Source organism: Nonomuraea salmonea, from assembly GCF_042428605.1.
Classification (GTDB): Bacteria; Actinomycetota; Actinomycetes; order Streptosporangiales; family Streptosporangiaceae; genus Nonomuraea; species Nonomuraea salmonea.
The window spans coordinates 625423-739326 of record NZ_JBHMCF010000029.1; the positions used below are offsets into that span (position 1 = coordinate 625423).

The following is a 113904-nucleotide window of genomic DNA, read 5'->3' on the forward strand; positions in this document are numbered from 1 at the left end:
CACCGACCTCGGCATGCGCACCCAGCACGTGATCGGCCGGGAGATCCAGGTGATCCGTGCGCAGCTGGCCCGCAACCACGTGACGGTGCTCCAGGGCACCGGCCGCTTCCTCGACCCGTACACGATCGGCATCAGCGGCGAGGACCAGGACGAGAAGAAGGTCACCGCCGACAAGATCGTGATCGCGACCGGCACCTCGCCGGCCCGGCCGGCGAGCGTCGAGTTCGACGACAAGACCGTGATCGACTCCGACGCGATCCTGCGGCTCGACCGGGTGCCCGAGACGCTGGTCGTGGTGGGCGCCGGGGTGATCGGCATCGAGTACGCCTCCATGTTCGCCGCGCTCGGCACCAAGGTGACCGTGATCGAGCGGCGCGAGCGCATGCTGGAGTTCTGCGACCTGGAGATCGTCGAGGCGCTGAAGTACCACCTGCGCGACCTCGCGGTCACCTTCCGGTTCGGCGAGAACGTGGCGGCCGTCGAGCGCCGCCCGCGCGGCGCGCTGACCCTGCTGGAGAGCGGCAAGATCATTCCGGCCGACTGCGTCATGTACTCGGCCGGCCGCCAGGGCAAGACCGCCGAGCTGTGCCTGGAGGCCGCCGGGCTGTCCGCCGACGACCGCGGCCGGATCAAGGTGGACGAGAACTTCGCCACCGAGGTGCCCCACATCTACGCCGTCGGCGACGTGATCGGCTTCCCCGCGCTGGCCGCCACCTCGATGGAGCAGGGCAGGCTGGCCGCGCAGCACGCCTGCGGCGAGCCGTCGGGCGACCTGGCCGAGCTGCCGCCCATCGGCATCTACACCATCCCCGAGATCAGCTTCGTCGGCCGCTCGGAGGACGAGCTGACCCGCGACAAGGTGCCGTTCGAGGTGGGCATCTCGCGCTACCGGGAGCTGGCCAGGGGGCAGATCATCGGCGACTCGTACGGCATGCTCAAGCTGCTGGTGTCCTCCGAGGACCGGCGGCTGCTCGGCGTGCACGTGTTCGGCACGGGCGCCACCGAGCTGGTGCACATCGGGCAGACCGTCATGGGGTGCGGCGGCACGGTCGACTACCTGGTCAACGCGGTGTTCAACTATCCGACGCTGGCGGAGTCGTACAAGGTGGCGGCGCTGGACGCGATGAACAAGATGCGCACGGTCGCCCGGCTCACCGCTGACCTGTAGAGGCCCCCTCACCTGGCGAAGGCGACCTCCACCCTGCGGTTCTTGGCGCGGCCCTTGGGGTCGTCGCCGCCGTCCGGCAGGGCGTTGGGGGCCAGCGGGTCGGCCTCGCCGTACCCCTCGGCGGTGAACTCGGCTTCAGCACCTCGGCCGTCTCGGCGAGTCGGCTCTTGGCCTTGCCGGTGAGCGTGGCCTTGCCGAAGGCGAACAGCACGTCGGCGGCCACGGTGATCGTCCGGCGCGTGCCGCTGGTCTCGTTCGTCACCGACTCGTCCAGGTTGGAGACGCGCTCGGCGATGTCGATCACCTTGCCGCCGAGGTCGAGGACCGGCGCGGTGGCGGGCGCCTCCCCCGCGAGCGGCGGACGTACGGGCTCCTCCTGCTGAGCCGGTCCGCCGGGCAGCAGGATCGCCGCGGCGACGCTGAGCGATCGGTACATCGGCCAGCGCCCCCACGGTCGGAATGTGCACGTCGACGGTTGACGTCCACGAGGTGGACGCCGTCCACGGCCGGATGCGGGTTGGGCACGGCGGCGAACGCGTTGTTCACCTGCCAGCCCAGCGGGGCGCCCTCCTCCAGCACGGTGGCGGTGAAGGTGAGGTTGACGAAGCGCTCGCGGCGGTCGGCGCGGTCGAAGGTGCGGTGGTCTGATGCGTCGGGGAGTCCAACGCCGCCCGCGCGGAAACCCCAGGGGTATTCGATCAGTCCGTGGAGGGGCGGCGGTTGCGCGGCGCGGGCTTCTTGCGGCCCGCCACCAGCGTGTCTCCCGGCGCGGTCGTGACCTCCTCGCCGTTGCCCGGCTCCTTGGCCGTGGTACGCGGCTTCGGGTGGGGCGCGGTGTCCTCGGACGAGGAGGGGGCCTCCTCCGTCTTCTGAGCCGGAGCCGGAGCCGGTTCCGCGGGTTTCTCCTCGGGCTCCTTGAGCGCGGCGATCACGCGGTCGGCCTCGGTGTCGGCGGCGAACTCGTCGGCCGCCTGCGACTCCCTGCGCCTGATGACGACCATGTGATCGACCGACACGCGGCCCGCGCCGACGACGGCGAGCAGCAGGCTGGCCGCGCCGAGGAGGATGAGCTCGTTCAGGCTGATGGGGTTGAGCGGGGGCGCGACCAGGAAGACGGCCAGCGCCTCGGCGAAGAGGATCAGCCCCGTGATGGAGACCGCGAGCCCGGCGATGAGCAGCGCGCCGCCGATGAGCTCGGCGAGCATGGTGACCGTGGCCCAGGCGCCAGGGGCGGGGGCGCCCTGCTCCAGGAACTTCGCCCCGGTGATCTTCAGGCCGTCTTCGAGCTTGGCCCAGCCGTTGGCGAAGAAGATCCCGCCCACGCCTAACCGGGCGACCAGCGCGGCAAGATCACGTAGGGACTGTTTCACGGTAGTTGTCTGCCCTAATCGGGACATGGCACACCTCAATCACGGCTGAGCAGCATGGCCACCACGACGGCGGTCAGGCCGAGCAGGACGACGCTCACGACCACGGTCGTGTGCAGGGCGTTGACGAAGGCCCACCGGGCGGCGTCGAGCAGCGCGCCGCCGGTCTGGCCGCCGAGCTGGTTCGCGACGTGGGCGGCCGAGGCGAGCGACTGGCGGGCCTCGTCCATGCCGCCCGCCGGCACGCCGGGGACGGACGGGAGCCCGGGGGCGTAGACGATGGCGGTGATCGTGCCGAGCACCGCCACGCCGAGTCCGGCGCCCAGCTCGTACGCGGTCTCCTCGATCGCCGCCGCGCCACCCGCCTGCGACTCGGGGGCGGCGGCCATGATCGTGTCGGACGCGGCGAGCAGCGCCACCTGCACGCCGAAGCCGATGCCCACGAAGCAGCACGCGAGCATCACGGGATGCCCCTCGACGCCCCAGGTCAGCGTGGGGGTCAGGGAGAACGCGACGAGGCCGAGCCCGCCGCTCATCGTGGCCCGCATGCCGATCCTGGGCAGGATGTGGGCGGCGGCGAGACCGCCCGCGATGGCCGAGGCGACCAGGGGCAGCATGCGCAGCGCCGCGCGCACCGGGCTGTCGCCGAGCACGAGCTGCAGGTATTGGGCGAGCATGAGCTGCAGCCCGACCAGCGCGAACACGCCGAGCAGCACGCCGGTGACGCCGGTGGTGAACGACCGCCGCCGGAACAGGCCGACCTCCAGGAACGGCTCGCGCAGCCGCGTCTGGCGGCGGACGAACGCCACGAGCAGCCCCACCCCGGAGAAGAACACCAGCACCGAGGCCCACAGCGGCATGAGGCTGCCGGAGCCGGCCTCCTTCAGGCCGAAGGCCAGCGCCAGGATGCCGAGCACCGACAGGATCGCGCTGGCGACGTCCCATGGCCGGTCGGGGCGCTCGCGCGACTCGGGCAGCAGGCGTACGGCGGCGGGCAGCAGCACCAGCAGGATCGGCACGTTGATGAGGAAGACCGCGCCCCACCAGAGGCCGACGAGCACGCCGCCGATGAGCGGCCCGACGGCGGCGCCGGCGGCGGCGACCGCGCTCCAGACGCCGAGCGCGATGGCCCGCTCGCGCCGGTCGGTGAAGACCTGGCGGATCAGCGACAGCGTGGCCGGCATGATCATCGCGCCGCCCACGCCGAGCAGCGCCCTGGCGAGGATGAGGGTCAGCGGCGTCGGGGCGAACGCGGCCCCGGCCGAGGCCACCCCGAACAGCACGAAACCGCACAGCACCAGCCGCTTGCGGCCGTATTTGTCCCCCAGCGTGCCGAACATGATCAGCAGCGGCGCGACGACCAGCGAGTAGATGTCGATGATCCACAGGAGCTGCACCGCGGAGGGTTCGAGCGCGGCCGTGAGCGCGGGCACCGCGATGTGCAGAACGGTCGCGTCGACCGTGATGAGCAGCAGGCTCAGACAGAGCAGCACCAGGATGGACCAGCGGCGGTCACGAGGATCCCGGTCGGCGACGCGGACGAGGGGTGCGGCCTGTGTGACGGTCATGGGCCTCCTTGCAGGCCGATCCGAATCACAGGGCCCGCACGTGCTGGTAATCGACCGGGGGCGGAAGCGCGGTGGGGTGTCCTGGCTCCGGCGCTCCGGCTTGCGTGGCAGCTTAGGCCATGTCAGGCACTTGTCATAGCGGTATCGGACGATCCACGGCCGCCCCCGACCTCTCTAGAGAGATACAGCCATATGTCGGCATCTATCCATCGCTCGGATCGGAGCCGATCATGGTACGTGTGGGGACCGAAGGACGTGACACAACCACCCATCCCTCCGACCGGTCCTCCCGCGAATGGTGCGAAGAGGCCGTGACCAGGCTGAACGCCGGCCGCCCCGAGTCAGCGCTCGAAGCCGCCAAGAACGCCGCCGACCGCGAGCCGGGCGCCGAGTGGCCCTACCGGCTCATCAGCCTCGCCCACGAGCGGCTCGGCCGCGACGCCGACGCCCTGCCCGCCGCCGAGCGGGCCGTGGAACTCTCGCGCGGCTCGTGGCCCGCCCGGCTGCGCCTGGCCGCCGTGCTGCGCCGAGTTCCCGGCCGCTGGCAGGAGGCCGTGGAGCACGCGATCCTGGCCGGGAAGTTCGCGCCCGAGCAGCCGGGGCCCGCGGTCATGCTGGGCGACCTGGCGCTGCTGCGCGGCGAGCACGTACGCGCGGCGCGCTCGTACCGGGCGGCGCTCGCGCTCGACCCCGAAGACCCGCAGGCCCGCGTCAACCTGGGCCTGGCCCTGCTGCGGTGGGATCCGCCGCGCGCCCATCACGACCCGGCCTGGCCTGTCGGGCCGCGCGAGACAGGGCGGGCCAGGCGGGCGCTGGAGGTCTGGTCGCGCCAGGTCAGGCTGCTGCTCGCGGTGGCCACGCTGGCCGTCGCGGCGTGCGCGCTGCTGCTGGACTGGGGCGCGCAGGCGCGGCTCGGCGGGTTCGCGGTGCTGGTGCTGCTGGTGCCGCTCACCGTCCGGCAGGCGCGGCGGGTGGCGGTCTGGTCGTACGCGAAGGCGATGCTGCGCCGGGACCCCTGGCTCGGGGGGTCGGTGGTGTCGGCGGCCCTGGCGGTGCCGGCGTTCGCGGCCTGGCTGCTGCTGGGCGCCGTACCGGCTCTGCCGCGCGCCTTCGACCCGGTGTGGGCGGGGCTGGCCGGTTACGTGGTGCTGAGCTGGCCGGCGCTGGCGGGCGTACGAGCGCTGGCGGAGACGTGGCGGGGGCGTCCGCTGCCCGCGCTGGCCGGGACGCTGCCCGCGCGGGCGGCCGAGCGGGCGGCCAGGCGGAACACCGGCGTGCTGCTGTGGATCGTGCTCGGCAGGACGTGGTCGGTGCTGGTGACGCTGGTGGCCGGGGCGCTGGTGGTGGAGCCGCGGGCGGTGGTGGCCGCCGTCGCGGTGCCGTACCCGCTGGTGCGGGGGTATCTGCGGGCGCGAGGGCAGGGTGACAGGGCGCTGGCCGTCGCGTCGGCGCTGGTGGTGCTGGGCGCGGTGGCGTGCGCGGCGGGCGGGCTGCTGGGGCAGGCGTGGGCGTGGCGCGCCGGGCTGGGGGCGCTGCTCGCGGCGGCGGCGGTGTTCGCGGGACGCGCGCTGCTCGCCTGGTGGCGCGGCGGTCCCGGGCCGTGGCGCTCCTCGATGCTCATGTGCGATCTGCCGATGGGCGCGGAGCCTTCCGTCCCGCTCGACTCCGACGTCCGCCAGACCTTCTCCTACGCCCGCAGCATCGTCCTGTCGTACGGCGACGCGCTCGGGCCCCGCGTCGCCGGCGCGGTGGCGACCGTCACCTCGGCCGGCGAGCTGCGGCTGATCGCCGAGACCGAGGCGTGGCAGGCCATCGAGGACGACCCGCGCGTGGCGGTGTTCGCCGCGGACCCGTTGCAGCGGCGGTTCTGGGTGGAGGTGCGCGGCGTGGCGCAGGCCGACTCCGACGTGTTGTGGGTGACGCCCAAGCAGGTGCTCGTCGGCGAGTTCCCCGGGCGGCACCAGCGCCGCTGAGTAGAATGTTGTTCTATGCGGATTCTGCGCACCCCTGAAGAGCGCTTCGCCGGACTGCCCGACTTCCCCTACGAGCCGCGCTACGCCGAGGTCGGCGACGGGCTGCGGATGGCGTACGTCGAGGCGGGCCCCGCCGACGGCGAGCCCGTCGTCCTGCTGCACGGCGAGCCGAGCTGGTCCTTCCTCTACCGGCACGTCATTCCCGAGCTGACCGCGGCGGGGCTGCGCGCCATCGCGCCCGACCTGATCGGGTTCGGCCGCTCCGACAAGCCCGCCGAGCAGACCGGCCACAGCTACGCCAGGCACGTCGAGTGGACCAGGGCCCTGCTGTTCGACGCGCTCGGCCTGACCGGCGTGACGATCGCCGGCCAGGACTGGGGCGGCCTCATCGGGCTGCGCATCGCCGCCGAGCACCCCGGCCGGGTGGCGCGGATCGTCGCGGCCAACACGGGCTTGCCGACGGGTGACATTCCCATGCCCGAGGTGTGGCACCGGTTCAGGGACGCGGTCCGCAAGGCGCCGGTGCTGGACATCGCCCGGCTGATCCAGGCGGGCTGCACGACCAAGCTGGCGCCCGAGGTGCGGGCGGCCTACGACGCGCCGTTTCCCGACGAGTCCTACAAGGCGGGGCCGCGCGCCATGCCCGGTCTCGTGCCCAACACGCCCGACGACCCCGCGGCGCCCGCCAACCGCGCTGCCTGGGAGATCCTCACCACGCTCGACCGGCCGGTGCTGGTGGCCTTCTCCGACAGTGACCCGATCACCGGCGGCATGGCGCCCGTGCTCAAGAGGTCGCTGCGCGGCGCCGCGGGCCTGCGGCATCCCGAGATCAAAGACGCGGGGCACTTCCTGCAAGAGGACGCGGGCGCCGAGCTCGGCCGCCGGATAGCCCTTTTCGTGACCTCCACCTAGCGTGTCAGGACCGCCCAACTGTCGGCCTGGTGCGGTATAACCGGGGGCGGACCGGGGAGGCGTGATGCGTGAGTCCGGCAGGACCCAGACCGCGGGGAAGGCCGCGGCGCGGGATCTGTTCGAAAAGGTTCGGCTGCGTTATTTCCAGATTCCCCCGGCCGTGCGCCGGGTCCTCTACGCGGTCGTGCTCGTGGCCGCCATGGGCGTCGGCGCGGCACTTGGTTGGCAGCTTATGGATGCCTTCCCCGTGGTGGTGCTGCTGCTCGCCTTCGTGGCGCTGACCATGCGCTTCCCCAGGGCCGCCGCGACCGCACTGGTCGTCGCGGGCTGGGTCGCGCTGGCGTTGGTGGTCTTCACAACGCTGTTCCCCACCGGCGCCTTCACCGTGCACCTCATGGTCGCGCTCTCCCTGCCGGTCGCCGGGGCCGCCCACCTGATCCGCTGGGTGACGCCGTGGCTGACCACGCTGACGGCGCTCGCCCCCGCGGGGGTGCTCGCCGCCGCGATCTCACCCGTGTCCGACGGCGCCGCGGTCTGGGTCGCGTACGCCGCCGCCGCGGCCGTGCTGGTGCAGCGGTTCCTGGTGGCCCGCCGGGTCAAGGCCGAGGCCGCCGCCGCGGAGGAGCAGCAGGTCCGCGTACGGGTGCGCGAGGGCCGGCCCGAGTCGCCCCAGGACAAGCAGGGCGCGCCGCCGCAGATCTCCGTCGAGGAGGCGCTCGGCGAGCTGGAGAGCATGATCGGCCTGCAGCCGGTCAAAGAGCAGGTGCGCTCGATCGCCGCCTCCATCGAGGCCGGCCGCCTGCGCGCCGAGGCCGGCTACACCACCGGCCGCCCCACCAGGCACTTCGTCTTCGTCGGTCCGCCCGGCACCGGCAAGACCAGCGTCGCCCGCGCACTCGCCAAGATCTTCTACGCGTTCGGCCTGCTGGAGACCCCCTACGTCGTCGAGGCGCAGCGGGCCGACCTGGTGGGCGAGTTCCTTGGCGCGACCGCGATCAAGACCAACGAGCTGGTCGACCGGGCGCTCGGCGGCGTGCTGTTCATCGACGAAGCGTACGGGCTGGTCAACTCCTCCGACGGCCAGCCCGACCGGTTCGGCGCCGAGGCCGTGCAGACCCTGCTCAAGCGGGCCGAGGACGACCGCGACCGGCTGATCATCATCCTGGCCGGCTACGAGCAGGAGATGAGCGCGTTCCTGTCCAGCAACCCCGGGCTGGCCAGCAGGTTCGCCACCCGGGTGCGCTTCCCCGGCTACTCCCCCGCCGAGCTGGTCGAGGTCACCGAGCTGCTGCAGCGCCGCAGGGGCGACACGATGGCGCCCGAGACCCGGCGCGCGCTGCTCGGCCTCTACGAGGACGTCCACCGCCGCGGCCTGGTCGACGAGCTGGGCAACGCCCGCTTCGCGCGCAGCCTGGTCGAGGCCGCCGCGCAGGCCCGCGACGTGCGCGTGGTGGGCGCCGGCGGCACCCCGACCACGCAGGACCTCGTCACCACCACCACGCCCGACGTCACCAAGGCGTTCGACGAGCTGACCGCCCGCTTCCGCGGCTACGTCGCCACGCCCACGCTGGAGGAGGCGCTCGCCGACCTCGACAGGATGGCCGGGCTCGCCCCGGTCAAGCGGCAGGTGCACGCCATCGCCGCCCAGCTCCAGGTGGCCAGGATGCGCCAGGAGCGCGGCCTGCCCACGCCGCAGCAGATGCGCCACTTCGTCTTCACCGGCCCGCCCGGCACAGGCAAGACCACGGTGGCCCGCGTGCTCGGCCGCGTCTTCGCCGCGCTCGGCCTGCTGGCCAGGCCCGACGTCGTCGAGGCGCACCGCGCCGACCTGGTCGGCCAGCACCTCGGCTCGACCGCGATCAAGACCAACGAGCTGGTCGACCGGGCGCTCGGCGGCGTGCTGTTCATCGACGAGGCCTACAGCCTGGTCAACTCCGGCTACCAGGGCGGCGACGCGTTCGGCGCCGAGGCCGTTCAGGCCCTGCTCAAGCGGGCCGAGGACGACCGCGACCGGCTCGTCATCGTGCTGGCCGGCTACGAGCGCGAGATGGACGCCTTCCTCGCCACCAACCCCGGTCTGGCCAGCCGCTTCAACCAGCGCGTCGCCTTCCCCAGCTACTCACCCGCCGAGTTGTCGCAGATCGCGGTGCTGCTGGCCGAGAAATCCGGCGACACCTTCGACGACGAGGCGCTGAGCAGGCTCGACGAGGTGTTCGCCTGGGTGTGCGAGGAGCGGCTGATCGACGGGCTCGGCAACGGCCGCTTCGCGCGTTCGCTGTTCGAGCGCGCGGCCATGCGCCGCGACGTGCGGCTGGCCGCGCACGCGGCGCGCGGCGGCTCGGCCAGCGCGGCCGACCTCACCACGATCACCAGTGAGGACGTCCGCACGGCGGTGGATGAGCTGGCCGGACGCTGAGAGCCGGGCGCTGACTTTCTTTGACGCATCAGGTGCGCCGCGCCCCTCACATCGTGTAGCTATATGACTACGATGGGCCACATTCGGTGGCGTGTCGTATCTGTGGCCGCGTAGGAGGGGGAGCGATGGCGGGGTTCCTGGCCCGCAGGCTGCTCAACTACGCCGTGCTCGTCGTCGTGGCCGCCAGTCTCGCCTACCTGCTGGCGGCCATGGCGCTCGACCCGCGCTCCAACTACGCCGACCGCACGCCCAAGCCGCCGCCCGGCGTCGTGGACGCCCAGCTCACGGCGCTCAACCTCAACGACAAGACGCCGCTGCTGCAGCGCTACGCGACGTGGGCGGGCGGGGTGCTGCGCGGCGACTTCGGCAAGACGGTCGCGGGCTCGCCGGTCAACGAGGATCTCAAGCGCCGCATGGGCGTGACGTTCCGGCTGGTCATCCTGGGCCTGGTGTGCGGCAGCCTGCTCGGCGTGCTCACCGGCGCGCTGGCCGCGGTCCGCCAGTACGGCTGGTTCGACCGGCTGTCCACCGGCGTGTCGTTCCTGGTGCTGGCGATCCCCGTGGTCGTGCTGGCCAACATGCTGATCCTGGTGGCGTCGTGGGCCAACGAGGACCTGTTCGGCCGGCCGGTGCTGCTGGTCAGCGGCGAATACAGCGACGGCCTGACCACCGGCTTCTGGGGGCACGTGGTCGACCGGCTGCAACACCTGATCCTGCCGACGATCTCGCTGTCGGTCGGGCTGATCGCGGTGTTCAGCCGCTACCAGCGCAACATGATGCTCGACGTGCTCGACGCCGACTTCGTCCGCACCGCCAGGGCCAAGGGGCTGAGCAGGCGCAAGGCGCTGACCCGCCACGCGCTGCGCACGGCGATGATCCCGGTGGTGACCTATTTCGCGTTCACCTTCGGCGCGCTGCTGACCGGGGCCACGTTCACCGAGAAGATCTTCGGCTGGCACGGTCTGGGCGAGCAGCTGATCAACTCGATCTTCAACAACGACGTCAACACCGTGGCCGCCATCTCGCTGCTGGCCGCCATCGCCGTGCTGTGCGCCTCACTGGCCGCCGACCTGCTGCACGCCGCGCTCGACCCGAGGGTGCGGGCCGGATGACGCTGTCGGAGGAGGAACTGGCGGAAGAGCTGTCCGACGGCACGCTGACCAGGGCGCCGTCCAGGACGCGGGTGGTCGCCGGCCGGTTCTTCCGCTCCACGCAGGGGCGCATCGGGTTCGCGGTGCTGGCACTGATGTTCCTGCTCGCCTTCGTGGGGCCGCTGTTCAGCCCATGGACCTACACCGACAAGGACTTCACCGCGTTCCTGCAGCCGCCGTCGGCGCGTCACTGGTTCGGAACGCTCCAAACGGGCTCCGACGTCTTCGCCGTCACTCTGCGCGGCATGCAGAAGTCGCTGGTCGTGGGGCTGCTGGCGGCGCTGGTGTCCACGGCGCTGGCGGCGGTCGTGGGCGCGTTCGCCGGCTATTTCCTCGGCTGGACCGACCGGGCGCTGAGCTGGCTGACCGACCTGCTACTCGTGCTGCCGGCGTTCCTCATCCTGGCGATCCTGTCGCCGCTGTTCGGCTCCGGCCAGTGGCCGCTGTTCGTGATCATGCTGGCGCTGTTCCTGTGGATGGTGACCTCGAAGATCGTGCGCGGGATGTCGATCTCGCTCAAGGAGCGCGAGTTCGTGCAGGCCGCCCGCTACATGGGCGTGCCGCCGGTACGGATCATCTTCCGCCACATCATCCCCAACCTGTCCTCGCTGCTCATCGTGGACGCCACGCTCAACGTCAGCAGCGCCATCCTCACCGAGACCTCGCTGTCGTACTTCGGGTTCGGCATCCAGCCGCCCGACGTGTCGTTCGGCACGCTCATCGCCGACGGCTCCAAGACCGCGGTCTACGCGCCCTGGACGTTCTGGTTCGTGGCCGGGCTGCTGGTGGTCACGGTGCTGGCGGTCAACCTCGTCGGCGACGCGCTGCGCGACGCCTTCGACCCGTCCTCGTCCCGGGGGGCGCGATGAAACCGGTGCTGGAGGTCGGCGACCTCACCGTGTCGTTCGGCGGCGTACCCGCCGTCCGCGGGGTCAGCTACGCCGTACGTCCTGGCGAGGTGCTCGGCATTGTCGGCGAGTCGGGCTCCGGCAAGTCGCTGACCTGCGCCGCGGTGATGGGCCTGCTGCCACCCCGCGCCCGGGTCACCGGCTCCGTACGCCTGCACGGCCGCGAGCTGATCGGCGCCCCCGACCGCGCGCTCAACGCCTTCCGCGGCAAGACCATGTCGATGGTCTTCCAGGACCCGCTGTCCGCGCTCACCCCGGTCTACCGGGTGGGCGACCAGATCGCCGAAGCCGTCCGCGTGCACCAGCGGGTCAGCAAGGAGACCGCGCTGGTCAAGGCCGTCGAGCTGCTCGACCTCGTCGGGATCCCGCACCCGTCGGAGCGGGCGCTGGCCTTCCCGCACGAGTTCTCCGGCGGCATGCGGCAGCGCGTGGTGATCGCGATGGCCATCGCCAACGACCCCGACGTGATCATCTGCGACGAGCCGACCACGGCGCTCGACGTCACCGTGCAGGCGCAGGTGCTGGAGGTGCTCAAGCGGGCGCAGGCCAAGACCGGCGCCGCGATCATCATGATCACCCACGACCTGGGGGTGGTGGCCGGGTTCGCCGACCGGGTGCTCGTCATGTACGCCGGCCGGCCCGTCGAGGTGGGCGGCGTGGACGACGTATTCTACCGGACGCGGATGCCGTACACGGTGGGTCTGCTCGGCTCGATCCCGCGCGTCGACACCGGCGCCAGGCAGCCGCTGACGCCCATCGAGGGCAGCCCGCCCTCGCCCGCCGAGCTGCCGCCCGGCTGCCCGTTCGCGCCGCGCTGCCCGATGCGCATCGACGAGTGCGACGCCGCCGAGCCGCCGCTGTACGACGTCGGCGAGGGCCATCGGGCGGCCTGCATCCGCTGGCAGGAGGTGCATCCCAGGCCGCCCGGCAGGCACGCCGCTCCGGAGGAGGGCGTGCGGCTGCGGGCGCGCGGCGAACGGCCGGTGCTGGAGGTGCGCCACCTCGTCAAGGACTACCCGCTGCTCAAGGGCGCGGTCTTCAAGCGCCGGGTGGGCACCGTGCACGCGGTGGCCGGCGTCAGCTTCGACATCCGGCAGGGCGAGACGTTCGGCCTGGTCGGCGAGTCGGGCAGCGGCAAGACCACCACGCTGACGCAGATCCTTGAGCTGGCCGCGCCCCAGGAGGGCTCCGTCGTCGTGCTCGGCCACGACACCGCGCACCTCACCAGGGCCGAGCGCACCGAGATCCGCCGCGACATGCAGGTCGTCTTCCAGGACCCGCTGGCCTCGCTCGACCCCCGCATGACCGTGCACGACATCCTGGCCGAGCCGCTGCGCACGCACGGCAGGCCGGAGCCGGCCCGCCGGGTCGGCGAGCTCCTTACACTCGTCGGCCTCGACCCTTCCCACGCCGCCCGCTACCCGCAGGACTTCTCCGGGGGCCAGCGCCAGCGCATCGGCATCGCCAGGGCGCTCGCGCTGGAGCCCCGGCTGCTGGTGCTGGACGAGCCGGTCTCGGCGCTCGACGTGTCGATCCAGGCCGGGGTGATCAATCTGCTCGACTCGCTGCGCACCAGGCTCGGCTTGTCCTACCTGTTCGTGGCGCACGACCTCGCCGTCGTGCGGCACATCGCCGACCGGGTGGCGGTGATGTACCTCGGCAGGATCGCCGAGATCGGGCGGGTGGAGGCGGTCTACGGCACGCCGATGCATCCGTACACGCAGGCGCTGCTGTCGGCGATCCCGCTGCCCGACCCCGTACGCGAGCGCTCCCGCGAGCGCATCCTGCTCGAAGGCGACCTGCCGAGCCCCGCCCGTCCCCCCTCCGGCTGCCGCTTCCGCACCCGATGCCCCAAGTTCCGCGCCGAACTGACCGACGCGGAGCGCCGGCTCTGCGTCGACGCCGAGCCCGAGGTGCGCATGCTGGGCGGCGAGGACCAGGGGGCGGCCTGCCACTACGCAGACAGACGCGAAGTCGTCTAGACCTCGCTCGATCCGGGAGGGAATCGCCGATGAAACGATCACATCGTGTCGTGTCAGCACTGCTGGCGGGCACGCTGCTGCTGCCGGCCGGTTGCGGCAAGGAGCAGGGCAGCGGCACCGGGGCCACCGACAGCGCCGGTGACGAGCGGACGATCAAGGCGTTCGACATCAACCCGCAGCCGCGCGAGAAGGTCAAGGACGGCGGGACGCTGCGCTGGGGCATCAACGAGTTCCCGACCCAGTGGAACAGGAACCACGTCGACGGCAATCTCGCGATGGCCGCGGTGATCAGCAACGCGCTGCTGCCCTCGCCGTTCAGGTCCGACGAGAAGGCGGAGATCTCGCCAGAGACCGACTACGTGCTCGACGCGCAGGTGACGAGCACGAAGCCCAAGCAGGTGGTGACGTACCGGCTGAACCCGAAGGCGAAGTGGTCCGACGGCAAGCCGATCACGTGGGCCGACTACCGGGCGCAGTGGCAGGCGCTGAACGGCCGCGATCCCGACTACCGCATCGTCTCCTCCACCGGCTACCAGGACATCGAGAAGGTCGCGCGGGGCAAGGACGACCATGAGGTGGTGGTGACGTTCGCGCGGCCGTTCGGCGACTGGCAGGCGCTGTTCGGGCCGCTGCTGCCGGCCGCGACCAACCGCGACGCGGAGTCGTTCAACACCGCCTGGCTCAACAAGATCCCGGTGACGGCGGGGCCGTTCAAGTTCGGCGGGTTCGACCAGACGGCCAAGACGATCACCCTGGTACGCGACGACGCATGGTGGGGCGAGCGGTCCAAGCTCGACCGCATCATCTTCCGCGCCTCCGAGCAGGACTCCCTGATCAGCGCGTTCGGCAACGGTGAGCTCGACATCATCGACATCGGCCCGTCCGCGCCCGACTACGCGCGGGCCAGGTCCACCACCGGTGCCGAGGTGCGCCAGGCCGCCGGTCCCGACTTCCGGCACTTCACCTTCAACGGCTCCGGCCCGCTGCTCACCGACGTCAGGGTCCGCCAGGCCATCCAGCTCGGCATCAACAGGGAGGCCATCGCGCAGTCCGACCTGCAGGGCCTCGACTGGCCGGTCACCCCGCTGAACAACCACTTCTTCATGAACACCCAGGAGGGCTACCAGGACAACGCGAGCGCGCTCGGCGCCTACAACCCCGACAAGGCCAAGCAACTGCTCGACGCCGCCGGCTGGAAGCTCAACGGCCAGGTCAGGCAGAAGCAGGGCAGGACGCTCGACCTGCGGTTCGTGGTGCCGTCGGGGGTGCAGATCAGTAAGGCCGAGGGCGAGCTGGCGCAGAGCATGCTCGCCCAGATCGGCGTGAAGCTCTCCATCAAGGCGGTGCCGAGCGACGACTTCTTCACCAAGTACGTCATCCCCGGCAACTTCGACATCACCCCGTTCGCGTACATCGGCACGCCGTTCCCGGTCTCCAGCAGCTACGGCATCTACGCCAACGCGACGAACGGCCAGAACTGGAACGCCAACTTCGGCCGTACCGGGTCGCCCGAGATCGACCAGGCCATGAGCAGGGCCGCGCAGACGCTCGATCCGGCTCGGGCGCGGGCGGCGACGAACGAGGCCGACAAGCTGCTCTGGCCGCTGGTGAACGTGCTGCCGCTCTACCAGCGCCCGCAGCTCGTGGCCGTGCGCGCGTCGCTGGCCAACGTGGGGGCGCGCGGCTTCTTCGACCTCCAGTACGAGGACATCGGCTTCACCGGCTGAGCCCGCGAGGTCCTCGCCGCCGCGCCGCTCCTGGCGCGGCGGCTTCCTTTCGCGCGGTCAGGTGGCGCTGCCGGCCATCACCCGGTCGACGATGCCCTGGCTGCCCTCCTGGCGGGCGCAGTGCGCGCAGCAGTACCAGTGCTCGCCGGACTGCACGCCGTGCCCGATGACCTTGGTGCCGCAGTGCTCGCAGATGGGCGCCATGGCCTCGATCGCGCACTGGAAGCAGTCGAAGGTGTGCGTCGCTCCTTGCGCGCGCACCTCGAAGGCCATGTCATAGTCGTTTCCGCAGGTCTCGCAGACGGCCATGGTGATCCCCTCGTCAGTCGATCCGCTCGTGGGATACCCCGTTCCGTGGTCCCCTTTCCCCAAGAGACCGCCATATTCCGCCTTTTCGTCACGCTTCCCGACATGACGGGTTTCGCTTGATATTTCGGTCAGAGCACAGTAAAGATCATCCTTGCTCATGCACACCTCGCAGAAGGGCTCCACGTGCTCACCCGAACGATCATCGCGGCCGCGCTGGCCGCCGCAGGGCTCGCCGCCGTACCCTCCACCGCGTATGCGGCAACCGCCGCGTACACCCCCGAGCGCGTCTGCGGTAAGGGCTTCCACCGCGTCAAGGACGGCCACCGGGCGATGAAGACCAAGCGCGGCGCCGTCTTCGGCCACGTCTACCTGATGTACAGCAAGCGCAGCGGCAAGAACTGCGTGGCCGCCATCAAGACCGCCTTCACCGGCACCCGTACGACCACCGGCGCCTACCTCGAGGTGAAGGGCGGCGGCCGCAGCGAGGACGAGCAGCGCTACCGCTACTACGCCGAGACCGGCCACATCCAGGGGGCCTGGAAGTGCGTGCGGTACGCGGGCTGGACGCGCGACCCGGACAACCGCGTCACGGCGTTCGGCGGCCGCAAGTCGTGGGGCAACTGCAAGGGCTGATGAGGCGGCCGATGAGGTGACCGGTGCGGGGTAGGGTCCGAAAGAGGAGGTCAGGGCGACACATCCGGCCCCGGCCCCGAGACGAATCATCACTCGCCGAGACCATCGCCCTGCCGTCTTCGTAGAAATGCGTTGAGCGGGCGGGCGGCCCCGATTAGGTTGGCGCGCATGGCGGAGGTCAACCGGCCGTCATGACGTCGCCGGCGACACGCGGCGCAGCGTCGTGAAAGGAGAAAGACGCGCTTCCGAAGGGGGAAACACCATGAAACGCGTCAGAGTCACGAAGTCGGCCAAACGGCGCCCCCGGCCGGCGCTGGAGCTCGACCTGCGGTCACCGGCAGGTCGCCGGCTTCCCTACTGACTTGCTCCTTACACCGAACTTACGGGGGTATCTGTAGATAACATAGGTAACAGGAATATCACGGGGGGCTCACGATGAAGAGGCTTGCGGTGGTGCCGCCAGCTGTTGCCAGGCACAAGATCCGCGACATCCGGGCGGCCGACCGCCGCCGCAAGCCGCTCGCCGACGCCAAGGTCGTCGACCTGCGCGCCTACACCGGCAGAAACGTCATCCGGTTTCCCGGCGGGCCCACTCCCGCCGCCTGAACCTGCAGGTCCGGGCCGCTCCTTCAGCCCGGACCTGATCACGCTCAGCCGTACAGCCGCTGCTTGTACGACTCCCCGTAATAGCGCTCGAGCTCTTCGAGCGACTCGGTCACGGTCTGCACCTCTTTGATGATCTTCGCGTTGGACGGCAGGACGTCGGGGTTCCAGGTCTCCGGCTTCCACAGCTCCGAGCGCAGGAACGCCTTGGCGCAGTGGTGGAAGATCTGCTCGATCTCGACCACGAGCGCGAGGCGCGGGCGGTGGCCCTTGACGATCATCTCGTCGAAGAACGGGGCCTCGCGGACGAGCCGGGCGCGTCCGTTGATGCGCAGGGTCTCGTTCCGCCCGGGGATCAGAAAGATCAACCCCACATGCGGGTTTTTCAGGACATTTCGGAATCCGTCCGCTCTGCGATTGCCGGGACGCTCCGGGATCGCGATCGTCGTGTCGTCGATGACGTGCACGAACCCGGCCGGGTCGCCCTTGGGTGAGACGTCGCAGGCGCCCGTGTCGTCGGACGTCGCGATCAGGCAGAAGGGCGAGGCCGCCAGCCATTCGCGGTCGCGGGGGTGCAGGCGGGGCCGGTCCTTGGTGGCGGCCCGCGGCATGACCTCCCCCAGCAGCTCGCGCAGCTCAGCCTCCGACTCGATCTCCGTCCACGCCATGTGATCTCCCTTCGGGGGTTTCCACCATCTTGTCAGAGATGGGGGCGAGCATCCGGTGTGGTGTCCGGAGGGCGAGACTGACCGGATCATCCCGTACGACTCCGTCGCGCAGGGCGGGGCCCGGGCGGAGCTCCACCTCCTCAGGCGCGACGTTCCTGCCGCAGGACGCGCAGAAGGAGACCTGGTCGAGGCGGGTGCCGCAGGTCACGTGGTGGAACAGCCGGCGCGGGCCGCGCTCGGCCAGGTGCCGCTCGCCCCAGGCGGCCAGAGCCAGCACGGGCACCCACAGCTCGCGGCCCCTGGGGGTCAGGACGTACTCGTCGCGCGGCGGCGAGTCCTGGTAGCGGCGGCGTTCGAGGATGCCCGCGGCGACCAGCGCGGCCAGCCGCTGCGACAGCACCGCCCTGGGGATGTCGAGGTGGGCCTGGAAGTCGCCGAAGCGCCGCACGCCGTAGAGGGCGTCGCGGACGATGAGCAGCGTCCACCGCTCGCCGATCACCTCGAGGGCACTGGCCAGCGAGCAGTTCTGGCCTTCGTAGGTCTTCCCGAGCGCCATGGCCCCATGTTAGTTCATTCACCGAACCGTGCTAGCGTGCCCGACATGAGTTCAGTGACCGAACCGACGGTCCTCCTGCGGCGATGGACGCTGCCCGTGGCGTCGTCGGCGCCGTTCCTCGTCATGACGAACTTCTCGCTGCCGATGGCGACGCTGCCGCAGACCGCGCGGTCGCTGGGCGCCGGGCCGACAGGGCCGGTGTGGATCCTCGGCTCGATCGCGCTCGGGCTGTCGTCGCTGCTGCTGGTCGCGGGCGGGCTCGCCGACGACCACGGGCGCAGGCGGGTGCTCGTGACGGGCGGCTGGGTGCTCGCCGCCGCGAGCGTGCTGGCCGCCGTGAGCCCCAACGTGGCGGTGTTCGTGCTGGCCAGGCTCGTGCAGGGCGGGGCGAGCGCGGCGGTGCTGGCCGCCAGCCTGGGCATCGTGGGACACGCGTACCCGGCGGGGTCGGAGCGGGTGCGCGCGACCGGCCGCTACGGCGCCATGATCGGCCTCGGGACGACGGCCGGCCCGCTGCTGTCCGGTCTGATCGCGACGGCGACGAGCTGGCGGGCGGCCTACTGGCTGATGGCGGCCGGCGCGCTGGCCCTGACCGTGGTGTCGGCGCGGACGCTGGACGAGTCGCGGGCGGCGGCGCCACGCCGGTTCGACGTGCCCGGGGTGGTGCTGCTCACCCTCGGCGTGGCGGCGCTGGTCGCGGGCGTCATCGAGGGCCGGGCGGGCTGGTCGCGGCCGGTGGTGGAGTGGGCGTTCGCCGCGGCCGTGGTGCTGATCGCGGCCTTCGTCGCGGTCGAACGGCGCCGGCCTGAGCCACTGCTGGACCTGGAGCTGTTCAGGCGCCCGCTGTTCCTGGTCGCGACCGGCGGGGCGACCGTCGTGGGGGCGGCGGTGGTCGGGCTGCTCAGCTACCTGCCGACCGTGCTGCAGGAGGCGCACGGGCTGACCGCGCTGGACACGGCGCTGCTGTTCGCGGTCTGGTCGGGGCTGTCGTTCGTGACGTCGCTGCTGTCGCGGCACGTACGCCTGAGCGCCGCCGCCCGCCTGGCACTCGGCCTCGGGCTCAGCGCGGCCGGCTACACCGGGCTGCTGAGCCTGGCCGCCACGCTGTCGTTGCCGCTGGTCATCGCCGGACTGGCGGTGAGCGGCACCGGCTCGGGCCTGATCAACTCCTCCATCACCCACCTGGCGATCGAGAGCGTGCCCGCCCACCGCGTCAGCATGGGCTCGGGCGCCAACAACACCGCCAGGTACATCGGCTCGTCCCTGGGCGCGGCCGGGATCGCGGCCACGATCGGCGCCGCCGGCCTGTCGCAGGGGACCCTGATCTCCGTGGCCGCCGCCATCGTGCTGACCGGGCTCACCGCCGCGGCCGCGCTGCTCGTCAGGGCCTGACCCTCACCAGCGGCGCGAGCGCGCCATCGCCGCCAGGTACGCGTCACGCTCGGCCGCGAACCGCGCCGGGTCCATGGGCTTGCGCTCCGCCCGCACGTGCAGCATGGTCAGTTCGGTCGCCGCGTGCTGGTAGTCGCTCATGGCCCGGCCGAGCCCCACTCCCCTAGCCCACCTGCGGGCCGTCTTGCGCGTGGGCAGCGTGGTGAGCATGCGCAGGTCGGCGTCGCTGATCAGCCCCGTCTGCCGGTACGCGGGCAGGTAGTGGGCCATCCTGGCGATGAGGTGGCGGCGCTCGTTCACGGTCACCACGATGAGCGCGATGAGCGCCACCATGATCACCAGGTAGGCGCCGCCGAGCACGTTCAGCGAGCCCGTCGTGGCGGCGCCGTTCCACAGGCCGTGCAGGACGACCGCGCCCAGGTAGCCGAGCGGGATGGCGGCGTACCTGCCCGGAGTGCCGCGGGTGAGCGCGTACGCGATGCCGAGCCCGATCATCGAGGTGTAGATCGGGTGGCCGAGCGGGTCGATCAGGCCGCGCATCACGAAGAGCTGGACCGCGGCGCCGGGGCCGTCCTCGCCGAAGGCCAGCAGGTAGTAGCCGACGTTCTCGACGGTGGCGAAGCCGAGGCCGGTCATGGAGGCGTACACGATGCCGTCGGTCAGCCCGTCGATCTCGGCGCGCCTGCGCAGGAGCAGCAGCAGGGCCGAGCCCTTGAGCGCCTCCTCGATCACCGGCGCCAGCACGACGGAGCCGACGTCCTTGACGGTCGAGGCGGCATAGCCGGCCCTGCTGAACAGCTCCTGACCGGCGAGGGTCAGCGCGATGCCCGCCACGATCGCCACCCCCGCGCCCCAGGCGAAGGCGAAGGCGAGGTTGAGCTTCGGCTCGGGCTCGAGCCTGTCCAGCGAGAGCACGGCGGCCAGCAGCACGGGAAGGGGGGCGAGGCCCAGCAGCGCGGACAGGCCGAACCCGACGGGGCCGCCCGCGTACAGCATCAGGGCGAGGACGATCAGCGCGATAAGGCCGGAGGCGACGAGCCCGATCAGCAGGGCCTTGCTGGGCCGTTGGGCGAGCGGCGGTGCAGTCATGGTGGTGCCCTCTCTTCCCGTCTGCACGACCGGCTATGCGCCCCGGCCGTCACGCACGCTTAACGGTCGCTCGTTTCCCGGTAATAAGGATCCGCCACCACGGCCTCACCGTCTGTGTACGAATACACGTCGCGGCCCGAGATGAAAACCCTCAGCGCGCGGCTCATCACGTCGAGCGGGTCGCCGGACCAGATCACGACGTCGCCGTCGAGCCCCGGCCGCAGGGCGCCCACCCGGTCGTCGAGGCCCATGATGCGGGCCGGGTTGACGGTGATCGAGCGCAGCGCGGCGGTCCTGTCGAGGCCCTCCTTGACCGCCAGCGTGGCCTGGTGGACGAGGAAGTGGATCGGCACGACGGGGTGGTCGGTGGTGATCGCCACCTCGACGCCGGCCCGGTCGAGGATGCCGGGGTTGCGCAGCGAGCGCTCCCGCAGCTCCACCTTCGACCTGGAGGTGAACAGCGGACCGATGATGACCGGCACGTTGCGCTCGGCCAGGGTGTCGGCCAGCAGGTGGCCCTCGGTGCCGTGGTTGATCACCAGGCGGTAGCCGAACTCGTCGGCCAGCCGGAGCGCGGTGGCGATGTCGTCGGCGCGGTGGGTGTGCTGGCACCAGGGCAGCTCGCCGTCGAGCACGCGTACGAGGGTCTCCATCGTGCCGTCGCGGTCGAACGGCTTGCCCTCGTCCGCCGCCGCGGCCTTCTTCGCCTTGTAGTCCTGGGCCTTCATGAACGCGTCGCGGATCACCGCGGCCACGCCCTGGCGGGTGGAGGGCAGCTTCTTCTGGTCGCCGTAGACGCGCTTGGGGTTCTCGCCGAGCGCGCTCTTGACGCTCACCGGCTCCTTGAGCAGCATCTCGTCCACCGACCTGCCCCAGCACTTGATCGCGACCGTCTGGCCGCCGATCGGGTTGCCGGAGCCCGGCTTGATCACGGCGGTGGTCACGCCGCCGGACAGCGCGTCGCCGAAGGCCAGGTCGGCCGGGTTGATGGCGTCGAGTGCGCGCAGGCGGGCGCCGTTGGGGTCGGTCATCTCGTTGGTGTCCTGGCCGGCCCAGCCCTCGGCCTCCTCGTACACGCCGAGGTGGCCGTGGGCCTCCACGAAGCCGGGCAGCACCCAGCTACCGGCGGCGTCCACGACCTCGGTGCCTTCCGGGATGCTGACGTCGCGGCCGACCGCGGTGATCTTGCCGTCCTGGATGAGGACGGTTCCTCCGTCGATGGGGTCGCCGTCGACGGGCACAACGTATCCACTGGTGATGGCGAGATTCATGCGTTGTAACTTACAGCTCGCCGGGTAGGTGGCCTCAATGCTGGCTGACCTTTACCGACGATGGCTGCTGGAGCTGTGGAAGGGCGACTTCGGGCTGGCCGGCGAGCTGGTCACCGCCGACTTCGCCGGGCACTGGCCGGGGATGGACGTCTCGGGGCCCGCCGGTCTGACCGAGGCGCTGCGGCAGGCGCACGAGCCGTTCACGGACGTGGACGTCACCCTCGACGTGGGGCCGATCGTGGACGGTGATCTGGTGTCGGCGCGGTGGACGTTCGCCGGGACCTATCGGGGCGGGCTGCCCGGGGCGACGGCTCCTTCGGGCGCCAGGATCGCCTTCAGCGGGCACGACATTCTGCGGGCGCGTTCCGGGCGGTTCGCCGAGTACTGGGTGATCTCCGACGTCCAGACGTTCGGCCGACAGCTCGGTATAGGGTGATATTTCCCATTATCTAGCCATCAGGTTGATGCATGTCGGAAACCTACGGTCCCGGTGCCGGGCCCGCGCCTCGCTCCCTGCAGGACGAGCAGCTCTCCGGCCTGCTGGCCTCACAGCGCTTCGGCGCGCTGGCCACCACCAAGAGCAGCGGTCACCCCCACTTGTCCACCGTCCTCTACCACTGGGACCCTGAGCAGCGCGTCGCGCGCATCTCCACCGTCGCCGGCCGGCTCAAGGTGCGCCAGCTCAGCAACGACCCGCGCTGCGCCCTCTACGTCGCCAGCGACGACTTCATGGCCTTCGTGGTCGCCGAGGGGCAGGCGGAGCTGTCGCCGGTGAGCAGCGAGCCCGGCGACGAGGTGGGCAGGGAGCTGCTGGCCATGGCGCCGCAGGAGCCCGGGGACGAGGAGGCGTTCCTGAAGCAGATGGTGACCGACCAGCGCCTGGTGATCAGGCTACGGGTGAACCGCCTCTACGGAACGACGCTCCCCACCGACTGACCCGGCCTGCGGCCCTCCCGCGAGCCGGCCGCGCCTTTGCCGACATATCACCTGACGTGCGCATCTGTGGCTCGCCGATCTTCCCATGAAGTGAGCCGGTGTCGCGCGTTCTGCTCATCTGCGCGGCACCGCCGGGTTACCCTGCCCTCAACTCGCCGTCACAAGGCCTTGTCACCGTCGAGTCGTCATCTCTTCCCACCAGAGGAGACTCATGTTCCAGCGGCTCGCCGTCCTGACCATCACCTCCCTGTCCCTCACCCTCCTCGCGCCCGCCGCTCCCGCGAGCGCCGCCTTCGCCGCGACGGTCACCGCCGTCGCCCACCGGGGCGCGTCGGCGTACGCGCCGGAGAACACCGTCTCCGCCCTCCACCTCGCCGCCGACCAGGGCGCCGACATGTTCGAGGTGGACGTCCAGGAGACCAAGGACCACCACCTGGTCCTGATGCACGACACCACCCTGACCCGCACCACCGACGCAGAACGCCGCTTCCCCGGCCTGTCCCCCTGGAACGTCGGCGACCTCACCCTCGCCCAGATCCGCGAGCTCGACGCCGGCTCCTGGCTGTCCGGCGAGTACACCGGCGAGCCCGTGCCCACGCTGGCCGAGGCGCTGGAGGAGATGCGCGGCGCGGGCGTCGGGCTGCTGCTCGAGGTCAAGTCGCCGCACCTCTATCCCGGCATCGAGGCCCGCATCGCCGCCGAGCTGCGCCGCCACTCCTGGTGGCTGGCTCCCGGGCGGCTGGTCGTGCAGTCGTTCGACTGGGACTCGATGCGCCGGTTCGAGCGGCTGCTGCCGCAGGTGCCGATCGGGCTGCTGGGCACGCCTTCGACGAGTGAGCTGCGGGGGCTGGCCTCGTTCGCCGACCAGATCAACCCGCCGTACGGGGAGCTCACGGCCGCGTACGTGCGCCGCGTCCACCAGCTCGGCATGGACGTCCTCACCTGGACGGTGGACGATCCTGACACGATGCGGCGCATGCTGACCTACCAGGTGGACGGCATCATCAGCAACAAACCCGACGTCCTGCGCGACGTACTCGACTCTTGAGACAAGCCGAGAGGGGCCCGGATCGAGATCCGGGCCCCTCTCTCATTCGCTCACCACCGGCCGGTCTCTGAACCGCATCCGCCGGCCGGCGTCCTGCCGGGTCAGCTGCAGCCGCTGGTCGAGCCGCAGCCCTCGCAGACGTAGCAGCTGCCCGCGGGGCGCATCTTCGTGCCGCAGGTCATGCAGAGCGGCGCGTCGGCCGTGAAGCGCTGGTGGCTCTCCAGCGTCAGCTCCTGCTTGACGACCGGCAGCTCCTCCTCCGCCTTCGGCTGGGCGGCGGCCGACTCGATCGGGGCCGACTGGGCCAGCGCCTCGCGGTCGACCGTCTCCTGCAGCGCCGCCGGGTCCTCGCCGCGCTGCTGCGCCGCCCGCTCGGCCGCCGAGAAGATGCCGAGCGCCGCCCGCTCCTCGTAGGGCAGGTGGTCGAGGGCCAGCCGGCGGAAGATGTAGTCCATCACCGAGGTGGCCATGCGGATGTCGGGGTCGTCGGTCATCCCGGCCGGCTCGAACCGCATGTTGACGAACTTGCTCATGTACGTCTCCAGCGGCACGCCGTACTGGAGCCCGATGGAGATCGCCACCGAGAAGGCGTCCATGACGCCCGCCAGCGTCGAGCCCTGCTTGGACATCTTGAGGAAGACCTCGCCGAGCCCGTCGTCCGGGTAGGACGAGGCGGTCATGTAGCCCTTCGCGCCGCCCACCGTGAACCGGGTGGTCATGCTGGGCCGCTGGTTGGGCATGCGGCGCCGGGTCGGCCGGTTGACCTCGACGACCTTGACCTCGGGCTCCGCCGCCTGCTCGGCCTTCTGCTCCTGCTTCTTCGCTCCGTCGCCGGCCGACAGCGGCTGGCCGACCTTGCAGTTGTCGCGGTAGACGGCCAGGGCCTTGAGCCCGAGCCGCCAGCCCTCGAGGTAGACCTGCTCGATGTCGTCGATCGTGGCCGACTCGGGCAGGTTGACCGTCTTGGAGATGGCGCCGGACAGGAACGACTGCGTGGCCGCCATCATGCGGACGTGGCCCATGGGCGCGATCGCCCGCTCGCCCATCGCGCAGTCGAACACCTCGTAGTGCTCCTGGCGCAGGCCGGGGGCGTCGACGACGTGGCCGTGCTCGGCGATGTACTCGACGATGGCCTCGATCTGCTCCTGCTGGTAGCCGAGCTGCTTGAGCGCCCGCGGGATCGTCTGGTTGACGATCTGCATGGAGCCGCCGCCGACGAGCTTCTTGAACTTGACCAGCGCCAGGTCGGGCTCGATGCCGGTGGTGTCGCAGTCCATCATGAGGCCGATCGTGCCGGTGGGCGCGAGGAGGCTGGCCTGGGCGTTGCGGTAGCCGTTCCTCTCACCCAGCTTGAGGCACTCCGACCACTGGCGGGACGCCTCGGCGTGGATCTTCGCGTCCATCGTGCCGACCGTGCGCAGGTCGTCGTTGGCCGCCGCGTGCTTGCGCATGACCCGCTTGTGCGGCTCCGCGTTACGGGCATATCCGTCGTACGGGCCCACGACGCCCGCCAGCTCCGCGCTGCGCCGGTAGGACACACCGGTCATCAGAGACGTGATCGCCCCCGCCACGGCCCGGCCGCCGTCGGAGTCGTACGCGTGGCCGGTCGCCATCAGCAGCGCGCCGAGGTTGGCGTAGCCGATGCCGAGCTGCCGGTAGGCCCGCGTCGTCTCGCCGATCTTCTCCGTCGGGAAGTCGGCGAAGACGATCGAGATGTCCATCGCGGTGATGATCAGCTCGGTCAGCTTGACGAAGTCGGCGACGTTGAAGGAGTTGTCGTCCTTCAGGAACTTCAGCAGGTTGATGCTGGCCAGGTTGCAGGAGGAGTTGTCGAGGTGGACGTACTCGCTGCAGGGGTTGCTGGCGGTGATGCGGCCCGTCTCGGGGGTGGTGTGCCAGTCGTTGATCGTGTCGTCGTACTGCAGGCCGGGGTCGGCGCACTCCCAGGCGGCCTTGGCCATCTTGCGGAAGAGGTTCTTGGCGTCGACCTTCTCGATGACCTCGCCGGTCAGGCGGGCCCGCAGCCCGAAGTCGCCGCCCTTCTCCACCGCGCGCATGAACTCGTCGGAGACGCGGACGGAGTTGTTGGCGTTCTGGTATTGGACGGAGACGATGTCCTTGCCGCCCAGGTCCATGTCGAACCCGGCGTCACGCAGCGCGCGGATCTTGTCCTCCTCGCGCGCCTTCGTCTCGATGAACTCCTCGATGTCGGGGTGGTCGACGTCGAGCACGACCATCTTGGCGGCCCGGCGGGTGGCACCGCCGGACTTGATCGTCCCCGCCGAGGCGTCGGCGCCGCGCATGAACGAGACCGGCCCGCTGGCCGTGCCGCCGCTCGACAGCAGCTCCTTGGAGGAACGGATGCGGGACAGGTTGACCCCCGACCCCGAACCGCCCTTGAAGATCACGCCCTCTTCCTTGTACCACTCCAGGATCGACTCCATCGTGTCGTCCACGGAGAGGATGAAACAGGCGCTCACCTGCTGCGGCGACTGCGTGCCCACGTTGAACCACACCGGCGAGTTGAACGCGAACACCTGGTGCGCCAGCGCGTGCTTCAACTCGTGGTCGAAGATCTCGGCGTCCTCGTCGCTGGCGAAATAGCCGTGCTCGATGCCCGTCTTCGTGTAGACGCCGACGACCCGGTCGATGAGCTGCTTCAGGCTCCACTCACGCTGCGGCGTGCCCACGGCGCCGCGGAAGTATTTGGTCGTCACGATGTTCGCCGCGTTGACCGACCAGAAGTCGGGGAACTCGACACCCCGCTGCTCAAAGTTGATCGACCCGTCGCGCCAGTTCGTCATGACGACGTCGCGGCGCTCCCACTGAATCTCGTCATACGGGTGCACACCGGGCGTGGTGAAGATCCGCTTCATCTTCAGGCCCTTACGCGGACGCTTGCCCCCGCGCGCCACTGAACCGCTGGCCGTCTCCGTCATGACTCCCCCTTCTCCGCCTTCAACTGTTTGATCTCGGCCTCGAAGTCCGCCAGGCTCTCGAAACCGCGATATACCGATGCGAACCGCAGGTACGCCACCTCGTCCAGCTCCCGCAGCGGCCCCAGGATGGCCAGGCCCACTTCGTTGGACGGGATCTCGGCCGCGCCCTTCGCCCTGATGGCCTCTTCCACCCGCTGCCCCAGCTGCGCCAGCGAATCCTCGCTGACCGGCCTGCCCTGACAGGCCCGCCGCACGCCGGCGACGACCTTGTCACGCGAGAACGGCTCGGTCACTCCGCTGCGCTTGCTCACCATGAGCAGTACGGTCTCCTGCGTGGTGAACCTGCGCCCGCACTCGGGACAGGTCCTGCGACGCCGGATGGCCGCACCGTCGTCCGTCGAGCGACTGTCGATGACCCTGGTGTCAGGGTGGCGACAGAACGGACAGTGCACGCTTTTCGCCTCCAAGACCTGCGGCCACCACACACCGCAGAAACCGCCCTGACGGGACGCTGACGCACACTCCACGGGAACCCATGGAGCGGTCACGGAAACACAAGGTGTGGTGAACTACATCGGTGTAACTACTAGATGTTGTGGTCCAACCGTAGAAGCGCGCGACCATGAACGCAAGTTGAGCCACCCCTTCCCGCCGAAGTCGCTGATCAGCCCCCTCGCCTCATCCGCCCCGGGCGTGTCGGCCCACCGGCGGTGATCTTTACGCAGGTAGAGACGTCACATCGGTTACTCAAGCGGTCGCACGTGAACAACTCTCACACCCCTACCACCGGACAAACCCAGCACTCGCGCCCACCGCCCTGACCCCCTGTAACGCCCCTCGGCGAAGGCGCCTCCCGCCACCGACCTCCAACGCGAGAACCACCCCCACATAACCGCCCACCCGGAACGGCACCTCGTACAACCCCGCCCACCTGCACTTCCATCCCTCCAGAAAGAACCCACGCACCCCATGCCCACCTGCCCGCCACCGGAGCCGCCTGGCCGCGTCACCAGGAAGCCAGGCAGCCCTACCCGCCCATCACCCAGGCAAGCCCTCTTGCCCCCGGGTCACCAGGGGGCGACGTCGCCGTGTCGGTCCAGGAACCGCGGACCGGGCGCGCCGGCCTCCGCTTCGAGAACCTTCACGACGGCCGGGACGCTCTCCTCAGGCTTGAGAGGCGCCCCGGGCCCGCCGAGCCGGGTCCGACGGTCCCCGGGGTGACAGCGGCACCATGACCGGGGGTGCCGGGTCGGTCGTCAGCGTAAGGCGGCGGTGTCACCCGGTACGTACAGGCGGCTGCCGGGCCGGATGAAGGAGTCGGGCAGGCCGTTGAGCCGCTTGATCTCCTCTACCAGGGCGGCCGGGTCCTCGCCCTCCGCAAGAGCATCAGCGATCTTCCACAAGGTGTCCCCCTGGTGCACCTCGACCCACGGCAGCCCGGCGTGACCGGCAACCACGACCCGCACCTCCGCATGACCGACCGCCCGAGTGCCGAGCCAGAAGCCGCCCAGCGACAGCAGCGCCATCGCGACGACCACCACGATCCGCCCCCGTCGCGTCAACCGCACAGGAGCAGCCTGCCGCCGCGCCCCGGCCCTCCCCAGCCCAGGCACACCGACCCGCTCCCGCCGCCCAACACTCCCCGCCGGACCGACCCTGCCCGCGCGACCCAGGGTTCCCGCCCGGCCCGCACTTCCCCCGCGACCTACACTTCCCCGCCCAACTCCGCTTCCGCGCCCGACCACACCTCGCCGCCCGCCCGGATTCGGCCGCCCCGCCAAACGTGGCCGCCCGGGCGCGCTGTCCAGTCCGGCCATGCCCGCCCGCGCTGCGGCGATCCCGCGCCCTAGCGCTTTCTTACGTTTGGCCCCCTTCTCCCGCCGGCTTCCTGTCTGCCGCCCGCTTCCTTTCTCCCGCCCGCCTCCTGTCTGCCGCCCACTTCCTTTCTCCCGCCCGCTTCCTGTCTGCCGCCCGCTTGCTATCTCCCGGCCGCTTGCTATCTCCCGGCCCGCGGTCTTCTTTCGTCCGGTGGTCTTCTCCCCCGTGGCCGCGTGCTCCCCTCGCCGTGCGGGACCTCCTGCGCGGCCCTGCGGGAACGGGCCGCCGCGTTCCGGGACGACCCCCGCAGGACGTCGCCCGCTTCCGGCGCTCCCGCCCGGCGCGGGCGCATTCGCCTCGCCCTGTATCAGCGTCAACGGGCCTCGGCTGAGCATGCCGGCGTCGCCGGTGTCGGCCTGCCTCCTCCAGAAACGCCGGAAAGGTGCGATGCCGTGGACGCCCTTCCCGCCCCGGACGCCCTTCGCACCGCCGAGGGCTTTGCCGCCGCGGGCACCCTTGTCGCCGGGGACACCCTTGTCGCCGCGGGCAGCCCTGTCACCACCGACACCCCCGTCGCCACGGACACCCATGTCGCTACGGAGACCCTGATCGCTGCGGACGCCCTTGCCGCTGCCGGTTCGGGAAGCGGCGACACGGCCGAGCGGGGTGTCGTCCCTGGCATCGCGTGAGCGTGAGGGGGCCACGTCAGGGCGTGCGGGCACCGGGCGAGGGCCCAACGGTGTCACGTCGGGGGGCGGGCCGCCGGCCTTCGTGCCACGTCGGCGTGCTTTGCGCGTAAGCGGGACATCGTCGCGCGGTGGGCCCGCGCCGCCCGGCTCCCAGCGAGCCCCGTCCCTGCCCGATGCCCCACCCCGCCCCTGTACGTCGCGTCCGCCCGACGCCGCCGCGCCTTTCCTCAGGGCCGCGTCGGGGCCCGGCGCCACGTCACCGCCCAACGCCGTGCCGTCGCCCAGCGCCACGTCACCGCCCGGCACCGTGCCGTCGCCCAGCGCCGCGCCTCTGCGACGCGCCCTGCCCCTCCCCGGCACCCCTTCACCACCCAACGCAGCACCGCCCGGCGCCCCTTCACTGCCCAGTCCCGCACCGCCCGGCGTCGCGTCACGGGCCGACGACCCGGTGGCGGCTGGGTTGCCGAGAGCGTCTGCGTCGGGTGGGTCGGCGGGGGCTGGGCGTGGGGGTGGGACGAGGTGCAAATGGGGTCTTCCGCCGTGGCGGGAGCGGGGCCCCAACCTCTTGCCGGAATTCATGCGAACGCCACCCCCCGCCCGCGTATTGTCTCCCCGTCGATCGTTACTCCGCGTGGCTTCGGCGATCAAGGTGAGCCGGTTGACGTCTTCGCTGGTCGTGTCCGTGTTTGTGGGCCTTCGCATGGATGACCTCCTGCCGCGTGGCCTGAGGAAAAGGCCAAATAAGATCAGCAAATCGAACACGGTGTCGATCGAACTCCCGTACGATGTTGTACACCACACTGGCGACAATTTCGAGGAAGACTCGAACAATTGTTTGAAGATGATCTTCAACAGCGATACGGTCGCTGTGTGCGACATCGGGACCACAGACCGGGAGGTCCGCCGGTGAGGCGGGCCGCCAGGCGAGGAGGAAGAGCATGACCGAGCGGGACGACGCGAACGGGGTCAGCGACCTCGCGGTGCGCCGACGAGACTCCCTGGGCCTGACGCCCAGGCAGCGCAAGATCCTCGAAGTGATCCGCGACTCGGTGCAGCAGCGCGGATATCCGCCCTCCATGCGTGAGATCGGCGAGGCGGTGCAGCTGACCAGCACGTCCAGCGTGTCGCACCAGCTCACCGCCCTGCAGCGGAAGGGCTACCTGCGGCGTGACCCGCATCGGCCGCGCGCGCTCGAGGTGCGCCTGCCGGGCGAGCCGGTGCTGTGGGTCGACCCCGACGCCGGCGCCGAGGAGCCCACGGTCAACCGGCCGACGGCCGCCTACGTCCCGCTCGTGGGCCGCATCGCCGCCGGTGGCCCGATCCTCGCCGAGGAGAGCGTCGAAGACGTCTTCGCGCTGCCGAAGCAGCTCGTCGGTGAGGGCACGCTGTTCCTCCTGCAGGTCACCGGTGACTCGATGATCGAGGCCGCGATCGCCGACGGCGACTGGGTGGTCGTCCGCCAGCAGCCTGTCGCCGAGAGCGGTGACATCGTGGCGGCGATGATCGACGGCGAGGCCACGGTCAAGACCTTCAAGCGCAAGGACGGCCACGTCTGGCTCGTCCCGCACAACCCCAACTACGAGCCCATCCCCGGCGATGAGGCCAGTGTGCTGGGCAAGGTCGTCGCGGTCCTGCGCCGCCTCTGACCCCTGATCTTCCTCCGACTCCTCGCGGGGTGGCGCTCGGGCACACGTCCGAGCGCCAGGCGGGGCGCACGACGCGCGCGTCCCGTCCCCGGTCCCGCGGGTTGATGTGCTCTCTGGGTTCCTGAATGTCTTGGTGAGGGTGGCGGGGCCGGCGGCTCCTCACGGTTCTCGGTGTCGCTCACGATGGGTGCTGTGGCGACGCCGGCCCCTGCCCCGGCCGGCGAATTTTTGATCACTCCAGGATGAAGCTGGCGCTGTTGCGGAACGCGGTCGTTCCGTCGTCCCGCTCCACCCACACCGTTCCCGCGCGGTGCCGCAGGTAGTAGCCGGGGAAGTTGATCGACTCGAAGGACACGGTGCCGCTGCCGGCGAGGCCGGTGCGCCGGGTGAAGGAGGCGTCGGCGTCGAAGAGGGCCGAGCCGTCCCGCTGGTGGACCCATCCCTCATGGTTGCGGTGACGCAGGTAGTAGCCAGGGAAGTTGGCTGATTCCAGGGAGACGGTGCCGGCGCCGGACAGCCCGGTCACGAGCCTGAACTGGGAGTCGGCCAGCGGGGTGACGTTGCTCTCCAGGCGGGCGCGGTAGTCCCAGTGCCGCACGGCCGAGCCGGCCACGTCGTACGACATGAGCCGCACGGGCGTGACCCCGTCGGCCACCGGGATGCCGAAGTCGGGGGTGCCGTCGGCGCGCCAGTACACCTTCTGTACGCGAGTCCGCCGGTTGGGGTCGTTCAGCGGGTCGCCGGAGATGTCCCGATAGTTGCGATCGTGGTAGACGATGAGGTCGCTCTGCCCGTCCTCGGAGACCGTGAACGAGTTGTGCCCGGGGCCGTACTGACTGGTGGCGGCGTTGCTCGCGAAGACGGGGTTCGGGCTCTTGGTCCACGAGGCGGCCTGCAGCGGGTCGGCGGAGGCCGAGGCGGTGAGCAGGCCGACGCAATAGTTGGCGTCGGTGGCACTGGCCGAGTACGTCAGGAAGAGCCGCCCATTACGCTGCAGCACGGCGGGCCCCTCGGCCACCTTGTAGCCGCGCGTCTCCCACGCCAGCGTGGGCACGGTCAGCCGGGTGACGGTCCCGGTGATCGTCCAGGGGTTGGCGCCCATCCGCGCGATGTAGAGGTTGGAGTTGGTCGCGATGCCCGGCTCCTGCTGCGCCCAGAGGAGATAACGCACGCCGCCCGCGACGAACGTGGTGGCGTCGAGCGAGAAGGTGTCCCACGGCGTGGTGATGCGGCCGCGCTCGGTCCAGGCGCCGGTCAGCGGGTTGGCGGCGGCGCTCTCCAGGACGTACATGCGGATGCGCCACACGTCGTCGGCCCGGCCGGCGGCGAAGTAGACGTACCACTTGCCGTTGATGAAGTGGATCTCGGGGGCCCAGATGTGGGCGCCCATCTCGCCGGTGGTGTGCCGGCGCCAGATGACGGTCTCGGGGGCGCCGGCGAGGCCCTGGATGGTGGTGGCGCGGCGCAGCACGATGCGGTCGTACTCGGGGACGGTGGCGGTGAGGTAGTAGTAGCCGTCGGTGTGCCGGAAGACGTGCGGGTCGGCGCGGCGGGCGGCGATCGGGTTGGTGTACTGGACGGCCGGGGAGGCATGGGCGGCGCCCGGTGGAAGGATCACGAGCAGCATTGTGGCCATGAGGACGAAGGCCACAGTCCGGCGGAGGGCAGTCATGGGCGTCCTTTCCGGAGGAGAGCCAGTGTTAGCGCTAACATCACGCCACCCGGCTCCGCGCCGACGGGATCGCATTCGTATCCCGGACCGGCCTCCCGGTCAATCCCCCCGCGCCTGAAACAGCCGGTGCCCGGCCACGATCACGTGACCGGCGAACTCCAGCACGTCCCTCCGCCGCTCGAACGGCGAGCCGTAGAGCGAGCGCCGGGGCGTGCCGAAGTGCTCGCCGAAGCACGACACCAGCCCGGCGAAGGACGGCTGCGCGGAGTCGTCCTGCCGCAGGCGCAAGGCCTCGTTCACCACCCGGTGCCAGCGCTCGGGGAACGTCTCCAGCGCGTGCAGCGCGGCGTCCGTCTTTGACGCGATCTCGCCGGTGGCCAGCGTGTAGTGCAGCCGGGAGACCCCGGTGACCACCCACACCGTGCCGTACGCGCCGAGCGAGGTCACGCCCCACGGGGACAGCAGGCGGGAGGCGCGGTGGACCAGCCGGCGCCAGTAACGGTCGAGGTTGCCGTCGGTCCACGCGGCGAGCGCGGCGGGATCGTTCCAGATCTTCAGCTCTTCGGGCTTCGGCCCCCGGCAGGTCAGGCCGTGGCGGGCGAGGGTGTGCCAGGTGACGGGATTCGGCTCGCCGCGTCGGTTGAGCCTGGCGCCCTTCGCTTGGGGGCGCTCACCCAGCTCGGCGGGGTCGTGGCCGAGGTCGTCCCAGGTGAGGTAGACGCCTTCGAAGGGGTGGGCGCCGAGCCTGGTGTGGATGCGTTCGAGCACGCCGGGCGCCGGCGGCCCGGTGGTGACGGCCACGAAGTCGATGTCGCTGGTGTCGGGCCGGTAGTCGCCGAGCGCCGCCGAGCCCTCGAGGTAGAGCCCCTCCACCAGCCCTGGGGCCTCCGCGTCCGCCACGGAGAGGTACGTCTCGACGATCGCGTCGATCTTCGGGTGGGGCGTCATGGCCGCCCAGCCTGCCATAACCCGCGCCACCGCCTCATCACATTCATAAATCCTAGAATGGCCACGTGGAGGACGCATATCCCCCAATAGACCTTAAATCAGTACACGATGGGCTCAAGTGGGCGGCGGTGGAACCAGGCGTCATCCCCGCCTGGGTCGCCGACATGGACCTGCCCACGGCCCCCGCCGTCACCGAAGCCCTGGCCAGGCGGACGGCAGGCGACCTCGGCTACCCCGCCTGGCTGCTCGACCCGAGCGCGGGCCCGCTGGCCGAGGCGTTCGCCGAGCGGATGTCGGCCCGCCACGGCTGGGACCCCGACCCCACCCACGTCCGCCCCTTCAACGACCTCAACCAGGCACTCCAGGTGCTGCTCCAGATCGGGACGCGGCCCGGCGACGGAGTGGCCCTGCACGTCCCCGCCTACCCCCCGTTCCTGACCACGCTGGAGGTCATGGACCGCCGGCTCCATCCGATCAGCCTCGAACCGGACGGCGACACCTGGCGCTTCGAGGTGCCCGACCTGTCGGGCTGCCGGGTCCTGCTGCTGGTCAACCCGCACAACCCGACCGGCCGCGTCTTCACCCGCGCCGAGCTGACCGCGCTCGCCGAGTGCGCCGAGCGCCACGACCTGCTGGTCATCGCCGACGAGATCCACGCCGACCTCGTGTACGCACCCCACCACCACATCCCCTTCGCCACGATCCTCCCGGACCGCACCGTCACCCTCACCTCGGCCACGAAGGCGTTCAACCTGGGCGGCATCCGCTGCTCGGTCGCCCACCTCGGCCACGCGGGCGTCCGCGCGGCCTTGGAGGCACAACCGCCCTTCGTGTACGGCTCCCCCAGCGTCTTCGGCGTCGAGGCCACGGTCGCGGCCTGGCGGCACGGGGACGCCTGGCTGGCCGAGACCCTGGCCCTGCTCGACCGCAACCGCCGCACGATCGCCGCCCGGCTGCCGGAGACGTTCGGCTACCGGCTGCCGGAGGCGACGTACCTGGCCTGGCTGGAGGCGGGGCGGCCGGGCATGGCGGAGGTGATCGAGCGCGAGGCCAGGGTCAGGCTGAACGACGGCGCCGGCTTCGGCCCCGGCGGCGAGCACTACGTACGGCTCAACTTCGCCACCACCGAGGCCATCCTGGCCGAGATCCTCACCCGGCTGACCGTCCTCTGAGACCGGCCGGGCCGCCACGAGCGGCCCAGCCGATCATCACCGCCGACCATCACCACCGACCACCAGGGCCGACCATCAGGGGCGACTATCAGGCGGGCAGCGGCGGCAGCTCGGGCGGCGTCGCCGGCGGGTGCTCGTCGAGCGCGGCAAGCGCCAGCTCGATCGCCTTGTCGAGCTGCGGATCCCGCCCGGCGACCCGGTCCTGCGGCGTGATCACGACCTCGACGTCGGGGTCGACGCCGTAGTTCTCGACGTCCCAGCCGGGCCCCTCCAGCCAGAACGAGTACCGCGGCTGGGTCACCACGGTGCCGTCCACGAGCGAGTACCGCTGGTCGATGCCGATGACGCCGCCCCAGGTCCGCACACCGACGAGCGGCCCGATGCCGCGGTTCTTGATGCCCTGGCTGACGATGTCGCCGTCGGACCCGGCGAACTCGTCGGCGACGGCCACGACCGGCCCGCGCGGCGAGTCGTCGGGGTAGCGCATCGGCCGGTAGCCGCGGGAGACCGACCAGCCGGTGACCCTGCGCGACAGCTTCTCCAGGACCAGCTCCGACAGGTGCCCGCCACCGTTCTCCCGCACGTCCACGATGAGCCCGTCGCAGGCGATCTCGGTGCGCAGGTCGCGGTGGAACTGCGCCCACCCGGGCGCTCCCATGTCGGGCACGTGCAGGTAGCCGAGCCGGCCGCCGGACGCCTCCTTGACGTGGGCGCGCCGGTCGGCGACCCAGTCGTGGTAGCGCAGCGCGGTCTCGTCGGCGATCGGGCTGACCACGACCCGGCGGACGTCGCCGCCCGACGCGGGCCGCACGGTGAGCTCGACGGGCTGGTTCGCGGTGCCGGCCAGCAGCGCCAGCGGGCCGCGTACCGGATCGACGGGACGGCCGCCGACGGCGAGGATCGCGTCACCCGGACGGACCGCGACGCCGGGGGCGAGCAGCGGCGAGCGGGCGGCGTGGTCGGACGACTCGCCCGGCAGGACGCGGGTGACGCGCCACACGCCGTCGTCGTCCCTGGCCAGGTCGGCGCCGAGCAGGCCCTGGCGGCGGCGCGGGTCGGCGCCGCCGCCGTTGCCGATGGCGTAGGCGTGGGAGGTGCCCAGCTCGCCCTGCGTCTCCCAGAGCAGGTCGATCAGCTCGGAGTGGCAGCCGATGCGCTCGACGAGCGGCTCGTAGCGGTCGAGCACGCCCTGCCAGTCGACGCCGTTCATGTCGGCCCGCCAGAAGTGGTCGCGCATGAGCCGGCCGGCCTCGCGGAAGCCCTGCCGCCACTCGGCGACGGGGTCGATCCGCACGCTGGTCCGGTCGAGGTCGATGGTGACGGGGTCGTCGCCCTCGGTCGCGGCGCGGGTCTGCAGGCCGTTCTTGCCGTGGGTGACGAGCCGGGAGCCGTCGCCGCTGACCTCGAACGAGCGCACCTCCCTGGTCAGCTCGGCCTTGGCGCGCTTCTTGAGGTCGTAGCGTTCGAGCACGACCTCGTGGTTCTGCTCGGAGCCGTCGCCGAGCCGGCCGGTGACCGGGTGGCGCAGCCAGAGCAGCGCGTCCTTGGCGGCGCGCAGGTTGCCGTAGCGGGCGGCCGGCACGGGCACGGGCACCGCGCGGTCGAAGAGGCCGTCGGTGTCCACCTCCGTACGCGGCGGCTCGTCGTCCTTCTTGTCGCCCTTGGCGGGCTTGTCGTCCTCGCCGTTGAAGCCGCGGCCCTGCAGGGAGGGGTCGAACGGGGAGGGCGTGGTGGCCTGGAGGGGCAGGATGTACGGCTTGCACCCGTACGGGAAGGACAGGTCGAAGACGTGCGTGTCGTAGACGGGGTCGAAGGTGCGTACGGACAGGAACGCCAGGTGCTTGCCGTCCTTGGTGAAGACGGGGTCGTAGTCGGCGAACCTGGCAGGGGTGACCTCGATGACCGAGCTGCCGTCCACGCGGCCCATCTTGATCTGCGTCAGCCGCTCGTCGTGCGGGAACTCCCAGGCCAGCCAGCCCGAGTCGGGCGAGAACGTGAGGCCGGAGACGTCGCCCTGGTCGGTGCGGTCCAGCTCCCTGACGTTCCCGCTCTCCACGTCCACGACGAGCAGCCGCCCGTCGTGGCAGGCGGCGGCCACGTGCTTGCCGTCGGGGGCGGCGGCCAGCTCCAGCACGCGGCCGAGCTGCCCGGCCGCCAGCGTGCTGATCTCACCGCCGGGGATGCCGATCTCCAGGGCGTCCTCGCCGGTGGCGTCGGAGACCCACACGGCTCTGCCGTCGGCGTCGAGCACGCGCGGCAGCCGGACGCGGACGCCGGGCTCGGCGCGCAGCACGCCCGCGGGGCCGTCGCGGTGGGTCACCCAGTGGGCGGTGCCGCGGATCTCGACGGTGCTCGCCCGTCCGGTGGCGTCCGGCGCGTACGAGCCCACCCGCAGCGGCGCCGGCCGCCTGGCCCGTCCAGGGCGCGGGCCGCCGAGGCGCACGTCCAGCCGGCGTGGCTCGGCGTCCAGGCTCTCCAGCAGCCACAGGTCACCGGCGTGGGAGTAGATCACGCGGCGGCCGTCACTGGTGGCGTGGCGGGCGTAGAACTCCTCGTGGGAGGTGTGCTTGCGCAGGTCGGAGCCGTCGGGCAGGGCGGAGTAGACGTTGCCGGTGCCGTCGGCGTCGGACAGGAAGACCAGGCGGTCCCCCACCCAGCTCACCGACCAGTACTGCGCCGTGCTGTCGGCGAACAGCCGGACGAACTCGCCGGTCCCCTCGGCGTCCACCCAGATCTTGCCGGCCGTGCCACCCCGGTAGCGCTTCCACTGCGACGGCTCACGCCAGATCGACGACACGGTGGCGACCCGCGGCCCGTCGACGGCCACCTCGCTGATCCACCCGTACGGCAACCGCGTGGCCTGCCCGCCGTCGAGCGGCACCGCGTACGCCCAGCGCCGTACGCGCGAGCTCTGCCCGGCCTCGCTCACCGCCAGCACGTCACCGCCGGCCGTCCAGCCGCGCACGGTGGTGCCGTTGCCGCCCCAGTGGGTCAGCCGCTCGCCCTCCGCCCCGTCGAGTTCGGCGGCGAACACCTCGGCGGCGCCCTCCTTGGTGCTGGTCCACGCGATGCGGCCACCGTCGGGGGAGAAACGCGGATTGCTCACCGGTACGCGGTCGGCGGTGAAGCGCCAGGCCCGCCCTCCCTCCAGCGGCGCGAGCCATACGTCGTCGTCGGCGACGAAGGTGACCAGGTCACCGTGTAGGTGCGGGTATCTCAGGTATGCGCCATTTGTCACCCCTGCACACTAATCGGCGACGTCAAGCCAAGCCCAAGAATTCTTCCACCGGCGGACGGGACCGGCCCTGGAAAACCCCAAGTCCGGGATGCCGCGGGCCCGCACGGGCAGGGGGATGGCCGCTGTCCCGACGTCTGTGAGGCCCTGATGAGGATCTTCGCCCGCGCCCACCACCTTCCCACCCGCCTGGCCGCGGCGGCCGTCATCCTGAACTCCGGCGTCGAGAAGACCGGCGCCGAGGAGCAGACCGCGGCCGGACTGCACGGCATGGCGTCGGGGACCTATCCGTTCCTGGCGAGCATGGAGCCGAAGGCGTTCGTCCGGCTGCTGTCCCGCTCGGAGATCGCGCTCGGCGCGGCGCTGCTCGCGCCGTTCGTGCCGTCGCTGCTGGCCGGGGCGGCGCTCACCGGCTTCGCGGCGGGCCTGCTCGGCCTCTATCTGCGGACGCCGGGGATGCGCAAGGAGGGCAGCCTGCGCCCGACCCAGAACGGCACCGCCGTCGTGAAGGACCTCTGGCTGCTGGGCATCGGGCTGAGTCTGGTGATCGAGGAGCTGGGCGACCGCGACCATCATTGATCTCCGTACTGCGGCCACTAAGGTGCACAAAGCGGGGTAGCCGGGACACATGGTACAGATCGGCTACACCTTGATGTCCGAGCAGACCCCGGCCCGCGAACTCGTCGACTACGCCGCCGCGGCCGAACGGACCGGCTTCGACTACGCCGTCATCTCCGACCACTATTTCCCTTGGCTGGAGGAGATGGGGCACTCGCCCTACTGCTGGTCGGTGCTCGGCGCCGCCGCCCAGGCGACCGAGCGGCTGCCGCTCATGACGTACGTCACCTGCCCCATCATGCGCTACCACCCGGCCGTGGTCGCGCAGAAGGCGGCCACGATGGGCGTGCTGAGCAAGGGCCGCTTCACCCTCGGCCTGGGCGCGGGCGAGAACCTCAACGAGCACGTCATCGGCGAGGGCTGGCCGCCTGTGGACACCCGGCACCGCATGTTCGCCGAGGCCGTGCAGATCATCAGGAAACTGTTCAGCGGCGAGTACATCACCCACCAGGGCGAGTTCTACGACGTGGACTCGGCCAAGCTGTACGACCTGCCGGAGCAACCCGTCCCCATCGGCATCGCCGCGTCCGGCGGCCAGTCCGCTGAGATCGCCGCCGAGTACGGCGACGTGCTGGTCATCAACGAGCCGATGCCCGAGGTCGTGCAGCAGTTCAACGCGGCCGGCGGGCAGGGCAAGCCGGTCTACGGCCAGCTCGCCATCTCCTACGACACCGACCGCGAGGCGGCACTCCAGCGGGCCCACGAGCTGTGGCGCTGGAGTGTCAGCGGCTGGAAGGTGATGGCCGAGCTGCCAGGGCCGGTGAACTTCGCCGCCGCCGCCGGCACCGTACGCCCCGAGGACGTGGCGAAGAGCGTGCCCTGCGGCGACGACGTGGACGCCGTGGTGGAGAGCGTCAGGAAGTTCGCCGACGCGGGGTTCACCCACGTGGCGCTCGTGCAGATCGGGCACGACCGGCAGCAGCAGTTCTTCGACTGGGCCGAGAAGGAACTGCTGCCGGCCCTGCGCGAGGTGTGAACCCCTAGGGGACGATGTTGACCAGCTTGGGCGCCCGGACGATCACCTTGCGCGGCACCCCCTGCAGGTAGGGGGTGATCTTGCCGGAGGCCAGGGCCAGCTCGCGCAGCTCGGCCTCGGTGATGTCGGGCGAGACCTCCAGCCGGTCGCGCACCTTGCCCGCCACCTGCACGACGCACGTGACCGACTCCTGCACCAGCAGCGCGGGGTCGGCCACCGGCCACCCGGCGAACGCCACCGACCCGGTGCGGCCCAGCCGCTCCCAGCCCTCTTCCGCGGTGTAGGGGGCGACCAGCGACAGCATGACCGCCAGCGCCTCGGCCGCCTCGCGCACCGCCGGGTCGGCGGCGCCGGGGCCGGAGTCGATGGCCTTGCGGGCCGCCGAGGTCAGCTCCATCATGCGCGCCACCGCGACGTTGAAGCGCTGGCCCTCGACGAGCTTGGTGACCTCGTCGATCGTGTGGTGGGTGACCTTGCGCAGCTCGGCGTCACCGCCGTCGAACGCGACGCCGGGCTCGCTGGTGACCTCGGACATCACGCGCAGCGCGCGGGCCAGGAACTTCTGGGAGGCCGCCGGGGAGACGTCGGCCCAGTCGATGTCGTCCTCCGGCGGACCGGCGAAGATCATCGTCAGGCGTACGGCGTCGACGCCGAACTCGTCGATCTGCTGGCCCAGGTCGACGCCGTTGCCCAGCGACTTCGACATGGCCTTGCCGCCGTTGATCACCTGGCCCTGGTTGAGCATGCGCAGGAACGGCTCGGTGAAGTCGACCATGCCCATGTCGTGCAGGACCTTGGTGAAGAAGCGGGAGTACAGCAGGTGCAGCACCGCGTGCTCGATGCCGCCGACGTACTGGTCGATCGGCCCCCACTTGCGCACCTGCTCGGGGTCGAACGGGCCCTCGGTGTAGCCGGGCGAGCAGTAACGCAGGAAGTACCACGACGAGTCGACGAACGTGTCCATCGTGTCGGTGTCGCGCTTGGCCGGGCCCGAGCACTTGGGGCACTCGACGTTGACCCACTCGGTGGCGCTGGCCAGCGGGGAGACGCCCTTGGGCGCCAGCGCCTCGCCGCGCATGTCGGGCAGCGTGACCGGCAGCTGCTCGTCGGGGACGGGCACCTCGCCGCAGTCGGGGCAGTGGATGATCGGGATCGGCGTGCCCCAGAAGCGCTGGCGCGACAGCAGCCAGTCGCGCAGCCGGTAGTTGACCGCGCCGGTGCCCCTGCCCTCGGACTCCAGGACCTCGATGATCTTCCTGATGCCCTCGGCCTTGGTCAGGCCGTCGAGCGGGCCGGAGTTGACCAGCGTGCCCTCGCCCGGCGTGGCCTCGCCGGTCTCGCCGGGGTCGGCCAGGCCGGTGTGCACGACGACCTTGACCGGCAGGTCGAACTTGCGGGCGAAGTCGAGGTCGCGCTGGTCGTGGGCGGGCACCGCCATGATGGCGCCGTGGCCGTAGTCGGACAGCACGTAGTCGGCCGCCCAGATCGGGATGCGCTCGCCGTTGACCGGGTTGATCGCGTGGCGGCCCAGGAAGACGCCGGTCTTCTCCTTGTCGGTGGCCAGGCGCTCGATGTCGCTCAGCCGGGCGACCTCGGCGCGGTAGGCCTCGAACGCCGGACGCTGCTCGTCGGTGACGATCTCGTCGGCCAGCGCGGCGTCGGCGGCGACCACGAAGAACGTGGCGCCGAACAGGGTGTCGGGGCGCGTGGTGTAGACCTGGACCGGCTCGTCGCGGCCCTCGATCTCGAACAGGACGTCGGCGCCCTCGGAGCGGCCGATCCAGTTGCGCTGCATGGTCAGCAGCCGCTCGGGCCAGCCGGTCAGCTGCTCCATGTCGTCCAGCAGGCGCTGGGCGTAGTCAGTGATCTTGAAGTACCACTGCGTCAGCTCGCGCCTGATGACGTCGGCGCCGCAGCGTTCGCACCTGCCGGCCACGACCTGCTCGTTGGCCAGCACGGTCTGGTCGTTGGGGCACCAGTTGACCAGGCCGCCCTTGCGGTAGGCCAGGCCGCGCTCGAAGAAGCGGATGAACAGCCACTGGTTCCAGCGGTAGTAGTCGGGATCGCTCGTGTGCAGGCGGCGCGACCAGTCGAAGGAGATGCCGTAGCGGCGGAACGAGTTGGCCTGCGTCTCGATGTTGGCGTAGGTCCACTCCGCCGGGTGGGCGTTGCGCTTGATCGCGGCGTTCTCGGCGGGCAGCCCGAAGGAGTCCCAGCCGATGGGATGCAGGACGTTGTAGCCCTTCTGCATCCAGTAGCGGGCGACGACGTCGCCGATGGCGAACACCTCACCGTGGCCCATGTGGAGGTCGCCCGACGGGTAGGGGAACATGTCGAGCATGTAGCGGCGCTCGCGGGTGTCCGCGAGGTCCTCGCTCGCCCGATAGGTGTCCTGCTCCTCCCATCGCTGCTGCCACTTGGCCTGCAGCGCCTGCGGGTCATACTCACTCACGGCTACTGTCCTTCTGGCTTGATTCGGACCCATAAGAAAACCCCCCGTGCACACAACGAGGGGTGGAGCCGCGACGGCGAGATCTTCAGGGCCGTCGCGGCCCGCTAAGAAGCAGGGTCGCGGAACGCATGTGTCAAGCCTAGCGCACCTCTTCGGATGAATGCAGGCACTCGAAGGGGGTCCGCGGGCACAATGGATCCTTCAGGTCCGGTGAGACCTGATGGTGATGTATCCGTTGTGACCTCATTCGTCCCAGAAGAATAGCCTTGACGCCGTGGTGTACCCAGCTGAGCCAGATCGACCGGAGGACGACCTGCCGCTGCAGGATCCGCCGACCGATCCGCATGGCTTCGCTCGTTTCGCTGCGGAATCACCTGGGTCTCCTGGAAAATCCCATGAGATCATGCGTGGAACGTCAAATCCGGATATAACGGGACATCCGGACACAACCTCGGGAGGACCGGCGGCAATGGCAACGGAGAACTCCGGACCTCATATGCCCTCGTCCTGGCCCGAACCGCCACGGCGCGAGACGCCACCCGCGCCCCACTCCTGGCCCGAGGCGCCCGCCGCCGACGCTCCCACATCCTGGCCAGAGCCGCCCCGTCAGGCGCCCGAGCCGTCCTGGCCCGAGCCGCCGCGCAAGGACCCCTCGTGGCCCGAGCCGCCCGGCGCCGCCCGCCAGGCCCCCGCCCGCCCCGACGCCGCCGCCTACAACAGCGGCCCGCGCGACGCGGGCTCGTACAACAGCGACCCCGGTCCCTACAACAGCGACCCGGGCGCCTATAACAGTGCCCCGCACAACGGTGGCGCTCATAACAGTGGCGCTCATAACAGCGGCCCGCACGGCGCAGAGCCGTCGTGGCCGGAGCAGTCGCGGGCCGGGCAGCCGGGCGGCGCCGGATGGCCGGAGTCGTCCCCGCAGAACGGGCCCATCTCCTCCTGGCCCGAGTCGAACTCGCAGGACGTGCCGATGTCGTGGCCCGACGCGACGCCGCCGCCGCAGAGCGCCGCGGGCCCCGGCGCCTGGCCCGAGGTCTCCTCGAAGGGCGCCCCGCCCCCTGGGCAAGCGCCCAACCAGGCGCCCAACCAGGCGCCCAACCAGGGGCCCGGCCGGCAGCACGGCCAGCAGCCCGGTCAGCCCGCCGACCCCGTGCCCGCGTGGGCGCTGCCGCCCACCCCGACGCCCGGCGCCTGGTCCAACCTGTCCAACCCCGCCCCATGGCCGCCCGCCGACCCGCAGGCGAGCACGCCGCCGGCGGAACGCACGGTCATGTACGGCAACCAGAGCACCCCCCGGCAGGACATGCCGCCGCCCCCGCAGCAGCAAAGTCCCCCTCACGACCAGCCCCCGATTCAGCCACAAAGCCAGGGTCACCCGGCCGACGAGCGTACGGTCACCTACGCCCAGCACACCGAGAACCTCCTCAACGATCGCGCGGTCCCCTCCACCTCCATGGATTCCACACACACCGGCGCACCCCCCGCCGAAGACCAGTCCAACCGCCCCGGTTCCCAGCTGAGCCGCGACCCGTCCGACCCGGAGCACCGGTTCGTCACCGCGGGCCAGATCAGCGGGTCGCGCACGCCGCCGCCCGAGCGCCAGCAGGAGCTCTGGAACACCGTCTTCGGCGACAACTACCAGGCCATGGGCGAGCAGGACGACCTAGACGAGGGCTCCGGCAAGCCGGTCTGGGTCTACGCGCTCGGCGGCTCCGTCGCGGTGGCGCTGGTCGCGGCGCTGCTGTGGGCGTTCCTGTGGGGCCCGCTGGCCCCCGACGACGCGGCGAGCGCCGGTGAGGCGGCGGCGACGGCCAGCGCGTCGGAGAAGCCGACGGCCACCAAGACCGCCACCTCGATCGGCCCGCTGCCGCGCTACCCGGGCAAGGCCTCCGCCGTCACCGGCCGGCTGCCGGTCGCCAACGCCGGCATCTCCGTGCCGCGCCTGGGCGGCGAGTGGCAGCTCGACCAGCGTCCGGCCGTCACCATCAAGGGCACGTACAACTTCATGCACCGCCAGTACGTGCAGGTCGCGCCCGAGCGGTACGCCGTGCTCATGGCGGGCCCGCTGCAGGAGAAGATGGCGTCCTACTACGAGCAGGACAACCTGGAGCCGGTGATCAAGCAGGTCGTGCTGGACGCGCGCAAGCGTTTCTTCCCCACCGGCAACAAGGTCCGCAAGGTCGCCCAGCAGGCCATCAAGGTGGGCGACCAGACCGGGCGGCTGATCGCGTACTCGCTGACCTCCGACACGGAGAAGGCGACGATCGTGACGATGGCCGTGAACACCGGCGCCGACGTGCCGGCCATCGTCTTCATGTCGATCCCGGCGGACAAGAAGCAGCTGCTGCCCGACATCCGTACGGTGATGAACCAGATCAGGCTCACCAACGCCGGTTAGCGGCGTCCGTCAGAACCGGCACTCCATGTGCTTGATGCCATTGATGAAGCTGGAGTGCAGGCGGTCGGGCTCGCCGCCCTCGATGCCGGGCACCCGGCGCAGCAGCTCGCGGAACATCACCGTGATCTCGCGCCGGGCCAGGTGAGCCCCCAGGCAGAAGTGCGGGCCGGGGCCGCCGAAGCCGACGTGCGGGTTGGGCTGGCGGGTGATGTCGAAGCGCAGCGGGTCGTCGAAGACGGACGCGTCGCGGTTGGCCGACCAGTAGAACAGCACGACCTTGCGGCCCTTCTCGTAGAGGTGGCCGTTCATCTCGAAGTCCCTGGTGAGCTTGCGGCGCATGAAGTTCACCGGGGAGGCGAGCCGGACGATCTCCTCGACCGCGCCGGGCGCGCGGCCGTCGACGTCCTGCAGCCACAGGGCGCGCTGGCCGGGGTCGGTGGTGAGCAGGTGCAGGCCGTGGGAGATGGCGTTGCGGGTGGTCTCGTTGCCCGCGACGACCAGCAGGATGAAGAACGAGCCCAGCTCCTGCATGGTGAGCCGCTCGCCGTCGATGTTGGCGTTGACCAGTGACGAGGTGAGGTCGCCGGTCGGGTGCTCGGCGCGGTGGGCGGCGAGGTCCTGGACGAGCTGCTGGAGCTCCATGCCGGCGGTGAGCAGCCGCTCGGCGATCTGGGTGAGGTCGCCGCCGGTGTATTCGGGGTCGAAGCCGCCGAGGATGACGTTGGAGCGGTCGAAGACGTACTGGTAGTCGCGCTCGGGGATGCCCATCATGTCGCAGATGATCTTCAGTGGCAGGCGGGCGGCCACCTCGGTGACGAAGTCGCAGCCGGGGCCCTTGGCCAGCAGGTCGTCCACGATGCCCGTGGCGGCGGCCTCCACGTCGGCCTCGAACTGCTTGATCATCTTGGGTGTGAAGGCGCGCGAGACGATCCTGCGCAGGCGGGCGTGACGGGGGTCGTCCATGTTGATCATCGAGCCGAAGTACTCGGCGAATTCCGCCGGCATGTCGGGGATGTTCGTCGCGCCTCCGTCGCCCGAGCAGAACACCTCGGGGTTGCGGCTGGCCTCCAGGATGTCGGCGTGCTTGACCAGGGCGTAGTAGCCGGGGCCCTTGGGGGCGTAGGAGATCTCCATCTCCTCGAAGAAGGCGGGGCTCTCCATGCGGCGCAGCCGCTCGAACGCCTCCTCACGCTCGCTCATGGGCCGGGCCCAGAAGTCGCGGTCCGACAGGTCGAAGTCCAGGACGCTCATGTGGCAATCATGGGAAAAGCGGCCACTTACGTCAATGGTTCTTACGTACGGCGTACGTACGGCGGCCCGCCCGAAGGCCGCCGCGTACGCGCCCGGGTCAGGCGGCGGGGCCGAGCCAGTCGAGGATGAGGCGGTTGACCTCGGCCGGACGTTCGAGGTGCAGGAAGTGCCCGGCGCCGGCCACCTGCTCGGCCCGCGACCCTTCGGGCAGCCGGCTGATCGCGTCCTTTGCGAGGTGGGGCGCCAGGCAGCCGTCCTGGGCGCCGTGCAGGTAGAGGACGGGGCCGGTGACCCCGTTGTCGACCTCCGGGTAGCGGCCCGACGGCGGCACGGTGCCGAGCATGGCGCGGTAGTAGCCGATGGCGGCCGACAGGTTGGCTGGCTCGCCGATGCTGCGCCGCAGGAAGGCGAGGTCCTCGCCCGCGTCGTAGCCGGGCGACCAGTCGTGCCACAGGTTCTCGAAGAAGCCGGGCGCGGCGGCGGCCGGCTCGGCCAGCGGCGTCTGGAAGAGGAAGATGTAGAACGAGCGCTTGAGCTGCTCGTACTCCAGGAAGGCGGCGCCGAGCGCGCCGGGCGGCGGCACGGCGAGCGTGACGGCGCGGCGGAAGCGGCCGGCGGTGGCGTAGGCGGGGAAGGCGCCCCAGTCGTGGCCGATGACGACGGCGTCGTCACCGCCGCCGAGCTCCTCGTGCAGCGCGCGTACGTCGGCGACCAGCGCGGCGGTCTCGTACGCGGCGTCGGCGGGGACTTCGGTGGGCGCGTAACCCCGCATGAAGGGGGCGACCGCGCGGTAGCCGCGTTCGGCCAGCGCGGGCATCAGGTGCCGCCAGGTGTGCGCGGTGTCGGGGAAGCCGTGCAGGCACAGCGCCAGCGGCCCCTCCCCCAGTGTCAGATACGCGAACTCCACACCGTTGGCGTGGATCGTCCTGATCTCCATGACTGCGAAACCTAGCACGCCGCCACTCGCCCGACCGGGGTTCCCCGTTTCGCTCAGAACGTGTAGCGCAGGTGCTTGACCCCGTTGATGAAGTTGGACAGCAGGAAGTCGGGCTCGCCCACCGCCTTGATCGCGGGCAGGCGGGTGAACAGCTCGCGGAACATCACGGTCATCTCCCTGCGCGCGAGATGCGCCCCCAGGCAGTAGTGCGGGCCTGGGCCGCCGAAGCCCACGTGGGGGTTGGGGTCACGGGTGATGTCGAAGGCGTCGGGGTCTTCGAACACGGCCTCGTCGCGGTTGGCCGAGGTGTAGAAGAGCAGCACCTTGTCGCCCTTGCGGTAGGGGGTGCCGTTCAGCTCGTGGTCGCGGGTCAGCGTGCGGCGGAACTGGATCACCGGCGTCGCGTAGCGGACGATCTCGTCGCACGCGCCCGCGATGCGGCCGTCGAAGTCGGCCAGCAGCTGCTCGCGCTGCTCCGGGTGGTCGGTGAAGAGCTTCAGCCCGTACGCGATGGCGTTGCGGGTGGTCTCGCTGCCCGCCACCACGAGCAGGATGAAGAACGAGCCCAGCTCCTGCGAGCTGAGCCGCTCGTCGCCGTTGACCAGCAGGCTGACCAGGTCGCCCGTGGGCCGCCTGCGCCGCTCGTCGCCGAGGCGGGCGGCCAGCCGGTTGAGCGCGTGGCCGGCGCGCAGCAGCTTGGCCAGGCCCCGGGCCACCTTGACGCGGCCGAAACCGGGGTCGATGCCTGAGTACTCGGGGTCGGCGTTGCCGAGGATGACGTTCGTACGCCGCAGCACCGCGTCGTGGTGGCTCGCGGGGATGCCCATCATGTCGCAGATGACGCGTACCGGGAGGCGGGCGGCCACCTGGGCGACGAAGTCGCCAGGGCCTTCCGCGACGGCCTGGTCCACGATCTCGGCGGCGGCCCGCGCGAGGTCCTCCTCCATCTTGGCCAGCACGCGCGGCGTGAACGCCCGCGAGACGATGCGGCGCAGCCTGGCGTGCCGCGGGTCGTCCATGTTGATCATGGAGCCGAAGTAGACGCTCAGCCAGCGCGGCATGTCGGGGATGCTGTTGGAGCACGGCTCGCTGCTGAAGACGGCCGCGTCGCGGCTGGCCGCGGTCACGTCGGCGTGGCGGACCAGGGCGTGGTAGCCGGGCCCGCCGCCGACGAACGGCACCGCCTGCTCGGGCACGAACACCGGGCGGTCGAGCTCGCGCAGCCGCCGGAACGCCTCCATGCGCTCGGCCTGCGGGCGGGCCCAGAACGGAATCTGTGACAGGTCGAGCTCCGCGGGCAGCGTCATACCGACGAGCCTACGCAAGTGACCACTTACGTCAAGCCTTGTGCCCCCTGATCAGGTCCGCGGCCTTCTCCCCGATCATGATCGCGGGGGCGTGGGTGTGGCCCCTGTTGAGCGTCGGCATGATCGACACGTCCGCCACCCGCAGCCCCTCCACGCCGCGCACGCGCAGCGCCGGGTCCACCACCGAGGCGTCGTCGGCGCCCATCCGGCAGGTGCCGACCGGGTGATAGAGGGTCTCGCCGCGCTCGCGTACCCACTGGGCCAGCTCCTCGTCGGTCTCCGGCCCCCAGTACGGCGCCATCGGCCCGCCCGCGTACGGCTTCATCGCCGCCGTCGCGAACACCTCCTTGGCCCGCTTCAGCCCCGCGACCAGCCGCCTGACATCGGCCTCCGCCGACAGGTAGGCCGGGTCGATGACGACGTCGCGGCCGTTCAGCCCGATCCTGCCGCGGCTCTCCGGCTGCAGCAGCACCACGCCGACGGTCAGGCCGTGCCCGGTCGGCGGGGTGAGCCCGTGGTCCTTGAACGGCACCGGCGCGAACACCAGCTCGACGTCCGGCGCCGGCTCCGCCTCCGAGGTCCTGATGAACGCGACCGCCTCGCCCACGTTCGTGGTGAGCATGCCGGAGCGCAGCACGATGTAACGCAGCAGGTTGGGGATCGACTCGGCCTTGGTCAGCGTCACCGGCTGCAGGCACTCGACGAACACACCGGTCGAGAGGTGGTCCTGGAGGTTCTTGCCGACCTCGGGCAGCTCGTGCACGACCGGCACCCCGGCGTCGCGCAGCTCGTCGGCCGCGCCGACGCCCGAGCGCATCAGCAGGTAAGGCGACCCGATGGTCCCGGCCGCCAGCACCACCTCCAGCCGCGCCTTGATGTGAGCGCCGCCGCTGTGCTCGACGCCCGTCGCCCGCCTGCCGTCGAACGTCACCCGCGTCACCGTGGCGTCGGTGACGACGTGCAGGTTGGGGCGGTTCGCGGCCGGGCGCAGGTAGGCGTCGGCCGAGCTCCACCGCCTGCCCCTGTTCTGGGTGACGGGGGTCGGGCTGTAGCCCTCGTTGGAACGGCCGTTCAGCTCGGCGAGCCGCGGCATGCCCAGCTCCTCGCAGGCCGCGAGGAACGCCGCCGTCGTCACGTTGGGGCTGCGCAGCTCGGAGATGTAGAGGGGACCCGAGGTGCCGTAGACGCCGCCGCGGTTGCTGCCGACGCGGTGCTCGGCCCGGTGGAAGTACGGCAGCACGTCGTCGTACGCCCAGCCGGGGATGCCCCATTGGTCGTAGTCCTGCTGGCAGCCGCGCACCCACATCTGCGCGTTCATCGAGGACGAGCCGCCCAGCACCCGGCCGCGCGGCCAATAGAGCTCACGGCCCGACATCTCACTCTGCTTGGCGGTGGTGAAGTTCCAGTCGTAGCCGGTCCTGAAGAGCTTGGGAAAGCCCGCCGGCATGCGGATCTCCAGCTTGTCGTCCTTGCCCCCCGCCTCGACCAGCGCCACGGACAGCCCCGGATCCTCCGAGAGCCGGTTGGCCAGCACGCACCCCGCAGAGCCGGCCCCGACGATGACATAGTCGTACTCCATTGATCTCCTCCACGGGGCTGGACAACGTGTTCCCTGCTTACTCCACGCCTCGGGAACGCGTCCATATCCACTTGTGACCTGCTCTACCTACCAGCCGGTATGGCGGCCCTGCGAAGATGACCGCGAAGCCGTTCTATAGGGAGGCGTCATGCTCAACCTGTCGATCGTCCTGGAGGACTCCGCCAGGAACACCCCCGACGGCACCGCGATCGTCTTCGGCGACATGCGGCTGCCGTACTCCATGATCGACACAGTGGCCAACCAGGTCGCGAACCTGCTGGTGGCGCGCGGTATCACCAAAGGCGACAAGGTCGCGCTGGCCTGCCCGAACCTGCCGTACTTCCCGTTCGTCTACTTCGGCATCCTGAAGGCCGGCGCGACCGTCGTGCCGCTCAACGTGCTGCTGCAGTCACGCGAGATCGCGTACCACCTCGACGACAGCGACGCCAAGGCGCTGTTCTGCTTCGAGGGCACGCCGGAACTGCCGCTCGGCGAGCGCGGCAAGGCGGGGTTCGAGGCGTCCGAGGGGTGCGAGCACTTCTTCGTGCTGCCCGCGACCCCGCTCGCCACGGAGTCCCCGTACGGCGAGTCGATCTGGGCCGCGCTCGGCGGGATGGCCTCCGAGTTCGAGACCGTGCAGACCGCCCCCGACGACACGGCGGTGATCCTCTACACCTCCGGCACCACCGGCCAGCCCAAGGGCGCCGAGCTCAGCCACCAGAACATGCTGATGAACGCCATGGTCAGCGACAAGATGTTCCCCGCGCCCGAGGAGGGCAACGACACCTACCTGGCGGTGCTGCCGCTGTTCCACTCCTTCGGCCAGACCGTGGTGATGAACACCGGCTTCCTGCGCGGCGCGACCGTCGTGCTGATGCCGCGGTTCGAGCCGGGTGAGGCGCTGGCGCTGATGGTGAAGGAGAACGTGACCTTCTTCGCCGGCGTGCCCACGATGTACTGGGGCATGCTGACGAAGGTCCACGCCGAGGGGCTGGAGGTGCCGCGCTCGCTGCGGGTCGCCGTCGCGGGCGGCGCGGCCTCGCCCGTCGAGGTGCTCAACGACTTCGAGCGCACGTTCGGCGTCGGCATCCTCGAGGGGTACGGCCTGTCCGAGACCGCCCCCGTCGCCAGCTTCAACCAGCCGGGCCGGCCCACCAAGGCCGGCACGATCGGCACCCCCATCTGGGGCGTGGAGATGAAGCTGGTCGACGGCGACTGGAAGACGGTCGAGGGCGAGGGGCCGGGCGAGATCGCCATCCGCGGCCACAACATCATGAAGGGCTACTACGGCAGGCCCGAGGCGACGGCCGAGGTGATGCGGGACGGCTGGTTCCGTACGGGCGACATCGCGACCCGCGACGCCGACGGCTACTACTCGATCATCGACCGCGCCAAGGACATGATCATCCGGGGCGGCTTCAACGTCTACCCGCGCGAGCTCGAAGAGGTGCTCGTCACGCACGAGGCCGTCTCGCTGGCCGCCGTCGTCGGCGTCCCGCACGAGTCGCACGGCGAGGAGATCAAGGCGTACGTCATCCGTACCCCGGACGCCACGATCACCGAGGACGAGCTGATCGCCTGGTGCAAGGAGAACATGGCGGCGTACAAGTACCCCCGCATCGTCGAGTTCCGCGACTCGCTGCCGATGACCGCCACCGGCAAGATCTTGAAGCGCGAACTGCGCTGACCACGCGCTGGCGCCGCCCCTGGGGGCGGCGCCCGCTCCGCGCGAGGACCGCCTCCCTGAACGCGGCCCCCACTTCATGATCGTCATTCTGTGCGTACCCCGTTATTCAGGTGAAGCCCAGGCCGTGGGGCCGGTAGCTTGCTGGGCATGCGGGAGCGGCCGGAGGACTTCGACGAGGGGCTGTTGCGCACCGCGCTCAAGGCGTGGGGGATCGACGCCCCTGCGCTGACCTACGCGCCGGTGGGGTTCGGGGACTTTCACTGGGTGGCGGGTGATCGGTTCGTGACCGTGGCCGACGTGCGGCGGCGGTCGTACGACGCCTTGCGGGCGGCGCTCGACACGGCGGCGGCGCTGCGCGGCGAGGCGGGGCTGGAGTTCGTGGTGGCGCCGCTGCGTGACGCGGAGGGTGCGACGCTGCGCCGGCTCGACCGTCGCTACGCGATGAGCGTGTTCCCGTACGAGGAGGGGCGTCCCGGCGAGTTCGGCGACGAGCAGGACGCGGACGAGCGGGCGGCCGCCATCGACGTGCTCGCCGCTCTGCACGGCACCCCTCCGCCGCTGCCCACGCCGGTCAGCCCCGTGCAGCCGGCGGGCCGTGCGCTGCTGGAGGGGCTGAGCCGGGGAGATGACGGGCTGCCGTGGCTCGGCGGGCCCTACTCCGAGCCGGCCCGGGATCTCGTCGCCGGCCACGCGCGGACGTTGCGCGGGGCGCTGGAGGAGTTCGACCGGCTGGCGGAGCGGCCGGGCGAGCCGGTGGTGACGCACGGCGAGCCGCATCCCGGCAACCTGCTGCGGGCCGGCGGGCGGCTGCTGCTCGTCGACTGGGACACCGTGGGCATGGCCGTCCCGGAGCGCGACCTGTGGCTGGTGGCCGAGACCGGCGACGACCTGGCCCGCTACGCCGACGCCACCGGCCACACTCCTGACCAGGGCCTGCTGCGGCTCCACCGGCTGCGCTGGGCGCTGGACGACGTGGCCGAGTTCGTCCAGTGGTTCCGCGCGCCGCACGCGCGCACGCCGGACGCCGAGGTGGCCTGGCGCGGGCTCCAGGGCACGCTGGAGCTGCTCGCCCACGACGGCTGAGCGCCGAAAGTTTCACACCCGGCCGCGCCCGGCCGGGCTCTCGCGGCAGCTCACGACCTCCACGCCAGGCCCGGCGGACGAGCCCCATTGCGGTGCCGAAATTTTCTGTGGACACTCGCAATATTTCGGCTGCCGATGCGAGAGGATCTCGATGAAGCTGAAAGCTCGACTGGCCGGAGCCGTGATCGCCGCTCTGGCGCTCGTGGTCGCCGGTCTCATCACCGCGCCCCCCGCTTCCTCGGCGCAACTCACCGAGGTGACCGGATTCGGGACGAACCCCACCAACCTCCGCATGCATCTGTACGTCCCCGACGGCGTCCCCGCCCGCCCCGCGCTGCTGGTGGCCGTGCACTACTGCACCGGCTCAGGCCCCGCCTTCTACTCGGGCACGGAGTTCGCCCGGCTCGCCGACCAGCACAAGTTCGTCGTCATCTACCCGTCGGCGACCAGGAGCGGCTCCTGCTTCGACGTCTCCTCGCCACAGGCGCTGCGGCACGACGGCGGCAGCGACCCGGTCGGCATCATCTCCATGGTCAGGTACGTCCAGCAGCGCTACGACACCGACCCCGACCGCACGTTCGTCACCGGCGCCTCGTCCGGCGCGATGATGACCAACGTCCTGCTCGGCGACTACCCCGACGTGTTCAAGGCCGGGGCGGCGTTCAGCGGCGTGCCGTTCGCCTGCTTCGCCACCACCGACGGGTCGAGCTGGAACAGCGCCTGCGCCAACGGCCAGATCAGCAGGACCCCGCAGCAGTGGGGCGACCTCGTACGCGCGGCCTACCCCGGCTACAGCGGCCCCCGCCCGCGCATGCAGATCTGGCACGGCACCGAGGACGGCACGCTGCGCTACCCCAACTTCCAGGAGCAGATCAAGCAGTGGACCGACGTCCACGGCCTGAGCCAGACCCCGAGCCTGACCGACCAGCCGCGCTCCGGCTGGACCAGGACCCGCTACGGCGGCACCGGCACGCAGGCCCCCGTCGAGGCGATCAGCCTGCAGGGCGTCGGTCACAGCCTGCCCCAGGGCGGGATGGCGGCCATGGTCATCGACTTCTTCGGCCTGTCGGACGACGGCCAGGACCCGGACCCGACGACCACGCCCACTCCCCCGCCCCCGGGCGCCTGCCAGGTGACGTACACGATGAACACCTGGAACACCGGCTTCACCGCCGAGGTGAAGATCGCGAACACCAGCCAGTCGCCGGTGTCGTCGTGGACGCTCGGCTTCGCGCTGCCCGCCGGCCAGACGGTCACCTCCGCGTGGAACGCCACGATCACGCCGGCCGGCGGCCAGGTGAGCGCGCGCAACGTCTCCTACAACGGGACGATCGCGCCGGGCGGCTCGGCGTCGTTCGGCTTCCAGGGCACCCACAACGGCAACACCGGCAAACCCCCCGCATTCACCCTGAACGGCGCCGCCTGCTCCTGAGCAACCGGTCGCTTGTCGGTAACGACGCCTCGTTTACCGGGTAACCGCTTGCCCCAGCGCCGAGGGTAGCCATACGGTCACTTTAAGCAGTTGGGGGACAACGAAGGAGAACGAGCACGTGGGCAGGCACGCGAAGCCCCACAATCCGAAGGAGCAGCCGCAGGAGACGCAGGAGGACGCCCAGAACGAGCATCCTCCGAGCCGGGGACGGCACGCGAAGCACACGAAGGACAGGCACCGCTGCACGGCGACGACGGGCGAGCAGGCCGCCGTCTCCTCCTGACGTCACGGGGACACGCCACGGCTCCCGGGCCTTTGAAGGCTCGGGAGCCGTGTCATGAACCGAATCAGCGCCGGCTGTCAGGGCCAGTCGCGCGACGGGCGCAGCGGCATGCCGGAGCGGCCGTTCTCGTCGAGCTTGACGCCGAGCACCTGGTGCAGCTGCACCTTGTTGCGCTCGAAGCCCACGATGCAGCCGGCCATGTAGAGGGCCCACACGCGGGCGGTGCCCATGCCGACCTCCTCGACCGCGGACTCCCAGTTGTCGTCGAGGTTGTCGCACCAGTGGCGCAGCGTCTTGGCGTAGTGCTCGCGCAGGTTCTCCTGGTGGCGGATCTCGAAGCCGAGGTCCTCCATCTGCCTGATGAGCCAGCCCACCGACTCGAGCTCACCGTCGGGGAAGACGTAGCGGTTGATGAAGCCGCCCTTGTTGAACGTCTTCTCCTTGCCGGTCGGCCGGGTGATGCAGTGGTTGAGCAGACGGCCGCCGGTCTTGAGCTTGCTGTAGAGGAACTCGAAGTAGCCGGGCACGTTGGCCTTGCCGATGTGCTCGGTCAGGCCGATCGAGCTGACCGCGTCGAAGCCCGACTCCTTGACGTCGCGGTAGTCCATGAAGCGGACCTCGGCGAGGTCCTGCAGCCCGGCGTCGGCGATGGCCTTCTGGGCCCACTCGGCCTGCTGGCGGCTCAGCGTGACGCCGAGCCCCTTGACGCCGTAGTGCTTGGCGGCGTGCATGACCATGCCGCCCCAGCCGCAGCCGACGTCGAGCAGCCGCATGCCGGGCTGGAGCCCGAGCTTGCGCGCCACCAGGTCGAACTTCGCGAACTGGGCCTCTTCGAGCGAGGAGTCCTCGCTGGGGAAGCAGGCGCAGGTGTAGGCCATCGACGGGCCCAGCACCCACTCGTAGAAGCGGTTGGAGACGTCGTAGTGGTGGTGGATGGCCTCCGCGTCACGCTGCTTGGCGTGCCGCGAGCCGAGCTTGGCCAGCGCGCTCTGGCGCATCTCCTGCGGGGGCGGCGGCACCCGCATGAGCAGCGGCTTGACGCCCAGCGACTTGACGGCGGCGATCTTCTCGGACGTCGTCAGGTCGTTGGTCGTGATGTTCCACATCCGGTCCAGCAGCGTGTACATGTCGCCGTGGACGTCGAGGTGTCCCGAGATGTACGCCCGGGCCAGGCCCAGCTCGCCCGGTGCGTGGGCCAGGTGCGCGACCGCGATCGGGGACTTGACCTCGAGGGCCAGGTCGGCGCCGTCGGGCCCCGCCTTGCTGCCGTCGTAGGCCATGAACGCGATGTTCGCATCGGAGCCGACGATCTTTTCAAAGATGGATGCCAGAGCCATCAACTCACCTTCCCCGTACACACTTTTCGTACAGGTCGAGCAGGCGTCCGTTGGGGTCGTATTCCTGCTTGACCGGCCAATAGGCATCGCCGTTGTAGAGCTGCCAGAACTGCTCACGCACGTAGAACGAGGTCGAGTAGAGCGACTTGTGGCCGTCGAGATCGTGTACGGAACGCTCGATGAGCCGGTTGTAGTAACCGTCGAACTGGCCGCGCGGCAGCGGCACCATTCCCCAGAATCCGAAGTTGACGTAGAGCTTGCCCGGCTCGAGCGGGTAGAGCGGCCACCGTGTCTCTGCGCGCAGCGGGCACATCCACACCGGAGTCATGCCCACCTTCTCGTGGAAGAACTCCAGGAATTCGGCCCCGCGCTCGACGGGCGTCTCGACATCCTGGATGACCGATTCGCTCACGGGCTGGCCGCGCCACCGGTCGACGCGGGCGGTCAGGCCGTATTTCCGGTCGAGCGCGACCAGGCGGCGGTAGACGTCGGAGCGCATCCAGCGGCGCGGCATGAGCGAGCGCACGACCGGCTGCTGCACGCCGAACGCCCGCGAGCACCAGAACCAGTCGGTGTCCCAGCGCCACAGGTAGTCGCGGATGGTCAGCCAGTCGCGGCTGCGCTGCTGGATCGACTGGTAGTAGATCCGCATGCCGGTGTAGTCGGAGACGTAGGGGGCGCGTTCGGCGAAGCGGCCGAGCGTGATGTACATCTCGCCGGGGCCGAAGAAGACGCCGTCGACGAAGTCGACGCTCTCGCCCTCGTGCACCATGGTGTCGCAGATCTCCTGCATGGCCAGCATGCACTTGCCCGCGTCGGTGAACTTGACGTGGGTCAGGTGCACGTACGGCTGGACCTTGCGCAGCTTGATGCGGATGCGCAGCGCGTAGCCCAGCGTCCCGTAGGAGTTGGGGAAGGCGCGGAACAGCTCGTGGTGCTCGTTGTCGTCGCGGGCCACGATGACGCGGCCGTCGCCGGTGAGGATCTCGAGCTCCTCGACCGACTCGTGCGGCAGGCCGTCCCTGAAGCTGGTGGACTCGATGCCGAGCCCGGTCACGGCGCCGCCCAGCGTGATGGTCTTGAGCTGCGGCACGACGTACGGCATGAGCCCGTACGGCAGCGTGGCGTCCACGAGGTGCTCGTAGGTCGTCATGCCCTGCACCTCGGCGGTCATCGTCTCGGGATCGACGCTGATGACCTCGTCGAGATCGCGGGCCGACAGCTTGGCCGTCTTGGCGCCGTCGCGGAACCTGAACAGGTTGGACGTGGCCTTGGACAGCCGGGGAGCGGCGTCACCCGGGATCTCGGCGTAGGACTGCCGGATCTGCTCTACTGCCCGTCGGTGTGTCGACATCGTCGTCGTCACGGCCCCTCCTCCGTCGGTGCCGTGACCGCCCGGTGCCCCTCGGGCACGCGTCGCTCGTTCACGTAGCACCCCCTTGAGCTGGTAGAGATCGTCCGTAGCACGTTATCTCCATGCGACCGAACGGAACAGACCGGGGTCGTTAAAGACACGAAAACTGTTCATCGTGCCAGGTCGATCGCCTATTTGGTAGGTTATTGGGCAAACTTCCGGGAGATCACCGGTTCGACACCGTTCAGCACACCGTCCACCTCGCGGCCCTCGACGGCGGCGGCGAGGTTGTCGAGGGTGACGGTGAGCAGCCGCCCGGTCGATTCGGCGGTGACGCCGGCGACGTGCGGCGAGAGCAGCACGTTCGGCAGGTCGCGCAGCGGATCGCCGGCCGGCAGCGGCTCGACGTCGAACACGTCGAGCGCGGCGCCCCCGAGCCGGCCCTCGCTCAGCGCGGCCACCAGCGCCTTCTGGTCGACCACGCCGCCCCGCGCGCCGTTGACCAGCAGCGCGCCCTGCTTCATGCGGCCGGGGTCGACGAGGCCGCGGGTCTGCGCGGACAGCGCGATGACGACGACCACGACGTCGGAGGTGGACACGAGCGTGTCGAGGTCGGTGAAGCCGGGATCGGAGCGCGGCGTGCGGGTCCAGTAGGACACCTCGCAGCCGAGCGCGCGGAACATCTCGGCGCAGCCGGCGCCGATCGGGCCGTAGCCGACCACGCCGACCCGGCGGCCGCGCAGCTCGTGGGGCTGCAGGCTCTGCTGCGGCCATTCGCCCGCGCGTACGGCCGCGTCGGCCGCGGCCAGTTTGCGCAGCAGCGCCAGCGTGGCGGCCAGGCACCACTCGGCGACCGCCACGGCGCTGACGCCCGGCGTGTTGGCCAGCGGCACCCCGGCCGCGGCCAGCGCGTCGAGGTCATGGCCGTCGACGCCGACCGACGGCTGCTGCACGAACGCCAGCCGGGGCGCGGCCCTGACCGCCTCGGCGTCCATGACGAGCGCGCCCGTCCAGTCGCCGAGCACGATCTCCGCGTCGGGCAGCGCCGCGAGCAGCCCCGCGCGGTCGCGCGAGCCGGGCACCCTGACGGTCACCCGGTCGCCGAGCGGCGCCAGCAGGCCGCGCACGAACTCTTCGGGAAGGGGCGGCAGGGCCAGCAGGTTCCAGGAGGTCATGCCCCCACAGTAAAGCTGCCGATCACCTGTCGCATCAGTGCTCTGTTACGCAGCCACTGCTCCTCGGCGACCGTCCATGACAGCACGTACGCGGCCTCGTCCGTGGCCACGGCCCGGCGGATCTCGTGGTAGCGGGCGCCCGGTCGTACCCAGGGGGCGTCGTTGTCCTGCCCCGCGATCCAGGTGAACTCCCACTCCACGGCCTTGACGCCCTTGTGGTTCACCATGCGCTGCCCCCGGTTGACCACCGTGCGGGCGTTCTGCCGGAACGTCTCCTGCGAGTCGCGCATGAGCTGGTGGGGGTCGAGCTGCCCGTAGACGGCCTCCACGCCGAGGTGGGCGTTGCGGTCGCGGCGCGTCCACTCCGTGTACGCCTCGCCGAGCGCGCCCCGCCAGCCGGTCGGCCGCAGGATCGCCCAGCCGTCACGGGACTTCCACACCCGCACCAGCGGCGCCCGCCTGGTCGCGCTGGGCGTGGGGGTCGGCGTCGCGCTCGGCGTCGCCGTGGGCGTGGCCGTCGGGGTGATGGGCTTGGTCGCGGCGGCCGGCTGCGCGGTCGCGCGGGGCGTGCCCTCGGCGGGCGAGGCCGTCCTGAAGTACGCGACCGCGCCACCCGTCAGCACCAGCACCACCGTGGCCGCGGCGGCGAGCAGGGCCCGGCCTGGACCTTGGCCCTTGCGCTCGGGCGGGTCGAGGTCCGTGGCCGCCGGCTTGGCCGCGATGATGGCGGCGAGCAGCCGGTCGGCCTCCTCGGCGTCCACCCGGTCCTGGGGCTCCTTCCGCAGCAGGCCCTTCAGGATCGGATGCATGACCGGCGGGATGCGGCGGTAGTCGGGCTCCTCGCTGAGCAGCGCGTTGAGCGTGGCCATGGGGTCGCCGCGCTCGAACGGCGAGCGGCCGACCATGCAGGCGTACAGCGTGGCGCCCAGCGACCACAAATCGGACGCGGGGCCCGCGTTCTCGGCGCGCACCCGCTCGGGGGCGAGGAAGCTCGGCGAGCCCGTCACCATGCCGGTGCTGGTCAGCGAGACGTCGCCCTCGACGGTCGCGATGCCGAAGTCCATCAGCACCGCGCGGCCGTCGTCGGCCAGCAGGATGTTGCTGGGCTTGACGTCGCGGTGCAGGATGCCGGCCTCGTGGGCGGCCCGCAGCGCCGACAGCACCTGCCGGCCGAGATCGGCCGCCTCGCGCACCGGCAGCGCGCCCGTGGTGAGCACGACCTGCTCCACCGACGGGTGACTGACCAGCTCCATCACGATCCAGGGCCGGCCGCCCTCCTCGACGACGTCGTAGATCGCGACGACGGAGGGGTGGTTGAGCCTGGCCGCCGTACGGGCCTCGCGGGCGGTCCGCAGGAGCTGGCGCTCTTTGTCGCCCGGCGACAGGTTGTCGGGCAGCAGCACTTCTTTGATGGCCACCTGCCGGTTGAGCAGTGTGTCGCGGCCTTCCCAGACCACGCCCATCCCGCCGCGGCCCAGTTCGCGCAGCAACTGGTAGCGCCCTGCGATGAGCCGGTTGCTCTCCGAAACCATGTCCTACCCCTGTAGCGGCGCGCGTGCGCCTGCTGCAGACGACCGCCGTACGGCCGCCTGTAGACCACCCGAACAGTGGGCAAGTTTCCCATACCTGCCCGGACTTCGCGGGAAGGTCGGCAAGGCCGCTTGCACGAGATCACCGAATGTTGTTCTACTTGGGCGGGATCCCTACCGAGGAGAAGCCGATGCCCGAGACTAGCCGAGGTCCGCTGTCCGGCGTGCGCGTGCTGGAGCTCGCCGGGCTCGCGCCCGGGCCGTTCGCCGGGATGATGCTCGCCGACCATGGCGCCGACGTGCTGCGCGTCGACCGGGTCGGCGCCGTGCGCGACGCTCCCCGCAGGGACGTCATGGACCGCGGCAAGCACACGATCGGGCTCGACCTCAAGTCGCCCGAGGGCGTGGCCGCGTTCAAGGAGCTGGTCGCGAACGCCGACGTGGTGATCGAGGTGTTCCGGCCCGGAGTGGCGGAACGGCTCGGCATCGGGCCCGACGACCTGCACGCCGTCAACGAGCGGCTCGTCTACGGCCGGATGACCGGCTGGGGGCAGGACGGGCCGCTCGCCCCGACCGCCGGGCACGACATCGACTACATCGCGATCTCCGGCGTGCTGTCGATGCTCGGCCGCGCCGGCGACAAGCCGACCCCGCCGATCAACATCCTCGGCGACTTCGCCGGCGGCGGCCTCATGCTGGCCTACGGCGTGCTGCTGGCCCTGTACGAGCGCGAGCGCACCGGCAGGGGCCGGGTGATCGACGCGGCCATGGTGGACGGCTCCGCCGCCCTGTTCGCGATGTTCTACCAGGCCGTCCAGAGCGGCGGCTGGGGGCCGCGCGGCACCAACCTGCTCGACACCGGAGCGCCGCAGTACGACACGTACGAGACCGCCGACGGCCGATATGTCGCCGTGGGGGCCTTGGAGCCGAAGTTCTGGGCCGAGCTGCTGCGCCTCATGGGCCTCGACGGCGACCCCGATCTCCCCGACAGGAACGACCCCGCCCAGTGGCCCGCGCTCCGGGCCCGGCTGGCCGGGGTGTTCCGCACGCGCACGCGCGCCGAGTGGGAGGAGATCTTCGACGGGTCCGACGCCTGCGTCTCGCCGGTGCTGTCCATGGGCGAGGCCGCCACGCATCCGCACAACGTGGCGCGCGGCTCGTTCGTCGAGGTCGGCGGCGTCACCCAGCCCGCGCCCGCCCCGCGCCTGCTCGGCACCCTGCCTCCCGATCTCTCCCCCGCCACCCGGCTGGAGGACCTGTCGGACTGGGGCCTGTCCGCCGAACAGGCGGCCAAGCTCCGCGATCAGGGGGTGCTCGCCTGACCTTCTGCGGGCGCGTACTCCTTGAGCGCGACCGACTCGTGCAGCCGCGCGCTCTTGCCGCCCAGCTTGGCCGCGGCCCTCGTGACGGCCGTGGGCAGCAGGTTGATGAGGTTCGCGGCGCGGGCGAGCGTCCACAGGTCGAAGCGGCCGGCCGGGACCAGCCGCTTGGCCGCGCCGACGGCGAACGTGCGGCTCTGGAGCACGTAGGGGGCGATCTCGGCCTCGTACGCGGGGTAGGCCCGCGTGTGGTCGCCGCCGTGCGCGGCCAGCTCCCCCGCCAGCACGTACGCCCCCACGACGGCCAGGCTGGTGCTGCCCCCGACGGCCGGCCCCGGGCAGTAGCCGGCGTCGCCCACGAGCGTCACCCGCCCGCGTGACCAGGTGTCGAGGCGCAGCTGGGTGATCGAGTCGAAGTAGAAGGCGGGCGCGCGCTCCGCCTCGTCCAGCAGCCGCGGCACCTCCCATCCCGCGCCGGCGAAGCGGGCTCGCAGCAGCTCCTTCTGCCGGGCGAGGTCCCGGTGGTGGTAGTCGAGCGGCTCCGGCGTCCTGAACAGGAACACCGCCCGCGCGTCCGGCATGCGCGCGGCGCCGTACACGGCGGCCATCCTGCCCACGCCCGCGAGGCCCTCCATACGCCCGTCGAGCCCCAGGTAGTTGGGGATCGAGGCGACGGCCAGGTAGGCGCCGATCCAGCTCGTGCAGCGCTCCTCGGGGCCGAAGACGAGGCGGCGCACGTTGGAGTGCAGGCCGTCGGCGCCGATCACCAGGTCGTACCTGGCCGGCCTGCCGCGCTCGAACGTCACCTCGCCGCTGTCGGAGATCGCGGTGATGGAGTCGCCGAAGACGTACTCGGTGTCGTGGCGGGTGGCGTCGTAGAAGATCTCGCCGAGGTCGTCTCGCATGATCTCGACGTGCCGGTCGGAGAAGGCGCCCATGACGCGGCCGACCTGCACGTCGACCGGGCGCCCGCCGCCCTCGACGTGCATGGTGAGCCGTTCCGTGCCGGTCTTGGCCGCGACCACCCGCTCCAGCACGCCCATCCGTTCCACGATCTCCATGGCGGGCCTGAACAGGTCGACCGCGTGACCGCCCGCCTTGCGCAGCGCGGGCGCGCGCTCGACGACCGTCACGTCGAAACCATGACGGACCAGCCAGTACGCGAGGACGGGCCCCGCAATGCCGGCCCCCGAGATGAGAACCCTCATGACGCCTCCTTACCTATCGTTAAGTAAGGAGGCTAGCATCTGACTTAACGGTAGGTAAGGGTAATCTTGGGTCATGCCCAGTGACACCAAGGCGCGCATCCAGGCGGTGGCCCGCGAACTGTTCGTCGAGCAGGGCGTCCAGAACACCAGCCTGCGCCAGATCTCCGAACGCCTGGGCATCACCAAGCCCGCGCTCTACTACCACTTCTCCTCACGCGACGACCTGGTCCGCAGCATCGTGGCGCCGATGATCGAGGACATGGAGCGGTTCGTCCGCGACCGGGCGCCTGGGCTCCAGCCGCGCGAGCTGCTCGACGCCTACTTCGCGATGGTCTGGCGGCACCGCGACGTGATCGTGATGATGGTCCGCGAACTGGCCACGCTCGGCCAGCTCGACCTGGGCACGCGCATGTTCGAATGGCGGCGCGAGCTGATCGTCATGCTCATGGGGGCGGACCTCACGCAGGCCCAGCACATCAGGGCGACGGTGGCGCTGGGCGGGCTGTCGGACTGCGCGGTCGAATACGCGCACCTGCCCCTGGAGGAGGTCAAGCCGGCGGCCGTCGAAGCGGCGGCCGCCGTGCTCGGTCTCTGATCAGGCGCTTACTGATCAAGCGTGCTCGGTTCCTGATCAGACGGTCCCTGATCAGACGTGCTCGGTCCCTGATCGGACGGTCTCTGATCGGACGGTCTCTGATAATCAGACGGCGAGGTACAGATCCACGCCGTCGGGATGATGCACCTCCAGATCCGTGGTGAAGGCGCGTGCCGGGGTGCCGCCCGACTCGGTGTGCTTCCACACCTGCTGCCAGGTGTCGATCAGCGCCTGCGGCATCTGGCCGCGTACTTCGAGCTTCATCGCCGGCCCGGCCGGCACCCGCACCGCCACCATGCCCTCCGGCACGCGCGGCACCGTGCGCACGCCCGTGCCGACGATCTGCGTGAAGGCTCCGTGGTGGTCGCTCTCGTAGTCGGTGAGCACCGCGTAGAGGTTCTCATCGACGCGGCCGGGCACGTGGGCGAAAGCGCCCGGCGCGCCCGCCCGCTGCCACAGCCCCGGTAGTTTCGCGCGAGCCGGATCCATCTCGTCGGCATTGGTCGTGCGGACGACGAAGCCGACGACGATCAGCTCGGCCCTTTCCGTGACGTTCACAGACCCTCCCTCCCCCAAAAGTGTCCGCGCCGATCATAAGGCCCCCGGAAAGGGGGAAATCCCTAGTTGACCTGTCAGCACATAAGATGGATGAACGTGAGATTTCTCAATGACCTCGAGCCCCATTACGACCTGACCTATAGCGACGTGTTCATGGTGCCGTCGCGTTCTGCGGTCGGTTCGCGGCTCGCAGTCGACCTCTCGACGAACGACGGCACGGGCACCACCATTCCTGTCGTCGTGGCCAACATGACCGCGGTCGCCGGCCGGCGCATGGCCGAGACCGTGGCACGGCGGGGCGGCATCGTCGTCATCCCGCAGGACATTCCGCTCGACGTCGTCGCCAACGTCGTCGACTGGGTCAAGAAGCGCGACCTCGTCCACGACACCCCGCTCACCCTGACCCCGCACGAGACCGTCGGCGAGGCCCTGCAACTGCTGCCCAAGCGCGCCCACAACGCGGTCATCGTGGTCGACTGGGAGAACCGTCCCGTCGGCGTCGTGACCGAGGCCGACTGCCAGGGCGTCGACATGTTCACCCAGCTGTCCCAGGTCATGTCGAGCGAGCTGCTCACGCTGCCCGCCGGGCTCGACCCGCGCACCGCCTTTGAGCGGCTGCATGAGGGCCGTCACCGCCTCGCGCCCATCGTGGACGAGGACGGGCGCCTGGTCGGCATCCTCACCCGTACGGGCGCGCTGCGCGCCACCCTCTACCAGCCGGCCGTCGACGCCCAGAACCAGCTGCGCATCGCCGCCGCCGTCGGCGTCAACGGCGACGTGGCCGCCAGGTCCAAAGAGCTCCTCGAAGCGGGCATCGACTGCCTGGTCGTCGACACCGCGCACGGCCACCAGGACAAGATGGTCGCCGCCCTGCGCGCCGTCAAAGCGCTCGACCCCGGCGTGCCGGTCGCGGCGGGCAACGTGGTCACCGCCGGCGGCGTGCGCGACCTGGTCGAGGCCGGGGCCGACATCCTCAAGGTCGGCGTCGGGCCCGGCGCCATGTGCACCACCCGGATGATGACCGGCGTCGGACGTCCCCAGTTCTCCGCCGTGCTCGAATGCTCCGCCGAGGCGCGCCGGCTCGGGCGGCACGTCTGGGCCGACGGCGGTGTCCGGCATCCCCGTGACGTGGCGCTCGCCCTGGCCGCCGGGGCCTCGAACGTGATGATCGGATCCTGGTTCGCGGGCACCTACGAGTCGCCCGGCGACACCCATACCGATGCGAACGGGCGCAAGTACAAGGAGAACTTCGGCATGGCCTCCGCCCGTGCCGTCCGGCTGCGGACCGCGGACGACTCGGCGTTCGAGCGGGCCAGGAAGGCGCTGTTCGAGGAGGGGATCTCGACGTCACGCATGTACCTCGACCCCAAGCGGCCGAGCGTCGAGGACCAGATCGACGCCATCGTGGCCGGGCTCCGGTCGGCCTGCACCTATGCGGGGGCGGCGAACCTGGAGGAGTTCCACGAGCAGGCCGTCGTGGGGATCCAGAGCACGTCGGGCTACGCGGAAGGCATGCCCCTGCACCAGAGCTGGTGACCCTTCGGGACCGCTGAGCCACCTGGCCCCCCAGCGATCGCCTCGGCCCAGCAACGCCCTGTTCTCCCTGTGGGGCGGCCACCAGCGGTGTCGTCAGGGTGTGCGACGCCAGCCGCCGGCGTTGTTGACCAGGATGTCGACGCGGCCCCAGCGTTCGCGTACGGCCTGGGTGAAGACCGCGACGGCGGACTGGTCGCGTACGTCGAGGGTCATCGACGGCGACCAGCCGTCACAGGCGGGCGGCTTGTCCCGATCGCAGACCGCCACATGAGCCCCGAAAACCGCGAACGCCTCCGCGATCGCCCGCCCGATCCCCCGCGCCGCGCCCGTGACGACGGCCACGCGGCCGGTGAGCAGGAACGCGTCGGGCGAAAGGGCGGCCATGAACGACGACGATATCCCGACGGCATAGAGTCGTCGGGTCCGTTAACAACCAAACAGGAGCTCATTCGTGGCACTCGAGAAGCCCGAGATCGACTTCCCGGGGGGCAACCCGCCCGCCGACCTCGAGATCGAGGACATCACCGTCGGCGACGGCCCGGAGGCCAAGTCCGGCCAGCAGGTACAGGTCCACTACGTGGGCGTGTCGTTCTCGTCCGGGGAGGAGTTCGACGCGTCGTGGAACCGCGGCCAGCCGTTCGAGTTCCCGCTGGGCGCCGGTCGCGTCATCGGCGGCTGGGACAAGGGCGTCGTGGGCATGAAGGTGGGCGGCCGGCGCAAGCTCGTCATCCCGCCGCACCTCGGCTATGGCACCCGCGGCGCCCCGCCCCGCATCAAGCCGAACGAAACGCTCATCTTCGTCGTCGATCTGCTGGCCGTGAACTAACGGCGGTTTGAGCCGGGGCGCCGACAAAAGGACGCCCCGGCCCCTCCCCGCCCAGGCGCCCGCCCCGCGCGGCCATCCCGCCTCCTCTGACCACCTCCCGCCCCCGAGTCGGGACGGGGAATCGCCCATCCCGCGCCGTTCGCCCGCTTTACCGACACACTCTGCAGATATGCCGATATCAGGTGGGGAAATGTCGCCCCCGTGAGGCACCATAGGCGTGTGCTTCTGATCGACGTGGTCCGGGTTTCCGAGGCGGTGACGCGCACGTCCGCCCGGCTGGGCAAGATCGGCCATCTGGCGGAGCTTCTGGGCCGGGTGGGCCCGGACGAGGCGGAGATCGCCATCTCCTACCTGTCGGGCGAGCTGCCCCAGCGCCAGGTGGGGGTGGGCTGGCGCACGCTGGAGGACGTCCCGCAGCCTAAGCTGGCCGCCACGGCCACGCTTACATCGGTCGACGAGCTGCTGAGCCGCATCAAGGCCGTCTCGGGCCAAGGCTCGCAGGCGGCACGCAAGGCGCTGGTGGCCGAGCTGTTCGCGGGCCTGACGAGTCAGGAGCAGCAGTTCATGCGCCGGCTGCTGTTCGGCGAGCTGCGCCAGGGGGCACTCGACGGCGTCATGATCGAGGCGGTGGCCAAGGCGTCGGGTGCGCCGTCGGCCGACGTACGCCGGGCGCTGACCCTGCGCGGCTCACTGCCCGCCGTCGGGGCGGCGGCGCTGACCGGCGGGGTGGACGCGCTGCGCGCGTTCCGGCTGGAGGTGGGGCGGGCGGTCGCGCCGATGCTGGCGGGCAGCGCCCAGAACGTCGCCGCCGCGCTCGACAAGGCGGGCACCCCGGCCGCGCTGGAGTGGAAGCTCGACGGCATACGCGTGCAGGCCCACCGTTCCGGCGAGGAGGTGCGGGTCTTCACCCGTACGCTCGACGACATCACACCCCAGGTGCCCGAGCTGGTCGAGGAGGTGCTGGAGATGCCGTCCGGCGACCTCGTCCTCGACGGCGAGGTCATCGCCCTGCGGCCCGACGGCCGCCCGCACCCGTTCCAGGTGACCGCCGCCCGCGTCTCCACCAAGACGAACGTCGAGCGGTTGCGCGAGCAGACGCCGCTGAGCGCGTTCTTCTTCGACGCCCTGCGCGTCGACGGCGCCGACCTGCTCGACCTGCCCTATTCGCAACGCCAGGAGGCCCTGGCCCGTACGGTTCCGCCCGCCCTGCTCACCCCGCGCCTGGTGACGGGTGACGTGGCGGAGGCGGAGAAGTTCTTCACGGACGTGGTCAAGGCGGGCCACGAGGGCCTGGTGGTCAAGTCACTCACCTCGCCCTATGCGGCCGGCCGGCGCGGGGCGGGCTGGATCAAGGTCAAGCCCCGCCACACGCTCGACCTGGTGGTCCTGGCCGCCGAGTGGGGCCACGGCCGCCGCGAGGGCAAGCTCTCCAACCTTCACCTGGGAGCCCGCGACCCGGAGGGCGGGTTCGTGATGCTCGGCAAGACGTTCAAGGGCCTCACGGACGAACTGCTGGCCTGGCAGACCGAACGCTTCCTGGAGCTCGCCGATGGCCCCACCGACACGTGGACCGTCCGCCTGCGCCCCGAACTGGTCGTGGAGATCGCCTTCGACGGCGTCCAGCGCTCACCCCGCTACCCGGGCGGCATGGCCCTCCGCTTCGCCCGCGTCCTCCGCTACCGCCCGGACAAACGAGTCGAGGACGCCGACACCGTCGACACCGTACGCTCCCTGATGCTCTAACCCGCCCACCCTCGCCGGCACCCCCACGGCCGCGTCGAGCACCCCCGAACGCGGCACACCCTTCACCCGCGCGCTTCACACACTCGCGGATACCCGGCGAGCGCAGCACAGCCGCCCCACCAGCGAATCAACCACGCCCGCCGGCCACCTGCGGGAGGGCCCGCTCGGCGAACCTGGCACCCACCGGCGTCACACGCGTCCTCATAGACCTCACCGTGATGGTGGTCCCGCCGCCTCGCGGAAGATCCCCCACCCGAGATCGCCTTTGGCACGACGCTGACCCTCGTGAGATAAGTCACGGAACGTCCCATTAGGTTGCCTTTACCTGCACTTTGTCGCATATCTTCGTCCAGTCCGCGCGGATCCCCAGCCCCGCCGACGGATCGGCCGCCGTATGCCCCCACCCCCTGCCGGCCCGGCCTTTGCCTCCCTCATCCCCTATCCAGGACCGTGGTTTACCTTGGGCCAGCATTCCCGCAAGCCGTCCCCGCAGCCTCGAAAGCCGTCCCCGCAGACCCGCAAGCTCTCCCCGAGCCGGCGCCGCTGGGCCGCCCTCGCAGCCAGCGTGGCCGTAGCGGCAGCCGCCTCGACCACCGCGTGGGCCACTAGGGGCAACGACGACTCCCCCAGGCCGGCAGCGGCCCTCACCCCGCCCTCGCCCGCCGCGAAGACCACGCGTTCACCCGAGCCCACCTCCGCGCGAACCGCTGAGAAGCCACCGGCGTCCGCCACCCAGCCGAAGCCCACCACCTCAGCCGGCAGCACCCCAACCCACCGGAACTCCCCGAACCACCCGGGGACGGCAGCCTCCGCAAAGCCCACGACCACCTCGCCGGCCCAGGCGGAGGGACCATCCTCCACGGACCGCCACTCCTCGGCCGACCAGGACAGCTCCACCGGCGACCGATCCTCTTCCGCCGAGCAGCAGTCCAAGAGCCGCACGACCAAGTCGAAGCCCGCCAAGCCGAAGCTCCGTGTCCTCTCCTCCGGCACCTGCGGCGCCTCCTACTACGGCGAACCCCAGATGACGGCCAGCGGCGAACGCTTCAACCCCAACGCGATGACCGCCGCCCACAAGACCCTCCCCCTGGGCAGCCGGGTCCGCGTCACGAACCCGAGGACCGGCGAGTCGGTGACGGTCCGCATCAACGACCGGGGCCCGTACATCGGGGGCCGCTGCCTGGACCTGTCCACAGCCGCCTTCGCCGCCATCGGCAACACCAGCGCCGGCGTCATGCGCGTCAGGTACGAGGTCCTCGTCCGCTGACCCGCGCCGCGCCGCGCCGCCACCCGACCCCCGCACACCCCCGCCGCTTGGCCTCGCAAGCGCTCGGCACAACCCACCCCCCGGGGCGATCGACGTCACCGCAGGCGCTTGAGCAGCGCATTCATCTCAATGCACCCCCGCACTCAAAATGGGGACGCAGGCCCGCCACATCTCATACCACGCAAAAGCCTCACGCCCCGCCGAGGCGCTGAACCCCGGCGGGTATAACAATTCGAAAACGACGCGCACGGCCAGTACGGCCCGATCACTTCACCAGACGAAGCGTCAGCGGATAACGGAAATCCCCCTCCGTCAGCGCCGAGATGCCACCGACCACGGAAAGCACGACTGCCGCGACCCAGATGAACGGCACGAGCACGATCCCGACGAAGGTAAGCGGCAGCAATACGGTGGTCCCGACCACGGTGATCTGGAAATTGAGCGCTTCGAGGGCGTGTTTGCGCATGTAAGGCGACGTTTTCGCGCCGGTGAGCAGCAGGAGCAGCGGACCGACGATCGGGAACCCGATGAGCGGCACCAGATGGGCGATCGCGCCGCCGAGGCGTTCGTTGCTCTCAGCCGGCGCCTCCTGGCGCACCGGTGCCGACGGCACGGAAGCGAGCTGAGGCACCGCGTTCGCACCGTAGAGCTCGTTCATGATGGGCACGAGGTCGCCGTGCGTACGCGCGGTCATCGCACGTTCCAAACGGTCGTCGAACTCGAGCTTGTCGAATCGTCCCTCCGCGTAAGCGGCTTTGACGTGCTCGACGACGTGTTCGCGGTCCTGGTTGGTGACGCGCAGATGAGCTGGCGGCACCTCGCCCGGCCCGGGGGTTTTCGGTACCCCAGCCATAATCGCCATGCCTCTCCCTCAGAGAATCGAGCTGACACCTCACATACTGCGTCGCCCCCAACCGATGGTGCCATCGGGAGAATCCCGGATACGTCCCCGAGATCTTCCCCGACGCGCGCGGGCTCGAGACGGTATAAAAAGGATTCATGAGATGGCGAGACCGCTACGGCATTCGTCGACTGCGCGGCCGCAAGATCGCGAAGTTCGACCGAGAGGCGACCGACGCCGACATCGAGGCGCTCATCGCCTTTGCCCGTTCGCGGCGAGGCGTCGAGTTCTACGTCGAACCTGAGACTTTCGCCACCGACACGACCGCCGTGGCGGTGGCCGACGACGGCGAGTGGACCAGGCGCAGGGTCGGCTCCCCCGCCGTGATCCACAAGGTCGCCCGCGATCTCGCCTTGCCGGTGTACGACGTGCAGCTGACCGGCTACCCGCCGCGCATGCGCGCCTACAACGAACGCCGCAAGCGAGAAGAAGGCTCCCTCTGACCCCTTCCCGCTCGGGCACCGCCCCTGGCCCCACCATGCCCGAACGGGAAAGACAAGACCCCAGCCGAGCACAGCGACCTCAACCGGCGGCCACGGACCCCAACCTCAGGGTTGCGAGCTCAAGGACGGTACGAACTCGACCCCGACAACACAGGCCCCACACTGAGCTGCAAAGTCCACGCTGAGGCGCGACGTCCACGTTGGGGTGTCGGACTCCACGCTGAGGCGCGACGTCCACGCTGAGGCGCGAACCCCACCTTGGAGACCCGCACTCGCATCTCGGCGACCCTAACTTCGTATTCAGGTGGGTGGCATGGGCTCCGGTTGTGTGTCGCGGGGTGGGTCTGCGTTGAGGGGTTCTTGCTGTGCCACGCGCACGCAGCCAGGCTGAGGAGGGTCCGGGGCCGGCCGGTAGTGGGCTTATTCCAGGGTGGGGTGGAGGTCTTCTTCGTCGAGGAGGTTGATCAAGGGGAGGAGCCAGGCGGGGTTGGCGCGGCCCATGGTGGCGTCCAGTTCTTCAGGGGTGGGGAGGCGGCCCCGCAGGATGGACGGGGAGAGCAGGTTTTGGAGGGCGTGCATGAGGAGGTTGGCCATCGAGTAGCCGGGGTCGGTCGTCAGGGCGCGTTCGAGGGCGACCGTGGCCTGGACGCTGTCGCCCGAGCGCCAGGCGGCCATGGCCAGCAGGGACGCGACCGGGGGCACGAAGCGCGACTCCAGGCGGCGGGTCAGGTCCTTCCAGAGCGCCGCGTGGGATTCGTGCATGAGGGTCCACGCCTCGTCGCGGACTCTCATGACCGTCAGTGCCATGCCGAGTTTCGCCGCCTCCACGTCGTCGAGGCGGCCGCCTTCGATGTGGGTCTCCAGCGCCGATCGGACTCTGGCCAGGCCGTCGGCGACGAAGTGCCGGGCGAAGGTGTCGAGGTCGGGGGCAGCCATGAGGTCCGCTCTGAAGGCGGCGATCGCCTCGGACGTGGCCCGCCGCATCGCCATCCGTACGGGACCCGTCACGGGGGCGACGGTGCGTTCGAGGGCTTCGCGGTTGGGGAGGGCCACCAGGCCGTGTACGGTCGCCTCGGCCGCTATCGGGCTTGTGGAGAGGTCGTAGGGAGTGCCTTCGGCGGGGCAGCAGGTGGCCACGTTGCAGATGTAGGACCAGTAGCGGCCCTCATGGGCTCGCAGCGCCTCCCCTACCTGGATGCCGGTCGTCAGGGCGAGCGTCCTCGCCTCATCGACCGCCGGCGTGACCAGGTCGCCGGGGCCGTAGCCGACGATCACGACGTCCGTGATGCCCTCGCGGTCGATGAGAGGGGTCATGGCGTCGAGGGTGCCGGGCGGGAAGGGCAGGCCCCACCTGGCCACCATCTTGGCTCGGCCTTCGGCCAGACCCACGACGACGAGGCTCGCGGTGGGATGAAAGCCGACCAGATAGGGGACGGCGGCCAGGACGTCGGTGGGGCTGGTGAGGGTCAGGCAGGGCTCGGACGAGAACTCGAAGGGGTCCGATACACCGGACTCCGACCTGTCGGCGTCCGACCTGTCGGCGTCCGACCTGTCGGCACTCCACGCAGCAGCGTCCGAGACATCGGCACTGCGGGCACCGACTTGTGAGCCGTCGGCATTCGAGGCGTCGCCCCAAGCAACGTCGGTACGTACGGCGGTAACCCCCGAAGCATCGGTGGGCACGGCAGAGGTCCCCGAGGTGTCGGTACGCACGGCAGAGGTGCCCGAGGCATCCGCCCTCAGGGTAGAGGTTGCTGCGGGCTCGAACCTTGAGGTCTTGGGGGTTGATGTGCCGGGGACTGAGGCGGTCGGCGCAACTGCGGGCTCGAACCTTGAGGTCTCGGGGGTAGAAGCGCTGGGGTCTGAGCTGCCAGGACCTGACGTACCCGGACGTGAGGTGCCGGGATCTGAGGCGCGGGGATTTGGCGCGGCGGATTGTGACGTGTCGGTGGGAGGAGCGTCGCTGATGGCGCTTGCACCGAACGGCGCCTGAGGTCCGATGAGCGAGTGCGCGGAGTCGGGGACGACGGGCTGGCGAGGTGCGGGGACGAACGGTGGGCCGGGGGTGAAGGGGGAACGGGAGGCGGGGCGGGGCGAGCGGTTGGTCGTCATGGGTCCATAGGGTGGCGGGCGCGGAGGGGCTCCCGGGCAGCCGAACGCGGTTCTGTGGATGACGGGCTCAACGCGGGATCGGCTGTGGACAACCCGCAGGCCAAGGCTCTCAGTATGTGAAGCGATCACAGCCACAGACCGCCACAGTCGCAAAAGCAGAAGCAGACGCAGAAGCAAATTCAAAGCCAGGCCGGCCCGCCAGAGGCGGCCCGGCCCCAAGTCGTCTGGCCCGAGGCATCGGGGGCACCGGGGGTCGTGAAGCCTCCCCCGGCCGTCGAGCCGGCGCATCCCGAAGTCGCCGAGTCGTGAGGTGATCGCAAGCGTGGCAAGGGCCAGGACGCGGGCAGGGCCGCGAGATGTGTCAGGGGGCAGGGCTGGGTGGGTTCGGGGTGGGAGTGGGCGGGGTGGGGGCCAGGCGGGTGCGTACGAGCAATGCCGCGCCCGCCACCGCTGCCGGCATCGCGACGATGGCGACGAAGGGCACCAGGAACAGCAGGAAGACCGCCACCCCGAAGCCCAGCGCGCTGGACTTGTTCGCTCGGAGCAGGGCGAAGCGGTCCTTGCGGACCATGCCGCGGCGTTCCATGGCGAGGGTGGTGAGCTCGACGGTGAGGAAGAAGCCGGACACCAGGGCGCCCACGACCGGCACCACGGTCTGTCCGATCACGGGTACGAAGCCCAGGAAGAACAGCGGGATCGTGAAGAGCAGCACGTAGAGCAGGGTCACCAGGCTGTCGCGGATGGAGCGCGGCAGCGTACGCCACCACGGCTGGTCGTCGTCCGTCTCCAGCGGGTCCACCTCGCCCGACAGCCGCTCGTAGAACGGGTCGCCGATGGCCAGTGTCAGCGCCGTGAACGTGATCACCGCCACCGCCAGCCCTCCGAGGACCAGCGCGACGGCCACCACCGTACGGAACGCCTCGCGCCAGCTCCACATGTCGGCGAAGGGGGTGAGGAACGCGGCCAGGTCGGAGGCGTTGGTCCCCAGGAAGATCAGGGCGACCACGTAGACCGCGAACGCGATCAGCGCGGGGATGAGCCCGAACAGCCACCACCGGCCGTTCCTGGCGACCCACCCGAGTCCTTGGAAGAAGAAGCCCACGCCGCCGGTGAAGTCACGCAGTGCTCGCATGTCCGGCAGGCTAGCGCCAGAACGACGTGATCGAGTAGCCGAGTTCGGCGAACAGGTCGCGCAGCAGCGGCAGGGAGACGCCGAGCACGTTGCCGTGGTCGCCCTCGATGCTCTCGACGAACCAGCCGCCGCGCCCCTCGATGCTGAACGCCCCGGCCAGGCTGAGCGGCTCGTCGGTGGCGACGTAGGCGGCGATCTCATCCTCGGACGGCTGCCCGAACCGGATCACCGTGGTGCCGGTCTCGGCGGCCTGGCGACCGGCGGCGACGTCGATGACGCAGTGACCGGTGACGAGCCGGCCGGTGCGGCCGCGCATGAGGCGCCAGCGCTCGATGGCCTCCTCGCGGCTGGCCGGCTTGCCGTAAGGGCGGCCGTCGAGCTCGAGAATCGAGTCGCAGCCGATGACCAGCCCCTCTTCGAGCCCGCTCGCCACGGCCTCCGCCTTCGCCTTGGCCAGCACCAGGCTGAGCGCGGCGGGTGAGTAGGCGGAGTAGGAGTCCTCGTCGACGCCGCTGACGATCACTTTCGGGTCGAGGCCCGCGCTGCGCAGGAGTGCCAGGCGGGTGGAGGAGGCTGAGGCGAGAACGATCACCACATCAGGGTACCGGTCACCGGGCAGCCTCCTTGACACCCCCGGCCCTCGATGTCAAGGAGGCACCACCGGGGCTACGAGGGACGGACCTCATCGACCAGGCGGGAACTCCAGGGGCACCAGAAGGCCCCGGGCAGGAAGGCGCCGCCCGCCTCGTCCAGGTGATCCTCGAGATAGGTGATGGTGGAGTCGCAGACCTCGATCGCGACTTCGAAGAAGCCGATCGTGCCTGGGTCGAGGTGGTAACTCCACGGGCGATTGTAGGAGGCGGGGTATTTGTGGATCCGGCCCAGGACGTGGACCCGCGAGGTCTCCGCGCCGCTGAGGATGCGGCGGGCGTGGGCGATCTTGTCCGCGTCGCGGAGCTGGATGGTGAAGCGGTGGTGACCGTAGCCGTCCGTGAAGCGGAAGTACGCCTCTCCTGCCGCGTGAGCGGGGGTGGCCGTGGTGAGGCCCAGCATCGTGATCGCCACCACCAGGGCGATGATCTTGTTGAGGGTACGTGGCAAGGGGAACCTCCAGTGAACAGGGTCACGCTCTGCGACCTCAATCACTGAGAGTAATTGAACGATAACATACAGTTAAGAAACAGTTACCTGGCCGCCGCGCCAGTCACCAGTCGGCGTTGGACGTGCTCCCCGGCGTCACTTCCCGTTCCGTCCGGTACGGCGAGAACGCCCCCGGCTGCCGCGGCACGTTCCCCCCGAGGATGTCCCCCAGCAGCCCGTCGACCAGGTCCCCCAGCTCGGCCGGCACGGCCGCCTGCTCCCCGTCGAGGTCGTCGGCGAGGGTGGCGGCGTCCATGCCGCGCTCGGTGGCCCGGTTCGCGAGCAGGGACATGATCATGGGGGCGATCAGGGGCATCAGCTTCATGATCGCCGAGGAGCCGACCCCGGCGAGCCTGGCGAGGGTGGTGGCGGCCTGCTCGGTGCCCTGGGCGCCGAGCACGTGCCCGAGAATGCTGTGCCCGTCGCGGGTCAGCGAGGCCACGTCGCCGTTGAAGGGGTCGGCGTCCATGTGGTCGTCGAGCGCCCCGCGCAGGGCGTCGGCGCCGTCCGGGTGGGCGGCGTTGCGGGCCAGGCCGCCCACGATCGTCGCGGACACGGCTTCGATGACGTGGCGTGCCGTGAGCTGATCGGTGCCGAGCATCCCGGCTATCTGCTCCAGCCCTGGGGCTCCGAGTCCGGCGAGAAGCTCGTCATTAAGTGTCACGACGGTCCCCCGATCCACACGTGTCTCGGGAGACGTTCCCGAGCAGGACTCGAAGCAACGTCCGGAATGTCCTAATTCTTGGGAAAGGACCCGCCCTCCACGGCTGCCGAGCGGTGCACCTCGGCCGGCGGGCGCTGCGTCACGGCGGGCGGCTGGCCCTCGGTGGACCGCGGCAGCCCGGCCGCGGCGTACGCCCCGGCCTCGTCCAGCGTCTCGTGCTCCAGCAGCGCCGCCACGATGGCGTCGAGCTTGTCGCGGTTGTCGCTGAGCACCTGGACCGCGCGCTCGTAGCATTCGTCCACGATCCGCCGCGCCTCCTCGTCCACCATGGCGAGCGTGACGGGCGAGGCCTGCGGCTGCTGGCCGTCGTTGGGCAGGATGGTCAGCGGACCGACCTTCTCCGACATGCCCCACCGGCCCACCATGCCGCGGGCGATCATGGTGACCTGCTCCAGGTCGTTCTCGGCGCCGGTGGTGATGACGCCGAACACCACCTGCTCGGCCGCCATGCCCCCGAGCGCGCCGGTGATGCGCCCGCGCAGATATTGCTCGTCGTAGGCGTAGCGGTCGGAGTCGGGGGTGGAGAGGGTGACGCCGAGCGCCCGGCCGCGCGGGATGATGGAGATCTTCCTGACCGGGTCGGCCCCGGGCTGGAGCATGCCGAGCAGCGCGTGACCGGCCTCGTGGAAGGCGGTGCGGGTGCGCTCCTCCTCCGGCATGACGATGCTGCGGGCCGCGCCGAGCTGCAGCTTCTCCAGCGCGTCGGCGAAGTCGGCCATGGTGACCTTCTCGCGCCCTCGCTTGGCCGCGAGAAGGGCGGCCTCGTTGACCAGGTTGGCGAGGTCGGCGCCGGTCATGCCGGGCGTGGTCTTGGCGATCTGGTCGAGGCTGATCTCGCCCTCGAGCGGCACGCCGCGCGTGTGGACGGCCAGGATCGCGGCGCGGCCGGCCGCGTCGGGCAGGCCCACCTGCACCGTACGGTCGAAGCGCCCTGGACGCAGCAGCGCCGGGTCGAGGATCTCGGGACGGTTGGTGGCCCCGATGACGATCACACCTTCGGCGCCGGAGAAGCCGTCCATCTCGGTGAGGATCTGGTTGAGCGTCTGCTCGCGCTCGTCGTGGCCGCCGATGCCGCCGGCGCCGCCCCTGGCGCGGCCGATGGCGTCGATCTCGTCGATGAACACGATGGACGGCGCCACCTTGCGCGCCTCCTCGAACAGGTCGCGCACCCGCGAGGCGCCCACGCCGACGATCATCTCGATGAACTCGGAGGCGCTGGCGGAGAAGTAGGGCACCTTGGCCTCACCGGCGACCGCCCTGGCCAGCAGCGTCTTGCCGGTGCCGGGAGGGCCGGCGAGCAGCACGCCCTTGGGCAGCTTGGCGCCAAGCCTGCGGTATTTGCCGGGGTCCTTGAGATAGTCGACGATCTCGACGAGCTCGTTCTCGACCTCGTCGATGCCCGCGACGTCCTCGAACGTGACCCGCACCTGCCCGGCGTCGACGGGCTTGGCCGCCTTCGACTTGCCGAGCCCGCCCAGGCCGCCGCCCATCATGCTGGCGCCGCGCCGCATGATCCAGATCCACAGACCGGCCAGCAGCAGCACGGGCAGCAGCGACAGCAGCAGGTTGGAGAAGAAGCCGCGGGTGATGGGCTTGGAGGTGATCACGACCTGGCCGGTGGCCAGCTGCTGGTCGAGCTGGTCGGTGTTGGCGAAGGCCGGGATCTCGGTGGCGAAGCGGGTGTAGGAGGAGCCGCCGTCGGGGTTCTTCGCCGGCGACCTCAGGTCGCCCTCGACCGACAGGCCCTGGGCGTAGATGTCCTTGACGTTCTTCGCGTTCACCTGGTTGGTGAACTCGGTGTAGGAGATCGTCTCGACCGAACCGCTGTCGACGAACGACGACACGACGAAGAAGCCCGCGTAGACGACGAGCAGGGTGACGATGAACCGCCACCAGTTGATCTTGGGCCGGCCTCCGGGCGTGCCTGGCAGGCCCTCCGAACGCCAGGGCGGCTTGCCCTTGCCCTTGTCCGGAGCCTGCGGCGGTCCAGAGCGTTCCACGGCGTCACTCCCCAACATCGCCGCTTTCATGATCTTTCTAGCCTAGAACACGCACCCCTGAGGCCACGCGGCCGATGTCACGCCACTGCTTGCGCTGTGAGTCCGGCACTGTGACGAACGCAAGTCCCGGCTTGCTCATTCCCCCGTCGAGCACGACGACGGCCGCGCGGGAGGTGCGCTTGCCGTACGTGACGCGGTAGACGAGCATCCAGCCGCGCTTGACCGGCTGGGAGGCCAGCCAGGTGATGCGGGAGCCCTCCGGGTGGTGGTTGAGCGTCCAGCGGGCGGCCAGCAGCGCCGTGTCGCGCGCGGACTTCTGCTCCATGATCGGCAGCGGGCAGGTGACGAAGATGCCGCGCGGCGCGGTGCCGCGCTGCCTGGGCAGCACCTGCTTGGTGGTGAACGGCGCCGCCCCGTACGCCTTCCACGGCCGCGGCAGCCGGGGCACCGCGAGCCCCGAGCGCCGGTCCTTGACGAAGCGGCGGCCCGGGGAGCGCAGGGCCATGCGCTTGACGGAGCGGGTGAGCTTGGGCACGCGCGGGTCGGCGTACAGGGCCTCCATGGCGGTGTAGCCGGGCGCGAGCGACCCGCCGGGACGGGGCGTCACCTGGTGCTGTGCCGCCACGGGGGTGGGTGCGGCAGTGGGCGGGGCGGTGGGAGCGGGCGGGGAGGAAGGTGCGGAGCCGGACGAGGACGGTGCGGCCGGCGGCGCGGTTACCGGCCCCGCCGCGACCTCGTCCGGCTCTGCCGGGAGCACCACGGCCAGCGTCGCGGCCGCGGCCACGACGGCGGCGGCCACGGCCAGCCCCCGGTACACCACCCGCATCCGAATATCACCGATGCGGGAGCGTTTGGGGGGAGATGTCGGGGTCCCGCGACGCGCGGGCGTAATCACTTGGGAACCGTTGATCTCATCTTCCCCATGGAGCACGACGGGAGCGTACGACATATCGCGGCATGGCGTCCCTGAAGCTACCGAAGTGCAATCTTGGAGCCCCCGGAACGGCGTCCCAGTCAGGGGCGGGCGACCCGCCCGGCGAGCCAGGGCGCGTCCGCCACGAACGTGCACGATCCAGGCTCGATCTCCGTGAACCCCGCGTCACGCACCACGGGCAGCCCCGCCCCGACCATCGACGAGAAGCCGGAGGAACCGTCCGCCGTGCGCACGGTCACCGCGAGCCCCCGCTCCCGCCAGGCCGCCCGCTCACCGGCGTCGCTGGCCCACCAGGCGAGCTGCGCGGCGTGCCCGGCCTGCGCCATGGCCTTGCCGGCGGACATCTCCAGCGCCGGGTTCTCCCACAGCGTCGGCGGCTCGGCGGGGCCGGGCGCGGCGGTGTCGGTCAGGTCGGTGCCGGAGACCTGGAGCCTGGCCAGGTCGCGCGGCCAGTCGTCGAGGGGCACGGGCGGGTGGACGCGCACTTCGGCGCTGCGGTGCTCGATCGTCCGGCCGGGCAGCGCGACGGCCCTGCGCCACTCGGCGCCCCTGGCCCGGCGCACCACCTTGCGGATCTTCCCGGTGGACTGCCAGGCGTGCAGCTCGGCGGCCCACTCACCGGGGTCGGCCAGCAGGCTCAGCACGGCCATGGCGGCGGCCTCCAGGGCGTCGGTGCGCTCGGGAGGCGTGGCCCGCTCGATGCGGACGACCAGCGGCAGGACGTACAGCTCGGCGTTCATCGCCCTCTAGCATGCCCGATGGCCAGGGACATGCCGGCGGCGAGGAGGCACAGGGCGCCTGCGGCGTACCAGGCGAGGTCGTAGGCGCCCAGGTGGTCGCGGGTCAGTCCGGCGCCGACGGCGGCGATGGCGGCGCCCACCTGGTGCGAGCCGAACACCCAGCCGAACACCACGGCGCCGTCCGCCCCGTAGATGCGCCGGCACAGGGCGACGGTCGGCGGCACGGTCGCCACCCAGTCCAGCCCATAGAAGACGATGAAGATGAGCATGCTGGGCTCGGTCGTGGCCGCGAACAGGCCGGGCAGCACCATCAGCGACAGGCCGCGCAGCGCGTAGTAGACGCCGAGCAGCACCTTGGGGTCGATCCTGTCGCTGAGCCAGCCGGAGGCGACGGTGCCGACGATGTCGAAGATGCCGATGACGGCGAGCAGGCCCGCGGCGACGGGCTCGGCCATGCCGTGATCGTGCGCGGCGGGGATGAAGTGGGTGCCGACCAGGCCGTTCGTACTGGCGCCGCAGATCGCGAAGCCGCCGGCGAGGAACCAGAACGGGCGCGTCCGCGCCGCGGCCGCGAGCACGGAGACGGCGCGCAGGGCCGCGTTGGCGGTGGCGGGCGGCGCGGGTCGCGGGGCGGCGGGGTCCGCGCCGAGCGCGGTGGTGCCGACGTCCTCGGGACGGTCGCGCAGCAGCCACCACACGAACGGCACCACGAGCAGGGCCGCCCCCGCCACGGTCAGCGAGGCGAAGCGCCAGCCGGGACCCTCGGCGAGCCAGGCGAGCACGGGAAGGAAGACGAGCTGCCCGGTCGCGCCCGCAGCGGTGAGTATGCCGGTGACCAGCCCGCGGTGGCGGACGAACCAGCGGTCCACGACCGTCGCGGCGAACACCAGCGCCATCGACCCCGTGCCGAGGCCGACCAGCACGCCCCAGAACAGCAGGAGCTGCCACGTCGCCGTCATGAACACGGTCAGCCCGCTGCCCGCGGCGATCAGCACCAGGGCGGCGGCGACCACGCGGCGCATGCCGAAGCGGTCCATGAGGGCGGCGGCGAACGGGGCCATCAGCCCGTAGAGCACCAGGTTGATCGAGACGGCCAGCGAGATCGTGCCCGCCGACCAGCCGAACTCCTCCTGCAGCGGTGTGATCAGCACGCCGGGCGTGGCGCGGAAGCCGGCGGCCCCGAGGATGGCCACGAACGCGACGGCCGCGACGAACCAGGCCCGGTGCAACCGCCGGCCGCTCGCGGGGGTGGTGCTCACAGTCATGCGCACATCCTGAACGATCCCGGCACATGGCCACGAGTGGCCCGAAAGCCAATATGTGCAAGAATCAGGCCATGCCCCATCGGATCGTCGTCGTCGCGCTCGACCACTTCGCCCCGCTCGACCTCGGCGTGCCCGGCCAGGTCTTCCGCGCGGCCCGCACACCGTCGGGCGAGCGCCTGTACGAGGTGGTCACCTGCTCGGAAGGGCGCAGGCCGGTACGCTGCGAGGCCGGCTACGCCGTCCTGCCCGACCACGACCTCGACGTGCTCGACACCGCCGACACCGTCGTGGTGCCGGGCATCCATGGGGGCCCGGCGCTGCTCGACGGCACGATCTCCGGCGCGCTCCACAAGGCCCTGCAGGGCCGTCCCCGGGTCATGTCGATCTGCACGGGCGCGTTCGTGATCGCGGCGGCCGGGCTGCTCGACGGCCGTCCCGCCACCACGCACTGGCGCGACGCGCCCCGCTTCGCCCGCTTCTTCCCACAGGTCAAGCTGGACCCCGACGTCTTGTTCGTGGACGACGGCGACGTGCTGACCTCGGCGGGCGTGGCGGCCGGGCTCGACCTGGCGCTGCACGTGATCAGGCGCGACCACGGCAGTGAGGTGGCCAACACCGTGGCCCGGCGCTGCGTGATGCCGCCGTGGCGGGACGGCGGCCAGGCGCAGTACATCGACCGGCCGCTCCCCGACGGTCCCGGCGGCGGCACGGCGGCCACTCGCGACTACATGCTCGCCCACCTCGACGCCCCGCTCGACCTGGCCGCGCTGGCCGGGCACGCCAGGATGAGCGTGCGCACGTTCACCAGGCGCTTCCGCGAGGAGACCGGGCAGAGCCCGGCGAAGTGGCTGACCGAGCAGCGGATCCGGCACGCCAGGCGCCTGCTGGAGACGACCGATCTCGGCGTGGAGGAGGTGGCCAGGCGGGCGGGATTCGGCACGGCGGTGTCGCTGCGCCAGCACCTGCACACGGCCGTCGGCGTCGCGCCCCTGGCCTACCGCCGCACCTTCCGCCGCACCTGATCGCCCGCTCACCGCACGGGCCCCGGAACGTCCGGCTCGTTGCGCTTAGACTCCGGCTCGAAGGACCACGGGAAGGGGCGTCACCGATGGCCGAGACGGACCGCGTACCAGCCGGCGTCGATCCCTCCGTGCCGAGCGTCGCCCGCATGTACGACTACTACCTCGGCGGCCGCGACCACTTCCCCGCCGACCGGGTGGCCGCCGAGAAGATGATCGAGCTCGGCCGCCGGATGGGCAACGACGCCCGGCAGATCGCCCGCGCCAACCGCGCCTTCCTGGGCCGCGCGGTCCGCACGATCGCCGAGTCGGGCGTGCGGCAGTTCATCGACATCGGCGCCGGGCTGCCCACCCAGGACAACGTGCACCAGGTGGCCAGGCGGCACGTCCACGGCTCCCGCGTCGTCTACGTGGACAACGACCCGGTCGTGCTCGCCCACGCCCGCGCGCTGCTGGCCAGGGAGCCCGGCGTCGTGGCGCTGGCGGGCGACCTGCGCGACCCCGACGCGATCCTGGACGACCCGCTCGTGGCGCGGCACCTCGACCTGTCAGAGCCCTACGCGGTGCTCATGGTGGCCGTGCTGCACTTCGTGCCCGACGACGCCGAGGCCGCCGCGATCACGGCCGCGATCCGGGCCAGGTTCAGGCCCGGCTGCCATCTGGTGCTCTCCCACCTGTACGCGGGCGACGCCACCGACGACGAGACCGAGGCGGGCCGGCAGGTCTACGCGAGCACCACGGCGGGCGGCCTGGCCCGGCGCGGCCTCGGCCAGATCTCCGGCTACTTCACCGATCTCGAGCTGCTCGGACCCGGCGTGGTGCCGGTCGCCGACTGGGCCGCCGACGCGCCGAAGGACGGAACGTACGACCTGGTCAGGCCCGGCATCCTCGGCGGAGTCGGGCGGGCCTGACCGGCTGCGCGCTCAGGCCGCCTCGAGCGACTCCCCGAACCAGGTCCGCAGCGCCTCGTCCAGCGTCCCGTCGGGGACGCCCGCCCACGCCACATAGCCGTCGGGCCGCACGAGCACCGAGTCGGGCCCGTCGCTCGGCCGCACGTCCACCCGGCCGTGGCGGGTGCGCGCCGTGCCCGTCGCGTCGAGCAGCACGGGCCGCGCGCGGCGGCCGGGATCGGCGGGCAGGTCGGGCAGGAACCGGCCGAGCAGCGGATGCGGGGGTGCCGGCATCGGGTAGGCCAGGTCGGACCCGGCCAGCAGGGCGGCGACGCGGCGGCGCGCGCCGGTGTCGGCCAGCAACTCGCCGACCACCTCGCGCAGCGCCGTCACCTCGGCGCCCGGCGCGGCCAGCGCGAGCTGGGCCTGGGTCTGCATGGCGACGCGGGCGGCGGCGGGCCGGCGCTCGGCCTCGTAGGTGTCGAGCAACCCGCCGGACGCCCACCCCTGGACGACGGCGGCGAGCTTCCACGCGAGGTTGGCGGCGTCCTGGAGGCCGAGGTTGAGCCCGGGAGCGCCCATGGCGGAGTGGACGTGCGCGGCGTCCCCTGCCACGAACACCCGCCCGGCCCGGTAGCGGTCGGCGACCCGGGTGTTGCGCCCGTTCAGCCGCCGCAGCACGTGCGGGCCCGGGGTGAGCGGCGCGGCCAGCGGCAGCTCGGCGCCGAGCACCCGGGCCAGCGCGGCGCGCAGCTCGGCGACGGTCATGGGCACGTCGTCGCCCGGCGCGGCGTCGTCCCACTCCATGGCGCTGACCAGCAGCGTGCCGGGCCCGGCCGGCAGCATCGCGGAGGCGCCGCGCTCGGTCCTGTGCCAGGTGTAGAGCACGTACGTGCCGAGCCCCGGCACCTCCATCTCGGCCCGCTCCGGCCGGATCTCCGCGCCGGGGACGCTGACGTGCCCCGTCCGGCTGACCACCCCGGCCGAGTGCACGCCGGGGAAGCCGATGCCGGCGAGCTTCCTGACCGTGCTGTGGGCGCCGTCGCAGCCGACGAGGTAGCGGGTGCGCAGCTCGTAGGGCCCGCCGGGGCCGGTGAGTGCCACCGTGACGGCATGGTCGTCCTGGGTGAGGCCGGTCAGCTCGTGGCCGCGCCTGATCTCCGCGCCGAGCTCGACCGCCCGCTTCTCCAGCAGTTCCTCCAGCTCGGGCTGCCTGACGCCCATGCCGTGCAGGGGGTTGTCGTCGAGCCCGGACAGGTCGAGCGGCATCGCGCCGAACACGAACGCCGGCAGCGGCGCCTCCTGCGGGGCCAGGCCGCGCAGCCGCAGCAGCCGCACGACCTGGCCGACGATGCCGTTGGCCTTGGGCTCTGGGCTGCGCTCCGGCCGGCGCTCGACGACGACCGGGCGTACCCCGGCCAGGGCGAGCTCGCAGGCCAGCATCAGCCCGTTGGGTCCCGCACCGGCGATGACGACGTCCATGGGAGCTCCTTACGCGGAGGGGCCGGGCAGTCCCGCGGCCAGCTCGCGCAGGCAGGTGCGCAGCAGCGGCACCAGCGGGACCGGTGGGTCGGCGCGCAGCCACTGCGCGACGCCGGCCTGCAGGGCGGCGGTCACGGTGGCGGCGACCAGGGAGGGGTAGAGGTCGCGGTCGGGATGGGTGCCGGTGCGCTCGGCGATCGCCGCGACCAGCTCGCCGTCGGAGGCGAACGCGGCCCGCAGCGTCTCGGCCCGCAGCGCTGGCTCGCCGCCCAGCATCCGGGTGGCGGCCAGGCGCTCGGGGGACGGCGGGCGCTCACCGCCGTCGCCGGCGTGCTGCGCCCACGGCTGGATCATGACCTCGATGAGGGCGTCCCACAGCGGCTCGCCCTCGGGGCGGGCGCGCAGCGCCTCGGCCGACGCGCGGACGCGGTCGGCGTGGCGGGCGGCGATCGCCTCGTACTTGCTGGAGAAGTAGTTGTTGTACGTCCTGGGTGAGACGCCGGCCTCGGCCGCGATGTCCTCCACCCGGACGTTGTCCAGCCCGCGTTCGAGCGCCAGGCGGAGCGCGGCCGCCATCAGCGCCTCGCGCGTGGCCTGCTTCTTGCGCTCTCTGAGTCCGCTCACAGCGCCTCAGCATAGGAAGAAGTTGCGCGACCCGCAAGATTTCGGGACACGCAACTTATTTTCGGCATGAAAGAAGGCCGCTCCCGAACCCCGGGAGCGGCCTTGTCGCGAACTGTGGAGCTATGGGGATTCGAACCCCAGACCTCCTCCATGCCATGGAGGCGCGCTACCAACTGCGCCATAGCCCCGCGTGCCTGTACGAGTGTATCCGACTTTGGGACCCCCTCTGCACGCCTTTTCCGGGGCCCGGGCCGCGAGGCGCGGGCCCCAGGAAGGGTCAGGCGACCGACCTGGCCTTCTCGATGAGCGTGGCCAGCTCGGACACCATCGGGTCCTCGGTCGCGGGCGCGAGGCGGCCCGCCTGCTCGGCGAGCTCCGGCAGGTCCATGCCGAACGCCTCCTTGTCGCGCAGGTAGACCGCGAACGCCGCCACCAGCACGTCCACCTGCAGCCGCGGCGGCGCGTCCGTCCACAGACCCTCGGCCAGGTCGCCGGAGCGCAGCGTCCCGCTCGCCTCGGACGCCTCCCTGGTGTCGGGGTCCTGCCAGCGCACGGTGGCCTGGGCGAGCTGGCCGCGGGCGCCGGGCTTGAGCTCGAGCGCGTACAGGGCGGTGACGGAGTGGCCAGGGCCGATCTCGCCGCCGTCGCGGGCGTCGTCGCGGAAGTCCTCCGCCGCCAGCTCCCGGTTCTCGTAGCCGATCAGCCGGTGCCGCTCGACCACCGACGGGTTGAAGACGACCTGGGCCTTGGCGTCGCGGGCGCGCAGCTCGATGGTGGCGGGCAGCTGCGTGGTGAACAGCTTGTCGGCCTCCTCCTGGGTGCTGACGTACACGGCCATGCCGTCGCCGTTGTCGGCGAGCTGCTCCATCAGCTCGTCGCCGTACTCGCGGCCCACGCCGACCGTGAGCAGCGTGACCTGCTTGCCCGCGTAGTCCTTGACCTGGTCGAGCAGCGACTGCCAGCGCGTGTCGCCCTGGTTGGCCAGGCCGTCGGAGAGCACGATGACGCGGTTGGTGGCGGCGGGGCGGAACGCCTTGGCCGCCTCCTGGTAGCCGGCGACCAGGCCGGCCTCCAGGTTGGTGCCGCCGCCGATCTCCAGCTCGTCCACGGCGGCGCGCAGCTCGTCCCTGGCGGTCAGCGGGGTCATCGTGGCCAGCACGTCGGCGCCGTCGCTGAAGGACACGATGGAGACCTGGTCGCCGGGGGCGAGCTGGTCGAGCAGCTTGTGCAGGGCCGCCTTCACGAGGTCGAGCCGGCCGGGCTCGGCCATCGAGCCGGACACGTCCACGACGAACGTGAGGTTCGCGGGCCGGCGCGCGGCCGCGTCGGAGGCGCGGGTCTGCAGGCCCACCCGCATCACGGCCTCGTCGCGGCCGGGCAGCCTGGCGCCGTCGACGTGCACGGTGAAGCCGTCGTCCGGCGGTTGCGCGTAGTCCTGCCGGAAGGCGTTGACCCACTCCTCCGGCCGGATCTCGCCGGGCGCCGGCCAGCGGCCCTCCTGGAGGGCGCGGCGCGCGTAGCCGTACGAGGCGGTGTCCACGTCGAGGGCGAACGTGGAGATCTGCGCTGTCGTGGTCTCCTCGTCTTCATCGCCCGCGCTGGGCGCGGGCGAGGCGGAGCGCTGCGATTCCGGTACGGCGGGCTGCCGGGCCGGGGCGGGCCTGTCCGCGCTCGTGGCGTTGCCGCCGGCACCGCCACAGGCCGCCAGACCGAGGAGCGCGATCAGGCCGATGCTCGCCGCCATAGGACGAAATTTCATCTCCAACACCTCCGAGCCGTACGACGAAATGTCGTTCGTCCCGGCCGGGTCGGTGATGCAAGCGAGCACAAACCGCGATCATCACGTGATGCGCTGTGAAGGGTGGGACCGGTGAGGCGCTCACGCCTTCCAGGCGGGGTCCCGTCCGATGAGTCCCAGGAACCGGTCGAGCGCGGGAGCGTCGCCGGGCACCGGCACCTCCGCCCCGAACACGCCACGCTCGCGCCCGATGGGCGCCTGCCGCGCGGAGAACTCCAGCAGCACCTCCACGGTCGCCTCCGGCACCTCGAAGTCGCGGCCGGCGGCCCTGGCGAGGTCCCAGCCGTGCGCCACGAGGTCGGTCAGCGCCATGTTGGCCAGCACCGGCTTGGGCAGCCCGCCCATGGCCTGGCTCACGCCCTCCCAGGTCCCGGGACGCTCCCAGACGGCCAGCATGCGCTCGGCCCGCGCGCGGAAGTCGCCGGTGTACTCCTTCTGCGGCGGGAACCCGCCGTCGGCCCCCGCCGACTCGAACAGGGCGGCGACCCACTCCAGGTGGTTGATCAGCCCCTTGACGTCGTAGTCGGAGCAGGGCGTGGGCAGCGCGAGCTCGTCGCCGGACAGGCTCTCCACGAGGTCCGCGGTACGTCCGGCGGCCTCGCGCATCATGATCAGCAGTTCGTTCATGGCGTTCAGCTTGCCAGAGCGCGGTTCTCCACGCGGACGCGCACGGCGAGCAGCAGCGCGTTCACCGCCGTGAACGCCAGGGCGGTCACCCAGGCGCTGTGCACCAGGGGCAGCGCGATGCCCTCCGCGACCACGGCCACGTAGTTGGGGTGGGGAAAGAACCGGTACGGCCCCCGGTCCACGAGCGGCAGCCCGGGCACCACGACGACGCGGGTGTTCCACTGCCGCCCGAGCGTGCGGATGCACCACCAGCGCAGCCCTTGGGCCAGGACGACGACGGCCAGCATGGGCCAGCCGAGCGCGGGCACGAAGGGCCGGTGCGCCAGCCACACCTCGGCGGGCGCGGCGGCCAGCAGCGCCACGTGGAGCAGCACGATGAACGGGTAGTGCCCTCTGCCGTACTCGACGCCGCCCTTCGCGCGGGCCCAGGCGAGGTTGCGCTTGGCCACGACCAGTTCGGCCAGCCGTTCGAGGACGACCAGCCCGATCAGCACGAGGTAGGCGATCACCAGTGCAGCAGCAGCAACTCGGCGGAGAAGCCGGGTCCGAGCGCCATCAGCACGGCGGGCGTGCCTGGACGGCCGCGGGTCTCCTGGAGGACGTGGAGCACGGAGACCGACGAGAGGTTGCCGTTCTCGCGCAGGGATCGCCAGGTGACGTCGAGCGCCTTGGGCTGCAGGCCGAGCGTCTGGACGATCTTGTCGATGACCTTCGGGCCGCCGGGGTGGCAGATCCAGGTGGCGACCTGCTCGGGGGTCAGGCCGTAGTCGGCGAGGAACGCCTTGATGTCGGCGGCGAGCACCTGCTCCACGAATTCGGTCAGGTCGGCGTCGAGGACGATGCGGAAGCCGTGGTCGCCGACGTCCCAGCCCATGAGGTGCTCGGTGTCGGGGTAGAGGCGGCTGCGGGTGGCGACCACCTCGGGCCCCGGCCCGCGCCCCGTCGCGACGACGGCGGCGGCGCCGTCGCCGAAGAGACCACTCGCGACCAGGTTCGCGATCGAGGTGTCGTCGCGCTGGATGGTCAGCGAGCACAGCTCCACGCAGACCAGCACGGCGACGTGGCCGGGCCAGCCGCGCAGATAGTCGTGCATGCGGGACAGCCCGGACGCGCCCGCCGCGCAGCCGAGCCCGAAGATAGGCACGCGTTTCACGTCGGGACGCAGTCCCATGCGCTGGGCGAGCTTGGCGTCGAGCGAGGGTGTGGACACCCCGGTGGTCGAGCAGAACAGCAGGTGATCGACCTTTTCAGGAGGGATGTCGGCCTTGCGCAGGGCGCCGGCGAGTGCCTGCTCGCCGAGGTCGAGCGCGCGCTCGACGTAGGCGTCGTTGGCGCGCGCGAAGGAGTCGAGCTTGGCGTAGTCGGCGAGGGGCAGGGCGAGGTTGCGGCCCTCGACGCCGGTGGCCGTGTGGAACCGGCGGAGCAGCTCCTCGTCGCAGTCGGTCAGCCGGGAGAACGCCTCGGTGATCTCCGCTTGCCCGTAGCGATGCTCGGGCAAAACGGTCTGTACTCCCGCAATATGCATATATCTCTCCTGCCGCGGAGAGGCCCCGCCTAACATGCCGCCACGTCCTGCCAGGTCGGCACGGCCGTCAGCGGGTGAGCCGCCAGAGCGAGGTCACCTCGGCGGCGCGGGCGGCGTGCAGCGGGTCGCCGGGGTCGCGAGAGCGGGAGTGGCGGGGCGGCACGTCGAGCCGGCCGGCCACCCGCAGCCCCGCCCGCTCGAACGCCTCCAGCAGTTCCGCCCTGCTGCGCAACCCCAGGTGCTCGGCCAGGTCCGAAAGCACGAGCCAGCCCTCCCCCTCGGGCTCCAGGTGCTCGGCCAGCCCGTCGAGGAACCCGCGCAGCATGCGCCCACCCGGGTCGTAGACGGCGTGGTCGAGCGGCGAGACCGGCTTGGCGGGCAGCCACGGCGGATTGCAGACGACCAGCGGCGCCCGCCCCGGCGGGAACAGGTCGGTCCGCACCACCTCGACCCGCTCGGCCAGCCCCAGCCTCGCGACGTTCTCAGCGGCGCAGGCGACGGCCCGCTCGTCGAGGTCGGTGGCCACCACCCGGCGGACCCCGCGCCTGGCCAGCACGGCCGCCAGCACGCCCGTGCCGGTGCCGACGTCGAAGGCCAGCCGGTCGGCGGGCAGCGGCGCCTCGGCCACCAGGTCCACGTATTCGCCCCTGATCGGGGAGAAGACGCCGTGGTGGGGGTGGATGCGGGCGTCGAGCGCGGGCACGTGCACGCCCTTGACCCGCCACTCGTGGGCGCCGATCAGGCCGAGCAGCTCGCGCAGCGGGCCCACCGCGGGCGGCGCGTGCGGGCCGTGCACCGCCGCGCACGCCTCGCGTACGTCGGGGGCGCGGCGCAGCGGCACCACGTGGTCGGCGTCGTACGGGATGAGCAGCATGCCCAGCGTGCGGGCGCGCTGCGACTGGGCCTGGCGGTGGCGGTGGAAGCCGCTGCCGGGAGCGGCGGGCCTGCACCGCCGCCCCATGGCCGTCAGCAACTGCCGCGCGTTGTGGAAGTCGCCCTGCCACAGCAGCGCGGTGCCCTCACAGGCCAGCTTGTACGCGGTGTCGGCCTTGGTACGGTCATCGGCGACCACCACCCGGGCGGGCGGCGGCGCGCCCAGCACGGATCGCCACGGCGCCGATCGTCGGAGTCCTGCCTCGGTCCACTGGATCATCAGATCTCGACCGTTTCACGGGCGGCACCCGCACGGCCACCGTTTTACCGTTCAACCCGGCAGCGCAGCGACGGGGCGCCCGCGTCGCTCACGACGTCGTGCTGCACCACGAACGAGCCGGGCCGGCCGTGCAGGGCGCCCTCGATGCGTTCCATCGCCACGTACGAGCGCGACTCCTCGACCGGCGTGCCGGTCACCGGCATGGTGACGACGCCGGCGCCGAGTGTGTCAGGTGCCGGCGAGGCGTTCCACGACCGGGGCGAAGGCGTCCGTGAACTGGGCGTTCACCGTGACGTACGAGACGCCGAGCGCGTCGCGGCGGCGCAGCAGCGTGTCGGCCATCTGCCGGGGTGTGCCGACGAGAACGCCGGTGCCGCCCGCGCCGAAGCGGCTCACGACCCAATCGGGGGGCCGCTCGCCGGCGTAGGCGAGGTTCATGGCCAGCTCCAGGTCGTGGAAGCGGTCGCCGGACAGTTCGTACAGCTCGTCCAGCTTGGCCGCCACCTGCTCCTCCGTGTGCTGCGCCGGCACGCCGAGCGCGATCGTGCCGGCCCTGCGCGCGGCCAGGCGCAGCAGCCTGGTGCCGGACGCGGCCACCAGGATCGGCACGTTCTCCGGCACGTTCTCCACGGCGTCCTCCACGGCGTCGATGGTCCGCGCGAGCCGCTCGACGCGCTCGCCCGGCGTGCCGTAGGGCAGGCCGAGCGCCGCCGCGTCCTGCTCGGCGTCCGGCCGCCCGGCGCCGAGTCCCAGCTCGAACCGGCCGCCGCTGAGCGCCTGCAGGGTCTCGCTCTCCCACGCGACCGCGCGCGGGGTGCGGTTGGCGACGCTCAGCACGTACGTGCCGACGCGCAGGGTCGTCGTGGCCGCGGCCGCCGCGGCGAGGGCGGGGAACGGCGAGAACGTCCCCAGCGTGTCGGGCGCCAGCAGGGTGGCGTAGCCCAGGCTCTCGGCCCGGCGGGCGAGGCCGGTCCACGCGCCGGCGTCGGGAGCTCGTCCGGCTACTGTGCCGAACCTGAACGGGTGATCGGTCATGCCCTCACGATCGCCCGAGCGCGGGCCCCGGCACATCCTCTCCGGGACCCGCGACCGGCTACGTCAGGGAGCGCACCTCCCGCCGCCGCGCTACTCCCCCAGCAGTACGCGGGTGAACGCGTTGCCGAACTTGCCGGCGGGGTCGAGCCGGTGCACCAGCGACCTGAACCGCTCGGGGCACTCGGGGAACCGGGTGAACAGCTTGCCCCAGTGCGGCCGCGGATCGAACGGCGCCAGCGTCTCCTCCACCAGCTCCAGCACGGGCATGACGGTGGCGACGTCCCTGACCCAGGTGAAGTGGATGCCGACGGTGTCGCGGCCGTTGAAGGGGCTCAGCCACAGGTCGTCGGCGGCGATCGTGCGGATCTCGGAGATCTGCAGGGCCGGGCGGATGCGCTCGCCGATCGCGAACAGCTCGCGCAGCGCCTTGACCGCGTGCTCCCTGGGCAGCAGCAGCTCCGACTGCAGCTCGTCGCCCGCGCCGCTGGGCGGGGAGTCGGCGCGGAAGTGCGGCAGCCGGTCGTACCAGGGGCCGGGGACGCCGAGCTGGCCGGTGCAGGTGTCGGCCGGCATCGTGGGCAGCGGGTGGCGGGGGCCGTCGGCGGGGGAGGTGCCGTACCAGTCGGGGCTGGTCAGCTCGTCCTCGCGCTTGAGCCAGACGCGGGTGTCGCGGAAGTCGGTGAACAGGCTCACGCTGTAGCCGCTCGCCATGATGGCCTCGAAGTCGGCGAGCGCGTCCTGGGTCAGGCCCTCGCGGACGTACTGGCGCAGCTCGAAGGCGGGCACCAGGTCGAGCGTGAGCGAGGTGACGACGCCGAGCGCGCCGAGCGAGACCACGGCGCCGGCGAAGTCGGCGTCGCCGCGCGAGAGCGTCAGCGCGGAGCCGTCGGCGGTGACCAGGTCGATCGAGGAGACGGCGGCGGCCAGGCCCGGCTGGGTGACGCCGGAGCCGTGAGTGCCGGTCGCGACCGAGCCCGCGACGGAGATGTGCGGCAGGGAGGCCATGTTCGCCAGCGCGAACCCGGCCTGGTGCAGCAGCGGCGCGAGCCTGGCGTAGGTGGTGCGGGCGCCGACGCGCACCTTGGCGGCGGCACTGTCGATCTCCACGAGCTCGGGCATGCGGTCCAGCACCACGAGGTCACCGGCGGTGTCGGCGACGTGGTTGAAGGAGTGGCCGCTGCCGAGCGCCCGTACGCTGCTGCTGCCCGCGACGAGCCGCCGCAGCTCGTCGAGGGACGTCGGATGATGGACTTCTTTAGCGTGGAATGTGGTGTTTCCCGCCCAATTGGTCAGCGTCACGCGCTTCACCTTCCCACAACCCTTCCCACCAGGTCACGGCGGGTGCCGCGAGTTCCCGCGCGGCCGCTCGCGGCGCGGGAACTCGCGGACGATCAGAGACCCTGAGCCAGCCGGTAGTACGCCTGGTTCCAGCGCAGCTCCTTGGCGAAGCGCTCGGTCGTGGTGCCGGCGTCGATGATCACCAGCTCCACGCCCAGCATCTCGGCCAGGTCCGTCAGCTCCTCGCGGCCCACCGCCTGCGACAGCACGGTGTGGTGCGGGGCGCCGGCGGTCAGCCACGACTCGGTGGAGGTGCGCAGGTTCGGCCGCGGGCGCCACACGGCGCGCGCCACCGGCAGCTTGGGCAGCGGCTGCGGCGGCGCCACCACGTCGATCTCGTTGGCCACCAGCCGGAACCTGTCGCCCATGTCGGCCAGGCCCACCACGACGCCGGGGCCGGGCTCGGCGTCGAACACCAGCCGCACCGGGTCCTCGCGGCCGCCGATGCCGAGCGGGTGGATCTCGCACGACGGCGTGCCGGACGCGATCGACGGGCACACCTCCAGCATGTGGGCGCCGAGGATGAGCTCCTCGCCCGGCGTCATGTCGTAGGTGTAGTCCTCCATGAAGGACGTGCCGCCCTGGCCGCCGGTCATCGCCTTCAGCGTGCGCAGCAGCACCGAGGTCTTCCAGTCGCCCTCGCCGCCGAAGCCGTAGCCGTCGGCCATCAGCCGCTGCACGGCCAGGCCGGGGAGCTGACGCAGGCCGCCGAGGTCCTCGAAGTTCGTGGTGAACGCCCGGAAGCCGCCCGCCTCCAGGAAGCCGCGCAGGCCCAGCTCGATCCTGGCCGCGTAACGCAGCGAGTCGTTGCGGTCGCCGAGCAGCTCGGGAGCGACGCGGTACTGCTCCTCGTACTCCTTGACCAGCGCCGTCACGTCCGCCTCGGAGGCGGCGTCCACGGCCTCGACCAGGTCGTTGACCCCGTAGGTGTTGACCGACACGCCGAAGCGCAGCTGCGCCTCGACCTTGTCGCCCTCGGTCACCGCCACGTCGCGCATGTTGTCGCCGAAGCGCGCCAGCCTGAGCGTGCGCAGCTCGGCCAGGCCCGTCGCCGCCCGGTGCCAGGCGAGGACGCGCTGCCCCACGGCCGGGTCGCTGACGTGCCCCGCCACGGTCTTGCGCGGCACGCCCAGCCGCGTCTGGATGAACCCGAACTCCCGGTCGCCGTGCGCGGCCTGGTTGAGGTTCATGAAGTCCATGTCGATGGTCGCCCACGGCAGCTCGACGTTGGCCTGCGTGTGCAGGTGCAGCAGCGGCTTGCGCAGCGCGTCCAGCCCGGCGATCCACATCTTGGCCGGGGAGAACGTGTGCATCCACGCGATCACGCCGGCGCACTCGTCGTCGGCGTTGGCCTCCAGCATCACGCGCCGGATGGCGGCCGCGTCGGTCAGGACGGGCTTCCACTCCACCGGCAGGGGCAGCTGCTCGGCGATGCGCCGCGACTGCTCGGCCACCTGGCGCAGCGTGTCCTCGCCGTACAGTCCCTGGCTGCCGGTCAGAAACCAGATCTTCAACGCGGGCTCCTCTGTCCGTAGACGTTCTGATAGCGGTCGTACAGGCGGTCGATGTCGTCCTGCGCGATGGGCAGCGGGTCGCCGAGCTGGCGGGCCACGTGCACCGTACGCGCCACGTCCTCGCACATCACGGCGGCCTTCACCGCGGCCTTGGCGTCCTTGCCGATGCTGAACACCCCGTGGTTCTGCATCAGCACCGCCTTGGAGCGGTGGCCCTTGAGCGTCTCGACGATGCCCTGGCCGATCGAGTCGTCGCCGATGAGCGCGAACGGCCCCACCGGGATCTCGCCGCCGAACTCGTCGGCCATCGCGGTCAGCACGCACGGGATCGCCTCGCCGCGGGCGGCCCACGCCGAGGCGTACGTGGAGTGGGTGTGCACGACGCCGCCCACGTCCGGCATGTTGCGGTAGACGTACGCGTGCGCGGCGGTGTCGCTGGACGGCGAGTGCTCGCCCTCGACCAGGTTTCCGTCGAGGTCGCAGACGACCATGTTCTCCGGCGTCAGCTCGTCGTAGGAGACCCCCGACGGCTTGATGACGAACAGGTCCTCGCCGGGGACGCGGCCCGACACGTTACCGGCCGTCCACACCACGAGGTCGTAGCGGACCAGCTCGGCGTGCAGGTCCGCGACGGTCCTGCGGAGGGTGGTCAGATCGGGGGTGGTCATGCGCTTGCCTCGTTCCTGATCGCGCGCAGCGTGTGCAGCATCCGTCCGTCGGCGAAGAAGTCGTGCAGCCTGCGGTATTCGGCGTAGAGCCGGTCGTAGGCGTCGGCGCGGGCCGGGTCGGGCTCGTACGCCCGCTCGGCGCGCTTGCCCATCGCCGCGGCGGCCTCCTCGATGGAGGGGTAGGCGCCGGCGGCGACGGCGGCGTGGATGGCCGAGCCGAGCGCGGGCCCCTGGTCGGAGCCGATGACCGACAGCGGGCGGCGCAGCACGTCGGCGTAGACCTGCATGAGGAAGGGGTTCTTGAGCAGCCCGCCGGCCACCACGAACTCCTCGACCGGCACGCCGGACCGCTCGAACGTCTCGACGATCATCCTGGCGCCGTACGCCGTGGACTCGATGAGCGCCCGGTAGACGTCCTCGGGCCGGGTGGCCAGGGTCTGGCCGACGATCACGCCGGACAGGTTGTGGTCGACCAGCACCGAGCGGTTGCCGCCGAACCAGTCGAGCGCGACCAGCCCGTGCTGGCCGACGGCCTGCTTCTCGGCGAGCGCGGTGAGCTCGTCGTGGCCCTCGGTCCCGAAGGAGTCCACGAACCAGCCGAAGATGTCGCCGACCGCGGACTGCCCGGCCTCGTAGCCCCACAGGCCCGGCACGATGCCGTCCTGGACGACGCCGCACATGCCGGGCACCTCGGCCAGCCGGTCGCTGGGCATGATGTGGCAGGTGGAGGTGCCCATGATGGCGACCATCTGGCCGGGCCGCACGGCGTCGGCGGCGGCCGCGGTGACGTGGGCGTCCACGTTGCCGACGGCCACGGCGGCGCCCTCGGGGAGGCCGGTCCACTCGGCGGCGCGCGCGGTCAGCCGGCCGGCCAGGCCGCCCAGCGGAGCCAGCGTGACGCCGCCCACGTCGTCGCCGACCTGCCCGGTGGCGAGCTTGGCGGTGAAGTCGGCGAAGCCGGGGTTCAGCTCGGCGAGGAACTCCCGTGACGGGTAGCCGCCGTCCTGGAAGACGCCCTTGTAGCCGACGGTGCAGATGTTGCGGCTCTCGACGCCGGTCAGCTGCCAGATGATCCAGTCGGCGGCCTCGATCCAGCGCTCGGTCCTGGCGTAGACCTCGGGGGCCTCCTCCAGCAGCTGCAGCGCCTTGGCGAACTCCCACTCGGAGGAGATCTTGCCGCCGTAGCGGGGCAGCCAGCTCTCGCCGCGGCGCGCGGCCAGCTCGTTGATGCGGTCGGCGTGCGGCTGGGCGGCGTGGTGCTTCCACAGCTTGGGCCAGGCGTGCGGCTCGTCCGGAGTCTCGAAGCACAGCGGCGTGCCGTCGGCCGTGGTCGGCAGGACGGTGCAGGCGGTGAAGTCGGTGCCGATGCCGATGACGTCGGCGGCCGGCACGCCCGCCGCGGCGATGGCCTGCGGGACCGCGATCTTGATGACGTCGATCCAGTCCTGCGGCGACTGCAGCGCCCAGTCGGGGCCGAGGCGCACGTCGGTGCCGGGCAGGGTCTGCTCGATGACGCGGTGGGCGTACTCGTGGACGGCGCTGCCCAGCTCGGCGCCGTCGCTCACGCGTACGACGACGGCGCGCCCTGAGAGCGTGCCGAAGTCCACTCCGACGACGTACTTGTTAGCGTTCACATTGAACTCCAGGGTTTTCCGGGGGCATGCCCCATCATCTACCGGACAGGGGCGGTGCTGGCCCGAACCACGAAGCTCGGCCGCACGACCAGGCGCTCGAACGCGGTCGGGCCCACGTCGATCTGCCGCAGCAGCACCTCGATGCAGTGCCGGCCCACCACGTCGAAGTCCTGCCTGACCGTGGTGAGCGGCGGCGAGAAGAACTCCGACTCGGGGATGTCGTCGAAGCCGACCACGCTCATCTGGTCGGGCACCCGCACTCCCTTCTCGGACAGGGCGCGCAGCACGCCGAGCGCCATCTGGTCGTTGGCCGCGAAGACGGCGGTGACGCCGTCCATCGCGGCCAGGCTCTTGCCCGCCTCGTAGCCGGCGCGCGGGCTCCAGTCGCCGGCCAGCGGCTCGGGCACCGGCCTGCCCGCCTCCTCCAGCGCCGAGCGCCAGCCCTCGAGGCGGCCCTCGGTCTCCAGCCAGTCGTGCGGGCCGCTGACGTGCCAGACCGTCTCGTGGCCCTGGTCGAGCAGGTGACGGGTGGCGAGCCTGGCCCCCTCCGCCTGGTCGATGCAGACCACCGACACGTCGGCGCTGTGAGTGCCCTCGACCGCGACGGCCGGCATGCCAGGGGGCAGGCTCTCCAGGGCGCGGCCGGCCGAGCGCTGCGGCGCCACCACCACGACGCCGTCCACGCCCTGCTCGGCCAGGTAGCCGATGGCGTCGCGGACGCTGGCGGTGTCGAGCGACTTCAGGCTGACGATGCTGACGAAGTAGCCGGCCGTCCGCGCCGCCTGCTCGATGCCGTAGATCGTGCTGGCCGGGCCGTACAGGGTGGTGTCGAAGCTGACCACGCCGAGGGTGCGCGAGCGCTTGGTGACCAGGGCGCGGGCGACGAGGTTACGGCGGTAGCCGAGCCGGCTGATCGCCTCCTCCACCCGCGCGCGGGTGTCGGGCCTGACGTTGGGGTGGTCGTTGAGCACCCGGGAGACCGTCTGATGCGACACGCCCGCCTCCTTGGCCACGTCGGCCATGACCGGCAGGCGGCGCTTCGGTGTCGTCACGGTCTCTCCTTTCGCTCTGGGGGATCTTACTCAGGGGAGCCCGGGTACCGGATCTTGGTGCCGCGGGCTCCCCCGAGCCGTAGCCGTCAGCGGCCGGCGCCCGCCCTGCGCTTGGTCCACACGTCGAACGCGACGGCGGCCAGCAGCACCGCGCCCTTGACGAGCATGACCCGCTCGCTCGGGGAGCCGATCAGCGACATGCCGTTGTTGATGACGGCCATGATCAGGCCACCGGTGATCGCGCCGACCACCTTGCCGACGCCGCCCTGCACGGCCGCGCCGCCGATGAACGCCGCGGCGATCGCGTCCAGCTCGAAGCTGTTGCCCGCGGTCGGGCCCGCCTGGTTGAGCCGGCCGGCGAAGATGATGCCGGCGATGGCCGACAGCACGCCCATGTTCACGAAGATCCAGAACACGACAGACTTGACCTTCACGCCGGACATGATCGCGGCCTGCAGGTTGCCGCCGATGGCGTAGATCTGCCGGCCGAAGACCGTGCGGTTGGCCATCAGCGAGTACGCCAGCACGAGGATCGCCAGCAGCACCAGCACCCACGGCAGGTTCTTGAACCTGGCCAGCTGCACGACCAGGAACAGGATCAGCGCGGTCCCCGCCGCCAGCTTCAGCGCGAACAGCGCCATGGGCTCGACCGACTGGCCGTACCCCTTGCGCGCGGCGCGGGCCCGCCACTGGGCGGTGAACATGCCGGCGATCGCGATGATGCCGATGAGCAGGCTGAACAGGTCGGCGCCGCCGAGCGGGCCGAGGCCGATGTTGCCGAGGTAGCCGTCGGTGAAGCCGTTGGCCAGCGTACGGACCTGGTCGGGGAACGGCCCGATGCCCTGGTTGCCGAGCACGGTCAGCGTCAGCGCGCGGAACAGCAGCATGCCGGCCAGCGTCACGATGAACGCCGGGATGCCGAAGTACGCGATCCAGTAGCCCTGCCATGCGCCGATCAGCGCGCCCGCCACCAGCGTGGCGAGCAGGGCCAGCGGCCACGGCCAGCCCATGTTGACCATCAGCACCGCGGCCAGCGCTCCCGTGACCGCCACCACCGAGCCGACCGACAGGTCGATGTGCCCGGCGATGATGACCAGGATCATCCCGATCGCGAGGATCAGGACGTAGGAGTTCTGGACGATGATGTTGGAGATGTTCTGCGGCGTGAGCAGCGCGCCGTCGGTGAGCACCGAGAACAGCACGACGATCAGTGCGAAGGCGATGTAGATGCCGCTGGAGCGCAGGTTGAGCGATATGCCGCCGAGCGACACCCGGCCCGGCTGCTTGGGCGCTCCTCCGTCGCCCGCGGCGCCGGCCTCACGCAGGCCGGTGGGCGTGATGCTGCTCATGGGAGCTACTCCTGTCCCTTGGTCATGAGATACATGAGGCTTTCCTGGGTGGCCTCCTGGCGGGGTACCTCGCCGGTGATGCGTCCTTCGGAGAGGGCGTAGATGCGGTCGCACAGGCCGAGCAGCTCGGGCAGCTCAGAGGAGATCACGAGCACGGCCTTGCCCTCGTCGGCGAGCCGGTTGATGATCGTGTAGATCTCGTACTTGGCGCCGACGTCGATGCCCCGGGTGGGCTCGTCGAGGATGAGCACGTCCGGCTCGGTCATGATCCACTTGGACAGCACGACCTTCTGCTGGTTGCCGCCGCTGAGCTGGCCCACGACGCTGCCGACGCTCGGGGCCTTGATGTTCATGCTCTTGTGGAACTTCTCGGCGACCCGGTACTCCTCGTTCTCGTTCACCCAGCCGCGCTTGGCCAGGCCCTTGAGCCCGGCGGCGCTGATATTGGTCTTGATGTCCTGGATGAGGTTGAGCCCGTAGCGCTTGCGGTCCTCGGAGGCGTACGCGATGCCGTGGTTGATCGCGTCCTGCACGTTGCGGATCTCGATCGGCTTGCCGTCCTTGAAGACCTTGCCGGAGATGTGCACCCCGTACGTGCGCCCGAACAGGCTCATCGCCAGCTCGGTGCGGCCGGCGCCCATGAGCCCGGCCAGCCCGACGATCTCGCCGCGCCGCAGCATCAGAGAGGCGCCGTCGACGACCTTGCGGTCCGGCTGGCTCGGACTGAACACCGTCCAGTCCTCGATGCGCAGCGCCTCGTCGCCGATCGTCGGCTCGTGCGGCGGGAAGCGGTTGTCCAGCGCCCGGCCGACCATGCCCGCGATGATGCGGTCCTCGGTGACGGCGTCGGTGGCCATGTCCAGCGTCTCGATCGTGCGGCCGTCGCGGATGATCGTGACGGCGTCGGCGATCGCGATCACCTCGTTGAGCTTGTGCGAGATGATCACGCAGGTGATGCCCTCGTCGCGCAGCCCGCGCAGCAGGTCGAGCAGGTGCGCGGAGTCGTCGTCGTTGAGCGCCGCGGTGGGCTCGTCGAGGATGAGCAGCTTCACCTTCTTCGACAGCGCCTTGGCGATCTCGACGAGCTGCTGCTTGCCCACGCCGATGTCGGAGATCGGCGTCGTCGGGTTCTCCCGCAGGCCGACCCGCTTCATCAGCTCGGCGGCCTCGTAGTTGGTGCGGTTCCAGTCGATGATGCCGCGGCTGGCGCGCTCGTTGCCGAGGAAGATGTTCTCGGCGATCGACAGCTGCGGGCTGAGCGCCAGCTCCTGATGGATGATGACGATGCCGGCGTGCTCGCTGTCGCGGATGCCGCCGAACTCGCAGCGCTGCCCCTCGAAGAAGATCTCGCCCTCGTAGTCCCCGTGCGGGTAGACCCCGGACAGGACCTTCATCAGCGTCGACTTCCCTGCGCCGTTCTCGCCGCAGATGGCGTGGATCTCGCCGTGCCGAACCGACAGGTTGACGTCCTGGAGCGCTTTGACGCCGGGGAACGTCTTGGTGATCCCGCTCATCCGCAAGATGTGCTCGGTCATATGCCCCTCGCGTTCAGGGAGTGCCCCTGGGAACGGTCGTCCCCAGGGGCACGCTCCCTTACTTGAGCTGGTCCTCGGTGTAGTAGTTGCCGCCGACGATGACGTCCTTGTAGTTGCTCTTGTCGACGATCACCGGGTCGAGCAGGTACGAGGGCACGACCTTGTTGCCGTTGTCGTAGTCCTTGGTGTTGTTCACCTCGGGCTGCTGGCCCTTGAGCACGGCGTCGGCCATCTTCACCGTCTGCTCGGCGAGCTTGCGGGTGTCCTTGAAGATCGTGGAGTACTGCTCGTCGGAGATGATCGACTTCACCGACTGGAGCTCGGCGTCCTGGCCGGTCACGATCGGGTACGGCTTGCCGTAGCCGGAGCTCTTCAGCGCCGACAGGATGCCGATGGACAGGCCGTCGTAGGGGGACAGCACGCCGTCGACCTTGGTGGAGCCGGTGTAGGTCTTGGTGATGATGTCCTCCATGCGCTTCTGCGCCGTGGCGGGGTCCCACCGCAGGATGGCGGCCTGCTTGAAGTCGGTCTGGCCGCTCTTGATCACCAGGGTGCCGTCGTCGATCTTCGGCTGGAGCACCGACATGGCGCCGTTCCAGAAGAACGTGGCGTTGTTGTCGTCGGGCGAGCCGCCGAACAGCTCGACGTTGAACGGGCCCTTCTTGCCGTCCTCGACGCCGAGGCCCTTGAGCAGGGACGTCGCCTGCTGCACGCCGACCTTGAAGTTGTCGAAGGTGGCGTAGTAGTCGACGTTGGGGCTGTTGCGGATCAGCCGGTCGTAGGCGATGACCGGGATCTTCGCGTCGGCGGCCTGCTGCAGCTGGGAGGTGATCGCGGTGCCGTCGATCGAGGCGATGATCAGGAGCTTGGCGCCCTTGGTGATCTGGTTCTCGATCTGGTTGGCCTGCGTCGGGATGTCGTTCTCGGCGTACTGGAGGTCGACCTTGTAGCCGAGCTGCTCGAGCTGCTTCTTGACGTTGTCGCCGTCATGGATCCAGCGCTCGGAGGACTTGGTGGGCATCGTCACGCCGATCAGGGCGCCGGCGTTGCCTGCCGCGGCCGATGCGGAGGCGTCGGCGTCGACGGTCTTCGTGCTCGATCCGCACGCCGTCATGGTCGCGGCGAGCGCGATGGCCGACACCACGCCCCCGATTCGTCCCAACCTCATGAGTGTCCCTTTCCATAGGGGTCGCGGCAGCGCTGGAACGCGGCTGCTGCCGGGTAAAGTGAGGAGATTCAGCCACCGAACGTGACGAATCAGAACAAAGTTCACACCTGCTTCGCCCGATTGTTATCGCTAACAAAGACTATGTCAACGCCGGGGCATAACCTGATGGTAACTTTCCAGTCGGATGCTCGGGCCCTCGATCTCCGGCCTGACCAGGCATGACGCCTGGCCGGCCGCCCGATTGGGCAGGTTTCTTTACGGTTACCCCCTCCTCACCTCCGTGTTCGTGCGGAGAACAGCCGCTGCAGGAGGATGAAGACGAAGAGCAACATGCCGATGACGATCTTCGTCCACCATGACGACAGCGTCCCCTCGAAGCTGAGGACGGTCTGGATCAGGCCGAGCACGAGCACGCCGAGCACGGTCCCCAGCAGGAACCCGGTGCCGCCGGTCAGCAGCGTGCCGCCGATGACCACCGCCGCGATCGCGTCCAGCTCCATGCCCACCGCGTGCAGGCCGTAACCGGAGAGCATGTAGAACGACAGCAGCACCCCGCCGAGCGCCGAGCAGAACCCGCTGATCGTGTAGACCATGATCTTCGTCCGGCCCACCGGCAGCCCCATGAGCAGCGCCGACTGCGCGTTGCCGCCCGTCGCGTAGACCGACCGGCCGAAGCGGGTGTAGTGCAGCACGTACGCCGCCACCGCGACCACCACGACCGCGATCACCACGCTCGGCGAGATCCACAGATCGGCGAACAGATCGACCCTGGTCTGCGCGAACGCCGTGAACGTGGCGTCCCTGATCGGGATCGAGTCGGTGCCGATCGTGTAGCAGAGCCCGCGCGCCAGGAACATGCCCGCCAAGGTCACGATGAACGGCTGGATGTCGAAGGCGTGCACGATGTACCCCATCACCAGCCCGAGCCCGGCCCCGATGGCCAGCACCAGCGGCACCACGAGGTACGGCGGCCATCCAGGCCCCGACATGAGGCTGGCCGCGATCATCGTCGACAGCGCCACCACCGACCCCACCGACAGGTCGATGCCCCCCGTCAGGATCACGAACGTCATCCCCACCGCCACCACCAGCAGGAACGCGTTGTCGATGAAGACGTTGAGAATGACCTGCCCGTGCGCGAACCCCTCGTAGCGGATCCCGCCCGCCACGAACATGGCCACGAACAGGCAGCCGGTCACCAGGACCGGCAGATACTTCGCCGGCACCGGCATCCGCCCGAGCGTCGCCGTCCCGCTCATCGTGGTCATCAGACACCTCCGAGGAAACCCCCGCCTTCAGGCGCGGGAGGAATCGGACCCCTGAGGAGCAGGACAGGGGCAGCCGGTTCACTGTCAGGCGAACCGGCGTCAAAACCCGGCGCGGCACCGCAGGGTTCGGTAATGTGTTCGACGGTGGTGATGACCAAGCCATCGGACGAACGATCGGAAACATCCTCGCCGCCGGGCTGGCGGAGAGGTGAAACGCCTGTGGAGCTGGTGTAAGACCTCAACGAGAGTTCCTTTCTCGGGCGGGCGACCGGCGGTGAAGCAGGAAGCCTCACGGGCGACCGTGGGAATCCCCCTCGTTACGAAGGGGAGGATGTCAAGACCTCACTCCGTCCGGCGTGCTAGCCGCCTCACTGGGTGCCGCGGCCGTGGCGGGCGGGTTCAGTGGTGACGCCCGCCCGCGCCGCCGCATCACCTTCGCGCGGAACGCCGGCGACTGGATCAGGCACACCGCGGTCACGACCAGCGCCTTGAACAGCAGCGTCGTCTCCGGCGGCACGCCGATCGAGTAGATGGTGGTGGTCAGCGTCTGGATGATGAGCGCGCCCAGCACGGTGCCGCCGAGCGAGAAGCGCCCGCCGGCCAGCGACGTGCCGCCGATCACCACCGCCAGGATCGCGTCCAGCTCGATCCACAGGCCCGCGTTGTTGCCGTCGGCGCTGGAGACGTTCGAGCTGATCATCAGGCCCGCGACGCCCGCGCACAGGGCGGCGAAGGCGTAGACCATGACGATGATCCCGCGCGACCTGATGCCCGCCAGCCTGCTCGCCTCGGCGTTGCCGCCGACCGACTCGATCAGCATGCCGAGCGCCAGCCGCCTGGTCAGGAACGCGGTGATCGCGAGCACCGCCACCACGATGAGGATGCCGAACGGCACGGTCAGGAAGTAGCCGCCGCCGATCACCTTGTACGCCGGGCTGTTGACGGTGATGATCTGCCCGTCGGTGATGAGCTGGGCCAGCCCGCGCCCGGCCACCATGAGGATCAGCGTGGCGATGATCGGCTGGATGCCGATGCCGGCGACCAGGAACCCGTTCCACACCCCGAGCGCCAGGCACAGCCCGAGGGCCACCGCCACCGCGGTGAACAGGCTCGCCTCCTCGCTGATGAGCAGGCAGGCGAGCGCGCCCGAGATGGCCACCACCGAGCCGACCGACAGGTCGATGCCGCCGGTCGCGATGACCAGCGTCATGCCGAGCGAGACCAGGATGAGCGGCGCGCCGAAGCGCAGGATGTCGATCAGGCTGCCGTAGAGGTGGCCGTCCTTGACCTCGATCGAGAAGAAGCCGGGCGTGAAGAACACGTTCAGCGCCAGCAGCAGGACCAGCACCACGACCGGCCACATCAGGCGTCTCATGAGGCCCGGCCTCCGCTCGCGATCGTCTCCATCAGCACGTCGGTGGTCAGCTCGGCGTCGTTGGGCAGCTCGGCCACCAGCCGGCGGTCACGCAGCACCTCGACCTTGTGACTGAGCCGCAGCACCTCCTCCAGCTCCGCCGAGATGAACAGCACCGCCATCCCGCCGTCCGACAGCTCCGCCACCAGGCGCTGGATCTCGGTCTTCGCGCCGACGTCGATGCCGCGGGTCGGCTCGTCGAGGATGAGCAGCCTGGGCTCCAGGATCAGCCACCTCGCCAGCACCACCTTCTGCTGGTTGCCGCCGCTGAGGTCGCGGACCAGGTGCTCGGGGTTGGGCGGGCTGATGTTGAGCGCCTTGATGTATTTGCCGACCAGCTCGTCCTGCTGGTCGCGGGGCACCGGCCTGGTCCAGCCCCTGGTGGCCTGCAGGGCCAGGATGATGTTCTCGCGGACGGTGAGGTCGGGGATCAGACCGTCGGACTTGCGGTTCTCCGAGCAGAACGCGATCTGGTGGGTCATCGCCGTGCGCGGCGTGCGTAAGGACGCCGGTGCGCCGCCGACCGCGATCTCGCCCGTGCTCGCGTGGTCGGCGCCGAACAGCAGCCGGGCGATCTCCGTACGGCCGGAGCCGAGCAGCCCGGCCAGTCCCACCACCTCGCCTTCGTGGATGGTCAGGCTGAACGGCTCGATCGCCCCGGTACGCCCCAGCTCGCGCGCCTCGACCAGCGGCGTGCCGGACACCGTGGCCGTGCCGTGCAGCCGCTCCAGCGCGGCCAGCTCCTTGCCGATCATCTTCGCGACCAGCTCGACCTGCGGCAGCTCGCGGGTGGCGTACTCGCCGACCAGCCGGCCGTTGCGCAGGATCGTCATGCGGTCGGAGATCTCGTAGATCTGGTCGAGGAAGTGCGAGACGAACAGGATCGCGATGCCCTCCTCCTTCAGCCGCCGCATCACCCTGAACAGCTGGCGCACCTCGTCGGCGTCGAGGCTGGAGGTCGGCTCGTCCAGGATCAGCACCCGCGCGTCGATGTCGATCGCCCGCGCGATCGCCACCATCTGCTGGACGGCCAGCGAGTACGACGACAGCGGCGCCGCCACGTCCAGCTCCAGCTCCAGCCGGGCCAGCAGCTCACCCGCGCGGGCCCGCATGCGCCGCCAGTCGATGCGGCCGAGGCGGCGCGGCTCCCTGCCGAGCAGGATGTTCTCGGCCACGGACAGATTCGTGCAGAGGTTGACCTCCTGGTAGACCGTGCTGATGCCGGCCTGCTGCGCCTCCAGCGGGCTGGCGAACGCCACGGGCGCGCCGCCCAGCTCGATCGTGCCGGCGTCGGCGGCGTACACGCCGGTGAGCACCTTGATCAGGGTGGACTTGCCCGCCCCGTTCTCGCCCATCAGCGCGTGCACCTCGCCGGGCAGCAGCCGCAGGTTCACGCCGTCCAGGGCCGTCACCCCCGGAAACCTCTTGCCGATCCCGCTCATCGTCAGGACCGGCGCGGGTACGGCCATGTGCCTTTCCCCTTCCGTTGGGGCGGCGGCCCGGGCGCCTGCTCCGGGCCGCCGCTCGTCGTCGTCACGCCCTGCGGGTCAGTACTGGCGGGAGGGCAGCGCCTCCTTGGCCTGCTCCTGGGTGAACGTGGTCTCCTCGGTCACCACCCGGGTCGGCACCTCCTCGCCCGCGACGACCTTCTTGGCGAGGTCCATGAGCTGCGGGCCGAGCAGCGGCGAGCACTCGACGATGTAGTTGATCTTGCCGTCGGCGAGCGCCTGCATGCCGTCCTTCACCGCGTCCACGGTGATGATCTTGATGTCCTTGCCGGGCACCTTGCCCGCGCCCTCGATCGCCTCGATGGCGCCGAGCCCCATGTCGTCGTTGTGGGCGTAGAGGACGTCGATGTCGGGGTTGGACTTCAGGAAGGCCTCCATGACCTCCTTGCCCTTGGCCCTGGTGAAGTCGCCGGTCTGCGAGGCGATGATCTTGAACTTCGCGTCGGCCTGGATGACCTCGGCGAAGCCGGCCTTGCGGTCGTTGGCCGGGGCCGAGCCGGTCGTGCCCTGCAGCTCGACGATGTTCACGGTGTCGGAGGAGTCCTTGTACTCCTCGACCAGCCACTGGCCCGCCTTCTTGCCCTCCTCGATGAAGTCGGAGCCGAGGAAGCTCTTGTAGAGGGAGGTGTCCTGGGAGTCGACCGCGCGGTCGGTCAGGATGACCGGGATCTTCGCGTTCTTGGCCTCGTTGAGCACCGGGTCCCAGCCCGACTCCACCACCGGCGAGAAGGCGATCACGTCCACCCGCTGCTGGATGAACGAGCGGATCGCCTTGATCTGGTTCTCCTGCCTCTGCTGCGCGTCGGAGAACTTGAGCTCGATGCCCGCCGCCTTCGCCGACTCCTGGACGGACTTGGTGTTGGCGGTACGCCAGCCGCTTTCCGCGCCGACCTGGGAGAAGCCCATGACGATCGTGTCGTCCGTCCCGCCACCGGCACCCGCGTCGCCACCGGTGCCGCCGCCGCTCTCGCTGCCGCACGACGCCACCGCGAACGCGGTGAGTCCGGCGAGCACCAGCGCCGAGATCCTTCTTAACACGTGGGGGGTTCCTTTCGATGTGAGCGCTAACAGGCCCGGTTGGGCGCCAGCGCGTCCTGCCTTTCCACAGCTCGCTCAGGCCGGAGGGGCCGTACTGGCCCTGGCCACGAACGAGGGCGGCACCACGAGCCGCTCCCGCTCTTCGAGGCCGCCTTTGAGCTGCCGTACCAGCACCTCGATGCTGTGCCTTCCCACCGCGCCGAAGTCCTGTCTGATGGTCGTGAGCGGCGGGGAGAAGTACGCCGACTCGGGCACGTCGTCGAAGCCGACCACGCTCACCTGCTCGGGCACTCTCACCCCCTGCTCACCGAACGCCCGCAGCACGCCGAGCGCCATCTGGTCGTTCGCGACGAAGACCGCCGTGACGTTCCTCATGCTCGCCAGGCCGCGGCCCGCCTCGTAGCCCGATCGCGGGCTCCAGTCACCGGCGAGCGGCCGCGGGATCTCGCGGCCCGCCTCCTCCAGCGCGGCCCGCCACCCGGCCACCCGCCCTTCCGCCTCCAGCCAGTCGGAGGGACCCCCGACGTGCCAGACCGTCTCGTGGCCGAGCGCGAGCAGGTGCTCGGTGGCGAGCCTGCCGCCCGCGACCTGGTCGACGCAGACCACCGACACCTCGCCGGCCTGCCCGCCCTCGACGGCGACCGTGGGGATGCCGGACGGCAGGTCGGCCAGCGCCTGGGCGGCCGAGCGCTGCGGCGCGACCACCACCGCGCCGTCCACGCCCTGGTCGGCCAGGTAGTCGAGGGCGTCGCGGACGCCGGCCCTGTCGATCGAGGTGAGGCTGACGATGCTGACGAAGTAGCCGGCCGCCCTGGCCGCCTGCTCGATGCCGTAGACGGTGCTGGCCGGGCCGTACAGGGTGGTGTCGAAGCTGACCACGCCGAGCGTCCTGGAGTGCTTGGTGACCAGGGCGCGGGCGACGAGGTTACGGCGGTAGCCGAGCTTGTCGATGGCCTGGAGCACCCGCGTACGGGTCTCGCTGCGGACGTTCGGATGGTCGTTGAGCACGCGTGAGACGGTCTGATGCGACACGCCGGCCTCTCTGGCCACGTCGGCCATGACAGGCAGGCGGCGCCCCAGGGTGGATCTCACGGCCGTGCTCCTTTCCTGGCTTGGCCCCGACTGTGAACGCTCACAATCCCTTCCGTCAAGGGCTCGCCGGATTACGGTCGGGTTACACAGCCGCCTCTTGACGCCCCTGGTCGGACGTCCCTAACGTGGCGCTGATCGCGCTTGTTAACGCTCACTTCTGTGTTAACGCTAACAACTCGTGAGGAGCCCCCCGCTCATGTCGCGCATCATCCTGTCGGCCCTGCTCGTGGCCGCTTCCCTGGTGGCGCCCGCCCGCGCGCCCACAGAACCCGCCCCCTTACCCGGCGGCGCCGTCGTGGACGAGTTCGACGGCACCACGCTCGGCCCCGACTGGAGCGTGCTGTCCCCCGACGACTCCCGCTGGAGCCTGTCCGGCGGCGCCCTGCACCTCGGCACCTCCACCGGCGACACCCACCAGGCCACCAACAACGCGCGCAACCTCTTCCTCGTGGACGTCCCCGACGGCGACTTCGAGGTGGTGACGCGGCTCAGCGCCCCCGTGGCGCTCGACTACCAGAGCGCGGGCCTGCTGGCCTGGCAGGACTGGGACAACTACGTCCGCGCCGGGCTCGCCCACGTCGGCTTCGAAGGCGGCCCGGTCATCGAGACGGCCACCGAGGCCGGCGCCGCCTTCACCTCCGCCTTCTCGGCCCGGCCCGGCTCCACCGCCGAGGTGCTCAAGCTGGCGCGCACCGGCGACGAGTTCGTCTCCTCCTACTGGGACGGCGCCGCCTGGGTGGAGGCGTCCAGGATGACCGCCAGGCTCGCGGTCGGGCAGGTCGGGCTGTTCGGGCTCTCGGCCCAGAACGGCACCTCCATGCGGGTGGACTTCGACTACTTCGCGATCAAGGCGGCCCCTGGCCGGGCGGTGGTGCCCGAGGGGACGTTCACGCTGCGGGCGGCGGAGCGGCCGTACCTGACGGCCGAGCGCTCGGGCGCGGTGCGCGCCTCGGCGTCTGCGGGCATGACGAGCCTGGCCTTCACCGCCGAGCCGAGCGGCGACGGCGTCAGGCTCAAGGACGTGGCCGGCGGGAAGTACCTGGAGGCGGCGGCCAAGGTGCGCCTGTCCGCCCAGGGCTCGGTCTTCAAGCTCACCGACGCGGGCGGCGGCAAGGTCACGCTCACCTCGGGCGATCGGGCCGTCGCCGTCAGCGGCGGCGCGCTCGTCATGGGCACGCCGCCCGCCAGGTTCCGCGTCGAGGGGTACACCACGGGCGAGCTGACCGTGGACACCCGGGCCAAGGGCACGAAGGTCAGCCCCGACCTGTACGGCGTCTTCTACGAGGACATCAACCACGCCGCCGACGGCGGCCTGTACGCCGAGCTGGTGCAGAACCGCTCGTTCGAGTTCAACGCGACCGACGAGCCCACCTACACGGGACTGACCGCCTGGACCAAGGCCGAGCGCGGCGCGACCGCCGCCCTGGCCGTCACCGGCGACCGCCCGCTCAACGCGAACAACCGCAACTACCTGCGCCTCGACGTGACCGGGACGGGCACGGCCGGGGTGCGCAACGCCGGCTTCAACCGGGGCCTGCCGCTGCGCGAGGGCGAGCGCTACGACCTGTCGCTGTGGGCCAGGCGCAGCGAGCCGGGCACGCTCACGGTCACCGCCGAGGACGGCACGACGATGCTGGGCCGGGCCACCGTGCGGGTGAAGGCGGGCGGCTGGGCCAGGTACCGGGCGTCGTTCACCGCCTCCGCCACGACCGACGCGGGGCGGCTCGTCGTGCAGGCGCCCGCCGGGCGGACCGACCTCGACATGGTGTCGCTGTTCCCGCGTGAGACGTACAAGGGGCACGGGATGCGGGCCGACCTGGCGAAACTGATCGCCGACCTCGAACCGCGGTTCCTGCGCTTCCCCGGCGGCTGCGTGACGAACGTCGGCACCTACGACCCGTACGCGGAGACCGGCGACCGGCGCCGCATCTACCAGTGGAAGGAGACGATCGGCCCGGTCGAGGAGCGGCCCACCAACTTCAACTTCTGGGGCTACAACCAGAGCTACGGCCTCGGCTACTACGAGTACTTCCAGTTCGCCGAGGACATCGGCGCGAAGGCGCTGCCGGTGCTGTCGGTCGGCGTCAACGGCTGCGGCGAGAACCGGCCGCTCACCGACGAGGCCAAGCTGGCCCGCTGGGTGCAGGACACGCTCGACCTCATCGAGTTCGCCAACGGCCCCGCCACCTCCCCCTGGGGGAAGAAGCGGGCCGAGATGGGGCATCCGAAGCCGTTCGGGCTGGAGTACATCGGGCTCGGCAACGAGGAGATCTACGAGGAGTTCTTCACCAACTATCCGAAGTTCGCCGCCGCGATCAGGGCGAAGCATCCCGACATCACGATCATCAGCAACTCGGGGCAGACCTCGCAGGGCGCCTGGTTCGACCGGATGTGGCAGTTCGCCCGTGACCAGAAGGCCGACCTCGTCGACGAGCACTACTACAACAACCCCGACTGGTTCCTCGCCAACAACCACCGCTACGACTCCTACGACCGCGAGGGGCCGCAGGTGTTCGTGGGCGAGTACGCCTCCCGGGGCAACACCTTCTACAACGCGCTGAGCGAGGCGTCGTACCTGACGGGCATCGAGCGCAACTCCGACGTGGTGAAGCTGGCGTCGTACGCGCCGCTGCTGGCCAACGTCGACTACGTGGACTGGTCGCCCGACCTCATCTGGTTCGACAACGACCAGGCGTACGGCTCGCCCAGCTACCACGTGCAGCGCCTGTTCGCCACGAACGCCGGCGACCGGGTCGTGCCCAGCAGGTTCGAGGGCGAGCCGCGGCCGGTCGAGGACATCAGGGGCGCCGTCGGGCTGGGCGCGTGGAACACCGCGGTCCGCTACGACGACGTCAAGGTCACCGCGGCCGACGGCACCGTGCTGCTGGCGGACGACTTCTCGGCCGGCGCCGGCCGCTGGTCGCCGGGGCTCGGCACGTGGGCGGTGCAGGACGGCGCGTACGTCCAGACCGCGCAGGTCGAGGACGCCAGGTCCACGGCGGGCTCGGCCGACTGGTCGAACTACACGATCGAGGTGACGGCACGCAAGACCGCCGGCGCCGAGGGCTTCCTGATCATGTTCGGGGTCCGCGACAGCGGCAACTACTACTGGTGGAACGTCGGCGGCTGGAACAACACCCAGTCCGCCGTCGAGAAGGCGGTCAACGGCGGCAAGTCGTCCATCGCCACCTCCTCCGCCACCGTCGAGACCGGCCGCGACCACCGGCTGAAGGTGCAGGTCAGCGGGCGCACGATCACGACCTGGCTGGACGGCGAGAAGGTCGACGAGTTCGTCGACGCCTCCCGGGTGGAGCCGCTCTACCAGGTGGTCTCCAGGGACGGGAAGTCGATCACGCTCAAGGTCGTCAACGCGCAGGACAGTGCCGTACGCGGGAGCGTGGACCTCGGCCCGGCACGGCTCCGCCCGTCGGCCACCGTGACGACGCTGACCGGGTCGCCCTCCGACGTCAACTCCCTGTCCGACCCCGACCGCATCTCGCCGCGGCGGCAGCGGGTGACCGGCTTCTCCTCGGCCTTCACCTACGACTTCCCGGCGTACTCGGTGACGTTCATCGAGCTCACCGAACCGTGACCGTGCGGAGACGGGCCCCCTGGGCCCGGGGGCCCGTCTCCGCTCACGGCACGACGCGGTAGTGCGTGGTCATCCTGGCGCCGTCGAACACGTGGAAGGCGATCAGCGGCGGCAGGGCGTAGTCGATGGCCTCGGCGAAGCTGACGCCGCCCTCCCAGGGCAGCTTCAGCGTGGACACCACGCCGCCGCCCACCAGCAGCGGCCGGCCCGCGAACGTGGTGGCGGCGGCCGTGTGCGCGTGGCCCACCAGCACGGCGGGCACGTTCGGATGCTCGGCGAGCAGCGCTTCGAGGCGTTCCGTCCGGTGCATCCTGATGCCGTCGATGCCAGGGCCGTGCAGCATGACCGGCGGGTGGTGGAAGGCCACGAACACCGGCAGCCCGCCGCTGCCCGCCAGCACCCCCGCGAGCCAGTCGAGCGTCTCGTCCTCCAGGTGGCCGGCGGCCTCGCCGGGGATGGAGGAGTCGCACATCGCGTAGATCGCGTTCGGGGTCCGCAGCACCTGGTTGACCGGCCGGTCATCGGCCGGCCGGCCCAGCAGGACGCGGCGGAATTCGGCGCGCACGTCGTGGTTGCCGGGCCCGATCAGGACGGGGTGGCGGGAGGTGAGGAGCTTGGCGGCGCTCTCGTACTCCTCGGCCGTGCCGTGGTCGGCGATGTCGCCGGTGACGAGCACGGCGTCGAGGTCGGCGGGCAGCGCGTCGAGGTAACGCATGACCGCCGCCGTACGGGTGACGGTCTCGGCCGTGGCGCCGATGTGGACGTCACTCAGATGCCCGATCACGATCATGTCGGTAGCCCCTTCCCTAGGTCCTGCTCCTAACGTAGACCGAGCCCGCCGGCGGGCTCAGAGCCACTTCCGCGTGCGTACGCCCGACCAGTCCGGGAACCCGGCCGCCGTTCCGGACGTTCTTCCGACTGAGCGCATGACGGTGGAGGAGGGACAGTGGGCTGGCACTACAACAAGTCGGTCAAAGTGGGTCCGTTCCGGATCAACCTTTCACGGCACGGCATCGGCCACAGCTTCGGCGGACGCCGCTTCCACGTCTCGACCACCCCCGACGGCCGCCGTCACGTGTCGGTGCGCCTGCCCGGCGGCTTCCACCTCGGCAAGACGTTCGGCGGCCGGCGCCGCCACCACCCCTACTGACCCTCGGCGGTCCTCGTGACCGCTCGTCATAGAAACGGGCCGGAGGCTTATACCTCCGGCCCGCCCCTTTTCTCACCGGTCAGGGGGCGTAGCCGGCGACGAGTTCGGCGCCGATGCGGGCCAGCTCCGTCCTGACCTCCTCGGGCTCCACCACCTCGGCCCGCGCGCCCCACCCGGCGAGCTGCTCGGCGAGCGTCACGGCCATCGGGGCCGCCACCCGCACCCTGGCCCGCCCGTCCTCCTCCTCGCCGACGACCTCGCAGTGCCGCCCGAACCTGTCCCGCAGGATCGGGACGAACCGCGCCGCGATGAGCACGGTGGCCGCGACCGTCGAGCGCCGCCGTTCCATCTCCTCGACGACCTCCTGCCAGGCGGCTCCCGCCTCGAAGTCATCGGGCCGCTCGAACTCCTCCTCCGTCGGCTCGGCCCCGGTGATCCGGTCCACCCGGAAGGTCCGCCGCCCGCGCTCTGTGCCGGCCAGCAGGTACCAGACGCCGTCCTTGTCCACCAGCCCGTACGGATCGACCAGCCGCTCGCTGCGCCCGTCCCGCCCTTCGTACGCCAGCCTGACCCGGCGCCGCCGCACGGTGGCGTCCCGCAGCACCCGCACCGCGTCGGGCGGCTCCTTCCCGGTCGCGCCCCAGCCGGCGGGATCGACCACGACCGCGCTCGCCGCCGCCGCCGCGCCCTCCCTGAACGTCGCGGGCAGCGCCCGCAGCAGCTTGCGCAGCGCCGAGCGCACCTCGGGCGTCGCGGGCGCGGCGGGCCCGGCGAGCAGGAACAGCGCCTGCGCCTCCGAGGAGGACAACCCGCTCAGGTCGGTACGCGCACCGCCCAGCAGCCGCCACCCGCCGCCCCGCCCCGCCTGCGGATAGACGGGGACGCCCGCCGCCGACAGCGCCTCCAGGTCGCGGCGCGCGGTGGCCACCGACACCTCCAGCTCCTCGGCCAGCTCCGCCGCGGTCACCCTGCCGCGCGCCTGCATGAGCAGCAGCGCGGCCACCAGTCGATCAGCTCGCATGTCACCGATTCTCTCCGGAAAAGTAGTCAGAAGATGAGCACTTTTCCGGAGCATCCTGGTCTTCGTACCAGCAACCGGAAGGACACCGACATGCTCCGCGGATTCGCCACCTTGACGTTCTGGGCCGCCGACCACGAGGCCGCGCAGGCGTGGTACACCGAGTTCCTCGGCGTCGAGCCGTACTACCGCCGCCCCGGATACGTCGAGTTCCGCCTGGGCGACTACCAGCACGAGTTCGGCATCATCGACGGCCGCTACGCCCCGCCCGGCACGACCGGGCAGCCGGCGGGCGCCATCATGTACTGGCACGTGGACGACCTGGAGGCCACGGTGGAGCGGCTGCTCAGCATGGGCGCCAAGGAGCACCAGCCGATCAGGGAGCAGGGCGACGGCTCCGGCTTCGTCACGGCGTCGGTGGTGGACCCGTTCGGCAACGTGCTCGGCGTCATGCGCAACCCGCACTACCTGGCCGTGCTCGACGGCCGCTGAGCAGCCCCCGGAACCGCGAAACGCCCCGCCATCAGGCGGGGCGCTGCTCGACATCCTGTGGAGCTATGGGGATTCGAACCCCAGACCTCCTCCATGCCATGGAGGCGCGCTACCAACTGCGCCATAGCCCCTTGCGATCAACAAGTGTAACGGAGGTTCGGAGCCCTCGTGTCACGTCGCGGCTCTGTGGTACGTCTTAGGGTTCATGCCGACCTTCGAGGAGCACCGCAGTCTGCTGACCGCCGTCGCCTACCGCATCCTGGGCAGCGTGACCGACGCGGAAGACGTCGTCCAGGAGGCGTGGCTGCGCTGGTCGGGGGCCGATCGCGCGGACGTCGCCGACCCCAAGGCCTATCTCGTCAGGGTGACCTCGCGGCTGGCCATCGACCGGCTGCGGCAGCTGAAGGCGCGGCGGGAGTCGTACGTCGGGCCGTGGCTGCCCGAGCCGATCTCCACCGGGCCCGACGTCGCCGAGCACGCCGCGCTGGCCGACTCCGTCGAGCTGGCGCTGCTGGTCGTGCTGGAGACGCTGACGCCGCTGGAGCGGGCCGTGTTCGTGCTGCGGGAGGCGTTCGACCTGCCGTTCGCGGAGATCGGGGAGATCGTCGGACGCAACGAGCCGGCCGTCAGGCAGCTCGCCAGGCGGGCGCGTGAGCGCGTACGCGAGCGGCGGCCGCGCTTCGACGTGGACCGCGACGAGCGCCGCCGGATCACCGAGCGGTTCTTCGGCGCGGCGGCGGAAGGCGACCTCGACGGGCTGATCACGCTGCTGTCCGACAAGGTGCAGCTGGTCAGCGACGGCGGCGGCAAGGCCAGGGCGGCGCTGCGCGCCATCACCGGCTCCGCGAACGTCGGCCGCTTCCTCGCCTCCATCACCACGCAGGAGAACATCGCCAAGTTCATGGCCTCGATCGGCCTGCCGGACGTGCCGGACTGGTCGTTCACCATGGACACGATCAACGGCGCCCCCGGCATCGTCATGTCGGCCGGCGACCGGGTCGTCGGCGTCCTGTCCCTCGTGATCGTGGACGGCCGCGTCGAGACGATCTACTTGATGGCCAACCCCGAGAAGATCGCCCACCTCCACCCCACCGCCTGATCGGTCAGGCGGCGTGGCGGGTCGGGATGGCGGCCTCGCGGACCACTGCGGACACGTTCACGCCTGACGCGCGCAGCATCCGTTCCGCGCCGTTGGCGGCGTCGGCGAGCAGGCCCCACAGGAGGCGTTCGCCGGTCACCGGGCCGGGGCGGGACGCCGCCACCTCCACGACCTTCCTGGCG

General features: G+C 70.9%; 98 protein-coding genes, 2 tRNA genes and 1 pseudogene (2 of these 101 cut by a window edge). 38 read left to right on the forward strand and 63 right to left on the reverse strand.

Going from position 1 to position 113904, the window contains the following annotated elements; translation table 11 throughout:
• A protein-coding gene (gene sthA, locus ACFFR3_RS27005) for a Si-specific NAD(P)(+) transhydrogenase (protein ID WP_345387718.1) crosses the window boundary here: on the forward strand, positions 1 to 1168 show its 3' portion. 242 nt of this gene lie to the left of the window's left edge; the window shows 1168 of its 1410 coding nt (coding positions 243-1410); its start codon lies beyond the left edge, outside the window; it ends in the stop codon at positions 1166 to 1168.
• On the opposite strand, the gene ACFFR3_RS27010 is transcribed toward sthA, so the two are convergent.
• The 3 genes from ACFFR3_RS27010 to ACFFR3_RS27020 form a co-directional block, all read right to left on the reverse strand.
• Positions 1152 to 1604, reverse strand: coding sequence for an OmpA family protein (locus ACFFR3_RS27010; RefSeq protein WP_379484041.1), 453 nt, complete (start codon positions 1602 to 1604; stop codon positions 1152 to 1154). The two genes, sthA and ACFFR3_RS27010, sit on opposite strands and share 17 nt — an antisense overlap.
• Before the next feature lie 262 nt (positions 1605 to 1866).
• Positions 1867 to 2538 (reverse strand): DoxX family protein, encoded by a 672-nt coding sequence (locus ACFFR3_RS27015; RefSeq protein WP_364363283.1) that lies wholly within the window; start codon positions 2536 to 2538, stop codon positions 1867 to 1869.
• A gap of 35 nt (positions 2539 to 2573) precedes the next feature.
• The gene (locus tag ACFFR3_RS27020; RefSeq protein WP_364363280.1) at positions 2574 to 4103 is read right to left on the reverse strand and encodes an MFS transporter; all 1530 of its coding nucleotides are present in this window, start codon (positions 4101 to 4103) and stop codon (positions 2574 to 2576) included.
• A gap of 311 nt (positions 4104 to 4414) precedes the next feature.
• Between ACFFR3_RS27020 and ACFFR3_RS27025 the strand changes: the two genes are divergently transcribed.
• From ACFFR3_RS27025 to ACFFR3_RS27055, 7 genes are all read left to right on the forward strand, one after another.
• Positions 4415 to 6076, forward strand: coding sequence for a tetratricopeptide repeat protein (locus tag ACFFR3_RS27025; RefSeq protein WP_364363277.1), 1662 nt, complete (start codon positions 4415 to 4417; stop codon positions 6074 to 6076).
• Between the two features lie 15 nt (positions 6077 to 6091).
• Entirely contained in the window at positions 6092 to 6988 is an 897-nt protein-coding gene (locus ACFFR3_RS27030) for a haloalkane dehalogenase (RefSeq protein WP_379484042.1), read from the forward strand.
• 64 nt (positions 6989 to 7052) lie between these two features.
• Positions 7053 to 9404, forward strand: coding sequence for an AAA family ATPase (locus ACFFR3_RS27035; RefSeq protein WP_364363271.1), 2352 nt, complete (start codon positions 7053 to 7055; stop codon positions 9402 to 9404).
• A 125-nt stretch (positions 9405 to 9529) separates the two neighbouring features.
• Positions 9530 to 10516 carry an ABC transporter permease gene (locus tag ACFFR3_RS27040; protein WP_379484043.1) on the forward strand — a complete coding sequence of 329 codons (987 nt, stop codon included), beginning with the start codon at positions 9530 to 9532 and terminating at the stop codon, positions 10514 to 10516.
• Positions 10513 to 11424, forward strand: a complete 912-nt coding sequence (locus tag ACFFR3_RS27045) for an ABC transporter permease (RefSeq protein ID WP_379484044.1) — start codon at positions 10513 to 10515, stop codon at positions 11422 to 11424. Before ACFFR3_RS27040 ends, ACFFR3_RS27045 begins: the two co-directional genes overlap by 4 nt.
• Positions 11421 to 13445: a dipeptide ABC transporter ATP-binding protein gene (locus ACFFR3_RS27050; RefSeq protein ID WP_379484045.1), complete on the forward strand. Its 2025-nt coding sequence runs from the start codon at positions 11421 to 11423 to the stop codon at positions 13443 to 13445. Before ACFFR3_RS27045 ends, ACFFR3_RS27050 begins: the two co-directional genes overlap by 4 nt.
• A gap of 50 nt (positions 13446 to 13495) precedes the next feature.
• Entirely contained in the window at positions 13496 to 15172 is a 1677-nt protein-coding gene (locus tag ACFFR3_RS27055; protein ID WP_379484046.1) for an ABC transporter family substrate-binding protein, read from the forward strand.
• Positions 15173 to 15229: 57 nt separating this feature from the next.
• On the opposite strand, the gene ACFFR3_RS27060 is transcribed toward ACFFR3_RS27055, so the two are convergent.
• Positions 15230 to 15481: a metallothionein gene (locus tag ACFFR3_RS27060; protein ID WP_364363256.1), complete on the reverse strand. Its 252-nt coding sequence runs from the start codon at positions 15479 to 15481 to the stop codon at positions 15230 to 15232.
• Positions 15482 to 15664: 183 nt separating this feature from the next.
• Between ACFFR3_RS27060 and ACFFR3_RS27065 the strand changes: the two genes are divergently transcribed.
• Positions 15665 to 16114 carry a hypothetical protein gene (locus tag ACFFR3_RS27065; protein ID WP_379484047.1) on the forward strand — a complete coding sequence of 150 codons (450 nt, stop codon included), beginning with the start codon at positions 15665 to 15667 and terminating at the stop codon, positions 16112 to 16114.
• Positions 16115 to 16549: 435 nt separating this feature from the next.
• Positions 16550 to 16720 (forward strand): hypothetical protein, encoded by a 171-nt coding sequence (locus ACFFR3_RS27070; protein WP_345387744.1) that lies wholly within the window; start codon positions 16550 to 16552, stop codon positions 16718 to 16720.
• A 44-nt stretch (positions 16721 to 16764) separates the two neighbouring features.
• On the opposite strand, the gene ACFFR3_RS27075 is transcribed toward ACFFR3_RS27070, so the two are convergent.
• Positions 16765 to 17385, reverse strand: a complete 621-nt coding sequence (locus ACFFR3_RS27075; protein WP_379484048.1) for a pyridoxamine 5'-phosphate oxidase family protein — start codon at positions 17383 to 17385, stop codon at positions 16765 to 16767.
• A complete protein-coding gene (locus ACFFR3_RS27080; protein ID WP_379484049.1) occupies positions 17354 to 17941 on the reverse strand; it encodes a winged helix-turn-helix transcriptional regulator in 588 nt (195 codons plus the stop codon). Before ACFFR3_RS27080 ends, ACFFR3_RS27075 begins: the two co-directional genes overlap by 32 nt.
• A gap of 45 nt (positions 17942 to 17986) precedes the next feature.
• Here ACFFR3_RS27080 and ACFFR3_RS27085 point away from each other — a divergent pair, with 45 nt between their 5' ends.
• Positions 17987 to 19333, forward strand: coding sequence for an MFS transporter (locus tag ACFFR3_RS27085; protein ID WP_379484050.1), 1347 nt, complete (start codon positions 17987 to 17989; stop codon positions 19331 to 19333).
• Positions 19334 to 19336: 3 nt separating this feature from the next.
• Here ACFFR3_RS27085 and ACFFR3_RS27090 read toward each other — a convergent pair whose 3' ends face one another.
• Positions 19337 to 20422 (reverse strand): PrsW family intramembrane metalloprotease, encoded by a 1086-nt coding sequence (locus ACFFR3_RS27090; RefSeq protein WP_364363238.1) that lies wholly within the window; start codon positions 20420 to 20422, stop codon positions 19337 to 19339.
• Between the two features lie 59 nt (positions 20423 to 20481).
• Entirely contained in the window at positions 20482 to 21693 is a 1212-nt protein-coding gene (locus ACFFR3_RS27095; protein ID WP_345387756.1) for an amidohydrolase, read from the reverse strand.
• A 37-nt stretch (positions 21694 to 21730) separates the two neighbouring features.
• Here ACFFR3_RS27095 and ACFFR3_RS27100 point away from each other — a divergent pair, with 37 nt between their 5' ends.
• The 3 genes from ACFFR3_RS27100 to ACFFR3_RS27110 all read left to right on the forward strand — a co-directional run bounded on the left by ACFFR3_RS27100 (position 21731) and on the right by ACFFR3_RS27110 (position 23677).
• Entirely contained in the window at positions 21731 to 22129 is a 399-nt protein-coding gene (locus tag ACFFR3_RS27100; RefSeq protein ID WP_345387758.1) for an ester cyclase, read from the forward strand.
• 32 nt (positions 22130 to 22161) lie between these two features.
• The gene (locus ACFFR3_RS27105) at positions 22162 to 22629 is read left to right on the forward strand and encodes a pyridoxamine 5'-phosphate oxidase family protein (RefSeq protein ID WP_364363233.1); all 468 of its coding nucleotides are present in this window, start codon (positions 22162 to 22164) and stop codon (positions 22627 to 22629) included.
• A gap of 211 nt (positions 22630 to 22840) precedes the next feature.
• Complete coding sequence (locus ACFFR3_RS27110; protein ID WP_364363230.1) at positions 22841 to 23677, forward strand: glycerophosphodiester phosphodiesterase; 837 nt, start codon at positions 22841 to 22843, stop codon at positions 23675 to 23677.
• 101 nt (positions 23678 to 23778) lie between these two features.
• Here ACFFR3_RS27110 and ACFFR3_RS27115 read toward each other — a convergent pair whose 3' ends face one another.
• The 3 genes from ACFFR3_RS27115 to ACFFR3_RS27125 all read right to left on the reverse strand — a co-directional run bounded on the left by ACFFR3_RS27115 (position 23779) and on the right by ACFFR3_RS27125 (position 28184).
• A complete protein-coding gene (locus ACFFR3_RS27115) occupies positions 23779 to 26616 on the reverse strand; it encodes a vitamin B12-dependent ribonucleotide reductase (protein WP_379484051.1) in 2838 nt (945 codons plus the stop codon).
• A complete protein-coding gene (gene nrdR / locus ACFFR3_RS27120; protein WP_043614619.1) occupies positions 26613 to 27068 on the reverse strand; it encodes a transcriptional regulator NrdR in 456 nt (151 codons plus the stop codon). Before nrdR ends, ACFFR3_RS27115 begins: the two co-directional genes overlap by 4 nt.
• Positions 27069 to 27872: 804 nt before the next feature.
• Positions 27873 to 28184, reverse strand: a complete 312-nt coding sequence (locus ACFFR3_RS27125; protein WP_364363224.1) for a LysM peptidoglycan-binding domain-containing protein — start codon at positions 28182 to 28184, stop codon at positions 27873 to 27875.
• Positions 28185 to 28886: 702 nt separating this feature from the next.
• On the opposite strand from ACFFR3_RS27125, the gene ACFFR3_RS27130 reads away from it, so the two are divergent.
• The 3 genes from ACFFR3_RS27130 to lexA all read left to right on the forward strand — a co-directional run bounded on the left by ACFFR3_RS27130 (position 28887) and on the right by lexA (position 30769).
• A complete protein-coding gene (locus tag ACFFR3_RS27130; protein WP_379484052.1) occupies positions 28887 to 29123 on the forward strand; it encodes a hypothetical protein in 237 nt (78 codons plus the stop codon).
• Between the two features lie 631 nt (positions 29124 to 29754).
• Positions 29755 to 30033, forward strand: a complete 279-nt coding sequence (locus ACFFR3_RS27135) for a hypothetical protein (RefSeq protein ID WP_345387766.1) — start codon at positions 29755 to 29757, stop codon at positions 30031 to 30033.
• Between the two features lie 28 nt (positions 30034 to 30061).
• Complete coding sequence (gene lexA / locus ACFFR3_RS27140; protein ID WP_345387768.1) at positions 30062 to 30769, forward strand: transcriptional repressor LexA; 708 nt, start codon at positions 30062 to 30064, stop codon at positions 30767 to 30769.
• A 232-nt stretch (positions 30770 to 31001) separates the two neighbouring features.
• On the opposite strand, the gene ACFFR3_RS27145 is transcribed toward lexA, so the two are convergent.
• The gene (locus ACFFR3_RS27145) at positions 31002 to 32387 is read right to left on the reverse strand and encodes a family 43 glycosylhydrolase (RefSeq protein WP_379484053.1); all 1386 of its coding nucleotides are present in this window, start codon (positions 32385 to 32387) and stop codon (positions 31002 to 31004) included.
• A 153-nt stretch (positions 32388 to 32540) separates the two neighbouring features.
• A complete protein-coding gene (locus ACFFR3_RS27150; RefSeq protein ID WP_379484054.1) occupies positions 32541 to 33389 on the reverse strand; it encodes a nucleotidyltransferase domain-containing protein in 849 nt (282 codons plus the stop codon).
• A 128-nt stretch (positions 33390 to 33517) separates the two neighbouring features.
• On the opposite strand from ACFFR3_RS27150, the gene ACFFR3_RS27155 reads away from it, so the two are divergent.
• Entirely contained in the window at positions 33518 to 34561 is a 1044-nt protein-coding gene (locus ACFFR3_RS27155; protein ID WP_379484055.1) for a MalY/PatB family protein, read from the forward strand.
• An 88-nt stretch (positions 34562 to 34649) separates the two neighbouring features.
• On the opposite strand, the gene ACFFR3_RS27160 is transcribed toward ACFFR3_RS27155, so the two are convergent.
• Complete coding sequence (locus tag ACFFR3_RS27160) at positions 34650 to 37799, reverse strand: S41 family peptidase (RefSeq protein WP_379484056.1); 3150 nt, start codon at positions 37797 to 37799, stop codon at positions 34650 to 34652.
• 147 nt (positions 37800 to 37946) lie between these two features.
• Here ACFFR3_RS27160 and ACFFR3_RS27165 point away from each other — a divergent pair, with 147 nt between their 5' ends.
• Together ACFFR3_RS27165 and ACFFR3_RS27170 are read left to right on the forward strand one after the other, a co-directional pair.
• Positions 37947 to 38375 carry a hypothetical protein gene (locus ACFFR3_RS27165; RefSeq protein ID WP_345387778.1) on the forward strand — a complete coding sequence of 143 codons (429 nt, stop codon included), beginning with the start codon at positions 37947 to 37949 and terminating at the stop codon, positions 38373 to 38375.
• Between the two features lie 49 nt (positions 38376 to 38424).
• The gene (locus ACFFR3_RS27170; RefSeq protein ID WP_345387781.1) at positions 38425 to 39390 is read left to right on the forward strand and encodes an LLM class F420-dependent oxidoreductase; all 966 of its coding nucleotides are present in this window, start codon (positions 38425 to 38427) and stop codon (positions 39388 to 39390) included.
• Positions 39391 to 39394: 4 nt separating this feature from the next.
• On the opposite strand, the gene leuS is transcribed toward ACFFR3_RS27170, so the two are convergent.
• A complete protein-coding gene (gene leuS, locus ACFFR3_RS27175) occupies positions 39395 to 41842 on the reverse strand; it encodes a leucine--tRNA ligase (RefSeq protein WP_379484057.1) in 2448 nt (815 codons plus the stop codon).
• Between the two features lie 496 nt (positions 41843 to 42338).
• Here leuS and ACFFR3_RS27180 point away from each other — a divergent pair, with 496 nt between their 5' ends.
• Positions 42339 to 44243 (forward strand): hypothetical protein, encoded by a 1905-nt coding sequence (locus tag ACFFR3_RS27180; protein ID WP_379484058.1) that lies wholly within the window; start codon positions 42339 to 42341, stop codon positions 44241 to 44243.
• A gap of 9 nt (positions 44244 to 44252) precedes the next feature.
• Here ACFFR3_RS27180 and ACFFR3_RS27185 read toward each other — a convergent pair whose 3' ends face one another.
• The 4 genes from ACFFR3_RS27185 to ACFFR3_RS27200 all read right to left on the reverse strand — a co-directional run bounded on the left by ACFFR3_RS27185 (position 44253) and on the right by ACFFR3_RS27200 (position 49317).
• Complete coding sequence (locus ACFFR3_RS27185; protein ID WP_364363199.1) at positions 44253 to 45494, reverse strand: cytochrome P450; 1242 nt, start codon at positions 45492 to 45494, stop codon at positions 44253 to 44255.
• A gap of 97 nt (positions 45495 to 45591) precedes the next feature.
• Entirely contained in the window at positions 45592 to 46431 is an 840-nt protein-coding gene (locus ACFFR3_RS27190; RefSeq protein ID WP_379484059.1) for an alpha/beta fold hydrolase, read from the reverse strand.
• A 53-nt stretch (positions 46432 to 46484) separates the two neighbouring features.
• Positions 46485 to 47738 (reverse strand): cytochrome P450, encoded by a 1254-nt coding sequence (locus ACFFR3_RS27195; RefSeq protein ID WP_364363193.1) that lies wholly within the window; start codon positions 47736 to 47738, stop codon positions 46485 to 46487.
• A 31-nt stretch (positions 47739 to 47769) separates the two neighbouring features.
• On the reverse strand, positions 47770 to 49317 hold the full coding sequence (locus tag ACFFR3_RS27200) for a GMC family oxidoreductase (protein ID WP_364363190.1): 1548 nt from the start codon (positions 49315 to 49317) through the stop codon (positions 47770 to 47772).
• Between the two features lie 148 nt (positions 49318 to 49465).
• Between ACFFR3_RS27200 and ACFFR3_RS27205 the strand changes: the two genes are divergently transcribed.
• From ACFFR3_RS27205 to ACFFR3_RS27220, 4 genes are all read left to right on the forward strand, one after another.
• Positions 49466 to 51004, forward strand: a complete 1539-nt coding sequence (locus tag ACFFR3_RS27205; RefSeq protein ID WP_364363187.1) for a long-chain-fatty-acid--CoA ligase — start codon at positions 49466 to 49468, stop codon at positions 51002 to 51004.
• Positions 51005 to 51151: 147 nt separating this feature from the next.
• Positions 51152 to 52087 (forward strand): phosphotransferase, encoded by a 936-nt coding sequence (locus ACFFR3_RS27210; RefSeq protein ID WP_345387790.1) that lies wholly within the window; start codon positions 51152 to 51154, stop codon positions 52085 to 52087.
• Between the two features lie 151 nt (positions 52088 to 52238).
• Positions 52239 to 53519, forward strand: coding sequence for an extracellular catalytic domain type 1 short-chain-length polyhydroxyalkanoate depolymerase (locus ACFFR3_RS27215; protein ID WP_364363181.1), 1281 nt, complete (start codon positions 52239 to 52241; stop codon positions 53517 to 53519).
• Positions 53520 to 53637: 118 nt separating this feature from the next.
• On the forward strand, positions 53638 to 53802 hold the full coding sequence (locus ACFFR3_RS27220) for a hypothetical protein (protein ID WP_345387796.1): 165 nt from the start codon (positions 53638 to 53640) through the stop codon (positions 53800 to 53802).
• A 77-nt stretch (positions 53803 to 53879) separates the two neighbouring features.
• Here ACFFR3_RS27220 and ACFFR3_RS27225 read toward each other — a convergent pair whose 3' ends face one another.
• The 4 genes from ACFFR3_RS27225 to ACFFR3_RS27240 all read right to left on the reverse strand — a co-directional run bounded on the left by ACFFR3_RS27225 (position 53880) and on the right by ACFFR3_RS27240 (position 59200).
• Positions 53880 to 55139: a class I SAM-dependent methyltransferase gene (locus tag ACFFR3_RS27225; protein WP_364363177.1), complete on the reverse strand. Its 1260-nt coding sequence runs from the start codon at positions 55137 to 55139 to the stop codon at positions 53880 to 53882.
• Between the two features lie 4 nt (positions 55140 to 55143).
• Positions 55144 to 56493, reverse strand: a complete 1350-nt coding sequence (locus ACFFR3_RS27230) for an FAD-binding oxidoreductase (RefSeq protein ID WP_345409312.1) — start codon at positions 56491 to 56493, stop codon at positions 55144 to 55146.
• A gap of 203 nt (positions 56494 to 56696) precedes the next feature.
• A complete protein-coding gene (locus ACFFR3_RS27235) occupies positions 56697 to 57668 on the reverse strand; it encodes an NAD(P)-dependent oxidoreductase (protein ID WP_364363174.1) in 972 nt (323 codons plus the stop codon).
• Complete coding sequence (locus ACFFR3_RS27240; RefSeq protein WP_364363171.1) at positions 57665 to 59200, reverse strand: serine/threonine-protein kinase; 1536 nt, start codon at positions 59198 to 59200, stop codon at positions 57665 to 57667. The genes ACFFR3_RS27235 and ACFFR3_RS27240 overlap by 4 nt, the downstream gene beginning before the upstream one ends.
• Positions 59201 to 59388: 188 nt before the next feature.
• On the opposite strand from ACFFR3_RS27240, the gene ACFFR3_RS27245 reads away from it, so the two are divergent.
• Positions 59389 to 60519 (forward strand): CaiB/BaiF CoA transferase family protein, encoded by a 1131-nt coding sequence (locus tag ACFFR3_RS27245; protein ID WP_379484060.1) that lies wholly within the window; start codon positions 59389 to 59391, stop codon positions 60517 to 60519.
• Here the strand turns inward: ACFFR3_RS27245 and ACFFR3_RS27250 are convergent.
• On the reverse strand, positions 60501 to 61724 hold the full coding sequence (locus tag ACFFR3_RS27250) for an FAD-dependent monooxygenase (RefSeq protein WP_364363165.1): 1224 nt from the start codon (positions 61722 to 61724) through the stop codon (positions 60501 to 60503). The two genes, ACFFR3_RS27245 and ACFFR3_RS27250, sit on opposite strands and share 19 nt — an antisense overlap.
• A gap of 73 nt (positions 61725 to 61797) precedes the next feature.
• On the opposite strand from ACFFR3_RS27250, the gene ACFFR3_RS27255 reads away from it, so the two are divergent.
• Positions 61798 to 62319, forward strand: coding sequence for a TetR/AcrR family transcriptional regulator (locus ACFFR3_RS27255; RefSeq protein ID WP_379484061.1), 522 nt, complete (start codon positions 61798 to 61800; stop codon positions 62317 to 62319).
• Between the two features lie 105 nt (positions 62320 to 62424).
• On the opposite strand, the gene ACFFR3_RS27260 is transcribed toward ACFFR3_RS27255, so the two are convergent.
• Positions 62425 to 62877, reverse strand: a complete 453-nt coding sequence (locus tag ACFFR3_RS27260) for a GyrI-like domain-containing protein (protein WP_345387802.1) — start codon at positions 62875 to 62877, stop codon at positions 62425 to 62427.
• A 96-nt stretch (positions 62878 to 62973) separates the two neighbouring features.
• On the opposite strand from ACFFR3_RS27260, the gene ACFFR3_RS27265 reads away from it, so the two are divergent.
• Complete coding sequence (locus tag ACFFR3_RS27265; RefSeq protein ID WP_379484062.1) at positions 62974 to 64413, forward strand: GuaB1 family IMP dehydrogenase-related protein; 1440 nt, start codon at positions 62974 to 62976, stop codon at positions 64411 to 64413.
• 93 nt (positions 64414 to 64506) lie between these two features.
• Here ACFFR3_RS27265 and ACFFR3_RS27270 read toward each other — a convergent pair whose 3' ends face one another.
• Complete coding sequence (locus ACFFR3_RS27270) at positions 64507 to 64797, reverse strand: SDR family NAD(P)-dependent oxidoreductase (protein ID WP_345387804.1); 291 nt, start codon at positions 64795 to 64797, stop codon at positions 64507 to 64509.
• Between the two features lie 67 nt (positions 64798 to 64864).
• Between ACFFR3_RS27270 and ACFFR3_RS27275 the strand changes: the two genes are divergently transcribed.
• From ACFFR3_RS27275 to ACFFR3_RS27285, 3 genes are all read left to right on the forward strand, one after another.
• Entirely contained in the window at positions 64865 to 65239 is a 375-nt protein-coding gene (locus ACFFR3_RS27275) for an FKBP-type peptidyl-prolyl cis-trans isomerase (protein WP_345387806.1), read from the forward strand.
• A 219-nt stretch (positions 65240 to 65458) separates the two neighbouring features.
• Positions 65459 to 66982 (forward strand): ATP-dependent DNA ligase, encoded by a 1524-nt coding sequence (locus ACFFR3_RS27280; protein WP_364363153.1) that lies wholly within the window; start codon positions 65459 to 65461, stop codon positions 66980 to 66982.
• A gap of 565 nt (positions 66983 to 67547) precedes the next feature.
• Positions 67548 to 68249, forward strand: a complete 702-nt coding sequence (locus tag ACFFR3_RS27285) for a septal ring lytic transglycosylase RlpA family protein (protein ID WP_364363150.1) — start codon at positions 67548 to 67550, stop codon at positions 68247 to 68249.
• A gap of 265 nt (positions 68250 to 68514) precedes the next feature.
• Here the strand turns inward: ACFFR3_RS27285 and ACFFR3_RS27290 are convergent, their stop codons facing one another.
• On the reverse strand, positions 68515 to 69111 hold the full coding sequence (locus tag ACFFR3_RS27290; RefSeq protein ID WP_364363147.1) for a DUF1707 and DUF4870 domain-containing protein: 597 nt from the start codon (positions 69109 to 69111) through the stop codon (positions 68515 to 68517).
• 137 nt (positions 69112 to 69248) lie between these two features.
• Between ACFFR3_RS27290 and ACFFR3_RS27295 the strand changes: the two genes are divergently transcribed.
• Positions 69249 to 69593, forward strand: coding sequence for a hypothetical protein (locus ACFFR3_RS27295; protein WP_345387812.1), 345 nt, complete (start codon positions 69249 to 69251; stop codon positions 69591 to 69593).
• Positions 69594 to 70013: 420 nt separating this feature from the next.
• Here the strand turns inward: ACFFR3_RS27295 and ACFFR3_RS27300 are convergent, their stop codons facing one another.
• The 9 genes from ACFFR3_RS27300 to ACFFR3_RS27340 all read right to left on the reverse strand — a co-directional run bounded on the left by ACFFR3_RS27300 (position 70014) and on the right by ACFFR3_RS27340 (position 79640).
• Positions 70014 to 71063, reverse strand: a complete 1050-nt coding sequence (locus tag ACFFR3_RS27300; protein WP_379484092.1) for a DUF4192 domain-containing protein — start codon at positions 71061 to 71063, stop codon at positions 70014 to 70016.
• 1003 nt (positions 71064 to 72066) lie between these two features.
• On the reverse strand, positions 72067 to 72837 hold the full coding sequence (locus tag ACFFR3_RS27305) for an EI24 domain-containing protein (RefSeq protein WP_379484063.1): 771 nt from the start codon (positions 72835 to 72837) through the stop codon (positions 72067 to 72069).
• 10 nt (positions 72838 to 72847) lie between these two features.
• Positions 72848 to 73429 (reverse strand): Maf family protein, encoded by a 582-nt coding sequence (locus tag ACFFR3_RS27310; protein WP_345387816.1) that lies wholly within the window; start codon positions 73427 to 73429, stop codon positions 72848 to 72850.
• A gap of 74 nt (positions 73430 to 73503) precedes the next feature.
• Positions 73504 to 73938, reverse strand: a complete 435-nt coding sequence (locus ACFFR3_RS27315; protein ID WP_379484064.1) for a BP74-related protein — start codon at positions 73936 to 73938, stop codon at positions 73504 to 73506.
• A 103-nt stretch (positions 73939 to 74041) separates the two neighbouring features.
• On the reverse strand, positions 74042 to 74641 hold the full coding sequence (locus ACFFR3_RS27320; RefSeq protein WP_379484065.1) for a DUF937 domain-containing protein: 600 nt from the start codon (positions 74639 to 74641) through the stop codon (positions 74042 to 74044).
• 71 nt (positions 74642 to 74712) lie between these two features.
• Positions 74713 to 76701, reverse strand: a complete 1989-nt coding sequence (ftsH, locus tag ACFFR3_RS27325; protein WP_364363131.1) for an ATP-dependent zinc metalloprotease FtsH — start codon at positions 76699 to 76701, stop codon at positions 74713 to 74715.
• 37 nt (positions 76702 to 76738) lie between these two features.
• A complete protein-coding gene (locus ACFFR3_RS27330; protein WP_364363128.1) occupies positions 76739 to 77527 on the reverse strand; it encodes a hypothetical protein in 789 nt (262 codons plus the stop codon).
• A gap of 188 nt (positions 77528 to 77715) precedes the next feature.
• The gene (locus ACFFR3_RS27335; protein WP_345387826.1) at positions 77716 to 78375 is read right to left on the reverse strand and encodes a peptidyl-tRNA hydrolase; all 660 of its coding nucleotides are present in this window, start codon (positions 78373 to 78375) and stop codon (positions 77716 to 77718) included.
• On the reverse strand, positions 78372 to 79640 hold the full coding sequence (locus ACFFR3_RS27340) for an MFS transporter (RefSeq protein ID WP_364363125.1): 1269 nt from the start codon (positions 79638 to 79640) through the stop codon (positions 78372 to 78374). The genes ACFFR3_RS27335 and ACFFR3_RS27340 overlap by 4 nt, the downstream gene beginning before the upstream one ends.
• A gap of 71 nt (positions 79641 to 79711) precedes the next feature.
• Here ACFFR3_RS27340 and ACFFR3_RS27345 point away from each other — a divergent pair, with 71 nt between their 5' ends.
• Together ACFFR3_RS27345 and ACFFR3_RS27350 are read left to right on the forward strand one after the other, a co-directional pair.
• The gene (locus ACFFR3_RS27345; RefSeq protein WP_364363122.1) at positions 79712 to 80662 is read left to right on the forward strand and encodes a GlxA family transcriptional regulator; all 951 of its coding nucleotides are present in this window, start codon (positions 79712 to 79714) and stop codon (positions 80660 to 80662) included.
• An 86-nt stretch (positions 80663 to 80748) separates the two neighbouring features.
• Positions 80749 to 81570: an SAM-dependent methyltransferase gene (locus ACFFR3_RS27350; RefSeq protein WP_345387836.1), complete on the forward strand. Its 822-nt coding sequence runs from the start codon at positions 80749 to 80751 to the stop codon at positions 81568 to 81570.
• A 12-nt stretch (positions 81571 to 81582) separates the two neighbouring features.
• Here ACFFR3_RS27350 and ACFFR3_RS27355 read toward each other — a convergent pair whose 3' ends face one another.
• The 23 genes and pseudogenes from ACFFR3_RS27355 to ACFFR3_RS27465 form a co-directional block, all read right to left on the reverse strand.
• Positions 81583 to 83031 carry an FAD-dependent monooxygenase gene (locus tag ACFFR3_RS27355; RefSeq protein ID WP_379484067.1) on the reverse strand — a complete coding sequence of 483 codons (1449 nt, stop codon included), beginning with the start codon at positions 83029 to 83031 and terminating at the stop codon, positions 81583 to 81585.
• 9 nt (positions 83032 to 83040) lie between these two features.
• Complete coding sequence (locus ACFFR3_RS27360; RefSeq protein WP_345387838.1) at positions 83041 to 83655, reverse strand: acyl-CoA-like ligand-binding transcription factor; 615 nt, start codon at positions 83653 to 83655, stop codon at positions 83041 to 83043.
• A gap of 115 nt (positions 83656 to 83770) precedes the next feature.
• A tRNA-Ala gene (locus tag ACFFR3_RS27365) sits at positions 83771 to 83843 on the reverse strand.
• An 89-nt stretch (positions 83844 to 83932) separates the two neighbouring features.
• Entirely contained in the window at positions 83933 to 85414 is a 1482-nt protein-coding gene (locus ACFFR3_RS27370) for a vWA domain-containing protein (RefSeq protein WP_345387840.1), read from the reverse strand.
• A 120-nt stretch (positions 85415 to 85534) separates the two neighbouring features.
• Positions 85535 to 86080, reverse strand: a complete 546-nt coding sequence (locus ACFFR3_RS27375) for a TIGR03086 family metal-binding protein (RefSeq protein ID WP_345387842.1) — start codon at positions 86078 to 86080, stop codon at positions 85535 to 85537.
• 5 nt (positions 86081 to 86085) lie between these two features.
• Positions 86086 to 86589: an isoprenylcysteine carboxyl methyltransferase family protein gene (locus tag ACFFR3_RS27380; protein ID WP_345387844.1), complete on the reverse strand. Its 504-nt coding sequence runs from the start codon at positions 86587 to 86589 to the stop codon at positions 86086 to 86088.
• Positions 86586 to 87605, reverse strand: coding sequence for a type III polyketide synthase (locus ACFFR3_RS27385; RefSeq protein ID WP_379484068.1), 1020 nt, complete (start codon positions 87603 to 87605; stop codon positions 86586 to 86588). Before ACFFR3_RS27385 ends, ACFFR3_RS27380 begins: the two co-directional genes overlap by 4 nt.
• Positions 87606 to 87672: 67 nt before the next feature.
• On the reverse strand, positions 87673 to 88758 hold the full coding sequence (locus tag ACFFR3_RS27390; protein ID WP_379484069.1) for a methyltransferase: 1086 nt from the start codon (positions 88756 to 88758) through the stop codon (positions 87673 to 87675).
• Between the two features lie 44 nt (positions 88759 to 88802).
• Positions 88803 to 88967, reverse strand: a pseudogene (locus ACFFR3_RS27395) (DUF3224 domain-containing protein); the annotation flags it as partial.
• A gap of 19 nt (positions 88968 to 88986) precedes the next feature.
• Complete coding sequence (locus ACFFR3_RS27400) at positions 88987 to 89793, reverse strand: LLM class flavin-dependent oxidoreductase (protein ID WP_379484070.1); 807 nt, start codon at positions 89791 to 89793, stop codon at positions 88987 to 88989.
• 90 nt (positions 89794 to 89883) lie between these two features.
• On the reverse strand, positions 89884 to 91092 hold the full coding sequence (locus ACFFR3_RS27405; RefSeq protein WP_364363098.1) for an FAD-binding protein: 1209 nt from the start codon (positions 91090 to 91092) through the stop codon (positions 89884 to 89886).
• A gap of 92 nt (positions 91093 to 91184) precedes the next feature.
• Positions 91185 to 92645 (reverse strand): L-arabinose isomerase, encoded by a 1461-nt coding sequence (gene araA, locus ACFFR3_RS27410; RefSeq protein WP_345387856.1) that lies wholly within the window; start codon positions 92643 to 92645, stop codon positions 91185 to 91187.
• Positions 92642 to 93313 (reverse strand): L-ribulose-5-phosphate 4-epimerase, encoded by a 672-nt coding sequence (locus ACFFR3_RS27415; protein WP_345387859.1) that lies wholly within the window; start codon positions 93311 to 93313, stop codon positions 92642 to 92644. Before ACFFR3_RS27415 ends, araA begins: the two co-directional genes overlap by 4 nt.
• Complete coding sequence (gene araB, locus ACFFR3_RS27420) at positions 93310 to 94947, reverse strand: ribulokinase (RefSeq protein WP_345409319.1); 1638 nt, start codon at positions 94945 to 94947, stop codon at positions 93310 to 93312. Before araB ends, ACFFR3_RS27415 begins: the two co-directional genes overlap by 4 nt.
• A 38-nt stretch (positions 94948 to 94985) precedes the next feature.
• Entirely contained in the window at positions 94986 to 95999 is a 1014-nt protein-coding gene (locus ACFFR3_RS27425) for a LacI family DNA-binding transcriptional regulator (protein WP_355412953.1), read from the reverse strand.
• A gap of 86 nt (positions 96000 to 96085) precedes the next feature.
• A complete protein-coding gene (gene mmsB, locus ACFFR3_RS27430) occupies positions 96086 to 97348 on the reverse strand; it encodes a multiple monosaccharide ABC transporter permease (protein WP_345387861.1) in 1263 nt (420 codons plus the stop codon).
• Between the two features lie 5 nt (positions 97349 to 97353).
• Positions 97354 to 98883, reverse strand: a complete 1530-nt coding sequence (gene mmsA / locus ACFFR3_RS27435) for a multiple monosaccharide ABC transporter ATP-binding protein (protein ID WP_345387864.1) — start codon at positions 98881 to 98883, stop codon at positions 97354 to 97356.
• A 58-nt stretch (positions 98884 to 98941) separates the two neighbouring features.
• Complete coding sequence (chvE, locus tag ACFFR3_RS27440) at positions 98942 to 100051, reverse strand: multiple monosaccharide ABC transporter substrate-binding protein (protein WP_364363087.1); 1110 nt, start codon at positions 100049 to 100051, stop codon at positions 98942 to 98944.
• A 272-nt stretch (positions 100052 to 100323) separates the two neighbouring features.
• Positions 100324 to 101319 carry a galactofuranose ABC transporter, permease protein YjfF gene (yjfF, locus tag ACFFR3_RS27445; RefSeq protein ID WP_364363084.1) on the reverse strand — a complete coding sequence of 332 codons (996 nt, stop codon included), beginning with the start codon at positions 101317 to 101319 and terminating at the stop codon, positions 100324 to 100326.
• Positions 101320 to 101653: 334 nt separating this feature from the next.
• Positions 101654 to 102694 carry an ABC transporter permease gene (locus ACFFR3_RS27450; RefSeq protein ID WP_345387872.1) on the reverse strand — a complete coding sequence of 347 codons (1041 nt, stop codon included), beginning with the start codon at positions 102692 to 102694 and terminating at the stop codon, positions 101654 to 101656.
• A complete protein-coding gene (locus ACFFR3_RS27455) occupies positions 102691 to 104202 on the reverse strand; it encodes a sugar ABC transporter ATP-binding protein (RefSeq protein ID WP_364363078.1) in 1512 nt (503 codons plus the stop codon). Before ACFFR3_RS27455 ends, ACFFR3_RS27450 begins: the two co-directional genes overlap by 4 nt.
• 78 nt (positions 104203 to 104280) lie before the next feature.
• Positions 104281 to 105279 (reverse strand): ABC transporter substrate-binding protein, encoded by a 999-nt coding sequence (locus tag ACFFR3_RS27460; RefSeq protein WP_345387876.1) that lies wholly within the window; start codon positions 105277 to 105279, stop codon positions 104281 to 104283.
• A 75-nt stretch (positions 105280 to 105354) separates the two neighbouring features.
• The gene (locus ACFFR3_RS27465; RefSeq protein ID WP_379484093.1) at positions 105355 to 106338 is read right to left on the reverse strand and encodes a LacI family DNA-binding transcriptional regulator; all 984 of its coding nucleotides are present in this window, start codon (positions 106336 to 106338) and stop codon (positions 105355 to 105357) included.
• Between the two features lie 229 nt (positions 106339 to 106567).
• Between ACFFR3_RS27465 and ACFFR3_RS27470 the strand changes: the two genes are divergently transcribed.
• Positions 106568 to 109963, forward strand: a complete 3396-nt coding sequence (locus tag ACFFR3_RS27470) for an alpha-L-arabinofuranosidase family protein (protein ID WP_379484071.1) — start codon at positions 106568 to 106570, stop codon at positions 109961 to 109963.
• A gap of 43 nt (positions 109964 to 110006) precedes the next feature.
• Here ACFFR3_RS27470 and ACFFR3_RS27475 read toward each other — a convergent pair whose 3' ends face one another.
• Positions 110007 to 110753 carry a metallophosphoesterase gene (locus tag ACFFR3_RS27475; RefSeq protein WP_345387882.1) on the reverse strand — a complete coding sequence of 249 codons (747 nt, stop codon included), beginning with the start codon at positions 110751 to 110753 and terminating at the stop codon, positions 110007 to 110009.
• 156 nt (positions 110754 to 110909) lie between these two features.
• Here ACFFR3_RS27475 and ACFFR3_RS27480 point away from each other — a divergent pair, with 156 nt between their 5' ends.
• A complete protein-coding gene (locus tag ACFFR3_RS27480) occupies positions 110910 to 111113 on the forward strand; it encodes a DUF4236 domain-containing protein (RefSeq protein WP_379484072.1) in 204 nt (67 codons plus the stop codon).
• 79 nt (positions 111114 to 111192) lie between these two features.
• Here ACFFR3_RS27480 and ACFFR3_RS27485 read toward each other — a convergent pair whose 3' ends face one another.
• On the reverse strand, positions 111193 to 112134 hold the full coding sequence (locus tag ACFFR3_RS27485) for a helix-turn-helix transcriptional regulator (RefSeq protein WP_345387884.1): 942 nt from the start codon (positions 112132 to 112134) through the stop codon (positions 111193 to 111195).
• Between the two features lie 90 nt (positions 112135 to 112224).
• Here ACFFR3_RS27485 and ACFFR3_RS27490 point away from each other — a divergent pair, with 90 nt between their 5' ends.
• Positions 112225 to 112623, forward strand: coding sequence for a VOC family protein (locus ACFFR3_RS27490; protein ID WP_345387886.1), 399 nt, complete (start codon positions 112225 to 112227; stop codon positions 112621 to 112623).
• Positions 112624 to 112681: 58 nt separating this feature from the next.
• On the opposite strand, the gene ACFFR3_RS27495 is transcribed toward ACFFR3_RS27490, so the two are convergent.
• A tRNA-Ala gene (locus ACFFR3_RS27495) sits at positions 112682 to 112754 on the reverse strand.
• 74 nt (positions 112755 to 112828) lie between these two features.
• Here ACFFR3_RS27495 and sigJ point away from each other — a divergent pair.
• Positions 112829 to 113722 (forward strand): RNA polymerase sigma factor SigJ, encoded by an 894-nt coding sequence (gene sigJ, locus ACFFR3_RS27500; protein ID WP_345387888.1) that lies wholly within the window; start codon positions 112829 to 112831, stop codon positions 113720 to 113722.
• Between the two features lie 4 nt (positions 113723 to 113726).
• Here sigJ and ACFFR3_RS27505 read toward each other — a convergent pair whose 3' ends face one another.
• A protein-coding gene (locus tag ACFFR3_RS27505) for a hypothetical protein (RefSeq protein WP_379484073.1) crosses the window boundary here: on the reverse strand, positions 113727 to 113904 show its 3' portion. 356 nt of this gene lie beyond the right edge of the window; 178 of the gene's 534 nt are visible here — the last part of the coding sequence; its start codon lies off the right edge, out of view; the stop codon is at positions 113727 to 113729.

What these genes read in the sequence shown, in the direction of transcription:
- ACFFR3_RS27010 (WP_379484041.1), bottom strand. Translation starts at nt 1,604, where the DNA reads ATGTACCGATCGCTCAGCGTCGCCGCGGCGATCCTGCTGCCCGGCGGA.
- ACFFR3_RS27020 (WP_364363280.1), bottom strand. Translation starts at nt 4,103, where the DNA reads ATGACCGTCACACAGGCCGCACCCCTCGTCCGCGTCGCCGACCGGGAT.
- ACFFR3_RS27030 (WP_379484042.1), top strand. Translation starts at nt 6,092, where the DNA reads ATGCGGATTCTGCGCACCCCTGAAGAGCGCTTCGCCGGACTGCCCGAC.
- ACFFR3_RS27035 (WP_364363271.1), top strand. Translation starts at nt 7,053, where the DNA reads ATGCGTGAGTCCGGCAGGACCCAGACCGCGGGGAAGGCCGCGGCGCGG.
- ACFFR3_RS27040 (WP_379484043.1), top strand. Translation starts at nt 9,530, where the DNA reads ATGGCGGGGTTCCTGGCCCGCAGGCTGCTCAACTACGCCGTGCTCGTC.
- ACFFR3_RS27045 (WP_379484044.1), top strand. Translation starts at nt 10,513, where the DNA reads ATGACGCTGTCGGAGGAGGAACTGGCGGAAGAGCTGTCCGACGGCACG.
- ACFFR3_RS27050 (WP_379484045.1), top strand. Translation starts at nt 11,421, where the DNA reads ATGAAACCGGTGCTGGAGGTCGGCGACCTCACCGTGTCGTTCGGCGGC.
- ACFFR3_RS27060 (WP_364363256.1), bottom strand. Translation starts at nt 15,481, where the DNA reads ATGGCCGTCTGCGAGACCTGCGGAAACGACTATGACATGGCCTTCGAG.
- ACFFR3_RS27070 (WP_345387744.1), top strand. Translation starts at nt 16,550, where the DNA reads ATGAAGAGGCTTGCGGTGGTGCCGCCAGCTGTTGCCAGGCACAAGATC.
- ACFFR3_RS27075 (WP_379484048.1), bottom strand. Translation starts at nt 17,385, where the DNA reads ATGGCGTGGACGGAGATCGAGTCGGAGGCTGAGCTGCGCGAGCTGCTG.
- ACFFR3_RS27080 (WP_379484049.1), bottom strand. Translation starts at nt 17,941, where the DNA reads ATGGCGCTCGGGAAGACCTACGAAGGCCAGAACTGCTCGCTGGCCAGT.
- ACFFR3_RS27085 (WP_379484050.1), top strand. Translation starts at nt 17,987, where the DNA reads ATGAGTTCAGTGACCGAACCGACGGTCCTCCTGCGGCGATGGACGCTG.
- ACFFR3_RS27090 (WP_364363238.1), bottom strand. Translation starts at nt 20,422, where the DNA reads ATGACTGCACCGCCGCTCGCCCAACGGCCCAGCAAGGCCCTGCTGATC.
- ACFFR3_RS27095 (WP_345387756.1), bottom strand. Translation starts at nt 21,693, where the DNA reads ATGAATCTCGCCATCACCAGTGGATACGTTGTGCCCGTCGACGGCGAC.
- ACFFR3_RS27100 (WP_345387758.1), top strand. Translation starts at nt 21,731, where the DNA reads ATGCTGGCTGACCTTTACCGACGATGGCTGCTGGAGCTGTGGAAGGGC.
- ACFFR3_RS27105 (WP_364363233.1), top strand. Translation starts at nt 22,162, where the DNA reads ATGTCGGAAACCTACGGTCCCGGTGCCGGGCCCGCGCCTCGCTCCCTG.
- ACFFR3_RS27110 (WP_364363230.1), top strand. Translation starts at nt 22,841, where the DNA reads ATGTTCCAGCGGCTCGCCGTCCTGACCATCACCTCCCTGTCCCTCACC.
- ACFFR3_RS27115 (WP_379484051.1), bottom strand. Translation starts at nt 26,616, where the DNA reads ATGACGGAGACGGCCAGCGGTTCAGTGGCGCGCGGGGGCAAGCGTCCG.
- lexA (WP_345387768.1), top strand. Translation starts at nt 30,062, where the DNA reads ATGACCGAGCGGGACGACGCGAACGGGGTCAGCGACCTCGCGGTGCGC.
- ACFFR3_RS27150 (WP_379484054.1), bottom strand. Translation starts at nt 33,389, where the DNA reads ATGACGCCCCACCCGAAGATCGACGCGATCGTCGAGACGTACCTCTCC.
- ACFFR3_RS27165 (WP_345387778.1), top strand. Translation starts at nt 37,947, where the DNA reads ATGAGGATCTTCGCCCGCGCCCACCACCTTCCCACCCGCCTGGCCGCG.
- ACFFR3_RS27170 (WP_345387781.1), top strand. Translation starts at nt 38,425, where the DNA reads ATGGTACAGATCGGCTACACCTTGATGTCCGAGCAGACCCCGGCCCGC.
- ACFFR3_RS27180 (WP_379484058.1), top strand. Translation starts at nt 42,339, where the DNA reads ATGCCCTCGTCCTGGCCCGAACCGCCACGGCGCGAGACGCCACCCGCG.
- ACFFR3_RS27185 (WP_364363199.1), bottom strand. Translation starts at nt 45,494, where the DNA reads ATGAGCGTCCTGGACTTCGACCTGTCGGACCGCGACTTCTGGGCCCGG.
- ACFFR3_RS27190 (WP_379484059.1), bottom strand. Translation starts at nt 46,431, where the DNA reads ATGGAGATCAGGACGATCCACGCCAACGGTGTGGAGTTCGCGTATCTG.
- ACFFR3_RS27195 (WP_364363193.1), bottom strand. Translation starts at nt 47,738, where the DNA reads ATGACGCTGCCCGCGGAGCTCGACCTGTCACAGATTCCGTTCTGGGCC.
- ACFFR3_RS27200 (WP_364363190.1), bottom strand. Translation starts at nt 49,317, where the DNA reads ATGGAGTACGACTATGTCATCGTCGGGGCCGGCTCTGCGGGGTGCGTG.
- ACFFR3_RS27205 (WP_364363187.1), top strand. Translation starts at nt 49,466, where the DNA reads ATGCTCAACCTGTCGATCGTCCTGGAGGACTCCGCCAGGAACACCCCC.
- ACFFR3_RS27210 (WP_345387790.1), top strand. Translation starts at nt 51,152, where the DNA reads ATGCGGGAGCGGCCGGAGGACTTCGACGAGGGGCTGTTGCGCACCGCG.
- ACFFR3_RS27215 (WP_364363181.1), top strand. Translation starts at nt 52,239, where the DNA reads ATGAAGCTGAAAGCTCGACTGGCCGGAGCCGTGATCGCCGCTCTGGCG.
- ACFFR3_RS27225 (WP_364363177.1), bottom strand. Translation starts at nt 55,139, where the DNA reads ATGGCTCTGGCATCCATCTTTGAAAAGATCGTCGGCTCCGATGCGAAC.
- ACFFR3_RS27230 (WP_345409312.1), bottom strand. Translation starts at nt 56,493, where the DNA reads ATGTCGACACACCGACGGGCAGTAGAGCAGATCCGGCAGTCCTACGCC.
- ACFFR3_RS27235 (WP_364363174.1), bottom strand. Translation starts at nt 57,668, where the DNA reads ATGACCTCCTGGAACCTGCTGGCCCTGCCGCCCCTTCCCGAAGAGTTC.
- ACFFR3_RS27240 (WP_364363171.1), bottom strand. Translation starts at nt 59,200, where the DNA reads ATGGTTTCGGAGAGCAACCGGCTCATCGCAGGGCGCTACCAGTTGCTG.
- ACFFR3_RS27245 (WP_379484060.1), top strand. Translation starts at nt 59,389, where the DNA reads ATGCCCGAGACTAGCCGAGGTCCGCTGTCCGGCGTGCGCGTGCTGGAG.
- ACFFR3_RS27250 (WP_364363165.1), bottom strand. Translation starts at nt 61,724, where the DNA reads ATGAGGGTTCTCATCTCGGGGGCCGGCATTGCGGGGCCCGTCCTCGCG.
- ACFFR3_RS27255 (WP_379484061.1), top strand. Translation starts at nt 61,798, where the DNA reads ATGCCCAGTGACACCAAGGCGCGCATCCAGGCGGTGGCCCGCGAACTG.
- ACFFR3_RS27270 (WP_345387804.1), bottom strand. Translation starts at nt 64,797, where the DNA reads ATGGCCGCCCTTTCGCCCGACGCGTTCCTGCTCACCGGCCGCGTGGCC.
- ACFFR3_RS27290 (WP_364363147.1), bottom strand. Translation starts at nt 69,111, where the DNA reads ATGGCGATTATGGCTGGGGTACCGAAAACCCCCGGGCCGGGCGAGGTG.
- ACFFR3_RS27295 (WP_345387812.1), top strand. Translation starts at nt 69,249, where the DNA reads ATGAGATGGCGAGACCGCTACGGCATTCGTCGACTGCGCGGCCGCAAG.
- ACFFR3_RS27305 (WP_379484063.1), bottom strand. Translation starts at nt 72,837, where the DNA reads ATGCGAGCACTGCGTGACTTCACCGGCGGCGTGGGCTTCTTCTTCCAA.
- ACFFR3_RS27330 (WP_364363128.1), bottom strand. Translation starts at nt 77,527, where the DNA reads ATGCGGGTGGTGTACCGGGGGCTGGCCGTGGCCGCCGCCGTCGTGGCC.
- ACFFR3_RS27335 (WP_345387826.1), bottom strand. Translation starts at nt 78,375, where the DNA reads ATGAACGCCGAGCTGTACGTCCTGCCGCTGGTCGTCCGCATCGAGCGG.
- ACFFR3_RS27340 (WP_364363125.1), bottom strand. Translation starts at nt 79,640, where the DNA reads ATGACTGTGAGCACCACCCCCGCGAGCGGCCGGCGGTTGCACCGGGCC.
- ACFFR3_RS27345 (WP_364363122.1), top strand. Translation starts at nt 79,712, where the DNA reads ATGCCCCATCGGATCGTCGTCGTCGCGCTCGACCACTTCGCCCCGCTC.
- ACFFR3_RS27350 (WP_345387836.1), top strand. Translation starts at nt 80,749, where the DNA reads ATGGCCGAGACGGACCGCGTACCAGCCGGCGTCGATCCCTCCGTGCCG.
- ACFFR3_RS27355 (WP_379484067.1), bottom strand. Translation starts at nt 83,031, where the DNA reads ATGGACGTCGTCATCGCCGGTGCGGGACCCAACGGGCTGATGCTGGCC.
- ACFFR3_RS27370 (WP_345387840.1), bottom strand. Translation starts at nt 85,414, where the DNA reads ATGAAATTTCGTCCTATGGCGGCGAGCATCGGCCTGATCGCGCTCCTC.
- ACFFR3_RS27375 (WP_345387842.1), bottom strand. Translation starts at nt 86,080, where the DNA reads ATGAACGAACTGCTGATCATGATGCGCGAGGCCGCCGGACGTACCGCG.
- ACFFR3_RS27385 (WP_379484068.1), bottom strand. Translation starts at nt 87,605, where the DNA reads ATGCATATTGCGGGAGTACAGACCGTTTTGCCCGAGCATCGCTACGGG.
- ACFFR3_RS27390 (WP_379484069.1), bottom strand. Translation starts at nt 88,758, where the DNA reads ATGATCCAGTGGACCGAGGCAGGACTCCGACGATCGGCGCCGTGGCGA.
- ACFFR3_RS27400 (WP_379484070.1), bottom strand. Translation starts at nt 89,793, where the DNA reads ATGACCGATCACCCGTTCAGGTTCGGCACAGTAGCCGGACGAGCTCCC.
- ACFFR3_RS27415 (WP_345387859.1), bottom strand. Translation starts at nt 93,313, where the DNA reads ATGACCACCCCCGATCTGACCACCCTCCGCAGGACCGTCGCGGACCTG.
- mmsB (WP_345387861.1), bottom strand. Translation starts at nt 97,348, where the DNA reads ATGAGCAGCATCACGCCCACCGGCCTGCGTGAGGCCGGCGCCGCGGGC.
- mmsA (WP_345387864.1), bottom strand. Translation starts at nt 98,883, where the DNA reads ATGACCGAGCACATCTTGCGGATGAGCGGGATCACCAAGACGTTCCCC.
- chvE (WP_364363087.1), bottom strand. Translation starts at nt 100,051, where the DNA reads ATGAGGTTGGGACGAATCGGGGGCGTGGTGTCGGCCATCGCGCTCGCC.
- yjfF (WP_364363084.1), bottom strand. Translation starts at nt 101,319, where the DNA reads ATGACCACGATGAGCGGGACGGCGACGCTCGGGCGGATGCCGGTGCCG.
- ACFFR3_RS27450 (WP_345387872.1), bottom strand. Translation starts at nt 102,694, where the DNA reads ATGAGACGCCTGATGTGGCCGGTCGTGGTGCTGGTCCTGCTGCTGGCG.
- ACFFR3_RS27455 (WP_364363078.1), bottom strand. Translation starts at nt 104,202, where the DNA reads ATGGCCGTACCCGCGCCGGTCCTGACGATGAGCGGGATCGGCAAGAGG.
- ACFFR3_RS27465 (WP_379484093.1), bottom strand. Translation starts at nt 106,338, where the DNA reads ATGGCCGACGTGGCCAGAGAGGCCGGCGTGTCGCATCAGACCGTCTCA.
- ACFFR3_RS27470 (WP_379484071.1), top strand. Translation starts at nt 106,568, where the DNA reads ATGTCGCGCATCATCCTGTCGGCCCTGCTCGTGGCCGCTTCCCTGGTG.
- ACFFR3_RS27475 (WP_345387882.1), bottom strand. Translation starts at nt 110,753, where the DNA reads ATGATCGTGATCGGGCATCTGAGTGACGTCCACATCGGCGCCACGGCC.
- ACFFR3_RS27485 (WP_345387884.1), bottom strand. Translation starts at nt 112,134, where the DNA reads ATGCGAGCTGATCGACTGGTGGCCGCGCTGCTGCTCATGCAGGCGCGC.
- ACFFR3_RS27490 (WP_345387886.1), top strand. Translation starts at nt 112,225, where the DNA reads ATGCTCCGCGGATTCGCCACCTTGACGTTCTGGGCCGCCGACCACGAG.
- sigJ (WP_345387888.1), top strand. Translation starts at nt 112,829, where the DNA reads ATGCCGACCTTCGAGGAGCACCGCAGTCTGCTGACCGCCGTCGCCTAC.